Here is a 115,343-nt window from a genome sequence, read left to right on the forward strand (position 1 = left end):
AGACTGAAGCTTGTGGGTGGAAACATTGTTCGGGAAGTCATTAAGAACAAAGTTCTTTTTCTAATGTTGCTGCCTGTAATCGTATATTTCGTTATCTTTCACTATGCTGTAATGCCTGGAGCTTACGTCGCATTTGTAGATTACAAGCTCAATAAGGGGATTTTTGGAAGTAACTTTATCGGCCTTAAGAACTTTGAGTTTCTGGTTCAAAATGGGGATCTATGGAATATTACCAAGAATACGCTGCTCTATAATATCGTCTTTCTAGCTTTAGGTAATATCATTCAAATAGTATTTGCCATTATGTTGTCTGAGATCTCAGGCAAGTGGTTCAAAAAAATATCACAATCCGTTATCCTATTACCGAATTTCATCTCCATGGTTATCGTCGGTGTGTTTGCCTACAATATATTCAATTTCAATTCCGGGTTTATCAATACGATGTTAACTGGAATGGGGCTAGACCGTTACGAGTTCTATTCCGATCCGGGCATCTGGAAATATATTATTGTGGCTTTCAAGATCTGGGCGGGTACCGGATATGGAATGATTGTTTATCTGGCAACGATCACAGGGATTAATCATGATCTGTACGAGGCTGCTTATATGGATGGAGCGACTACCTGGCAGCGAATCCGTTACATGACCTTGCCGATTCTGAAGCCAACCTTTATTCTGCTTCTACTGTTCGGTATGGGTGGAATTCTCAAGGGATCCTTTGACCTTTTCTATAATCTGATTGGTACGAACTCTGTACTGTATCCGCAGACAGATATCATCGATACCTATGTCTTCCGTTCACTGGTGGGACAATTCAACTTCTCTATGGGTGCCGCAGTGGGCTTCTACCAATCCTTATTCGGTCTGATCCTGGTGCTTGTAGTTAACTTTATTGTACGCAAGGTAGAACCGGACAGCGCTTTGTTCTAAGACTAGACACGAAACAGGGGTGATAAATATGGAAAAGAGTACAATCAAACAGGATTCCGGAAGCATTCTCATAAAAGCAGTCAGTTATATCTGTATCGCTATCTTTGCGCTATTCTGTTTATTTCCCTTCGCGTTGATGATCTCCTCATCGTTCATGAACGAGCAGGAAATTGTTCGTGAAGGCTACAAGCTGCTGCCGAAGGCATTTTCCTTTAAGGCTTACGAGATGCTATTCAACAACTCTACTCAGCTGGTGAATGCTTATCAGGTAACTATCTTCATCACCGTAGTGGGTACGGTACTCGGACTGTTTATGATGTCGATGGCCGGATTCGTGCTCAACCGTAAGGATTTCAAGTACCGCAACTTCTTTTCCTTCTTGATTTACTTTACAACACTATTCAGTGGCGGCTTGATTCCGACATACATCCTGATGGTTAAGCACCTGCATATGAAGGACAACTTATTCGCCATGATTCTTCCGGGTGTAGTTGGTGCATGGTCCATCTTCCTGATGCGTAATTTCATGAAGGCGATTCCGGATTCTTTATATGAATCCGCTACCATTGACGGTGCTGGCGACTTTCGCATCTATTGGCGGATATTTATTCCGCTGGCGGTTCCATCCTTGGCTACTATTGGGCTTTTCTCAGCACTAGGCTTTTGGAATGAGTGGTATAACGGGATGTTGTATATTGACAGTCCGACGAAATATCCGCTCCAATACTTTTTGCAGCGAATGGTCAATCAGACGAACTTAGGAGCGCTAATCAACTCGGGAGCGGTCATCAATACTGCTGATCTTCCGACGCAATCCATCAAGATGGCTACAGCTGTGCTGGCCACTGGACCGATTATTCTCCTGTATCCATTTGTACAGCGTTATTTCGTAACAGGCCTCACCATCGGGGCTGTAAAGGGTTAATGGACGCAATCTTCTTTTCGAAGAGCGTTTATTATAAATGAAAGTTTCATAAATAGAAGAGAAAAGGGAGGCTTACCTAAATGAAAGGTAAAAAGATCGCGTCTTCTTTAATTGCTGTCCTCATGCTTACTGGAGCACTGACAGCCTGCACATCCAAGAACAACAATGAGCCGAGTAATGATCCGGCAGCCACGAAAGCTCCAGAGGCATCAGCCAATGCAGGCGGAGTGGATACTTCCAAGGAAGCTAAGCTGGTGTACTACCTGTGGGGCAGCGAAGGAGTTAAAAATAAAGAAATCCTCGCTGAGATTAACAAGAAGCTCAAAGCTGATCTAAACGCTACGATTGAAGTGAAGTATATTGACTGGCCGGATATCGCTACTAAGTACCCGCTGCTATTTGCTTCAGGCGAAGAATTTGATATGTCGCATGCATCTCCCGGAGCTCCGGTGTCTTATTTCACATTGGCTAGTGAAGGCGCTCTAGTGGACCTTACAGATATGCTGGATAAAGTTGCTCCTAAGCTAAAAGCGGAAATCCCGGAAAGTGTGTGGGAGAATACAAAATACAAAGGCAAAATTTACGGTGTACCAAGTCTTTATAGCGAATACACACCTGCCGGTTATGCCTATCGTTCTGACTTGCTGAAGAAATATGGAATGGACAAAATCACTTCCATTGATGATATGGTTAAATACATGGATAATGTGGTTGCTAATGAGTCCTTCCCACCAATTAACGGCAAGGCAGAAGATGCAGCCAATATGTTCAGAATGCTCGTAGATACTACAGGGATGTGGCTTAACGCTCCTGGTATATCTTTGAATGAGCTGAATCTTGTGACCAAAAGTCCAGAGGACTACAAGACCGTCTTCCATCCAGCTTTCACTCAGGAATTTGAAGATTGGGCTGTGAAGATGCGTGAATGGGCGGATAAGGGTTACTGGAGTAAAGATGTGCTGTCTGCAACCCTAGGCAGCAAGGATAACTTCAGAGCAGCTAACTCCGCAGGTTATTTGACTCATGCTCAGGACTGGATCGGCCAATACGGTGCGGATTTGAAGGCGCAACCGGAATCAGATCCTTACTTCTTTACTTTTGCGGAAGCTAATAAGAAGATCAAACGTAAGATGGGCGTTGACAACTCGACTGTAATCAGCACGAACTCAGCTAATCCAGAGCGCGCTCTGATGGTGATCGAGAAGTTCATGACCGATGAAAGCTACTACAACCTCATCCAAAACGGTATTGAAGGCAAACAATATGTGATGGAAAATGGTGTTAAAAAGCAGCCTGCAGGCTTCAACGATAAAACGGACGGCGGAGGTTTCGCTGCTTGGTCACTTCGTAATGACAAATTCGTAGTTCCTACGGATACAGAAAACCCAATCCGTAACTCCTTATTCGCAGAATGGGATAAAGTGGCTATCGATGATCCTTACAATGGCTTCAGCTTTGATCCAACCAATGTTACAACTGAAATTGCTTCGATTTCCAACGTGAATTCACAGCTCGGTATTCAATTGATGCTTGGTAAAACAAGCAAAGATCCAAAAGCAGCTGTTGCGGAGTACCGTGATCAGTTGAAAAAAGCAGGAGTTGACAAGGTCATTGCCGAAGTAGAGAAGCAATTGGCTGCGTTTGTTCCTGTCAACTAAAGAAAGTTAAGGGGTGTAAGGGAGCTATAATTCGATATAGCTCCTTTACCCATAAATGGGGGAGTAAAGTGGATGTAAATATCAAGGATATCGCGCGGATTTCCGGTGTGGGCATCTCGACGGTCTCCAGGGTAATCAATAACAAGGGACCGGTGAGCAAGTCTACACGTGAGAAAGTGATGAGTGTGGTTAAGGAATACAATTATATTCCCAATTCCAACGCGCGGAATTTGAAAACTACACAATCTAAGAACATTGCACTTATGGTCAAGGGGATTACCAATCCTTTTTTCTCTAATATGATCAGAGAAATTGAACGGCAGGTCAATCTGCGGGGCTACCCGTTTCTTATCCAGCAAGTAGAGGATGGGACCGATGAAATCAATGCTGCAATTCAACTGGTGAAGGAGAAAAATCTGTGCGGGATTATCTTCATGGGTGGAACCTATGATCATTCTGAAGAGAAGTTCAAACAGCTGACGGTTCCGTTTGTGCTGACAACGATCACCTCAACGCAGGAAGTGAACCCGCTTATTTTTTCCAGCGTTATTATCAATGAAACGAAGGAAGCCTATAAGGCTACCAATTATTTGATCTCATTAGGTCATACGAATATCGGCTTTTTAGCCAAGTCTCCATTATTGGATGAAACCACGGGCAACCGGCGGTATTTAGGCTACAAAAAAGCACTCGAAGAGCAGGGTCTGCCCTATGATTCAGGGTTGGTTGAGGATTGTGAATACAGTCCCAGCTCGGGATTTAATGCTGCGCGGAGACTGCTCAACAAGAATAAGGGAATTACAGCTATATTTGCCGCTTCCGACACGATTGCCATCGGTGCTGCCAAAGCGGTGCTTACCGCGGGGTTATCTATCCCTGATGATATTTCGATCATTGGCTTTGACGGGATCGAGATGGCTGAATATTATCATCCTTCTCTTGATACAATCAGCCAGCCGGGTACGGAAATGGCCTTATCCAGTGTAGGTGTTCTGTTTGATCTCATTTCCGGACGTTCAAACCATCAGCATATTGTCTATGATGCGGTATTGCTCAAGCGTGGTTCCTGCAAGATGATTAAACCTCGTTAAGATCACACTATAAACCTTTATTGGAGTGGAACCGAAATGCAAGATACACTGAGAATAGGTACGATTGTACGTGGTGGAGAAGCCGTTAAGGTCATTCCACAAATTGTGGGGCATGGATTTGAATCATTTAATCTGAACTTTTGGCAGACCACCGGCGAAACCGATTTGATAGAAACGGCTGCACGACTGAGGGAGTTAGCTGCTGAACATGATTTTGTCATCTCTTCTGTGGGCATCTATGGCAATCCGCTCGCAGGCAGCGGCGACAATGCCGACACGTTGGCAAGCTGGGAGCGGCTGATTGATCATGCACATTTATTTGGCACAGATATTATAGGCGGATTCACCGGCCGATTGCCAGGTTTGTCCATTGATGAGTCCATCCCGAAGTTTACAGAGGTGTTCGGAGAACTGGCGAAGAGAGCGGCAGATCGTGGCCTGCGGATTGCTTTTGAGAATTGCGCTATGGGCGGAAACTGGCAGAGCGGAGAGTGGAACATCGCTCACAATCCTTCGGCCTGGGAGAAGATGTTCAATGCCGTTCCGGCGGATAATCTGGGATTGGAATGGGAGCCTTGCCACCAGATGATCGCATTGATTGATCCGCTTCCGCAGCTGCGCAAATGGATGGATAAAGTATTCCATGTGCATGGCAAGGATGCGACCATCGCTTGGGACATCGTTAAGGAATACGGTATTCATGGCCCCAAACCTTATGTATGGGACCGAACCCCTGGCTTCGGGGATACCAATTGGGTAGATGTAATCACCATCCTGCGCCAAGCGGGTTATAAAGGTACGATTGATATCGAAGGCTGGCATGATCCAGTGTATCGTGATGAGCTGGAAATGACCGGCCAGGTGCATGCATTGAATTACTTGAAATATTGCCGTGGTGGCAGCTTTGTGCCTAATCCGGTTTAAATGGTGCCGTATGAAAACAACCCAAAAATGACCTCGAAATCCACAGTGAAGTGGAGGATGAGGTCATTTTTTATAGTTAATCCTGATTTAATCCTGAATCAGATATCCTTGTCCCAGCTGTATTTCTTTGAAGCCAGCCAAATGGCGGGCTTGAAAGCGGATAGGGGTGCTGCCGCCAACCATAATGATATTTTGGATATCGGCAGCCCCTTCTGAAGGCAGGGAAAAGGCTCTGATATAGGCGTACTCTTCGGCTAGCGTCGTATAAATCGCGTTGATCAGCGGGTCATGTTCACCTTTTCCCATTAGATTCATGAGAATATATCCGCTTGTGTTCAACTTCGAACGGGTAATACTGAAAAATTCACGGGAGATCAAATGCCTTGGTGTACCAGCGGCAGTAAAGGCATCCAAAATGATGTAATCATATACCTGCGGGTCTTCGCCTTCAAGGATCTGACGTCCGTCACCGATCACTACGTTATCTTGACTATATCCAAAGCAGCGGCGGCTTAATTCGACTACTTGTTTGTCTAGCTCGGCTACTTTAAATCTTTTGTCCGGAAAATGTCCGGCAATTGTTCCAATTCCATGCCCAATAAGAAAAACATCCTCAAAAGAGGGGAGGTTGAACTCCATGAAGTGAATGATGGCCCGCGGATATTCAAAGAGAATCCGTTGCGGGTCATTAAGATCCATCGCACCTTGAGTGGCATGATTCGAGAACTGCATAACACGGAAGGAGCCTTTTTCACCATATAGTTCTGTTGTGTCGTAGACGGTTATTTCATGATTTTCGCTATTTCTTTGAAGCTCTGAATGCAAGTGATCAATCTCCTTATACAATACTAATTCGTTTATATTCATTGGGTGTAACCCCGACAACACGTTTAAAAAGCTTGTTGAAGTAGGCAGGATCGCCATATCCAACCTCTGCCCCAATCTCGTGAACCTTCAGGTCGGGAGCATTCTTGAGCAGATGTTTGGCTTTGCGCAGCCGAATTTTCGTGATGTAGTCCGTCAGTGTAAGTCCGGTCTCTTGCTTGAACAGCTTGCTTAAATAGCTTGGAGTCAAAAAAACCATATTTGCCAAAGTGTTCAGATCCGCATGCTGATTATAGTTAGCGGATATCCAGCGTTTTATGGTTTCTATGGCTGTGCCGGACATCTCCAGACGATGGGTTCTGATTTCGGTCAGAATGTTTGTGAAATGAGCGGTAAACATCTCCTCAATGTCGCAAAAGCTCATGCTGGACGCAATTCTGTCATCCAACCTGAGGTCGGGAGCACTTTTATTGCGGGCCTCGAATTCTTGCAGTTCCTTTTGTGCAGTTTCTTCAACCCATCGACAGACCCGGAGAATTTGGTCAGGACCGGCTTGTTGTGCTTTCAGCACTGAGAACAGGTCATGAATCCATTCTAAGACGCCTGTCACATTCAGAATCTGCAGGTTATGGATCAGCGGTTCTCTAATTGTATTAAAGTGATCCAGGAGGTTCATCTCCGGCTGTTGAATATTCTGAATATTCGCGTAATGTACAGGCTCCGGATTATATATGCCCATGTTGCAGGCTTGTTTAGCATCTAGGTATGCCTGTCTAAGCTTGGATACCTCATTATAACAACCGCTGGTACCTACATGTAGGATCTTTCCGTGTGCAGATATCCGCATAATGTCACCGATATCTTTTAAATCGTTGTCTGACAGCGGCTCAGCAGAATATACAATCCAGACGTAGAGTCCTTTTTGAATCTCCAAGCTGTCGAAGCTCAACGCCTTCTCTTGCCGCAGACTGTCTGCGCAGGAGCAGACGGTTTCTCTGGCGCTCCCTTTGAGGACAAAGACCGAGAAATAAGGCTGGGGCAAGGTAAGGCTGGATAATAGGAGAGGGGAAGAGGGCTCTTCGATATGTAAGACTGTCAATAAAAGCCCGGAACGGTGGCGTTCTTCCTTGTCGCGCGCGAGCTGCCGTTCTTTGTCTAGCCGATAAAGCAGCTCGAACAGCTGCTCTTTATTAATTGGTTTTAATAAATAGTCTACAGCTGAGCTGCGGATGGCTTCTCGGGCATAATTAAATTCAACAAATCCACTCATTAGAATAGAGTAGATCTGCGGATGGGTGGCTTTTAACTGTTTAATCAGCTCCAAGCCATTGATTTGCGGCATACGAATATCTGTAATCACAACATCAAGTTGAAGTGTGCTTAACTTATCTAATAGATGTTTTCCGTCGGAGTAGGTGCCGATGACCAGAAATTCGGCGCTTTCTTTACTGATCATTCGGGCCAGTCCTTCGCGGATTAAGATCTCATCATCCACAATCGCAATACGCAGCAATCTGAGCAGCCCCTCTCCTAAATAAATTCATCTTCACTGTATTTAGCGTTAATATCCGCAATGCGCAGGGTAACACGAGTGCCGATTCCAAGCTCACTCTCAACAAGCAGACCAAACGAACTGCCGTAATGCAGGCGAATTCTTTCATTTACATTTCGTAGTCCAATCCCGAACCTTTCATTGTCCGTTCCAGTCTGCAGACTATTGTTTAAGGAACGAAGGGTGGTTTCATCCATACCGATCCCATCATCTTCTACACAGAATACGGCATCTCCATGCTCGCTCCATGCGGTGATGCTCAAGGTGCCCAGTCCTACCTTTTGATCCAAACCGTGAAAGACAGCATTTTCTACGACCGGTTGAAAGACAAGCTTAATAACAGGAAGATGAAGGAATTCGTCCGGCACGTCGATGTTAAGTCTGAACTTGTCTGGGAATCGGATTTCCAGCAGCTGATAATAATTTCTCACATGATCCAGCTCTTGTCTAATTGTAACAGCCTCTTCGTTTCGGACAATGCTGTAACGCATTTGAAGCCCAAGTAAATAGGTTAGCTTCGCCACACGTGGATCATCATTGCTCTCTGCAAGCATGCGGATGGATTCCAGCGTATTATAAATAAAATGGGGATTAATCTGGTTTTGAAGCGCCCGCATATCAGCCTTTTGCTTCCGTTTCTCCGTGATGGACACTTCTTGTAACAGATCTTTGATCCTTATGATCATCCGATTAAAATGACTGCCCAGCATCCCAATCTCATCATTATATTTGGAATGCTGCCAGACATCCAGATTACCATGCTGCACCCGTTTCATTAAGCGGACCAAGGATTTAAGGGGTTTGGTCAGGGCATGGGAAATTATAGTCGCAACAAAAAGTGCAAAAGCAATGATAATCAGTGTGGTCAAGATAAGCGTATTACGATTCTTTTGTACAGGGGACAGGATACGTGTTAAAGGAATCGTAACCATAGTGGTCCACCCGGTCTGTTTCGAGACGGTATACACTGCAAGATAAGACTGGCCATTCAAGTCTATTTGAAAATGATCCTGCTGCTGATTTACTTGCTGCAGCAACAGCTTTGTATTCAGAGTTTGTGTATCGGCAGCCAGATTCGGAACCGCGGAATCTTCACTGGCATAAATCAGATCTCCATTGTTATCTACAATGAACGTGTTTCCTTGCGTAACTGCATTTACGGGATCGATAATGCCCTTAAACAGATTGATGTCTACATCGAAAACGAGAATTCCTATATTCTGCAATGTGCTTACAGAGTTAATCGTACGCAGAACACTAAAGACCTCTTTATGGACATTCGAGTTGGTGCGGATCGTATGTCTGCCCTGAATGACAGGCGCTGCTCCGGCATCTTCACTCATGGTTCTCCATTTGGCTAATCGTTCCTCTGGATACAGTTCATTAATTCCAGCGTCTTTATCATAAAAGACAGAACCGTACTGATCCACCAAATACACGGCAATGATCTCTTCCTTAGTATGATTCAAATAGCTAAGGAACATCGCCATGCCCGTATTTTTTTCCCAGTCGGTATTTTGCTGTGTCAGGTAGACTTGCACATCGGTGTTATACAGCGGCAGGGCTGTATATCTTTTGAGGTCGGCAATATATCGGTCGATGGTATCTGAAGCATTCGATGTCATTTGACCCGCACCGTCAGTCGCATTCACAAGAACCGAGTTGAACATGGAGCGGGACGATAGATAACTTACATAAGTAATCGGCAGAGAGATCAGAAAGACAAAGATAACAATCAGCTTGCGCTCCATCGGTAGATTGGCAAGGAACAACCACATTTTGCGTAAAGTTAACCGGATGTATGATAGCATTTGCGTTGTTCCTTTCCTGTAATAAGCTACCTACCTTATTTGACCGCTCCACTGGTTACGCCTTCAAAGATGTAACGCTGCAGGAAGAAATATAGAATTACTGTTGGCAGCAGGATAAGCAGAATAGCCGCACAGATTAAATTCCATTCCCCCGAATTGACTCCTTGAAAACGCATTAGGATCGTCGTAACTACACCAAGGCTTTGTTTCGGCATGTAGAGGTAAGGGATGTACATGTCATTGTAAATGCTAATGGTTTTCAGAATAATCAAAGTAGCCGTAGCTGGCGTAAGTAAAGGGAAAATAATCGACCGATAGATTCTGAACAGAGAGGCACCTTCTACCATCGCACTTTCATCGAGATCCACGGGAATATTACGGATAAATTGCAGATATAAAATAATTTGAATTACATCCGCTCCAATATAAAGCACGATCGGGGCGCCAAGTGTATTGTAAAGCCCCATGCTTTTGATGATACCAAAAGTCGCCACTTGTGTCGTGATACTAGGAATAATGGTGGCTACTAGATATGCACCAAAGACTACGGGTTTCAATTTGAAAGAGAAGCGTCCCAATACAAATGCTACCATAGTGCCGAACAGGATGTTCAGAATTAAAGTAATAGCTATAATGATTAACACATTACCAAATCCGTTAAGTAGACCCCCGCGCTGGAAAACGGCAGTGAAATTATCGAAATTCAAAAAGCTTTTTGGCAGTGCCATGGAGCTGCTGCTGTTAAATTCGTCAGTGGATTTAAAGGCATTGACGATGACCACATACGGAGGAAAGAGTACAACAAATACGCCGATAAGCAGCGAGAAGTATTTAATAACATCTGTGAAGCGAAATTTGGAGTATGTCATATCTATTTGTCCCCTCCCCGGCTTAGAACTAGTTGCTGTACTAACAGTACGACGACGACAAAGAAGAGCAAGATAATACTCATGGCAGAAGCGAGGCCGTAATTATTGTAAGCAAATGCAGTATCTACAACTTTTTGTACGTATGTTTCGCTGGCGCCTGCGGGGCCGCCCTTGGTCAACACGAAGGGGAGATCGAATACTTCCAGTGCCCCTGTGACGGTAAGAAATAAGTTAAGCTGGATGACTGGCTTCATATTCGGTAAAGTAATTCTCCAAAGTGTTTGAAAAGGTCCGGCACCATCGATCTTTGAGGCCTCATAGATATCGTTTGGAATGGCCTGTAAGGAGGCGATGTAGATTACCATGTTATAACCCATGAAACGCCAAAATCCTGTGGACGCCAGAGAATAGTTAACCAGTCCTTCTGTTCCAAGCCAACTGGTCTGTCCTAGTCCGGTAAGACCAATGCTATTCAGGAACATATTCAGAGAGCCATTGGTGGTGTCAAAGACATAACCAAACATAAAGGCGACGGCGACACCGTTCATAATGTAAGGGAGGAACAGTAAGATTCGAAATGCATTTTTTCCTTTTAACTTACTATTGAGCACAATCGCAAAATAAATAGCGACGATATTCTGGAGAATTCCCATCGCGAAATAAGCAAAGTTATGGGTAAATACCTTGAAAATATCGGGGTTGGAGAAGACTTCGCGGTAATTATCGAGACCGACCCAAGGCTTCTCAGGGCTATAGCCATCCCAGTTCGTAAAGCTGTAATAAATCAGCTTGAGTGCCGGATAATACGTGAATGTTGCGAGCAGCAACAAAGGAATCGTGAGGAAGGATACAATGATAATCGTCTTCTGTTTGTTATAGGAAAGTGTTCCGAACATCGCTAGCCCTTCTTTCATAAAAACGTGGTATGGAAAGGCAAAATGGATTATCCGTAAAAGCAATAATCCATTTTGCTCCGTAGTGTACTTCGAATCAAAAGCTCAAATTAATAACCGAGGTCCTTCTTGGCTTTAGCCCAAGCTTTATTCCACTTGTCTAATACGGTTTGTGGATCTTTGGCAAGTACAAATTCCTGTACAACAGCAGGGAGATCCAGCTGTGCCTTGTTGCCGATTTCTGTAACCTTTGCATCGTCAACAGTTCCTTCTACCAGTTCTACTCCGGTAGCTTGGAATTCTTTCAGCTGAGTCAGATTGGATTCCTTGCCTTTTAATGGAGAGATAAAGCCGGCGAAATCCTCATAACCTGAATCCTCAATCATCCATTTTACGAAGGCTTTAGCTGCCTCTAAATTTTTGCTGTTTTTGGCAACGGCATAGAAGAAGTCAGGGCTAAGGGTAGCAGATGGTTTACCCGAATTGTCATAAGGGAATGGGAAGAAGCCAACATTGTCTGAAGAAGCGCCTGCTCCGATAACTTGGTTAATAACCCAGTTGCCAAGATAGTACATAGCGAATTTGCCGGAAGCGATGTCCTTTTTCGATTGCTCCCAGTTGGTGGAGTTGATGTCTTTTTCCAGATAGCCTTTTTCATTGAGCTCTCTAAGTAGGCTGAAGGCTTTGCCATAACCGTTGTCCATAGTGAATGGTGTTTCAGAGTTCAGCTTAGCATTTGGAAAATCAGGATTGCCTTCAATTAAGCGTGGTGTGTCATAAGCCCAAGTACCAAGTGGCCATTTGTCTTTAAAGTTAGAGGACATTGGAATAACACCTTTTGCTTTCAGCTTCTCGCAGGCAGCCAGGAATTCATCCCAAGTCTTAGGCGTTTCGGTGATGCCGGCATCAGTGAATGCTGTTTTGTTATAAACAATACCGGAAGTAGAGTTCCCTGTAGTAATTCCGTAAAGCTTACCATCAAAGGATTTGAAGTCTTTAAAGGTGATCTGATCGTTCAAGCCGAGATCATCCAGTGAAGCAAAATATTTTGGCAGGTCGGAGTTAGGGATGGAAGGAATAAACATAACGTCTGGAAGCTCGCCGCTGGCCATTCTGACTTTAGCCTGTTGGTTATAGTCGGTTTGGGAAGCTTCGAATTCGACTTTAATGTTCGGGTATTTTTCATTAAAGCGCTTTAAATATTCGTCATATTCTTTGCCGATCATGTCTGTTCTGTTAGTTAGGAAGGTGATTTTGCCGCTGATATCAGCTCCTGCTGCAGGTTCGGCAGTTGCATTCGTGTCACCGCCGGTATTCTCTGCGTTAGTTGCTGCGGGCTTTTCAGTTGCGGCAGCACCGTTATTCGTGGTGTTGTCATTATTCGAACCACAACCAGCAAGTGTTGAAGATAAGACCATAATCATAACAAAGGATAACGAAAATAACTTATTTCTCATAGTTTAATCCCCTTTTCGTTTTTATTGTTAGCGTTTACATGAACATTATAGCTTTATCGGAGCCGTTAATAAATGTATTGTATTATTATTTATTGTCTTTATTTGTTTTGTTTCTGCGTTTATAATTAGCATGTACCTAACAATCAGATAACAAAATACAAAGAATATCAAAAGGGTTCAATGAATTAATTGAAGTCTTATGCTATTTTTGAGAAGTCTATGCTTACAAAACTTTAGGCATCTGCTTCCGAAGCGAGTTTTGCGCGAAGTCATTCAGAGAAGTCTATGCTTACAAAACTTTTAGGAGGTATTATGAAACATTTGCATATGGATCTTGCGAAGTGGGAATTTAGAGGCTGTGGTGATGAGGAGTGGCTTCCGGCGACTGTGCCAGGTACAGTCCATACGGATTTACTAAAGAACGGGAAGATTTCAGACCCCTTTTATGGAACAAATGAACATGATCTACAGTGGATCGATAAGAAGGACTGGGAATATCAAACCTCGTTGCAGTTGGGGGAAGAGTGGCAGGAGCTTGCTTGTACGGAGCTAGTTTTTGAGGGACTGGATACTTATGCAGATGTGTACGTGAATAATGTACATGTGCTCGCTGCTGATAATATGTTTCTGGCATGGAAAGTGGATGTCAAAGATCAGTTAAAGACTGGAGAAAATAATATACGGGTGAAGTTCCGCTCTGTGGTTAAGGAAGATTTACCGAAATTAGCGAAGCTGGGTTACGCGCTGCCTGCCTCGAATGATCAATCCGAGCTTGGGGGATTAGATGAACAACGGATTAGTATTTTTGCGCGCAAAGCACCTTATCATTACGGCTGGGATTGGGGCCCGCGTTTCTTGACCAGTGGAATATGGCGTGCGGCAGCTCTGGTGGGACGTGACACCGTTCAAATTACAGACCTCTATATCCGTCAAAATGTGATTGCTAAGGAAGAAGCTCGCCTGACCGCAATTGTAGAAGTGGATGCTCCTGCTGCTTGGCGGGGAATGCTGCGAATAAGTGCCGATGGTTTGGAGTGGATGCAAGCGGTTACTTTAGAAGAAGGCAAGCAGCAATTAGAGATGAATATTGTTATATCCGAGCCACAGCTCTGGTGGTGCAGAGGGTTCGGAGAGCCTCATTTATATACATTCCAGGCAGAATTGATACAAGATGCGGAAGTAGAGGTTAGCAAAAGTGTAAAAACCGGACTCCGCAGTATTGAATTGATTCGGGAGCGTGATGCCAAAGGAGCTTCGTTTTCTTTTGCGCTGAATGGAGTTTCCGTCTTCGCCAAAGGTGCCAATCATATTCCAAATGACAGCTTCACCACAGAAGTAACCGAGGAGCGGTATCGGCATGAAATTGCCACGGCAGTAGAATCGAATATGAATATGCTGCGCGTTTGGGGTGGCGGTATATATGAAGAAGATATTTTTTATCAGCTCTGTGATGAATACGGACTGCTGGTCTGGCAGGACTTTATGTTCGCTTGCAGTATGTATCCCGGAGACGAGGCGTTCCTTGAAAATGTGAAAAAAGAAGCCGAATACAACGTCAAAAGATTGCGCAATCATCCCTGCATCGCCTTATGGTGTGGCAACAACGAGATTGATTCGGCCTGGTCACAGTTCGAGGAAAATATGGGCTGGGGCTGGAAAGAAAAACTCGGCGCTGAGCAAAGAACGACAATGTGGGCCGATTATATTAAAATCTTCCACCGTATTCTGCCGGAGGCTGTAGCCGCGTTCCATCCGGGAGTGGACTACTGGCCGTCTTCGCCGCTGCGGGAGCTGACTGGTGATATTAATCAGCATGCGACACGGATTGTGGGCGAAGGGGATGTGCATTACTGGGGCGTGTGGCACGGGATCGAGCCTTTTGAGAACTATAATACAAAGGTTGGCCGCTTCATGAGTGAATATGGCTTCCAGTCGTTCCCGGAACTAAAAACGGTAATGAGCTATGCAGAAGAGCAGGATTTGGAGCTTACCTCAGAGGTGATGCTGGCGCATCAGAAGAATGGTCGCGGTAATCTGCTGATCAAAGAATATATGGATATGTATCTGCCGCAGCCAAAGGACTTCAAAGCCTTTTTATATATGAGTCAAATCCTGCAGGCCGAAGCGATCCGAATCGCGATTGAAAGCCACAGAAGAAATAAACCTTATTGTATGGGCACTTTATACTGGCAGATGAATGATTGCTGGCCGGTGGCTTCTTGGGCGGGCATGGATTATAACGGGCGCTGGAAAGCCCTGCAATATACCGTGCGTTCAAGCTTCAAAGATGTTCTGTTGTCTATCGACGGTACAGACCGTGAGAAGGTAGACATTCATGTCGTATCTGATTTAAGAACAGCAGTGAGCGCTGAGTTGGTGCTTACTTTGTATCAGTTTAACGGTTCGGTGCTGCGAGAGTGGGCACATCCCGTTGAGCTGGGAGCTGATTCTGCTGCTATCGTATTCTCGTCTCCTGTGGCAGAGCTGCTAGAAGGTCAAGGGGTGGGTGATGTATTGCTTGGAATTTGCTTGCAGGCGGATGGCCAGGTGATAGATCACAAGCTGCATTATTTTACTCCGGAAAAAGAAATTCCATTGCAGCGCTCAGTAATTACCGTGCTGGAAACTCCAGAGAGCGGTGGATTAAGCTTCACCGTGACCAGTGATGTATTGGCTAGAGGTGTATACCTGACTTCGGAAGAGGAAGGAATATTCTCTGACAATTATTTTGACCTTCTCCCAGGTCAGACCAAGACGATAGAGTTCTCACAACGCGGGAACGATGGAAGAGACTGGATTCCTGCCGCACCTAAAGGGCTAAAGGTTCAATCGATGGTTGATTTTGTGAGCGAAGATTTGCTGTAAATCCTAAGGAGAGAAGGACTGGCACATGGGGATTTTAGTTCAGGAAGATAAGGGATTATTCCATTTACAGAGCGCAGGGATGAGTTATATTCTTCAGCTTGTTAATGATTATCCGGCACATGTGTATTGGGGCAAGAAGCTGCGTAGTGGCAGCAATTTGGAAGGGCTGTTGAATCTGGGAGGAAATAGGGGTCTCGACCGGCTCCCGCAGGAATATCCCCAATACGGCACGGGAGATTTCAGAACACCTGCTTATCAAGTTAGGCTCGAAGACGGCACTCGTATTACAGAGCTGAAATACAGCGGGTACCGGGTAGTTGAGGGTAAACCCTCACTGCCGGGTCTGCCATCTGTATATGTTGAGTCTGCGCAAGAAGCACAGACGTTGGAGCTTACACTTAAGGATGATTACGCCAAGCTGAGTGTTATTTTGCGCTATACGGTTTTTGAACATACCAACGTAATCACCCGCTCTGTGGAGTTCACCAATGCGGGGGAAACACAGCTGCGATTGCAGCGTGCACTGAGTGCTAGTGTCGATTTCTCGTCTGGCGATATGGATATGATCTATTTGGCAGGAGCTTGGTCAAGGGAAGGTAATCTGACCCGTAGACGTCTGGTGCAAGGGGGTACGACCATTGGGAGCCGCAGAGGGATGAGCAGCCACCAGTTAAATCCATTTGCAGCGCTGGTGAAACCTGAAACGGATGAAAATCATGGAGAGGCCTACGGCTTCAGTCTTGTATATAGTGGAGGCTTTGAAGCTGAGGCAGAGGTCGATTCCTTCGGGATGACCCGGTTTACGATGGGGCTGAATTCTTTTGATTTCGCCTGGCTGCTGGAGCCAGGCGAACAATTCCAGACCCCAGAAGTAGTGATGGTGTATTCTTCCGAGGGGATCGGGGAAATGTCGAGAACCTATCATCGCTTGTACCGGACCCGTTTATGCAGAGGGTTATATAGAGATAAGGAACGGCCCATTCTCGTCAACAATTGGGAAGCCACCTATTTCAACTTCGATGCGGATAAATTGGAGTCGATTGCGGCGGAAGGAGCGAAACTCGGAATAGAGCTATTCGTGCTGGACGACGGCTGGTTTGGCAAAAGAGACGCAGATAACTCCTCTCTCGGAGACTGGGTAGAGGATCTGCGCAAGCTTCCTGGCGGATTATCTGATGTGGCGCAGCGTGTGAACAATCTAGGCTTGCAGTTTGGCCTCTGGTTCGAGCCGGAGATGATCTCGCCAGACAGCGAGCTCTATCGTAAGCATCCCGACTGGTGTCTGCATGTGCCGGGACGCCGCCGTAGCGAAGCCCGCTGGCAATTGGTGCTGGACTATACTCGGGAGGATGTACGTCAGTACATTTATGAGTCACTGTCCCGGATTTTCTCGACCGTGCCCATTAGTTATGTGAAATGGGATATGAACCGTTGTTTAACGGAGATTGGCTCTGCAGAGTTACCTTCTGAACGCCAAGGGGAAACCGCTCATCGTTATGTGCTTGGTCTGTATGAGCTATTGGAGCGAATAACTTCAGAGTTTCCGCATATCCTGTTCGAGAGCTGCTGTAGTGGTGGTGGCCGCTTCGACCCAGGCATGCTGCATTACATGCCGCAGACCTGGACCAGTGACGATACCGATGCTGTGGAACGACTGAAGATTCAGTATGGAACAAGTCTGGTGTATCCGGTTAGTTCGATAGGCGCGCATGTGTCTGCCGTGCCGAATCATCAGGTAGGACGGATCACCCCGCTGTCTTTTCGTGGAGATGTAGCTATGTCCGGTAATTTCGGTTATGAGCTGGATCTTACGAAGTTTACAGACGAAGAGAAGGAACTTGTGAAGGAGCAGGTTGCGAACTATAAACAAATCCGCAGTCTTGTGCAGCAAGGTAATCTGTACCGGCTGCAAAGCCCGTTTGAGGGCAATGAGACAGCATGGATGTTCGTGTCCGATGATCAGCGAGAGGCATTAGTTTATTACTTCCGGGTAATGGCTGTGCCGCACCCGCCCCGCCGTAGCCTGAAGCTGAATGGTTTAAATCCGCAGCTGGATTACATTCTGGAGGCAAGTGGTGAGGTTTACGGTGGTGATCGGCTAATGCAGGCTGGACTGGCTCTGCCGGATATCCAGCAGGATTTTGTTAGCGGATGTTATAAATTGAAGGTGCAGGAATAGAGTTTATTGCAAGTCATCAGCAAGCCATGAGCCTAGCTCGTGGTTTGCTTTTTTTGTTCAAAGATGAATTTGAATCAGCTGAAGCTGCGGATGGCAAGGCAGCCTTGATCGTATCCACCTCCACACATATATTTCTCCTGTTATGGCATCCTGTGCAGCTACCCTTGTGCATGACGCTATAGCTTTTTTGCATGTTCATATTCCGTTCATATTGAGGTCATAGAGAGTACATCTTCATTGGTTAATCTTAGCTTAGCAGTTAGTTATGGTAGTCCAAAACACAGCTGATGACAGGAGAAGATACGAGTGGAAATAAAAGAAAGAATGAAAATGAAGGCGGGCACGAGAACAAGTAAAATACTAAACATACTACTTAAAGTAGTAGGAGCAATAATCATCGCAATCGTGCTTTTTCTCGCTATTGTCTATACAGTTAATTTAATCAGCAATAAATCGGAACAAAATAAAATAGAACCCTATGGTCAGTTAGTACCCGTAGATGGGAAAAACATGAATGTTTATATTCAAGGAAAAGGTGAAGAAACAGTCGTGCTACTACCGGGTTATGGCACAGCAGCGCCAGCTCTTGATTTTAAAGCATTAATAGATGAACTGTCGCCGTTTTACAAAGTTGTCATGATTGAGCCTTTTGGGTATGGATTAAGTGATCTGACCAAAAAGGAGCGCAGCACAGAGAATATTGTAAGTGAAATTCATGAAGCTTTACAGGCTCTTAATATTGACCGTTATATTCTAATGGGCCACTCTATTTCAGGGATATATGGACTAGATTATGTTAACAAGTATGAAAATGAAGTGAGTGCATTTGTCGGGCTTGATAGTAGTGTTCCATCGATAAGCGAGAGGAAGATCGAAGCTTCGGAATTAAGAGCTATAAATCTGCTCAAAAAATCCGGTTTAATCAGATTGCAAATGAAATTTAGTGCTGACCCAATTGCTGAACTACCATTTGATGATAAAACAAAAGAACAAATGAGACTGATCAATCGCAAAAACATATTTAATCCCACCCAATTAAATGAAGCTGGAATGATGTATTCTAATTTTAAATCAGCTGAAAGCTTAACATTTCCTAAAAATCTTCCTCTTATTTTCTTTATACAAGCGAATCAACCAGCAACGGATAGATGGATACCAGAGCATGAAAAGCAAATCAAGGACTCTGTGCATGGAAAAATAGTGAAGTTTGAAGAGGGACATTATTTATATCGCACTAAAGCAAAAGAAATCGTAAAAGACTTTCAGGCATTTATGAAAGAAATAAAATAAGTGCTGCCGTCGAGCCGACCGGATTTCAGGATTTCCTCTGATTTTCGTTCGGGTTTTTATTATTCTGTAAGATATGGGGGAGTGCCACCAGTTAACGATGCTCCAATCATTATGGTCTGGTCTGGGATAAGAATGAGAAGGCGCCGACTACATATGATGGAGAGTTCCCTTGGTTGCTGCTAGGTTCCTAGGTACCCTGCTTCGGATCGGACTCAGGAGTCCTTATTTGCTGGAAAAGAGGCAATTGAGGCTACTTTCGGACCCCAGCGACGTTATTGGCTAATTATCGCGACCGTATGGGGGTGTTTTGGAGTAAGTAGCTGCACCTGAGTCCGATACCATCTCAAATATGCGTTTTTTTCGCAAATAGTGGCTATACGGTCCGTAAGTAAATGGGTAAGTACGACCAGTGGCGAGTAACCAACTAATCGAATGGGTGAGTACGACCAGTGGAGCGTGACCAACTCATCGAATGGGGGAGCCTCACCAGTGGCACACGGAGCAACTCATCGAATGGTACTTTCCAATGATCGCCGGCTGACTCGCTAATTATCCGTAGTTTCCAGTAATCTACGGTGAGCCCTATCTTTCCACAACCTCCATAAATCCCACAATGAACACCACGGTAGCCTTTTTTAAGCTAGAGCATGTCCTATTTCCCTATAATCCACATTGACTTGGGTTTGTCACACCCCTATGATGATTATTAATATAAAAATATATGACACGAAGAGGAGCGAAACATCATGGCTTTGGAGATCGAACGCAAGTTTCTGCTGCCGGAATTTCCGGAGCAGCTGATTCAAAAGGGAGAATTGAAGATTGTTACCCGTCATAATATCGATCAGACATATCTGGCGATAGATGGTGGTCAAGAGCTTCGCGTGCGTAAAATTACGGATCTGGACTCAGGTGAGGTAACCTACACGCATACGTTTAAGGATGGCAAAGGGATCAAACGCGAGGAGATCGAATATTTTATCTCAGAGGGTTTATATAATCAGATGATCGAAGCGGTAAATGCGGTAGCTTTGGTCAAAGAGCGAATTACAGCGGTGTGGAATGGCACAACGGTTGAGATCGACGTATATTCCCAGCTGAAATTGTCCGTATTGGAGGTTGAATTTGAATCTCTGGAGGAAGCGGAAAGCTTTAAAGAGCCGGAATGGTTCGGTAAAGATGTTAGTACAGAACGGCAGTACAGCAACAAAACGGTCTGGAGAGAGCTGCAAAATAAGACAAAGAATTAACGGACTTTAGCGCGTAAACGTGGTAGTATATAGGGAAAACAAGCAGAAATAGCTTTATCATCCCTAGCTAGCTTAAGGATAACGTTTAGGGTGAAACTTATAGTTAATTATAAGAATTTATAAGTGGTGCAACTATAATAGCCTTATATTTCTGCGAGAAACAGTTGTCTTCTATATAGGACGACAACATTGTTTCTTCTTATCATATATTCTTGTCATATATTAACGAGGGGTTCAGGAGGATGAGCATGAAGTTTATAAGCACAAGAGGTAATGTGGAACCTAAAGGTTTTATTGATACGGTGTTGATGGGTCTTGCGGACGACGGTGGGCTGATGGTTCCATCCGAGATTCCAGTGGTTTCAGCAGCAACGTTGGAAGAGTGGAGAAGTCTTAGCTATCAGGAGTTGTTCCTGAAGATTGTTGCCTATTACACCAATGATGAGATTCCTTACGAGGATTTGCAGGAAATGGTCAACACCAGTTATGCCAATTTCCGCACACCTGAAGTAACACCTATACACCAAGTGGATGATTCTTTATATGTCCTTGAATTGTTCCATGGGCCTACTTTTGCTTTCAAGGATGTAGCGCTGCAATTTATGGGTGAGCTGTATTCATATATTTCCAAAAAACAAAACAAAATCATCCACATCCTCGGTGCAACCTCTGGGGATACTGGAGCGGCGGCCATTCAAGGTGTACGCGGCAAAGAAGGCATCAAGATCTGTATTCTCCATCCACATGGTAAGGTAAGTAAAGTGCAGGAGCTGCAGATGACTACGGTGGACGACAGCAATGTATTGAATTTGTCTGTTCATGGTAACTTTGATGATTGCCAGAAGGTGATTAAGGATCTGTTCGCAGATCTGGACTTTAAAGGTCGGTATCATCTGCGTGCAATCAATTCCATTAACTTTGTGCGGATTCTGGCGCAGACTGTTTATTATTTTTATGCATATCTGCATGTCGATGGCAGCAACGAGAAGAAGATTAATATCAGCGTGCCTTCCGGTAACTTCGGTAATATTTTCTCGGGCTATTTGGCTAAGCAAATGGGGCTTCCTATTAACAAGCTGATCATTGCTACGAATGAAAATAATATTTTGGAGCGTTTCGTGAATACTGGCGAATACAAACCAGGTAATTTCACAAGCACTTACAGCCCTTCGATGGACATCCAAGTGGCAAGTAATTTCGAACGTTATCTGTATTATCTGGTAGGCGAGGATTCTGAGAAGTTATCCGCGTATATGTCCAAGCTGCAAACCGAAGGCAAGATTACGGTTGAAGGCGAGGCGCTTCAGCAGGTGCAGAAGGATTTTGCAGCGCTGGGTGTAAAGAATGATCAATGCTTGAATATGATCGCTAAGTATCAAAAAGAATACGGCTACCTGCTTGATCCACATACAGCATGTGGAATCGCGGCTTACGAAGCTTTTAATGGCCCGGATGAGATTGGCATTACCTTTGCGACTGCACATCCAGCTAAGTTCGATGAGGCAATTACTTTGATCGATATTAAGCAGGAATTCCCGGCACAGATTAAAGCATTGTTCGAGATGCCACAACATCAAACCGTAGTGGATCATGACAAGGATGAAATCGTGCGTCAGCTGCAAGCTTTTTACGGATTGTAATATCATATACAGTCCTACTTCACAGCACAGCCCCCGTTCTTGGGATAAGGACGGGGGCTGTTTGTGCGTTTATAGTAGCTTCTAACATTAACGTTGCGGCGTACGGGTCTGCTCCCTAGCTTTTTCACAAAAAGCAGCGACCTTGTAAGAGACATAGTACGACAGCATTTTTTCAGAATCGGTAAAGTCGGTGTCCAGCAGTCTGCTGATAAGATCGAGCTTATATCTGAGTGTATTCCGGTGAATGTACAGCTCGTCTGAGGTAATCTGCATGTTCCGGTTATTTTTGAGATAAACGTAAAAGGTATGATACAGATTGGACTGGTGCACAGTATCGTATTCTTGAAGCTTGAGCAGCTCTGGATGGTAGTAGTTATTATCCTCGTTAAACACAACATCAGCAGAGAGCATCTCATAGAGCTGGATATCTGAATAGTAAGTCAGCTGCTGCTGCGGGCTGAGAATGGTACCGATCCGAATAGCGTTTCGGGAGTGAAGATAGTGTCTCCTACATTGCGTAAGATTAGTGAACATATTGCTGATGCCAAGCGAGATGCCGGTTTGGGCTAGAAATTCCTGCAGCTGCTTATTTACAAGCTCTTTGGAGAGATTTCCATCATGGATCATTACAATCTGCCCGTCATAATAGGTGGAAGGACTGCCCGGAAAAAGCTGTTGCAAACGTTCTCTTAAATAATCATCATAACGGCCTGAACCTTCATACCAGGTAAGATCGAACAGCAGCACAAGCAGCTGATTCCCGAACTTTAGTCCTGCACTCCGCATCCTGTCCTGAATAATCCGGTTGTCCTGAAGCTGTTCCTCTAGCAATGCGCAGATAAAATCTTCAACTTTTATATTTTTGGCGTTGCGATAGTAGCTATTTTTGCCCATCTCTTCGGCAAGTATGGTAGCGGTGATGGACAGCAGCTCGTTATCTCTGGCACGAAAAGGATTTGTGCATCCTAGAAGCAATACATTGCCGATTTGTTTGCCGGCTACTTTTATTTTGGAGATCAGTTTGGAGTTTGATGTTTCCTCGCAGGTTACCTCATAAGATTCATCGCTTTGTTTCCCACGCTGGACACTGTTCATTTTGCTCACAGCCGCAATGAAGTCGTAAGAGCAATAACCTTTGCGGATATTATCACTCCATATGTAATCGTCGATATCGGAAAGGTCAGAGTGAGCTACAATTTTGAAGCTGCAATCAAATACAATGACGGGATTCTGCAGTAGCTCGGCAGCTGTCTGTACGATAGCTGAAAGGCCTGCACCTGAAATGTATGCAGTAAACAAAGATGCGGTATAATGCTCCATTTCGATTTTACCTGATACTTGCTCATTTAAGGAAACATCCATTCATATCGCCCCCTGGTTCAATAATAGTGCAATATGCACTATAAAGAAGTGATTTTTGGTGCTTGTAAATATATTCACAAAGTATTGGACGCCTTAAACTAAAGGTGGAGGTGCTAAGCAGATGAAATATGAAAAACTGTTTGCAGCAGGTAAAATTGGACGCCTTGAACTTAAGAATAGAATTGTATTGCCGGCTATGGGAACGTCACTGGCTGCGGCCAGTGGTGAAGCATCGGATGAAATGATTGCTTTTTATGAGGAACGTGCCGCAGGTGGCTGTGGTCTAATCATTACGGAAATTACGCGTGTGGATAATGAGACCGGAGTAGGTACACCGAACCAGCTGAATGCAAGTGACTTGCTGTTTGTGCCGCGTCTGGAGAAACTGGCAAGAGCTGTGCATCGTCATGACAGCAAAATATTCCTTCAGCTCCAGCATCCGGGCCGGCAAAATCACGGACGGCTTATTGGAGGCAAACAAATTGTTGCTCCTAGCGCAGTGATGTCTTCAGCGATTGGGGAAATGCCCCGGGAGCTGTCTACTGAAGAGGTAGAAGAGTTAGTTCGTAAATTTGTGTTCGGAGCTTATATAGCTAAAACAGCAGGTATTGATGGTGTGGAGATCCATGGTGCCCACGGCTATCTCGTAGGACAGTTTCTGAGCCCACTTACCAATCTGAGAACTGATAAATATGGCGGTTCACTGGAAGGTAGAATGTCATTCCTGAACGAAATTGTGCTTGGCATCAAAAAGACCTGTGGCGCAGGATTCCCTGTATCGGTGCGAATCGACGGCGATGAATTTGTCTCAGGCGGGATTACACTGGATGAGGCTATCCAGACTGCGAAACATCTGGAAAGCATCGGAGTGGATTGCATAAATGTAAGCTCCGGCACTTATGAATCATCCAATACGATCATTGAGCCGATATCCTACCCGCAAGGCTGGAAAAAACATCTCTCCGCAGCCATTAAGCAAGCGGTGCAAATTCCAGTGATTGCTTGTGATGTGATCCGTAAGCCTGAATTTGCTGAGAGTCTGCTACAGGAAGGAAACACGGATTTTGTAGCCCTTGGAAGAGCCCAACTGGCCGATCCGGAGTGGGGTAACAAAGCGGCAGCAGGCAAAGAAGCAGAGATCAGAACCTGTATCTCTTGCCTGTACTGTATTCAGGAAGTAATGGAGTGCAAGGTAATCAAGTGTGCTGTCAATGCCAGAGTGGGCCGTGAGCTTGAATTTGCAGAACCAACCAAAGATGGCGCTGGCAAAGTAGTAGCTGTGATCGGCGGGGGTCCAGCAGGTATGGAAGCAGCACGGATTCTGGCGCTCAGAGATTTTAAACCTGTATTGTTCGAAGCCAGAGATGTGCTAGGCGGCAGCGTGGAGCTGGGAAGCCGGCCACCATTGAAGGAGAAGCTGAACTGGTTTATTGATAATATGCAGCATCAGTTAGAGGATCTGGATGTTGATGTCCGTCTCTCTACGAAACCTACGCTGGAACAACTGAAGCAACTGAACCCTTATGCGGTATTTGTTGCTGCTGGGGCACAGCCTATAGTGCCTGTTATTCCGGGAGTAAAGAAGGCAGCGGTCTGCACCGTTGTTGACGTACTTAGTGGGTCAGTTGTGATTAAGAACAAGCAGGCTGTGGTCATCGGCTCCGGCATGACAGGGCTGGAAACGGCTGAATATTTAGCCGATATGGGAAATCAGGTCACGGTGGTGGAAATGCAGCCGCGGGTTGGTCCAGATGCCTATCTGCCAAATCTGATCGACATTGTGACTAGACTGAAAAAGAACGGCGTGGAGCTCTTAGCATCAACCAAGCTGGTAGAAGTGCAGGATGGCGCGATTGTGCTTGAGAATACGTCCACGGGGGAAACTTCGCTGAAAAAGACGGATGCTGTTGTATTATCCATTGGTGTTACACCCGATCGCTCATTTGTTGATGAGTTGAAGCAGGTACTGCCTAATGTGAAGGTGATCGGCGATGCAGGCAAGCCAGGCCGAATCGGACAGGCCATTCAATCTGGATTCGAAACGGCTTTTGTGCTGAACTAAAGGGTTACTAATCTAAGGAGGGTTCATTCATGGTGAGTTTTGTGAAAAGTTTCGCAGATATGCAGAAATACGGAGGCAAGCCAACCACCTTTTATGATGCAGAGATGCTGACGGTGTATTGGGAGACCAAACCAGAGATTATCGAGCGTTTGTTGCCGAAGCCACTGAAGCCAACAAGCCGGCCGCTGGTAAATGCTTTTATCGCCAATTACCCAGTTACGAACTTTTGTCCACCTTATCGTGAAGCTGGATTGTTCGTTCTAGCGGACTATAACGGACAATTAGGCAACTACTGCCTGTCGATGCCTATTACAAGCGATATCGGGATGGCTATGGGCCGGGAAGTATGTGGGCTGCCTAAGAAAATGGCCGATGTGCGTATGAACACCTCAGAAGATGGCATTGATGGGGCAATCGGCCGGCATGGCATTGACTTTTTCAACGTAAAAGCCACTATGGATGGACACTTCAATGACAATGGAGCCGAGAAGATTCTGGAGGAATATTACGGCAAAGATATCCCTTTGTATAACATCAAATATGCCAATGCAATTGACGGAAACGGCTTCGATCTGATGCCAACCTTGGTCACACAGCGTTTAGTAAGTGAGGTTAAAGTCTATAAAGCGGCTGAAGCCTCTATCACCTTCCAAGACTCCCCGCATGATCCTTGGAGTGAGCTTGAAGTTGTGAATATGCTGGGCGCGGTTTACACCGTCAGTACAAATGTGCTTGAAAAAGGTAAAATTCTGGAGCCTCTGAATCCAATGGAGTATCTTCCATACTGCTATCTCCGCTGGGACTGGTGGGAGAACAATTTGCAACCTGTTTCCTCAGTATAAGCCTACGTGTTTGAAGTGAGTTTGTGCGAAATGAAACCGAAGAAGGATCGGCTAACTAAACATTAGGAGGAATTAGAATGACTAACCTTTTTGATTTGACGGGTAAGACAGCTATTATCGCAGGAGCATCCAGTGGGATCGGGGTACAATTCGCAGAGATGCTTGCTGAGCAAGGAGCAGACATTGCTATTTTGGCTAGAAGATATGACAAGCTTGTAGCAGTAGCCGAGGATATCCGGGCTAAATACCCTGAACGCAGAATAATTCCTATCGAGTGTGATGTAAGAAAAGAGGACCAGATTATTGTGGCTGTTCAAAAGGTTATGGAAGCCTTTGGCAAAATTGATATTCTGTTGAATAATGCTGGTGTGGTGGATGCGGTTCCGATTGAGGCGCTGGAAGAAGAAGCTTGGGATCGGGTACTGGATACGGATTTAAAAGGTGTTTTCCTGATGTCGAAACATGTGATCCGGCATATGAAGGAACGGAATTACGGCAAAATCGTCAATACAGCCTCAATGCTAGGCCTTACAGCTTCTGCATCGGTTCCTACGCATTCTTACAATGCTGCTAAAGGCGGAGTGATCCATCTGACAAGAGGGGTGGCGGCAACTTATGCTAAGCATGGTATTACTGTTAATGCGATTGGACCAAGCTTGTTCAAAACTGAAATGACTGAGAATACGTTATTTGCAGAAAAAGCGCTAAAAATGTACAACGCAGTGTGTCCGATGGGGCGCCCTGGTAATCCGGGAGAATTAAACGGCGCCGTGCTCTACTTTGCTTCAGATGCTTCCAGCTACACTACAGGTCAGACTTTGTTTGTAGATGGCGGCTGGACAATTATATAGAGTTCATCTGGTTCTGTAAGCTCGGGGAATGATTGTAACTCCAAAAAAAGGGTATCTCAAAAGCCATGAAAGGGTGGCTGGGATACGCCTTTTTTTGCGTTGTACGATGAGCGGTGCTCCGCCAGTAACAAGAGAATTGCTGAATTTATCAGAAATTGTCGTTAATTTGCCTTAAAAAGTAGACATGACTACCTATGAGTGAGAAAATAGCATGTAGAGTTAGTAATAACTAAAAAGGACGGGATAACATCATGACAATTCGTTTCGGGGTCATTGGAACAAACTTTATTACAGACCGCTTCGTGCAAGCCGGCTTGGAGAATGAGGAGTTTATCCTGACAGCCGTGTACTCTCGCACAATGGAGAAAGGTCAGGCCTTTGCTGCTAAATATGCGGGAGCTACAATTTATACGAATTTGGAAGATATGGTGAAAAGCAAAGATGTAGATGCTATATATATTGCCAGCCCAAATTCTATGCATGCAGAACAAGCGATTATGTGCTTAAATCACGGCAAGCATGTGCTCTGCGAGAAACCGGCTGCATCCAACAGTACGGAGCTTAAAGCTATGATTGAAGCTGCGCGCACAAATGATGTGCTACTGGTAGAGGCGATGAAATCGACCTTTATGCCGAACTTTGGAGTGATTCGTGATAATTTGTATAAACTCGGCCAAGTTCGCCGTTATTTTGCAAGTTACTGTAAGTACTCCTCCAGATATGATGCCTACCGGCAGGGGACTGTGTTAAATGCGTTTAATCCCGCTTTTTCCAATGGCTCGTTAATGGATCTTGGAGTGTACTGTTTGTATCCAATGGTAGTGCTCTTTGGCAAGCCTCAATCAGTACAGGCAGTGGGTGTCATGCTCTCGTCAGGTGTGGATGGTGAAGGAAGTCTCATTATGAAGTATGACGATATGGATGCGGTAGTTATGCACTCCAAGATTTCCGACTCCTATCTGCCAGCTGAGATTCATGGAGAGAACGGTACGATGGTGATCGACAAAATCAATGAGCCTTATCAGGTGAAAATTTACTATCGTGATGGTACAGTTGAGGAGCTTACGTTGCCTCAGGTGTTTGAACCTATGTATTATGAGGTGGAAGAATTCATCAACTTGATTAAGAATGGTGAACGGGAGAGCAGAATTAATACTCATGAGAACTCCATGGCCGCAGCAGAGATTATGGAGGAAGCCAGAGCACAGATCGGTCTCCGCTATGCCTCAGATTTATAATAAATAGAATGGGGAGCAGGACTTGAAGACTTTTAAAAAGGTTTATATTGAGATAACAAGCGTCTGCAACCTCGCCTGCAGCTTTTGTCCACAAACCGCCCGGACGAAAAATTTCATGAAGCTTGATACGTTTAATACGATATTGGATGAAATTAAACCACACAGCAATCATATTTATCTTCACGTCAAAGGGGAGCCGTTGCTGCATCCCAAGATCGGTGAACTGTTGGATGCTGCTCATGCCAAAGGGTTCAAGGTTAATATTACAACCAATGGCACGTTAATTCATAAAGCCGGACCTAAAATTCTTGGTAAGCCCGCACTGCGTCAGATGAACTTTTCTCTGCACAGCTTTGATGGGCATGAAGGGTCAGAGAACCGTGAAGGCTATCTTTCAGAGATAATTTCTTTTGTACGGGAAGCCTCAGCGCAAGGGGTCATTATTTCTTTCCGCTTGTGGAATTTGACGGAGGATAATCTGACGAATCTGGAGAGAAGCCGTAACCGTGAAACCCTTGCCCTGCTGGAGGAAGCCTTCAACTTGGATTTCAAGATCGAAGAAAAGGTTGTGCCTGGCAGTGGTGTCAAGATTGCCCCACGCGTCTACCTTAATCAGGATCATGAGTTCCGTTGGCCAGCGCTGAATGAGCCGGAAGATGACGGAAAAGGGTTCTGTCATGCCCTGCGGAGCCAAGCGGCAATCCTTGTGGATGGCACGGTTGTGCCATGCTGTCTGGATGGTGAAGGAGTAATTAACCTAGGCAACATCCATGAAACTCCGTTCTCAGAGATTGTAGAGGGGGAGCGGGCGAACAATTTATTCTATGGCTTCTCACGTAGAGAAGCGGTGGAGGAGCTGTGCCGCAAATGTGGGTATCGGCAGCGGTTCGGAACCTAATGATTGGAATGCAAACAGAACCGGGACATGGCTATTTCATGAGTCCTGGTTCTGTTTTTTAATTAACGGGATTGTATATATAATAATAGGTCTTTATAGTCTCCACTTTGGAGCGAAGGAGGAGCATATGCTGAAATCACTGGAAGCCATCGCCTTATACCGTGAAGGTGTGCAAGATCATTTGGAGGATCACCTCTGGCTGAAGCTTATTGTCCAAGCGGAGGAGCAGATTGTAAATTTGGAACGTGTGGAATCTCTGGAGGAGCTGGATCGCAGGAATCCCGTACTGGACTATGTGGAACGTAGCTTGCAGATTCTGGACCAACTTCCCCGTTCTATTTGGATAAAAGAGCTGGTGGAAGAAACGTTAATTTGGTCAGAAACGGCTAAGGGAGGTACAGCAAAGGAGCGGCTGGTTTGGCAGGAGGAAGGGATCAATTGTTTTGTACATAATTTAGGTTCCGCACAGTTATATGAGAGATATTTAGGGAAGGCTGTCTCCGAGAAAGGTTCGATGATTCAGCGGCTTATTGAGACTCATGGACTTATAGGACAGCAAATTCGCGGAGAAGTGCCGCCGGAAGTCAATAAGCCACTCCATGATATAGTGGAAGATCAGCTGCTGACCGCGGAGGAACTGGAACGCCTGCTGACCGTGCTCAATCATTGCATCATCGGAGCTGTGTCTCCCGAGTTATGGCAGAATGTGCAGCATGAAGTGAAGCAGCTTATTGAGCTGATTTCTTCAGGCAATCTTGCTAGTCCTATGCCGATGAAGGAACGACTGCGCAGAATGCGGCTGGGTCCGATCTCTAGAGGAGAGGATTTCACTACGGAATGGGCTAAGCTGACGCAGGAAGGTTTCCATGCTGAACGGTTGGTTTCATTAAGTAAGATTACCTTCTGGTATGTAGAATCTGCACTACAGACCTTTTCGCTGGAGCAATTTCTGAAGGTGATGGTGCTTGCTGCCCAGAGGGCGCAGAATGAATCCTTAAGCCATATCAGCTTCGAGCATGTCATGAACAGCATTTACTACGATTACAAGGGTGTTAAGAAGACCAATGTTTATAAGAAGCGGATTATCGAAAAATATTTAGCGGAGCTTACATGGAAGGATATCGAGCAAGGGACTTTGCCTGCTGAGAACCCTCACCTACTCTTGCGGCAATATTCTAAGGAACATCTGCCAGACACGGTATTTTTTCAATTCCAATTCTCGGCAGCGGCAGAGAAGCTGATCGAATTCTGTATGGAAGCTGAAAAATCACCCTTGTATGAACGTGCTGTATTGCTGTTATTCGATCTATTCGAGCTGCGCAGGGATGCTTTTGACCGTTTTCATAATGAAGATACCTACTTAAGCCAAATGAATAATACAGCAGATTATAAAGCTGTAATTCTAGATCATGTCACTGGACAAAAAGTGCTGGATATCGGTCCGGGCGGCGGTGTGCTGCTGGATTTACTGGAAGAGCGTATGCCCGAGGTTACTCCTATCGGCATTGATATATCAAGCAATGTAGTGGAAGCCTTGCGACAACGCAAGCAGCGGGAAGGTCGCCACTGGGAGGTGCTGCAGGGAGATGCGTTGAACCTTAAAGATTTCGTGGAGGCCGGAACGGTGGACACGGTAATTTTCTCTTCGATTTTGCATGAGCTATATTCTTATGTGCCGCTAAATGGTAATAAGTTCAATCACGACACCGTCTCCGCAGCTCTGCGAAGTGCCTTTGCTGTATTGTCAGCTGGCGGGGTTATCATTATCCGCGATGGGATCATGACTGAACCTGCATCATTGCTGCGGAGAGTTCGCTTTCTGGAAGAGGACGGTCTGGTGTGGCTGGAGCGTTATGCGAAGGATTTTGCTGGACGTCAGATTCAGTTTCAGAGATTAGGGGAACAAGAAGTACTCATGCCCGTTAATGATGCCATGGAATTTTTATATACTTATACCTGGGGCGAAGAGGCTTATATTCACGAAGTCCAAGAACAGTTTGGTTATTTCACCCCTACGGAGTTTGCCTCATTTATTGAACAGATTTTAGGAGAGCAGGCAAAGATTGAGGTCTTCCGGCATTACTTGCAAGAAGGTTATACCGAAGCTTTGCGTGATAGAGTAAGGTTCATGGATGAGAGCGGACAGGAAGTGGCGCTGCCGGACAGCACCTGCTTTATTGTGATTCGGAAGGAATAGCCGAAAAATACATCAGCTGCATCTAAAAAAAGCAATCGGCAGACCCTCTGCTGCGGAGGAGATCCGATTGCTTTTTTATATAGAGATTCTTGCCCTTGTTAGATTAGTACTTCTAGCTGCGACTTATCAGATTCTTCGGCTAAACGTTGAATTTCTTGATAGGTAGCTAATTGTTCTGTCCGCTCATTGGTGTTCTCTTCAAAAGGTTTAATTTCTGTTGAACCTGCTTTATCGATCTGATCTTTAATTTTATCTCCCGTGTCTTTCATGGCATCGCCTAACGTTTCGTTCATTTCCGATAGTTTAGTTTCGATTTTGGATAACTGCTCCCGTTTGGCTGTTGCGGAATGAGTAGAACGAGCCTCATCCAGCTCTATTTCCTTGGTCAGAACTTTTGCCTCGCCACGCATCTTAGTGTGGGTAGAAGAAACTACCTCCATTTGGCTAACATCTTGGCTTACAGAAACAATCGTATTCAATCTTTCGTTCTGTATCTCTTGCTCGGTTTTAGGTTCATCCTTTGGATTAGCTTTTTGAGCATCTTCTAAGTTCTTTTGTTGCTCTTCGAAGCTGTATTTTGCAATTTGTTGGTCAATCGTTTGGAGCTGCTTGTCGAACTCTTTAAGTTGATCTTGAATAGATTCGAGATTATGTGAACTTTTGGTAGTTCTTTCAATCAGACTGTTCTTACTGTCGATGATATTTTGTTTTTGTTTAAGCAGGGAGTTAACCATTCCGTCCATTTTGGATTGATTTTGAAAAGCAGCCTTTGCAGATTTACTTATTGATAATTTATCTCCATTACCATTACCACTAGTATTGCTGTTTGATTTCATAGTTTTATCATTAGTTTGGTGACTAACAGATACATTAAACCTCGTTCCCATAGATGAGGTCATATTCGTTATATGCATGGTTCATTATCCTCCTACGACGATAAGATCTATCTATAATATATCGGCAAATCAGCAGTAATATTTAATAAAGAGAGCTGTTAGCCGCAGCGTTGTTTGATGGACGCTTAACAGCTTTTTTGTCCAAACTATCCCGGAAGAGGAAGATATTTTCCATTTCAGGCTTTGTAATGTCTATTTACCGGTGAATTTTTGTCGAAAGTTAGAGGGAGAAATGCCTTCTTTCTTGGAGAAGCAGGAAGAGTAGTAAGTAATATGATGGAAGCCAACCTCTTCAGCGATGCGGGCAATGGACCAGGAAGTTTGAATTAACAGCCGTTTGGATTGTTCTAGACGATAGGACAGGAGATAGGCCATAGGGGTCACACCGTATATTTTTAGCATGTTTTTGGCGAGATAGTTAGGATGATAGTTAAGTTCTTTTTGAAGTAAGGAGTTAGAGACATCACGAGTATAATTTTGCCGAATGAACAATTCAATCTTCTCGGCAAGATGAATGGCGGTTGCATCGGATGCCTCGGCCAGATCGCGGTCCAAGAATTGCAGGAACTGTTGAAAGGAGGCTTGGCGCTTCCAGTTGCGCATCGACTGGGGTTCTTGTTCCAGATGGAAAAAGAACTCTAATACCTCCATTGCCTTCTCTGATATTTCCATATACTTCGGAATAAAGATCGAGCATACATCGCAGTGATTTAAATAAGCTTTTTGTTTATGGCTTTCGATGAGCTCGCTCTGATTCTCCAGACATTCGTTCATATCCTGACACTCGATCCAGCTGCCGAAGGTCTGGAAATGAATCCAGATGATTTCTGTTTCGATAGGACAAGGGGCAAAGCCATAGTGATGGGCATCTGGACGAAGGATGAGGAATTCTCCTTCCTTTAGCTCCCAGTGCACCTCATTCTCGGCGATGGGCAATATCCCCTTTTTAACAATGATTAGATCAAATACGCCGATGCAATTACGACTGATATGATAGTCTCCAGTATTGTAGTGAGCACGGCCACAGTCTATGAAATAAGGAATAGGCGGTGTGATAAAGCTAAGAATCGGTGAGTTCATCGCGAGCCTCCAATTGGAATCCATCGTTTTTTTATGATGTAGATGAAACTAGCCTGCACCTTTCCTGAACTCCGAAGGCGAGCATTTCATCGCTTTACGGAAAACCTTTATGAAATAGCTTACATTATCAAATCCGACCTCGAATGCGATGTCGGATATTTTTCTTTCACTTTGTTGCAGCAGATCGGCAGCCTGGCGAATCCGGTATGAGTTGATGTAATCGACCGGCGTTTTACGAGTCATCATTTTGAAGAAGCGGCAGAATTGCCCCTCGCTCATGGGAATAAGCTCTGATAGATCACGGGTACGGATCGGTTCCTGATAGTTATCTTGGATATAAAGAATCACCTTTTTAAGGCGGTTAATTTTGGTGGTATCAGCATCATCTGATTGGCTGCGGTTCTCAAATCGGCCCTCTGCGGTAATCTTGGAAAGCATGATTAGCAAAGTTCCTTTCATAAAGGTCTCAAATCCGGGCATTTTATTAGCGTATGCCTCCATCATTTGCTCCAGATGATGAAGCAGCTCCTGCTGCCAAGGGACATCGGGTGTAATATGTCTCGGAAAGCTCTGGCGTTTCTCTTGCAGTGGCAAAATCGCGTTTTGCTGGATCGTATCGTACTGGGCGCTAGCCAAAAGATCAGGCAGAAATACAAGCGCACAGAATTTGCAGGGGGTGTCTTCGTTCAGCACATAGGCGGCGTGTATATCGCCAGATTCGATAAATACCGCTTCGCCCGCGCGGAGTGGAAAATATTCTGTGTCTACTTGGAACAGAATTTCTCCTTCTAGCAGCATAAAGAACTCAGCTTCTTCATGCCAATGTGTATCGAGTACATGCGTTCCGGATGGAAGTTCTATCCAATAAGCTGCGAGTGGAAACATACTATCTCCATGAACTCTGTTTTCTTTTAGCAAACTCTGAGTTGTACGGTCCATATAAAGGCCTCTTTTCTTAGAAAAACATCAAAATAGTGTTATAAATGAGCTATATAGTATTAGTTTTGTTCATTTTTTATCGGTATAATGCAACTATAAACACCAAATTGAAAGGTGGCAAGTACACAATGAAATTTACTGATGGACTCTGGCTGGTTCGTGAAGGTATCACGATTAACGGCGCAGTTCAAAATTATGTTGTAGAAAAGACTCCCGAAGGATTAACAGCAATTACACAAACGACTCCAATCACAGGGCGCGCAGCAACGCTGAATTCAACCCTGCTTACTGTAAAATTCCATTCCCCGCTTCCAGGCGTGGTAGGCATTAAAATTATTCATCATGATGGTGTACAGGAACGTGGTCCGGTTTTCGAACTGACTAAAGGTACTGGCGATCATGTGAAGATTGAAGAAACGGATCTCGAAACCGTGCTGATCAGCGGCGGACTTCGTGTAGTGATTCGCAAAGGCGAACAATGGGCGGTGGATTTCTATCGCGGCGAAGAACGTATTACAGGCAGTGGCTTTAAATCCATGGCTTACATCACCGACCAAGACGGTAACACGTACATGCGTGATGAGCTGGATCTCGGCGTAGGCGAATTCGTATATGGTCTGGGCGAACGTTTTACCGCTTTCGTGAAAAATGGACAAACCGTTGATATCTGGAACAAAGACGGCGGCACTAGCTCTGAGCAAGCTTACAAAAACATTCCTTTCTACGTATCAAGCAAAGGTTATGGCGTATTCGTGAATCATCCGGAATTGGTTTCCTATGAAATCGCTTCAGAAAAAGTAAAAAAAGCCCAATTCAGCGTAGCTGGAGAAAGCTTGGAATACTTTGTGATTGATGGACCTACCATTAAAGACGTTATTAGCAACTATACTGCTCTTACAGGTAAACCAGCGCTTCCACCAGCATGGACTTTTGGCTTGTGGCTGACAACTTCGTTCACTACCAACTATGATGAAGAGACTGTAAATTCCTTCGTAGAAGGTATGGCAGAACGTGATCTGCCGCTGCATGTATTCCACTTTGACTGCTTCTGGATGCGTGAGTATCAATGGACTGATTTTGAATGGGACAAACGTGTATTCCCAGATCCAGAGGGCATGCTGAAACGCCTGAAGGAAAAAGGCCTGAAGATCTGCGTATGGATCAACTCTTATATTGGTCAACGTTCACGCTTGTTTGAAGAAGGCAAGAAAAACGGCTACCTGATCAAAAAGCCTAACGGCGATGTTTATCAATGTGACCTGTGGCAAGCGGGTATGGGGCTGGTGGATTTCACTAACCCTGCGGCTTGTGAATGGTATGCCGGCTACCTGCGTGATTTGGTAGATATGGGCGTAGACAGCTTCAAGACAGACTTCGGTGAGCGGATTCCTACAGATGTAGTTTATTTCGACGGATCTGATCCGATGAAAATGCACAACTACTACACTCAACTGTACAACAAAGTTGTATTTGAAGTATTGGAAGAGAAGCTTGGTAAGAATGAGGCAGCATTGTTCGCACGTTCTGCAACTGCTGGCGGCCAACAATTCCCAGTTCACTGGGGCGGAGATTGCTACGCAGATTATGAATCCATGGCAGAAAGCCTTCGCGGCGGTTTGTCTCTGGGCTTGTCCGGTTTCGGTTTCTGGAGTCACGATATCGGTGGTTTCGAGAACACTGCTCCGGCACATGTATTTAAACGCTGGTTAGCTTTTGGACTGTTGTCCAGCCACAGCCGTCTGCACGGCAGCACTTCGTACCGTGTGCCTTGGGCGTACGATGATGAAGCTTGTGATGTTACCCGCTTCTTCACGAAGCTTAAATGCAGCTTGATGCCTTACCTGTATGATGTGGCTGGGCAGGCTGCAGAGCATGGCTGGGCTTCTATGCGGGCGATGGTTATGGAATTCCCGGAAGATCCAACATGTGAAGTACTCGATCGCCAATACATGCTGGGTGATTCCTTGCTCGTAGCGCCTATTTTCCAAGAAAACGGCGAAGTGAAATACTATCTGCCAGCAGGTCGCTGGACTCACCTGTTATCTGGTGAAACTGTACAAGGCGGATCATGGCGCAAAGAGAAATATGATTTCTTCAGCCTGCCACTGTTCGTTCGTCAGAACTCCTTGCTGGCAATCGGCAGCATCGACAACAAACCGGATTATGACTTTGCGGATGGCGTGAAATTTGGCCTGTATTCACTTGAAGAAGGTACTACTACTTCTGCAACCGTACGTGATCTTAAAGGTGCTCCTGAATTGACTGTGAAGGCTGCCCGCAAAGGCAACAGCGTAACAGTTACTGCAGAAGGCAGCGGTAAAGAATTCTCGCTTTCCCTTAAAGATCTGGGAGCTATCGCTTCCGTAGAAGGTGCAGAGCAAGTGGATGAGACTAGAGTGAAAGTAAACGCAGGTGCAAAATCCGCATCGTTTACCATTACATTGAAATAAGATGATTTCTTAAAGCATATTGATATAGCCATAACCTCTCTTGTAGATTGGGTGAATGATCCGTTCCCTGGTTTATAGGAGAGGTTTTAGTGTTACAATCTTAACTAATAACGGGGGAAACGTTATGAATACTAATTTAATTAAGGGAAGTGGAGTTTTGAATCAGACGGACTATACCTCTGCTACGGTTCTTTCAACCGCCGCTAATTTTATTATGAATAGGCAAGAACCTTTTACACATACCTTCCGGACTTATATTCGTTTACGGGAAAACGGCCCGGTGCAGCTGAAATTTTGGCATAGCAATGCGGTGGATTCCACCTGGGATCAAGGGCTTGAAGCTTCGGGCAGTGAACCTGGGGGCAGTTGGGTGATCGAATCGGCTTTTATCGCGGATGGGGGCACTGAGCCAAACGGAGCTATTATTGAGCATACACAACATGCTGTCACTTTTGAAGGCAATGTCTCCAAGTCAGTAGCGGCCGGTGAATGCTTCTGGAGTGATGAGACAAGCATCAACCTACCTGATGGCCATTACTTAGCGTTTACATGGACGATTAAGACAACTACTGCGGGCAAATCCATTCCTTTCAACGTAGAAGGGATGCTGGCAACCGCTTATGATGCGCCCGGAAATCTGGCTGCACAGGAATCAGCCGATGGGTTTACAGAATCTGACAAGCTTTTGGTACTGCCAAGCTATATCGGATATAAGAAAGCTGTGAATAAGAAGCTAGTATTTTTGGGAGATTCGATTACTCAAGGTGTGCGGACATTAAAGGACGGATACGAATATTGGGCAGCGAGAATTGCGGATGGTCTTGGTGCAGAGATTGGTGTATGGAATCTCGGCTCAGGCTGGGCTAGAGCGTATGATGTAGCTGCGGATGGCCCTTGGCTTCACAAAGCTAAACAGAGTGATGAACTGATGATTGTCCTCGGCGTAAATGATATTGATATTGGCTGCCGCTCTGCAGATGAGTTACTTGGTGATCTGACAACTATTATTGCTAAGATCAAAACAGCAAATGCTGATGCTAGTATTATTCTAAGTACGGTGCCGCCGTTTAATTTTCAGGAGGCAAGAGAAGAGACTTGGCGTAGAGTGAATCATGAAATCCTGACTAACCCACCCGCTGGAGTAGACCGTGTGTTTGATATAGCAAGCCTATTATCGTTGCCTGCACCAGACGATCACCGGATCAGACCGGAATATATGAGTGGACAAGACGACCCGCATCCGAACGGCATAGCCGGTAAGACGGTTGCGGACGCCTTTTTAAACTGGTATTGATCAACTCTTAAATGTGTCCCGGTAGTCCTTAGGTGAAGATCCAACCTGTTTCTTAAACACTTTGCTGAAATATTTAACATCATGAAAACCGACCATTTCGGAGATTTGGGCCAGCTTCAGACGAGGATTCTGCAATAGTAGTTTAGCTTTATCTATTCGAATATTAACAATAAAGTCGGAGAAGTTAATCCCGTATTCCTGTTTGAATCGGCGGGAAATATATTCACGGCTAACAAAAAACTTTCCGGCCACTTCCTGTAAGGACAGGTCGGAAGCGTAATTAAGCTCGATGTATTTGACGATATCATGCATCGGATTACGTTCTTTAGCTTGTTTCAGGGCGATTACTTCGGCCAGCTCCTGCATTAGGGTATACGACCAGTCACGCCAAGCGAATAAGGAGAACGAGTAACCGTTCGTATAAGGAGCTGGGTGAAGCTGGTCGGCCTGTTCAAGCTCGGCCAGTGCGCCTTCAGCTTCAGGGCCTAACATTTCCCGTACCAGCTGGGAACGAAATAGTAGAGCATCATTTTTCCATGAGTTTAGGATTTCTGGTGTCACAACCCCACCTCGGCTAAGCTCATCTACCCAGTGCTGCGCAGCTGTTGATAATATCTCTGGACTTCCGCTGATGACTGCCATTTTCCAATCTTCCTTGACGTCAGCAAAGTTCGTTGTTGATACATTACCGCGAACCTCTGCTTTGGCGATCTCTTTACGATCTCTGAACTCCTCGGAGGAAGAGGAGAAATGGCAGTAATCCTCATGAATTAATAAGTTTCGGCGTTGTAAGGCCTCTGCCACCTCTGCACGCTGATAAGGTAACTGCTTAGGTAAGTTGCCGATGCTGCTGATTCCAAAATGCATTCGGACCTGCAAGGTAGAGTAGATGCCATGATTGATTCTGCCTATTAGCTCGACCACAGAGGTTTGAATATCCCACAGAATAATCGCAATCTCCGGAGGACCTCCCCAATAACGAAAAGCAACACCCTTAAGCGGACTGTGCAAAAATTCATTACAAATATTGACGATAGCGTAGTTCATTAGCTCGGTGTCTCCGCCAAAACGTTTAATCAACGGATTGTTACCCGCATCTGTCTGCACCAATATTAACCGAGCGGAATGGATGTTTTCCGGAATGATACCATCACTGCATAACCTCCGCAAAGATAAATCAGAATTGATCGGATCATCAATTAGTGCAGATAATAGCTTTTCCCCATAAATGGGCTTGAACTCATTAAGCTGAATACTCTGTTTCTGCCGTTCGCTTCGGTCGTCTTCTTCTGAGCGCCAGGCTGCAACTGCTTTAGCTACCGCTACATTGATTGCCTCGGCTTCGATAGGTTTCAGGATATAATCAATACCCCCATGCCGCACAGTCTGCCGTACGAACTCAAAATCATTATGTCCGCTGACTACAATAAACTTAGTGTTGCCGGCGAATTCGTTCACCCAGGTCATTAACTCTATCCCATTACCTGATTCCATCATCATATCCATAATGACTAATGCTGGTTTAGCCTGCCGGATGATCTCGATGGCTTCATTTCCATTTCCGGCTTCCAGAATTTCATCTATTTGATGGGCGTCCCAGTCGACAAGCAGTCTGACTGCCTTTCTAACTCTTGCCTCGTCATCAACAATCAACGCCTTCATATCTTTTCACGCTCCGCTATAATTTCAATTTCCAATTTCACTACTACTCCGCCTGCTCTAAGGTTATCCACAGTTAAAGTGGCACTATCTCCGCACACAAACTTGAGTCGAGCCAGAACGTTCGGCAGACCAATACCTGATCCTGTAGCTTCCTTGGTTTGCTCTGTATTTCTTAATAAATCTATATCTGTTCTAGTAGGATGCTGTAGCTTCTGCTTTAAAAGATCTAACTTCGCTGAAGGGATCGCATTTCCGTTATTTTGGATACAGATTTCCATCCGGTTGTCATCCACTCTTGCTGCGGTGATTTCAATGAATCCGTCACTGCGGGAAAGATTAAAGCCGTGTTTGAAATAATTTTCTACAATAGGCTGTAAAATCATTTTCGGCATAAACGTCTCTAAAAGTGATTCCTCCATATCGTAGCGGAAACTGAACTTATTTTCAAAACGTTCCTTTTGCAGTTCAATGTAGGCTTTGACATGATCCAGCTCATCCTTAACAGTTACGATCTTCTCCTCATTGTACATGCTGTAGCGCATCATTTTGGCTAGAGCTGAAAGAAGTGAGTAAATTTGGGGCACTTTAAGCTCTAAGGCCAGCGTGCCAATGATCTGTAACGTGTTATTCAAAAAATGCGGGTTGATTTGTGCCTGCAGTGCCCGCAGTTCATTGGTCTTATTGGACAATTCCAGCTTGTACTCTCTTAAAATCAGGTTGTTGATCGTGTCCATCATACTGCGGAATCGCTCGGTAACCACGCCAATCTCATCTTTGCCCATAGGTTGAATTTCAACATCAAGATTACCGGTCTGCACCTGATTCATGTAACGAGTCAACTGCTTGATAGGAGCCGTGATTCGAAAAGAGATCAGGGTCGTTAACGTGGCAATTGTAATCAAAAGTAGAACAAGGAGGAATATATTGATCGCTGCCGCCTCATTGGCTTCCCGGAAAAGATAGGACGTAGGAATCTGCTTCACGAGGGTCCAATTTAAACCTTGGGTTTCGATTCTTTGGTAAATAAACACAGCATCTTCCTCTTCAAAATACCCTTGCGAGCTTTGATTTGTGGCGATTTGCTTGTTGTACCAAGAAGCGTGTAGGCGCTTGCCGTATTCCTCACTGTTGCTTCCGTATACAATCCTGCCATCGCCATCCAGCAGCCAAATGTTCTCCTGCTTCTGATCATATAACTGGCTGACGATGTCGGTAAGAGCCGTTAGCTTAACATCGATCGACAGGAAGCCGAGTGGGGTGGTAGTTGGAATCCTTTCAATTCGTCTATGCAATGTAAACACAGGCTCCGGTATGAGTTGCGGGATAGGTGAGGTTAGGCCATAGCTGTGACTTATATGTGTACTTTGTATAAACACAGGAGAACTGCTAGTGATCTCTGAGTCGGCATAAGGGGGGATACCCTGCCAACGTTTGGGTGTATTTTGGGTGAGCAAAGTGGCTTTTCTATCCTTTACACCGTAAAGATACACCTGGGATATATCTGGCATGGATGAAGAAATGTAATTTAGAGAAGAATAAATTCGTGTATTTGCTGCCATATCCTCATATCCCGCTTCGAGCAGTCTGTAGAAATCTGAATCTGAATAGACGATAAGGGAGAGACGATTGATCTCCTGAATCAGACTTTCGATGTTTCTATTGCCTTGAAAGAGGAGGTTCGTATTCTCATCTACTGCCCTTGTTCTTAGGGATTGAGTGCTATAGTGATAGCTAATAAACATGGTGGCCATAATACAGATTAACGTTGGCAGTAGGATAAAAACGATCAATTTTGTGCGAATCGTGTTCCATTTCATCGAAATTTGTCACATCCGATCAATATTTTACACCTGAAAGATCACTTTAGTAGGTGTGAGGTACCCTGAAAAAAACAGATAATATGTGTATAAAGCATAAACAAGTAAGTGAGCAAAAGAAAGGGGGGGGCAATAAATGCGCGGCACTAAGTTGTCCCAGTTAGGTCAACAGCTTTTTTTCGTTGGTCCGGCAGTTTTGTTTTTTACCTTAATAACGATTATCCCATTTTTGATGGGGATGTATTACTCTTTCACAGATTGGAACGGTGTATCCGGTAATGTAAGTTGGGTCGGATTTCAAAACTTTTCCACTATTTTCTCAAATGACCCTGACTTCTGGTCTTCCTTTTGGTTCACGGTAAGATTTACGGTGTTAGGTGTGATTTTGACTAACGTGGTAGGCTTCTTCTTAGCTTATCTGTTAACTAAACCTTTAAAGACACGTAACATGCTTCGGACTATTTTCTTTATGCCGAACGTTATCGGGGGATTGTTGCTTGGTTTCATCTGGCAATTTATCTTCATCAAAGGGTTCGCCACTATGGGCGACCTGACAGGATGGTCCTTCTTTAATCTTCCTTGGCTCGGTGATGCCACAACAGGATTCTGGGCGATTGTAATGGTCTTTGTTTGGCAGTCTTCCGGTTATCTAATGGTTATCTACATTGCCTCGTTGAGTAACGTATCTAAAGAAGTACTAGAAGCGGCTGATATTGATGGTGCTTCCCGTTGGCAGGTGCTACGCAATATCGTAGTTCCGCTAATTATGCCTGCTGTAACTATCGGATTATTCTTGGCCATTTCCTGGTCATTCAAAATGTTTGACCTTAACTTGTCCTTGACGAAGGGCGGACCGTTCAAATCGACGGAATCCGTTGCTATGAATATTTACAATGAAGCCTTCCTGAACAATCGTTACGGGCTGGGTACTGCAAAAGCGCTGCTGTTCTTTGTAATTGTAGCCATCATTACTCTGATTCAGGTCCGTATCACGAAGAGCAAGGAGGTTGAAGCGTAATGAAACCTACGGAAAAAAAGAGATGGAATATTGGTACGGAAGTGATAATGATCCTTCTGGCGCTGCTCTTTCTCTCTCCATTCTATTTCTTGCTCGCAAACTCGGTGAAATCCTTCGGTGAAATTCTGAGTGATGCGGCAAGCTGGCCAAAAGTATTTATGTGGTCGAACTATTCAACCGCCTGGAAATTAGCCCGTTTCGGTGAAGCATTCCGAAACTCGGTTATTATCACAGTGATCAGTGTTATTCTAATCTCTCTGTTCAGTGCGATGGCATCCTATCGTATGGTTCGGGCGAATACGAAATTCAATCAGTTCTTGCTGCTTATCTTTGTAGCAGCAATGGTAGTTCCGTTCCAAACGATTATGATTCCTATTCTGAAGGTCGTAAATGTTATTGGAGTAAACAACTCTTTCCTTGGTTTGATTATCACGAATCTAGGAATCAGTGTTCCGATGGCGATCTTCCTGTTCCACGGCTTTATCAAGTCCGTTCCTCTTGAAATTGAAGAGGCGGCTACAGTAGATGGATGTAATCCTATTACCGTGTTCTTCCGTATTGTGCTTCCTTTGCTGAAGCCAATGGTGATGACAACAATCGTGCTAAATGCACTTGGAATATGGAATGACTATCTGTTGCCATCCTTGATTCTTCAGGCACCAGAGCTTCGGACCATTCCACTAGCGACTTTCTCCTTCTTTGGTCAATATACCAAACAATGGGATATGGCACTTCCAGCTCTCGTAATCGGGGTCGCACCAATTATCATTTTCTACCTGTTTATGCAACGTTACATTGTTGAGGGAATAGCGGCTGGCTCGGTGAAAGGTTAACACCGAGCCCTCCGTTCCAAATATTTTTTAAGCAGTCCACTATTTTAAGGGGGAATATATAATGAAGAAGAAACACTCCGCAGTTGCTCTATCAGCAGTAATGGCAATGAGTTTAGCTCTAACGGCATGTGGTGGTAATAATAACGCTTCTAGTAACTCACAAAATGGAAGCGCTGGCACAAATTCAGGTGAAGTGAAGACCGTTAAGATCTTCCAATTCAAAACTGAAATCGTAGAAGGCCTCAATGAGCTTAAGGTTGAATTCGAAAAAGAATACCCTAACATCAAGCTGGATATCCAAACAGTTGGTGGTGGTGCGGACTACGCAGCAGCATTGAAAACTAAATTCGCTTCCGGCGATGCGCCTGATATTTTCTCCAATGGTGGATATGCAGAAATGGAACTTTGGGGAGACAAGATGGAAGATCTGTCCGACCAACCTTGGGTAAAAGATCTGATTCCTATGGCTGCAGAGCCTATGACTAAAGATGGCAAAGTATACGGTATGGCAATGAACCTTGAGGGTATCGGTATTGTGTATAACAAGGACTTGTTCGCTAAAGCGGGAATCACTGAAACTCCAAAAACATTGTCACAGCTTGAAGAAGCAGCTAAAAAGCTGCAAGCTATCGACGTAACTCCTTTTGGTAATGCATATCAGGAATGGTGGCTGCTAGGTAACCAAGGGATCAGCGTAGCCTTTGCACAACAAGATAATGTAGATGAATTCATCAAAGGTTTGAATGAAGGAACTGGTACAATTGTAGGCAATAAAACGTTTGAAGAGTGGAGCAAGTATCTCAAACTGACTTTACAATACGGACAAAAGAATCCTTTGACCACAGATGCTAACACTCACCTGGCAATGTTCGCAAAAGGCGAAACTGCAATGATGCAAGAAGGTAACTGGGCACAAACTCTTGTTGATAACATCACTCCTGATATGAACATTGGCATGTTCCCTATGCCAATCAATGAAGATGCTGAGAAGAATGACAAAATGACTGTTGGTATCCCTGCGAACCTTGTAGTCAACAAAGAATCCGGTTCTAAAGAAGAAGCAAAAACGTTCTTGAACTGGTTGGTAACTTCCGATATGGGTAAAGAGTACATCGTTAAAAAATGGAAATTCATCCCTGCTTTGTCCACAATCGAAGCAACACCTGAAGACATCGGTATGCTTGGAGCAGACGTATGGAACTATGTAAAAGAAAACAAAGTTTATGGCCTGCAATCCTCTAAATTCCCTGATGGTGTAACGCAAGAATTTGCCAGCGTGATTCAACAGTTCATTGCTGACAAGGTTGACGTTAACGGTTGGATGACTGGTATGCAAGCTGCATGGGACAAGCTTAAAAAATAAGTAAAGCACATTATAGAGAAGATTTAATGGATATTAGTGGTTAACAGAAGCGCTCTCCGTATACCTCATCAATTTGAGACGGGGAGCGCTTTTTTTGGGAAACAGGGCTGATTATCAAGGGATGGGGAGAAGCGCCAATGAAACGATATGATCATGTTCAGATGGGTGTGGACTATTACCCGGAGCATTGGGATGAATCCATGTGGGAACCAGATATCAAGTTGATGAAAGAAACAGGTGTTAAAGTAGTCCGGGTTGCTGAGTTCGCATGGAGCCGACTGGAGCCGGCTGAGGGGAATTACCAGTTTGAGTGGCTGGACCGTGCGCTGGACCTTTTTCATCAATATGATCTGCAGGTTGTGATGGGTACGCCAACAGCTACACCACCAAGATGGTTAACGACGAAATTTCCGGATGTGCTTCCGGTGTTTGCTAATGGAGAGATTTTTCACCCGGGGGTACGTGGACACCGCTGCTATAACAGCACATCGCTGCGTGAGTATGGCAGCCGTATTATTCTGCGTCTTGCCGAACGTTACAGTGAACACCCGGCCGTCATAGGCTGGCAGACTGATAATGAATTTGGCATGTTGGATTGTCATTGTGACGCTTGTAATACTGCTTTTCGAGCATGGGTACAAGCTAAATACGGAACACTGGCTGAGGTCAATGCAGAATGGGGAACCGTTGTTTGGAGCGGGGAGTACAGCGATTGGAATGAGCTTACCGTGCCGTTGGGCGGATCACCTCATCAGAATCCATCTTTTCTGCTGGACTTTCAGCGGTTTCAGTGGGATTCGGTGGTAGCGTTTCAGACAGCGCAGATCAATATTTTGCGTATGATTTGTCCAGAGCATTTCATAACCCATAACTTTCACAGCTATCCGCAGCGTCTCGATATGTACGCAGTGGGTGCAGATCTGGACGTGGCTGCGTTTGATTATTATCCGAATACTTCGCCAACCAAACAAGAGACAACGCCTTATAGCGGAGCACTTTCATTGGACGTAACCCGTGGCATCAAACGCCAAAACTTCTGGATCATGGAGCAGCTGAGTGGATCTCCGGGTTGTTGGATGCCGATGTGGCGAACCCCTTATCCGGGACTAATTCGTGCCTATGCATGGCAGGCGATTGCTAGAGGTGCGGATACTGTTGTTCATTTTCGCTGGAGAAGTGCAACTTCAGGAGCAGAACAATTCTGGCACGGGCTGATTGATCACAGCAATGTTCCCGGACGCAGATTAGCGGAGTTCACGCAGCTATGTCATGAGGTTAATGGGCTGAGCGGCAAGCTCCAAGGAACGATGCTGAAAAACGAAGTGGCTATCCTCCATTCTCATGAAGAGAAGGCTGCGCTGGATATTCAGCCGCAGGCAGAGGGCTTTGATTATTATGAGAACATTAAGCAGATTCACCGGGCGGTGACCAAGCTTGGCATGGGCTGCGATGTTATCGACCTCAGACAACCGCTTGATGGATACAAAGTAGTAATCGCTCCAAATTTATATTTGCTGGATGAGGAGATCGTACGTAATCTGGAGGATTTTGCCCTCGCTGGCGGGACCTTGCTGATCACCAACCGTAGTGGCGTCAAAAATATAAACAACATCGCAGTCATGCAACCGCTGCCTGGGCAGCTGAGCTATTGTACCGGCGTTGAAGTGCTGGAGTATGATCCGATTGGCGTTGAAACACATGTCATCGTGGATGCGGAGGGTAACCCATATGAATGTACGCAGTGGTGCGACATCCTCCGACCTGTAGTGGCCCAGCCAATTGCCTGGTATGGTGATGATTTCTATCGCGGCACACCCGCTGTAACTGTTAATTCCTTCGGCAAAGGTCAGGTTTATTACTTTGGAACCCATGCGGAAGAGCAATACTGGTCAGTTCTATTGGAGAACCTGGCTAAGGAAAAAGGGTTGTTATGCTTTGCAGGATTGCCAAACGGAGTACAAGCCTCCGTGCGGACTGGAGATCAGGGAAGCTTCTTGTTCCTGCTTAATCTGAGCCGCGAGTCGGTGATCGTTCCGTTGCCACGAGAATACAGCAGCCTGCTGGATAATAAGATTCGATCGGGAGAGCTCCAGCTCGAGCCGTATGGTGTTGAGGTGCTGGAGATTTGAGTGGTTTTGAGTAAAGAGATTTTGGAGTGGGTTTGGGAGTGTGGCAGGAGAGGGGAAAGTGGAGTGGGGAATGTGTGGAGTAGGGTGAAGTGAAGGTTGGTGAAGATGGAGTGGGGGATGTGTGGAGTAAGGGTGAAGTGAGGTTGGTGAAGATGGAGTGAGGGATGTGTGGAGTAGGGTGAAGTGAAGGTTGGTGAAGATGGAGTGAGGGATGTGTGGAGTAGGGTAAAGTGAGGTTGGTGAAGATGGAGTGAGGGATGTGTGGAGTAGGGTAAAGTGAGGTTGGTGAAGATGGAGTGAGGGATGTGTGGAGTAAGGGAAGAGCGGTGTAGGGGAATGTGTGGGGTAGGAATAGTGAAGTAAGTGGAAGTGTGGAGTAAAAAATGAGTGGAGTAGGGCATGTAGAAACTTCAACAGAAGCACAACAGAAGCACAACAGAAAATAGTTGCACTTCGTACACTTATTTGAAGTGTTGGAGTATTTAATTGGTTTTAGTTGCACTTTGTGCAGCTAAAAATTGGCTAATCCCGCTGCAAGGCCATATTCCGAGAATATAGTTGCACAGAATACACTTATATGGATAATATCTGCCGTGCAGGCTATTTTAAGTGTACAAAGTGCAATTATTTCGTCTGACTTACTCATACTGACTGAAGAGAGCTGCACAATGGAGTCCCCAACATGAGCAGATTTTCACAAGGACTCCATCATGTGCAGATCTGCACGATCCATCTCACAGGTGCCGTACACTCGCAGCCAAATGCACCCAGCCACCGTACCGTACCGCACTTCACCGTACCGCCCAATTCTACACAATAGTAGCGCATACCATACTCTTACTACGTTCTAGCCGCATATTCGCAGCGAGCAATTTCTCCACAGCAGGCGGGGCATATTTAATGTAGGCGTCTAAATTGCTCCGGCGTAGTCCCGGATTGCTTGCGAAAAGTGGCTACATAATGGCTGACATCGCGGAAGCCGACTAGCTGGGAGATAGCTTTTACCGTAAGATCGGGTTGGCTTACGAGCATTTCTTTGCTTTTCCGGATGCGTAAACGTACGAAATAGGCATAAGGCGAGATTCCGAAAGTTTGGACGAATAGGTTGTTAAGATAGCGCCCAGATACGCCTAGTTCATCGGCTAGATCGTTCAGTCCAAGATCAGGATCGCCATAATGGCTGTCCATCCATTTTAGCAGTGGCTGCAGCTTATCTACATTGCGGGAAATCGCCGTATTATTTTGAAGCTGGCCATATTTACTCAAAGTAAGCAAAAAACGATAAGCATCTGTGGAGGCGCCGAGACCAAACATATCCTGATAGGCATCATGACGATCCAGCATTTCCTTCAACAAATTGGGGAGAGGCGCTTCATTTTCCCAACGGTAAAAAGAATTACTATTCATCCCAAGGGTCTCCAAAATAGAGTGTGCCGAATCGCCACCAAACGTTAGATAATAGGTACCCCAGTTTTTAGTGGAAGCCTCATAACGATGGGGTGTATAAGGAAGTAGTAATACGCCGCTGCCTTCGGGCAGGGAAAAGGTTTTATTGTCAAAATGGATGATCCCTTCACCTTCTGAGGTTTGAAGCCAATGATACGTGTCATAACCATCGGGGCGGGATACTTTTTCCTGATCATGATTGTGCCCCATACTGTCTAAAGTGATTGGCAAGTGCTGTCCACCTTCATGGACGAATACGATCCTGCGATGCATGATTTCGGACAATGTTATCCTCTCCTGTTAGTTCTATATTCTTATATGTATGAGATATTATTTTATATTTAAAGGGCAACCTTAACCATTTACAATAGATATATAATTATACTATAAAGGGTGTGCGAAGTGTGATTAACGATAAATTACCTAAAATTTGGTACGGTGGAGACTACAATCCGGAGCAATGGGATGCGCCAGTATGGGCTGAGGATGAACGGATGTTCAAGCTGGCGGGAATTGATGTTGCCACAATTAATGTGTTTTCCTGGGCTTTAATCCAACCTTCCGAAGATACTTATGATTTCTCCTCATTGGATGAATTAATGGATAGACTATATAAAAATGGAACTTATGTATGTCTAGCTACAGGAACAGGAGCACATCCAGCTTGGATGGCTCATCGTTATCCTGAAGTGACCCGTGTCGATGTGCAGGGCAGAAAACGTAAGTTCGGCGGACGTCATAACTCCAATCCGAACAGTTCAGTTTACCGCAAGTATGCAGCGAAGCTGGCTGGTAAGCTGGCAGAACGCTACAAGGATCATCCGGCACTGGTAGCTTGGCATATTTCAAATGAATATGGTGGCTATGATTATTCCGAACAGTCCGCTGCTGCCTTCCGTGTCTGGTTGAAGGAGCGTTATGGTTCGCTGGATGCTTTGAACAAGGCTTGGAATACACGCTTTTGGGGACATACGTTTTATGATTGGGAAGAAATTGTGGTGCCAAATGAGCTGAGTGAAGAATGGAACGGTAACCGTACTAACTTCCAAGGAATCTCGTTGGACTATCGCCGGTTTATGTCTTATAGCTTGCTCGAATGTTACAAAATCGAATACGAAGCGATCAAAGAACACAGCACTAACGTACCTGTTACAACGAACCTGATGGGCTTTTATCCGGAGCTGGATTATTTTGAGTGGGCCAAGCATATGGATGTAATTTCTTGGGACAACTATCCTTCACTGGACACACCGGTCAGCTTTACAGCAATGACACATGATCTTATGCGTGGATTAAAAAATGGCCAACCATTCATGCTGATGGAGCAAACACCGAGCCAGCAGAACTGGCAACCGTACAACTCTTTGAAACGTCCAGGCGTTATGCGTCTATGGAGTTACCAGGCTGTAGCGCGTGGTGCAGATACTGTGTTGTTCTTCCAACTGCGTCGTTCGATAGGGGCTTGTGAAAAGTATCATGGAGCGGTAATTGAGCATGTGGGTCATGAACACACACGGGTATTCCGTGAATGTGCTGAGCTGGGTAAAGAGCTGGAGCAGCTTGGAGATCAACTACTGGATGCGCGCAGTGCAGCTAAAGTAGGGATCATCTACGATTGGGAAAATCGTTGGGCGCTTGATCTCTCAAGCGGACCGTCGGTTGCCTTGGATTACGTGGATGAAGTCCACAAATATTATGATGCGCTGTATCAGCAAAATATCGAAGCCGACATGATCGGGGTCGAAGAGAACCTGTCCAAGTATGAAATTGTTATCGCACCCGTAATGTACATGGTCAAGCCAGGTTTTGCAGAGAAGGTTGAAGCCTTTGTAAAAGCGGGCGGCACATTCATTACGACTTATTTCAGCGGTATTGTTAATGAGAACGACCTTGTAACGGTTGGAGGTTATCCAGGCGAGTTACGTAAAGTGCTTGGAATTTGGGCAGAGGAAATCGATGCATTACTGCCAGGTATGAGCAATGAGCTCGTGCTGGATAAAACGTGGGGTAGCTTGAGTGGTTCTTATAAATGTGATCTGCTCTGCGATCTGATCCATGCCGAAGGGGCAGAAGTTTTGGCAGAGTACGGTTCTGATTTCTATAAAGGAATGCCTGCGTTGACTGTGAATAAATTTGGCGAAGGTAAAGCTTATTATGTGGCGACTAGCCCAGAAGCTGGATTCCTACAAGGATTCTTAGCGAATCTATGTGCCGAAAAGAACATTCAGCCGCTGGTAACTGCACCGGAAGGTATCGAATCTGTTCAACGTGTGAAGGATGGCGTATCTTACTTGTTCTTACTGAACCACACTGCCGGGGATTTAAGCGCGGATATTGGGGCAGCTGAGCGTACTGATCTACTGACAGGTAATGTAATCAGTGGTTCAGCAGTTGTACCGGGTCGTGGAGTATTGATTTTGTCGGATAAAAAATAGTTGAGTCTCGTCTAACCTATATAAATTTGAAATCCCCACTACAAAACGCTTTTTTGAAGCTGGTCGTAGGTGGGGATTTTTTTCTGTTATTTTTTGGTAGTTCAGTCGCTGCTCTTTTTGCCTTCAGCCATCCCCATTGGGGTTCCGCTGCTTAAGGTAATGCTCTCCGCCACAGTGGAATCTGATTTAAGCGTATATTGGATAATGTCATCAGCTTTCAGGTCAGCTAAGCTGATCGTGTTCTCCTGACGCGTACCATTGTCAAAGGTCATCGTTACAATTTTGGTATCAGCATCAATTGTAATATCTGTGGTTTCCTCGGAGAAGGTTTGCTGCATCCCGCCGCCCTGTGGTCCACCACCTTGTCCACCGCCGTCAAGGGCTCCGCCTTCCGGTATTCCCCCCTCTGGAGGTGTACCGTTTTCTGAGCCTTGATCACCTTCGGGTTTTTCCGGTGGAGTACCAGCCTGGCCGTTCTGCATATCGGCTCCAGCCGTATCTCCAGTGCCTTGTGCGGGCGGGGAAGGCATTTCTGACGTATAGATTGTAATTGTGTTGTCGCTAATACTCTTAATCTTGCCGAAATTCATGGACATGCCGGGTCTGCCGTTTTGTTGATTACCGTTTCCTTGAGATTGCTGTGCCTCAGTGTTGTCTGCGGGTGTTGTGTTCGCTGGGTTATTAGCAACAGCTGTTCCTTCGGACTCCGAATTGGTGCTGCAGCCAGCCAATAGTAGAGAAGCGAGTAGACTTCCTGAGATCATAATCGGTATTAATTTCTTCATTTATTTTCTCTCCTTAATAGTTTTAGATTGATTAGGAGAAATATATCAGACGGTTCTGAAAGGCTGCTTAAGATCAGCTGAAAGTTTGCCTAAAGAAATAGATCATGTAAATGCTATATAATAATCATATAAGTGAGATAAAACTCTACAAAGGTAAGTCATGGTAAGAGATAACCAACGTTCAGGAAAGAGGCAGTACATGAAGAATTTACTCGTAACAGGCTACCGTGCGCATGAGCTCGGTATTTTTGACAATAAGCATCCGGGAATTCCTTATATCAAAAAGGCGCTGTCTAACAGATTAAAGCGGCTAATTGAAGAAGGCGTCGAATGGATTATTACCCCCGGCCAGTATGGTGTCGATCTTTGGGCTTGTGAGGTGGTATGTGAACTCAAGACTCAATATCCTGAATTGAAATTGGGGATCATTACGGCGCATACTGGACAGGAAGAGAAGTGGAAGGAAGAGAAGCAGGAGGAATACCGACGTATTATTGCGGGTGCGGACTTTTGCAGGGCGGTCAGTAATGCCCCTTATGACGGCAGCTGGCAGTTCAGGGCCAGAGATGACTTGTTGTTCCGCAAAAGTGACGGGATATTGCTCTTTTATGATGAGGATGCGGCGGAAGGCAGCCCGAAGTTTTTTAAAGAACGAGCGCTGAAGCTGCATGCAGAGGGGGACTACGAGCTGTTTCTTATTCATTCTGATGAGATTCAAAATATTGCCGATGAAGAAAATCAGCGAGATTATGAATAAAGCTACGAACGAAGACATTGCGAAATAAAAAAGCCCGAATCGGCATTGGGAAATCACCGTTACGGGCTTTAGTTTCTATTTGAACGAGAGGCGGAGAATAGGATGAGTGAGGTCAATCAAGCAGATATTTGTTATGTTATTTTGCTTAGCCCGACGAATCAAGACCGTAGAGACATGGAGATTATTCGTGGTCATGTTAAGCATTTACAAGAGCTGGACCGTAAAGGACAATTAGTGCTGTGTGGTCCCTTTAGTGATTGTCCTGGCGGTATGGTTATTGTAAGAGCGAACTCACGCGAAGAAGCCGTTCTCCTTGCCGAAAAAGATCCTTACGTGCTCTCTGGCATTCGTAGCTATGAAGTGCGTACATGGAGTCTGTCCCATGAGGGAAACAGGCATTTAGGTATTGTTCCGCTCCAGGAATAGGTTTAATCAAATGAAGCTTTTTAGCGAAGGTGCTTTTCGCACTTTGTAATGCTGCTCATAGGCATAGGCTAGCTTGATAAGCGTAGGCTCCTGATAAGCTTTTGCTGAGAAGGTTACACCAAAGGGAGCGCCGGCCGAAGTGTATCCAGAAGGAACGACGATGGACGGATATCCTGCTCTGGAAGTAATTCTGGCGCCAAAATCGGCAGGGAACAGCAGGGCATCCAGAGTGTATTCTTTCATAGTGGCATCGATCCCTTCTTCCTTGCACAGCTTCAGGTCAGTCGCACGATGGCGTAAATATTGAGCTTCGCTTTGTGTGCCGGAGGAGGTATATTCCGCATCTATTAATGTAGCTTGACCAAATCTCAAAGTCTCCACAGGGTGTGCATGATTAAAATCAATAATATCCTTCAAGGTTCGCATAGGTGCTCCTGGACCCAAATGAGATAAATAAGCATTCAGTGCTGTTTTGAATTCGTTTAATACCACCGAAGAGTAACTAATTTCGCGGGCGGTCTTAATATCCGCAGGATCAATGATGGTCGCTCCAAGCTCTCTCATTCTGTCGACGGAAGCGTTGAACAAAGCAAGCTGCTCATCTGTGAGCTCCTCAAAATAATAATCACGTGGTATCCCAATCCGAGCGCCCTGCAAACCATTCGGATCAAGGAATACAGTATAATCCTCGTGGATTTTACCTGTATTTGTTCCCATAGCTGCATCGTGCTGATCCTTGCCCAGCATGGCGTTTAGCAGTAACACGGCATCATGAACGGTTCTAGCCATAGGGCCTGCGGTGTCTTGTGTATTGGAGAGCGGCAGGATTCCTGAACGGCTGAGCAGCCCCACGGTTGGCTTAATGCCGATGATGGAGCCCAAATTACCGGGATTAAGAATCGATCCCGAAGTTTCTGTGCCAACAGAGACCGTACAGAAATTACAAGCGACAGCTACTGCTGAACCCGCACTAGAGCCGCCGGTTGGCGTAGAAATATTGTAGGGGTTAAGGACTTGCCCGCCACGGGAGCTATAGCCGGAGGGCATGCCGTTCGTCATAAAATTGGCGAATTCGGTCATATTGGCTTTACCCATAATAATGGCGCCGGCTTCACGCAGCTTGGTAACTATAAACGCATCTTCCCCGGCAAAAGAATTCGCCAAAGCCAGCGAACCCGCACTTGTATGCATTTTGTCCCCAGTATTGATATTATCTTTCAATAACACAGGTATCCCGTGCAGGGGGCCGCGTGGGCCATTAATTGCCCGTTCCACATCCAGAGATTCTGCGATAAACAACGCATCAGGATTAATCTCCAGTACAGAGTTAATCGTCAGGCCGTTTTTGTCGTGATCAGCAATGCGTTCATAATACATGAGAACTAGTTGTTTTGACGTAATTTCTCCGGCTTCTAATGCAGCTTGGATGTCCGGTATGGTGGCCTCTACGATTTCAAAACTCATATGCGTTCACGCTTCTTTCCCTCTAGGATATGGCTTCTCCTTCATCTAACCATAATTTGGGTGTCGTTGGTAGTTTTCTTTTTAGACTTACATTTTGATTGGCCATTTGATATATTCAGGTGTGCATTGTAATTTTTTTATTTTTCTAGATTAGGAGCTAAATTAAGAACATGAAAAACCACAACTTTGCTTCAAAAATTATCACTTTTTTTGTGGTGATGATAAGTTTTGCTGTTTTATCTTCAAGTCAAGCCTTTGCGGAAGACAGTGATCTCAAATGTTATTTGGACGGTAAGCAATTACATTTTAATGTAAGTCCTATACTGAAAGATGGAGTTACATACGTACCTATGCGGGCGATCTTTGAAGCTTTAGGCGCAACTATTAAATGGGATAATCATGCGAAGTCGGTCTCAGCGGTTAAAGGGGATATTAACATTTTTTATCTGGTCAAGGAAGGAAGAGTAATTGTAAACGCCAAAGAGCATGAGCAAGTCTTAAAGGGTATCAATTTTCAAAATAATACACTAGTCCCTTTAAGATTTATTAGCGAAGTGTTGGGTAGTAGTGTCACTTGGGACGAAGGTACAAAATCTATTTACATAACCTCACCAGTTGCCGAGGAGAAGCTTATTGCCCCGGTCAACAGAACAATTTCAGTAGGAAGCCAAGAGCAATCAAAATCGTTATCAGATGAGAGAAACAGGTTTGTTATAATCGTAAAGCACTACGGAATTAAAAATAATCAGCTGTATAGCTTGCTCGAATTTTCTAACATGGATAATAAAGACATCTCAATAAATTTTAAGTCTGGTGATCAAAAAATCATAAAGACATTCTCAAAGGAAAAGGACCCCATGCCGACTCTGAAATTTGAAAATTGTACGGAAGTAACCCATAAAGTAGTTATCGATAATATTGGCGGGAATATATATAAAATCCCGGAATTTTCAGTTAATCAGGCGTGTGTCAGTTCCAACCAATCCCAACAAGATGCGCTTGATGTATGGCGGAACAACAATTCCGGCCTCTCGGAATTAGGCAGTAACCTCGTGTCTGTCCGTAAATATATTCAAGATCAGACGGGTGGGCTGCAAAACTTTGTGATCCCAGCCAATAAAGCTGAACAGCTGATCTTGGTCGCCCCAGTTGGAGGGAAGGATAGGTTGGTTGTGGAGGGCGGTTATTTTGTAGGAGGTCTATCAAATAAGACTATAGAATTCCAACTAGATTATGAAGTGGTTTCCGAGCTCGATTTGGGTATTTATAGTTACATATATACGGAACCTGTATATTAAGGATCGTTTTATTAGAAAAGAGGTGTCCGAACGGCCAAAATAAATGGCTGCTCAGACACCTCTTTTGTTGTGAGTGTGTAGATTAAAGTCTGACAATTACTCCTGCGCTGCTGTAAATCCCTCTTCCGCTAAATATTCTTTAGCTTCCTCAAGCGTTTCAAACGCCATCTCCAGATTGAGGTCGGCATAGACATACCATAAATCATCCTCAAGCTTTAGGGTTAGGGTTTGGCCCTCATCATTAGTCCAGAGTGTATCGGCAGTTGCCGCAGCCTTTTTCTTTCTTTTGCTGGCTACAGGAGCATCAGGAATGTAAATAGACAGTGAGGTGATGGAGGCATCCAGCAAACTACGCAGCTCGGATTCCGAGTAGTCGCGAATATTCACGAAGCCCTTATCGTCTGTCTCGTAGCCCCGCAGTAAGCCTGCGAACACATAGCCATTACCATTTGGATGCAGGTGAAAAGCCACGGTTTTCTTATCATGTTGGCTTTCCTCGTAGTGATAGTTCACGCGCCCAAGGGATACGTTTTTGCGTTCCAGCTGGGGGTAAGAGTCGAGAATCGCTAATTTTTGTTCAAAAGTAAGCATATACAGCCTCCGGTTTTCGGTGTGATTGTGCACATGATTATACCATGTCGCTGGATCGCAGACTATTTTTTAATCATCAAGCGGCAGAGACAGCACGAAGGTGCAGCCTTTGTCTGAGTGCTCCTCAAGCACGAGGCTTCCGTTCATAGATTCGGCCAGCAGACGGCTGAAGGTTAGGCCGAGTCCTAGACCACGCAGTGTGCTCTGCTTATCGCTGCCCCGGAAGAAGGCTTCGAAGACATGCTCACTATGATTGGATGAGATGCCAAGCCCGTTATCTTGAACACGGATTTCGGCAAAGCCATGACCTTGCTGCTCCAGCAGGTCTATCGTAAGCTGCACCCTTCGATCCGGAGCTTTGGCTTGTACGCTGTTATTAAGTAGATTGACGATAATCTGCTGGATACGAAGGGAGTCCCCACGCAAAAATAAGGGATTGATCGGCATATGAAGCACGGGTTCAGCAACATCTTCCGCCTGTGTCAGTTTCCATTGATATACGATTTCTGATAGTAGTGGTACGGCATCGAGTCGGTCGTGACGAACGGAAACCATTCCTGCAGTCAGGGCATTGTAATCCAGAAGGTCGGCTACCATTCGCTGCAACCGCCCAGCCTCCAGCAGGGCAATATCCAGAAATTCCGCAGCTTCATCACCTTCAACGACCCCTTCGCGGACGGCATGCACCAGGCCTTTAATAGAGGTTACGGGTGTTTTCAACTCGTGGGAGACTCCGGCCAGCATTACGGCTCGAGACTGCTCAAATTGCTGTAACTTGCCTGCCATCTCTTCAAAAGACATCATCAGCTCATGAATTTCCCGCTCTTTAGCATCCTTATCTAGAACGATATCATAACGGCCATGGCTGATTTGAGCCGCTGCCTCGACTACCTTCTGAATGGGTTTTGCCAGTTTACGAGATAAGAGGTAAATGGTTAGCCAACTTAAGATGATTAGAAACAGCAGCAGTATGGAGAAAAATATGATCTCCTCCTGTGGAATATGCCGCAGTGATTTTTTGGATTGCAGGACAATAACCTGTCCCAGTGTTTTGTCATCCGAATTTATGGGAGCCACAGCAGCTTTGAACTCCGGACTGCGGGAGTCGTTCAGGCTATCATTTAGCTTATATCTCATTTCCTTGTCAGTTAGAGGTGGCAGGGAGAATAGCATTTGACCTTGTTGATCAGTAATGATCACGCACATCTCTATGGTTAACTTGAAAAACCGCTTCCGGTCTTCGATCAGTTTTTCGAGATTATGGCTGATTTCAATGGAGCCTTCCATATTTAAGCTGCGATCTGCAATCTCCTGTGCCAAAAGCCCCGCAGTCTGCAGACGATTGCTCATAGCCTCCTGACGGATCCACCATAATGTAGCTAAAGCTGTGAGGAGCAGGCCTACACTAATAATGAGTAGATAACGTATCGTCCAGTAAGAAAGGATAGAGGTACGTTTGGCGTTGTTTCTCTTTAAGTTGTCCATAATTGATATCCCGTCCCCCTTAGGGTACGGATTTCCCCCTCACTAGTTGGCCAGTGCGACAACGCTTGGCGTAGTCTTTTGATCGACAAATCTACCGCCCGGTCGCTTCCTTCATAATCCATTTCCCATACAAATTCTATTAATTGCTCACGCGTACAAATCTGATTAGGTCTTTCAGCGAGAAATAACAGCACTGACATATCCCGAGGACTAAGACTCAGCTCAGCCCCATTTAAAAAGACAGCACGTGCTGTGAAGTCGATAAACAAACTGCCATAATGCCGTTTACGGCTGCCATCAGACCACTGCGAGGGACGGCGTAAGACAGCGTTCACGCGTGCTACCACTTCCTCGGGAATAAAAGGTTTAGACATATAATCATCCGCACCACCGTCGAGGCCGGCTAGCCGGTCATTGATCCCATCTCTTGCCGTCAGCATGATCACAGGGCAGCTGCTTTTTTCACGGATGAGCTTAAGCAGTTCAAAGCCGTCCATGTTTGGCAGCATGATGTCTAGTAATACTAATGAAGGAGGAGATATAGCAAAAGACTCCAGCGCAGCGCGTCCATCGGCTACACGGGTGACTTGAAAGCCTGCTTTTTTCAGATAAGCACTGAGGACCCTAGAGATGGCTTCTTCATCTTCTACAACAAGAATGGATTTCGTCAAATTGGAGTACCTCCAGTCCATAAAATTTACGACAAGTTTAACACATCATAGCCCGTTCTGCTCTGACTTCTTCCCGACATATTGCTTTGTTAGAATGAGGGACGAGCTTGAAAGCATACAGAAATTATGAATATTGGAGGGAACAGGATGAAGAGAAAAAGAATAGCCTTGATCGCTGCAGGAGTTATTATCGTAGGAGTAGTCACAGGTTATACATTACTGGATAAATCGCTGGGCAATAATGTAGAGATCGAGTCCGTGATTCCAAATCAAGCAACCACAGCAGATGCTGGAGAGACAACAAATAACACTGGAGCATCAGCAGGGGTGGCGGTCACAGCCGAACAATTAAACGGGGATTGGACCCTTGCGGAAACCTCTAAAGTCTATTGGTCAGTGACGACCTCTAAAGAGACAGTAAACTTCGTAGACAACAAAGTTCAGGGTACCTGGAAGGTAAATATAGAGGATTCTACTTCGATGGCCGGGGAAGGGACAGTGGATATGAGCGCTCTGGATTCTGGCAATAGCCAACGGGACGAGCATGTAAAAGGAGAGGATTTTCTATCCGTTACGGAATTTCCACAATCCACGTTTGTAGTGAAGTCATTTTCGGAGCTGCCGGCAGAATGGACTGAAGGAGCAACTGTGCCTGTTGAAATGCAGGGGACGCTTACCGTAAAAGGAGTAGAAAAGGACGTCACCTTTCAGTCGCAAGCGGTGTATAGCGGGGGACAGTTGATGTTGTCGGGAACGACAACAGTGGCCTTTTCTGACTTTGGTCTAAGCAATCCCCACACCGTTGTGCTGGATACAGAAAATAATCTTGAGGTTCGCTTGGAACTTGTGCTGACAAAATAGTAGCTCTTTCGTAAGGATAACGCTGCTGTGAAATTTATAGAGAGACTGTACTGAAGAGATTTTCCCAGGCTGTGTTGGCTTTTGGGAGAGTCTCTTTGGTTTGGAATGAATTGTATGTTTTAATAGTAGTATCTGTCGAATAACTAGCAATAGTGGAGGTGTTCTTTGTGATCAAGGTGGCGGCAGCAATTATACATAATGAAGAAGGGCAGATTCTTATTGCCCGGCGGCGGCAAGGTAAATCGCAGGCAGGTCTGTGGGAATTTCCTGGTGGCAAAATAGAGCAGGATGAGAGCATCGCAGAGTGTCTGCAAAGAGAGCTTCAGGAAGAGATGGGGATCACAATCCTTCCCTATGAGAGCTTTGGCATGAACGAGCATAACTATGGAGAGATAAAGATCCAATTGATTGCTTGGAAAGCGCGGTATCAGGGAGGTGTAATTGATCTGGTCGATCACGACGAACATAGGTGGGTGCTTCCGGCTGAACTGGATCAGTTCATGTTTGCTCCGGCTGATCTTCCTTTTGTAGAACGTCTAGTGATGGAATCAAAGCCGGATTGAAGGGAGATATAATATAATGTAGAAGAAAGGAAGAGCTTAAATGCCTGTATATGAAAAGCTAGTGCGTGACGGCATCCCCGATTTGATAGCTTCTCAAGGTAAAGATTTTAACACAAGGATATTAGAGTCCAAAGAATACATAACTGAACTACGTAAAAAATTGCAAGAAGAGTCGAAGGAATATTTTCAGGCAGCAAGTGATGAAGAAGCTCTGGAGGAGCTTGCCGATATGCTGGAAGTGATTCAGGCTCTGGCGGAGACACACGGGAGCAATAGCGTGGAGCTGGAGAAGCAACGTGCAGAGAAAGCTAAACGTCGCGGTGGATTTAAGAAGGGGATATATCTGATTGAAGTGGAAGGAGGGTAAAACGTTGTTCAAAACCAAACTGACGATGATCTTAAGCAGTGTGGTGGCCTTGATTCCTGTAGCTATTTATTTATTCCTTTATTCCAAAATGCCGGATACCGTGCCGATTCATTATGATGGGAACATGGCTGATCGATTTGTAAGTAAAGCTAGTCTGGAGGTTATTTTGCAAAGCGGGCTGGGTTGTTTGGGATTCATAATCATGAAGCTTTTACAGTTCCTTTTGCAAAAAGCGTTTATTCAAAGCTCTAACGAGCACTCAGCGGCCTTGAGCAAGATCTGGAATATTGCTATTTTGGTGGTGACGGTGGTGTTTGCTGGCATCAGTTCCTATACATTCATTAGAATGGTCTGATAGAATTAAAGAGACTTAGCAGAAGGATTAGGAGGAACATGCAAATGAAAATGGATAACGCTTACAAGGTGAGATGGGGAATTATTAGCACAGGCTGGATTGCTCATCAATTTGTTACTGATTTGGCGCATGCCAGTAATGGTGTGGCTTATGCCGTTGGGTCAAGATCTCAGGAAAGTGCCGATGAATTTGCTAAAAATCATGGGATTCCGCATGCCTATGCAACCTATGAGGAATTGCTGAATGACCCGAATGTAGACGCGGTATATATTGGAACGCCGCATCCTTTTCACAAAGAAAATGCTTTAATGGCGCTGCGTGCAGGCAAAGCTGTCCTGTGTGAGAAACCTTTTACCGTAAACAGCGGTGAATTGGAAGAAGTTGTGGCCTATGCTAGAGCACATAAGCTATTCCTGATGGAGGCAATGTGGAGTCGCTACATCCCGGCGATTGTGAAGGTTAGAGAATGGATTGCTGAGGGTAGAATCGGTGATGTTCGTTTGGTGAAGGCAGACCTAGGGTTTCGTACCGACTGGAACCCGGAAGGCAGATTGCTGAATCCGAAGCTGGGCGGGGGGGCGCTGCTGGATGTGGGGATTTATCCGGTTTCTTTTGCCTCCATGGTGTTTGGACCTCATCCTGAGTCTATTTCCAGCACAGTGCACATAGGTGAGACTGGAGTGGACGAGCATTTCTCGATGCTGTTGTCATATGGTAACGGGAAAACCGCTTCGTTGAACGGTGGTATTCGTCTTAACATGTTGGAGGAAGCGCATGTGTTTGGCACAGAAGGCCGTATTATTGTAGAGGGTACATTAGTGAACCCGAAATCGGCTGCGCTTTATATAGGAGATGAGAAGGTAGAGAGCTTTGTGGACGACCGTGCTTCTATTGGATATTGTTTTGAAGCGGAGGAAGTAGGACGTTGTCTTCAGGCAGGGCTTACAGAGAGTCCGGTGATGACATTGGATGAATCGTTAGCGATTCTGAAACTGCTGGATCAAGTGCGTGCACAGTGGGGGCTTAAATACCCTGGAGAGTAATTAAAATATAAATTAAACACCCCTCGGTGCAGTGCTACACAAGTAGCTCCGAGGGGTGTTGTTATATTAACTCAGCTGCGCTAGTTCTGATTATTGGCGTTTTTGCCTGCCTGGACCCAGCCGGCCACTTCAACGGTACGCTTCGCTTGATGAAAAACAGCGTCACGGATCCGATCCTGATCTTCGATCATTTTACCGTCTCCATCTACACTGACACTTGTTCCGTAAGGGTTGCCTCCCGCACCAAATGTGACTGGATCGGTATAACCGGGTGCTGCAACAATGGCTCCCCAGTGATACATCGACGTGTAGAGTGCCAAAATCGTAGCTTCTTGTCCACCATGCGGGTTCTGTGCTGAGCTCATGGCGCTGACGACTTTGTTTACTGTTAATCCTTTGCCCCAAATACCACCGGTTGTATCAATGAACTGCTTCATCTGGGAAGCAATGTTACCGTAACGGGTTGGGGAACTGAAAATAATCGCATCCGCTTCGACTATATCGTCGGGTGTGGCGACTGGGATATCTTTTGTTTTTTCAGCTAGGGCTTTCATGGCTGGATTTGCTTGAATTTTGTCCTCGGGGACCAGTTCCTGCACCTTCAGCAGTTTTACCTCAGCTCCTGCTTTTTCTGCGCTTTCCGCGGCCCATTGTGCTAGCTGGTAGTTAGTTCCTGTGGCACTGTAGTAGATGACAGCTAATTTGATTTTTGACATGCTGTAGTCATTCCCTTCGAGTGTAGTTCCATACTATTAATTACCCTAATGGTGTCTTTATAACCCAGAATGAAATCAATCTATTCGAACTGGACAGACAGATGTCCACTTTGCCTGTATATACTAAGTTCAAGCACAGGAAATGAGGGAGAATGGATGAATACTTATTTTGTAGAGAAAGCAAAAATGACCTTGGCGGGGGTTAGCATACGCACAACTAATGAAGCAGAAATGGGACCTGATGGAGGTTTGTCGCAGCTGTGGGAAACTTATTTTCAGAGTAATATTGCGGGGCAGATAGCTACGGTAAATCCTGAGTATATCTATGCTTTGTATACGGATTATGAGAGTGATGCGAACGGAGCGTATACCGTTGTGATCGGGCATGAAGTAGCTGAGGAGAGACATATAGAGGGAAGGCAGCTAGAGGAAGGCGAGCTAGAGGAAAACGAGCTAGTGGAAAGCGAGCTAGAGGAAAGCAAGCTAGAGAAAAGCGAACTAGAGGAAAGCGAACTAGTGGAAAACCAGTTCACCTATGCGGCTGTACCGGAGAGCAAATACATGGTTTTTAAGACGAAAAAAGGTCCGGTATTTGAAGTAGTCGCGCAAGCGTGGGGGGAGATTTGGGTGTACTTTAAGGAGTCTGGGGAGGTAAGAACTTACACGGGGGATTTTGAAATTTATGATTCACGGAATTTTGACCCTGCTGACACGCAGGTTGAGATTTATATTGCGATTGAATAGATAGGGGAAGGATGGTTTTGTGTGCTTAGTGGGTTAAGTGCTTAAGCGGGAGATTTTAGGGAAAGTGTTATAGGAAGTGTTTATAGGGAAAAAGGGATTTAAGGGATTTGCTTCTGACAGTAGTATCAAGCAACTTGCGAGAGAAAGGGGGCTGCCGAGAGGTAGTCCCTATTTTTGCTGACGGCCAGGTACCGGGGAGAAGGGTTACTTGACGGTGGAAGAGAATATTCTCGGGATGTGTTGTTAATCTTTGCTGAGGCTTGCATTTAGGCAGACGGGGGGAGACATAAGAAAAGCCCTAGAGTATATATACTTAACTAATGTGTCTGCGGAAAAATATACGGTAAAAATCCCGTAGATTTGCTGGATTGGGCTCAAGTGGCGGGGATGTACGGTAAAAATCCCGTAGATTTGCTGGATTGGGCTCAAGTGGCGGGGATGTACGGTAAAAATCCCGTAGATTTGCTGGATTGGGCAGAAGTGGCGAGAATGAACGGTAAAAATCCCGTAGATTTGCTGGATTGGGCTCAAGTGGCGCGAATGAACGGTAAAAATACTCTACATCAGCTGCAAAGCGTCGAATTTGTCAGAAATAGGAGCAAAAATGCTCTATATTAGCCGCCCCGAGCCAAAGTAGCAAGAAAGAGAGGCAAAAGTGCCCTACATTAGCCGCCCCGAGCTAAAATAGCAGGAAAGAGAGTCAAAAATGCCCTACATTAGCGGCAAACGCCGCTTGGACCTAGTCAAAGTTAGTTTGATGGAGGAGCTAGTGGAACTGTTGTTGTTAGTGGAGTTAATGCGCTTAAGGAACTGATTCAGTTGGTGAAACTAACGGAGTTGATAGAGCTAATGTAACTGTAGAAGTTAATGTAGTCGGCAAAGCTAGTTAGTTAAGCAAATGTGGTTGATGGAACTGAGGTGATTGGTGAAGCTGTTGTAGTTCATGTAGTTCATGTAGTTTATGTAGTTTATGTAGTTCATGTAGTTCATGGAACTCATTGAGTCGGCGGATCCGATAGAGTTGAAGTAGAGATGACCAATTAGCCAACACACAAATATACAGAAATGGAGAATGCCAAATGGGAAAACAATTTACCGCTATACTACCTGTACATGAAGCGTTTATTCTTCGGCAGCACCTATTTTTCGTAGGGTCAGCGCCGCTTTCAGAAGATGGGCATGTTAACCTTTCGCCGAAAGGACATGATTGTTTTCGGATATTGTCTCCTAATCAGGTGGCCTATCTAGACATGACTGGCAGCGGTAATGAGACGAGCGCGCATCTGCTGGAAAATGGAAGAGTGACGGTTATGTTTTGTGCGTTTGAGGGGCCGCCTAATATTTTAAGACTGTATGGAACAGGGGCTGTGATTTTGCCTGAATCAGGAGAATGGGAAACACTGTCCCCTTTGTTTACATCTCTGCCTGGAGCTAGACAGATCATTTTGATAGATGTTCATAAAGTACAGACTTCCTGCGGATTTTCGGTCCCATTCATGAGTTATGCGGGTGAGCGGGATACGTTGCAGCGTTGGTCTATCCAAAAGGGCGAGGCAGGCCTGAAAGAATATAGACAAGAGAAAAACACTAAGAGTATAGACGGGCTACCCACACCTCTTGGACAAAAAAACTGACCAGAGAGGGTCTCCCATACTTATGGTCAGTAGAAGGAAGGCACAAACCATAGGGTTGCTTACTTAAGTCATTAAAAGTTGTCTGCTTCGTATATGTACACCCAAGTCGCTATAGTTGCTTGACTACTCATTATAAATGTTCACTAGGTGGATACAGTGTATGCTATAAACCATTACATTCGATCTCATTAGGCAAAGTAATAAGCTAATTGAACGCAACAAGTAATCCGTAATCCTGTAACCTGTAATCCCGTAATCAAAAAAATGAAGGACATAAGGGTGACGATTCTTTTGGCATCCCATTGGAGGGTTTTTTAGAGTGTCTTTCCCTATTTAATAGTCTATTAAACTTATTGCTTTTACTGTTATTTCTATCATCGCATGCTCGTTTATTTAAACTTATAATGAAGGCGATGGGATGGGCTGCTTTTCCATCAATCATCGTTTACATTCTCATGTAGAAATCATTTGAAACGTAGATTAATAAACGGACAAAGGAGATACAGCATGCTGCCATCACTCGCATTTCTTAAACGTCAATTAGAGGGGATTTTACGCAATAAATTTGCACAGGGGCATCAAACCTCGGGTTATTTAGCCAAGCTGGAACAGCTTCCCGCAAGCTATGATGCCTATCTGGAATTCGCTCATAGCTTGGTGGCCATTCCAATGAGGGACAATTGGCCTTACTATGAACCAAACGATTTACAAGAGATATGGAAGGAATGCGATCCGGCACGACCTTTAGGCCAAGTCGGAATCTTGAATCTTAAGGATAGCTCCAAGCGTGTGGAGGCGGGATTCCTCGCTTCAGTCTGTGGTTCAATGCTAGGCAAACCGATTGAGGTAAACCCCAGCTTGTCGGAATTACGTAAAGCTTTAACTTCTGTAGGGGAATGGCCACTGAATGATTACATTTCTGATGAAGTTCTCCATGCTTTGGATCGTCGACATTGGTCTTGGTTTGAGACGACGCGGGGGCGGATTCGTTATGTGGCACCTGATGATGATATCAATTACACATTAATGGGAATGATGGCGTTAGAACAATTTGGCGATGGTTTTACGAAAAGAAATTTAAGAGATTTATGGATAAATCATCTTCCGATAAGTACTACTTGGGGGCCGGAGAGGGCCATCTTGCTTCGATCGGGGATTAGCTATCTGGAGCATGATAGAGAACTATTCAATCATTCTGAAATAGAGGCTTGGCCCGACTTCATGGTGCAAGATACAGAACTATGCGGAGCAGCGATTCGCGCAGATGCTTACGGTTATGCCTGCCCCGGTCAACCCGCTCTTGCCGCTGAGCTAGCTTGGCGTGATGCAAGTTTTACACATCGCCGGACGGGGATCTACGCCACGATGTTCATCGCCGCTGCGATTGCAGTTGCGCAAGTGCTGCGCGATCCTATTAAAATAATAAGTACTGCACTGCAATTCGTACCTGGAAGGAGCCGATTCTATGAGATTACTCAGGATTGCCTGCAGAGGGTAGCGAATGCAGATAACTGGCTGGAAGCTTATCAGAGCATTAACCATAAGTATGCAAATTATAGTCACTGTCAGGTTTATCAGGAAATAGGTACCTTAATTAATACATTTCGATTTGCAGACAATGTCGGTGACGGGATATGCAAGCAGGTGATGCAAGGCAACGATACGGATAGTTTTGGAGCAACAGCAGGCTCTCTGCTCGGGGTTTATTTCGGTTCTGACAGCCTGGAAACAAGATGGCTTGAGCCTTTCCAAGACCGGATTCATACGGGATTATCTAATTTTCATGAGCAAAAGCTATCCCGTTTGGCTGAGCGGATGGGGCGTTTGCCAGAGCTGTTGCATACTCACCAACATCGAATTGAACCCAGCGAGCTCTATGTAAACGAGAACACCGATTTAAACCTTTGAATTTGATTTCATCAAAAAAATGGTTAAGTGGGACCTATATAGAAGTGCTTTAGAAATTAAAAGTGCCAATTGAGTAGCTGAGTAAAAGTCACCGTGCTTAATGCAATACGACATTATCCCGTAACAGGTTACTTTTTGATTTTTTTCATCTATCCATAGACTGCTAGTACATGGAAAAAAAGACACCAACCCCCGGTTAGTGTCTTTTTGTCTAGCAACAGGTACTGCTAACAATGGCAAATTTGCTTGAAGATGTTACATCAAACGTAGATAACATAAGGGATGATGCGTAACCAATGGTGTGAAAGCGTCTAGAGCAGATTACTTGAAAGTTCAATGGATTGTTAAAAACATCCACAATAGGTAAATCAACGAGACTTAGACTACAGGATAATTACGAATGATTAACGAGCTATGTGATCTTCATGGCATTACGTACCTATTAACCATCGAAGCGCTGTTCAACGCTAGTTGCTATAAGTGGTGGAGCTTACAGGATCGTCGAGCCGACACAAAGACAAGGTTATCCCGTATGCCGTATGCCGTATGCCGTATCCTGTATCCTGTATCCTGTATCCCGTATCCCGCATGCCGTATCCCGTATCCCGTATGCTATATCCCGTATGCCGTATCCCGTATCCTGTATCCTGTATCCCAAATCCCTACCGCCCAAAGCTCATGCTACCTACGGATTCCACTATAAACACAGGCACATATTGCTCGCCCATGTCTGTTCCAACGAGCTCATATCCATTCTGATATTGGCCACTAACTAACACGTTACCTGTAACGGAACCCACTTCTCCTTGGAGCAAAATATAAATCCCATCCGAGTAAGCCAGACTATTGCCGAAGTTATCTACGACGATCTCACAATGAAAAGAGACCTTTTCAAAAGGATGAGTGGTCAGATCCGCAGCTGAGATTACGGCATACTCCTGAACAATCTCCGCGAATTGATAGATGCCGTCTACTTTACGGTAAAGTGCCGTTTGCCCGTCAACACCGTCTCCAAGATCTGCATTAGGCACGAGAATAGAGTCATCCGGCTGCAGTTCATAACTATCACCAGCTAAAGAAAATAACTGCGAAATACCATTCGATTTCATCTCATACGCTGTGAAAAGGGTGCGTCCACCTTCAACCTCAGATTGGGCTAAAACCACAGGTACACCTGAAGAGGTTGCCAACTGTTCATTAAAAGTAAGACTGCGCAGACTCTCGAAGCGTGGCAAGCTGTTTCCGGTTAATGTGACCACATTGTCGTCGTTATTCATCGCGGCATAATAGAGCACGCCACTGTTATCCGTCCCGGCGACGATCACTTTTGTACCTAATAGTCCTTTGCGGGAGATGACGTTGTCGTATTTGTCTTGCTCTTCACCGCCAGGAAGGAGGCGAAAAGGCTCTGCAATATTCCAGGCCAGCCTAGCAGCGGCAATGTTTGTCGAAGTATCTTCTAGCGGGGCAAGATCTCCGTATAATTGTATCGCCTCGGCATATTGACCTTTAGTAGTCAGACGTTTGGCATTTTTTAGTAGCTTAGCCTTAGTGGTATCGATCAAAGTCAGCACCTTTGATGAAGTGATACCTGCCGATCCTGCAAAATTACGATAAGCTACAGCATGCCCTGCAAAAGCTGTGATATTGTCACCTTCAAGATCCTTGTTCAGGATGATCTTCCCGCTGCTTTCTGCTTGTTGAAGTACCCAAGGAGCTTCGTAATTATGCTGGCTATAAGCACTCATCAGGGACAGGGTGCTTTCCAGCATGCCGGTAAAGTTTCCTGCTCCTGCTAAGGATTTTAATATAGCTGTGTCATGGCTTTTAAACTTTGAGGCTAGTAAATCCTCTTTGGAAGCTGTACTTCCATAATAAGCATCAGGAATCTGCAAAAGATTCCATTTGAAGTTCTCTTCATTACTCACCCCTCCGCTCTGGTTCTGGGCAAGCTCGGCAAGGAACTGCTCCTTAAACTGACGGAAATAAGAGGTGAACTGGTCTGAAATGCCTGAGGCCGACGATAACTGGCGATAATAGGATTCATAGGAACCGCCTGGCTTCATATATGTAGCTTTTAAACTGAGCAGAGCTTGATAGCTCTTCATAAATCCGTCAAAATCCTTAGTCGCTGCCTCCTCCTTAGTAGAGGCTACCAAATCATTCAGAACTTTGCGGATGTCTGTGATTGGAGCTAATTCATCCAGACGTTTTGCGACTCTTTCTTCCTGGTAATCAATGGAATAGTTGGCCGCTGCTTGACGGTACTGATCCTCTGCATTAATCAGATCCCCGGCAGCGTAGAGACGGTCGGCTTCTTTGGTGATTTGTATTTTATCTGCGATGAGAAAAACCTTCTGTCCAAGCAGCACAAGCATGCATATACACAAAATGATCATAAAGTTTCGCAGGGTTATTAATTGTTTGAACGTCATATAGAGTAGCCTCTTTTTTCAAAATATAAGAAAGCCTAAGAAAGTATAAGTTTCACGGTATACATCATCCTTATATTTCTTTGAGAAACGGTTGGTTGTCATCAATAAGGATGTTTGCTTTATATTGGTTCATCTTAGCTTTCAGGTCTATTGGACCTCCGGGTCCCAGCGATATTTAGCTTCACGAATGTCAGCTACCCTGAGGTCTAAGCCGTTCCAAGGTTCATGGGGATTCGCAGCAATGAGTTTGGACAACCGCATAAAACGGTCCTTGGGCAGATCTTGCACGTATCGGCCAATCATATTGGAGTAGAGCAGGGCATAACGCTTCATTCTTACCGCCGCTCCTGCAACGCTCGTAAGGATGGTTAAGCCGTTAGCCATCTGGCGAATCTCCACTTCATAGTTCTTCACGTAGCGTAGTGTGCGATCCTTAATGAGATCAGGACGGACTTTAGCGATCTCGCCGATATATTCGGCTAGCAGTGGTTCGAAGTCTTTTAGAAGAAGCTGCTCCAGTTCTAGATCCATATCCTTGCGGAGTAAAAATCCATGCAGCAAAGCCACTCGCTGCCGCGCGATCCGGTCGCCGCGAAGCAGGATGGAGAGCTCGCGCAGCTTCTCATAGGCAAGAACATCATCCTCACGGAGTACGGAGACAGCTTCCTGACGGTTGACCTCCAACCCTTCCTTGATGATGCCGATCCCACGACCAAGCAGCTCATTGAGAGAACGAAGATTCTCGTTCTGCCTTACTTTTCGCTGCGTATAGTACAATAGTCCAGCAAGCACAAGACCCCCGGCACCACACAATATCATTTGTTGGATGCTATTTCCAAAATAGACAGAGGCTAGTGTGAGCAGTAAGATGAATAGTAGGCGGGTATGCATCTTCCGTCTGGCTAGTGATGCTGCGTGCTGCTCTACAGCAATAAGTGAGGCTCTGCCACATTTGCTACAGCGGTCTTCGCCAAGAGCGGTATACCGCCCGCAGTGGCGACAGATTCGCAGCTTGTCATAAGCGTAACGCGGGGCCTTGAAAGGCCGGAAGGTAACGGGTCTTTTCTTATTCACGGCCTTTATCGCCTCCGTTCAAAGCGGCTAGCAGTCGATCGTTAATATCATCACGTGTCAGTGGTTTGCGCTGATGTGCGGCATAAATGGAAATCTGAATTACGGCAATTAGGAACGTAATCCCAAGAATGACGTATGAAATCATGGAACAATCCTTTCTCATGGACGCTCTGCAGTCCAGATGGCTTTTAGAATGATAATCTTCTATGCATCAATGCACTGGGTCCGGCGGTCCTAAAGTTGAAGTTTACAAGGTTTAATTATATCATAATGGCATGCTATTTACAGATTTTAGCGATAGTGCTGAACCTGTCATATGTGCCTAATATAACACAAGAGGAGCCCTATTTATGCTTCGTAAATATCAAAGTATTAGAACAAACAAGACTCTCTTTCTACGTATCTTTCCGGCATTGCTCCTGGCTCTTTGTCTAGCTGCCTCGCCTTTTGCAGCTGTTAAGGCCTATGCGGCAACGTCGGCGCAATCTCACATTGACGCTGTGCTTCTTATTGATGTCAGCAACTCCATGAAGACTAGTGACAAGAACAAAATCGCCAACGAAGCGATGAAAATGTTCATAGATATGTTATCCACCCAAGGTGATAAAGTAGGTATTGTTGCCTATACCGACAAGGTGCAACGGGAAAAGGCCCTGCTGCAAATTAGCTCGGAGAGCGATAAGCAGGATTTGAAGGATTTTATTGATGGTTTGGACCGAGGAGCTTACACCGATATCGCTATTGGCGTAGAGGAAGCTGTAAAGGTTCTGCAGAATGGAAGTGACCCTTCCCATGAGCCTATCATTGTAATGCTCGCTGACGGCAATAACGATTTCAATAAAGCGACAGGCCGGACGCAAAGTGAATCAGATAAAGAGCTGACGGCGGCCGTAGAGGTTGCCAAAAAAAATGGCTATCCCATCTATACTATTGGACTAAATGCAGATGGCAAGCTGAATAAACAAAGCCTCGCCAACCTGTCCAGTGAGACGGGTGGTAAAGCATTTTCGACGGACTCAGCAGATGATCTGCCGCAAATCCTGAGTGAGATTTTTGCCAGCCATTTGAAGCTGAAGGTAGTGCCTGTGCAGTCGATTACTGCAAATGGCGATTATCAGGATGTGACCGTCAACGTGCCTAACGGCAGTGTTTTGGAAGCCAATATCTCAATTATGTCTTCACAGCCTGTGACAGCGAAATTAACGGACCCGTCAGGGAAAGAAGTTACGATCCCCTCAAACAATGTCCTGCTGTCCAAGTCTTCTACTTATAGCTTGATTAAGCTACTGTCACCGCAGGAAGGAGATTGGAAACTTCAGGTTAAAGGTGTGCCAAAGGATAAGATTGATATTAATCTAGTCTTTAACTATGACCTGGAGCTTAAGATCGATGCGTTGCCATCAGCAACCTATAAAAAGGGTGATAAAATCGACATCACCTCCCATCTGTTCAGCAACGGTACTCAGGTAACACTCAGTAATTTGTATCAAGATATGAAGGCGGTACTGCTTGCTACAGATATTGATACAGGTGATGTGCAAGAAATCGAACTGGATAACTCCGGAGCTGTCTTCAAGGGTACATTTGAGGTAAAAGAAAGCCATAACTACGAGTTGAAGGTACGGGCAGAGGAAAGCAGCTTTTATCGGGAAAGTGCACCTATCCAGATCAGCGCGAAGACAGGCGGAGCAGCAACAACAGCACCTTCTACAGGGACTGGCAACGAAGAACCCCTGAAGGAAGCCTCATCCAAAACCCTGTATTACATTATAGGGGGCATTCTTTTAGTGCTGGCAGCGGGTGCAGCATGGTATGTGCTGAATAAGAAATCGGCACGTGGTTTTGTTGGACAGCTGGTAGTAGAGGTTAAAGACAGCAATACGGGTGAGAAGACCTACCCACAATATAAGAAGCTTGCAGGCTTCAAGGGCAAGTTCAGCCTTCATCAGCTGCTGCAATTGGCGCCTGAACTGAAGGAGAGCGAAACTGTTATTTTCACACCGTCTAAGAATGACCGATTGCTGTTACGCAGCGGAGAAGGTGTTACTGTGGAGAGATCCGGACGTGCTGCGGATGCTTCGCGTGGTCTTGAACTGAAGAGTGGGGACCGCGTTTCAGTATCTCTACAGACGGTAGATAAGACGATTTATCTGGAATATTTAGTATAGTAGGCAATGGCAATGTATGCCGCAGAAACAGTTTTGCTGCAAGATATCTGAAGTACAGCTTCCGCAAAACTTTTAGGAGGATAAGCATATGAAACCAGTAGTAAGAGAGCATATACAGCAGTTGGATGTATCACTAGGCGGCGGGATTGTCAGCGATAAAATCAGGGTGGATACGATTGATAATCCGATCCTGATCATTGGACTAGGCGGCACGGGCATTGATGCCCTGCTGCGTCTTAAATATCAGATTAACCGCCGCTTTAAACTGCCGGAGGATCCTATATCCAAGAAGAAACGGGACAAGCCGGATAATGTAGAATTTCTAGCTTTTGAGACGAATGAACAGGATCGCGGAAAAAAATACAAAGGCATTGGGCTGGACCCGCAAAATGAATTTGTACTCCTGGCGAATGCGGAAATCGGCGGACTGCTACAGAACCGTAGTATCCTCGATTCGTACATTACGGATTGGCTGTCACCTGAGCTGAGTATCACAGATGGTATGAATGGTGCTGCTGGTGTGCGGCAGGCTGGACGTCTGCTTTTGTTCACCAAGATTAATCAGGTTGTAGGCGCGATTGATAAGAAGATCAAGACGTTATCCGTAGGCACTAACAAAAAGCTGATGGTCTTTCTGCTGACAGGTCTGTCGGGCGGTACAGGCAGTGGGGCTTTCTTGGATATTGCCTATATCGTGCGCGGTATTATTGAACGTGACTATGGATCAGCCGGTATTGACCGTGTGAACACGCTGGGTTATCTCTTTACACCTGACGTGAACCTGTCTAATAAAAGTCTAAGCGAGCACACGCGTGAATATATTCGCAAGAACGGTTATGCAGCGCTAAAAGAGCTGGATTACTGGATGAATGTGGACAGTCGTGGTGAGCGGTTCCAGCAGCAATACGGTAATATTTTGACAGTAAATTCACCGCTGCCTCCATTTAATCTATGTCATTTGATCTCTGCAACGAATACCGAGGGTAAGCTGCTGGAGAATGCGTACGATTACTGTATGAACGTAACGGCGGAGAACATCACGAACTTTATGGCGAGTGAAGAAAAACAGTCTGGTGAAGAATTCGCCATCCATGATTATATCAGCAATATCCGCACCAACATTGCGCAGATGAACAAGACCTACCCAGCTAACTATGAATACAACATTATCGGTGCCTCGTCCGCTGTGCTTCCGATTGAGGAAATGACGACTTACCTGGCTTTCCGCTTGTTTGATAAAATGGAAAAAATGTTCCAGCAGGCGCCAGGTCAAGAGGATGTAGAAAAATTCGCACGTAAGCTTGGAATTGATCTCGACAGTATGATCAAGACGTTTGAATCCCGTGTGCCTGAGCCGTTGCCAGGCTACGAGAACAGCGAACGCTTGAGCCATGCCAATGTTGTTAAGAATCAAGTGGTAAGCATGGATACAGAGCTGGAGCAGAACTTCCTGGCTCGTGCCCGTGAAGAATATATCAAATCGAAAAAGCAGCTGCCTGGCGAAATTGTGGGACGTTTCAGTGAAGAGCTGGAGCGCATATTCCTGCATCCAGAGCAAGGACCGTTCTACGTTTCCCGCTTGCTGTATACCGAGAAGGGCTTCTGTATTTTGAAGCTGATTCAGTCTTATATTGAGGCTTTACGTGAAAGCTTGTTGCGTTTGCCACGTGATATTGAGACAGCGCAGGACAGTGCGGATGAGAAGCTGAGCGATGCCCGCAGTGCTTTTGTCTCCAAAGAGAAGAAGAAAAATGCCTATATTGAGGCTAAAATCAATGAGTATTGGCTGCACGCCGATGTAGAACGCACTGAGCAAATGATTCAATTTTACGAGGACTTATATGAGCTCTTAAACGATGAGAACAGCCGGATTTACGGTGTGTTTACAGAGATTCTTAGTGCGCTTAGCTCGATTTTTGCCAAGAACGGGGACATCCTTATCAATGGCGAAGAGCAGGCAGACTATAAAGGAAACAAAACTTATTATTGGAACATTGTGAACGTGCCGGATATTTCGGCGACCATCTCCAAGATTATGGATCAGAAGGACGGCGACGACCTGATTCGTGACTTCACCCGTGAAATGCTGAAGCATTCCGGACGTTGGGTCAAAGAGCAGGAGATTGATATCGTTCGCTCAATTTCGGAATTCCTTAGCGATAAGTTTGGGGATCTGATTACCCGTTCGATGGAGGATTTCCTTGTGATGAAATTCGGCCATGAAGAGCCGCTGGATAAATTCGTTGAGCGGATTATTGCCGGTAAATTGGACGAAGAGGCTGTGCCTACCTTCCACCTTAGCAATAGCTCAGGCAGCTTACATTTCCCATCATGGGGTTTCGTTTCCGTGCCTGTTAAAGCGCCGGGTATCCTAAAAGGGATTCGTAATTATCAGAATAATGCGCTTGGCAAATCGCAATTTACGATCAAGGAGAGCCAAGTGAAAAACCGTATTTTCTGGCTTAATACACGTAACGGTGTGCCACTTTTCGTATACACGCCGCTGCGGGTGTTTGAAGAAAACTATGAGCGGACCATTCTCGACAAGGAAGGGATCGGCCGCCATCTCGTGATGACGGATAAGAACAACTGGACGTATCTGCCTTCTCCGATTCCGGAAAAATCATGGGGCGACACTTACGTCAATTCTCGTGTACGTGATTATAACGCTAGAGTGCGTGCAGACTTTGCAAATGCGCTGGCAAGTGGAGTCATTATTGAAAAAGGTGTAGATGAGAACACAAGTAACAGATATTCTGTTGTGTTCACCAAACCTTTTGATCTGGACGCCATTTTGAACGGTTTCGATATGCAGCTGCAATCTACACGCCCAAATCTCGGTGAAGTGAAGAAGGCGGTTGATGAGCTGAAGAGCCTGCGTGAGAAGGGCTTGGAGCGGGAAGGCATTAAAGATATCTTTGGCAGCATCAACAAGGACATGGCGCAGGAGAATCTCATTCGTTCACCGCAGCTGATTTCACGTGTTCGTGTGGAGCTGGCTAAATATGCTGAACTGACTGCCAAAGCCGCTGAGCTTGAAGGTGTGCTTCATCAATATCTGGACGAAGATAAGTGGATGGATCAGTTCATTGAAGCTTTGTATACGGACAGCATTATCAAAAAAGGCGCACTCTACGTTTATGACCGTGATGAAGAAGAGGACGCTTGGGAGCCGTTTGCTAATTTGATGAAAGAGCGCAGCTATGTAGAGTATGCCGTGTATCGTCACTTCCGGGAGCTGGATGAGAAGAGCCGCAGCGTACTGCTGCGTAAGGCAGCACGTCGTGCAGGTGAAATGACTGCCGCTGAAGACGTTACCCCGCTGCTCTATAAGCTGGAAGGACTGTATGTATCATTCCTGGAAGCACGCGACAGCTTGGAGTACGAACGGGTAGAGTATGAGAGCGGCGATGAGATGTACGGATTCTACAAGAGCATGACTAGCAAGCTCGGCAGTATCCGCAGAAAGTTGAAATAGGCCTATGATCAAAACACAGGCATTATCTTATGGTGAACAATATGCGGTACAGGAAGAGGCACAGCGCAGCAAAGGGGATGGACGCAGCAGCATCCATTACCCTGCCCTGTTTCTGTTCGTAGGCGACAAGGTTGCTCCGGCCATCGGTCCGGTGCTGGATAGCTGCGAACGAAAATGGGATAACGCCGGCGGTGTTATGGCATTACATGCTGTGACAGGTGCGGCAAAAGAGGGAATAGACGGAAGTATAAGTGGATCTGTTGCGGGAGGAAAAGACCGGGTGCTGGCCATGGCCTTGCCGGAAACGGCAGGGTCAGATCCACGCACTGTGCGTCATGAACTTTACCGCAAGTTTCATGAGGATACACGTTATCTTGCTGAAATGAATAAAGTTATCCGGCGGCTGAGCAACAGTATAGCGGATTATGGACGTCTATATTCATCTTTTGACGTCATCCATCTCTCTATCATTACGCGGGTTGATGATCCGCTTAATGTATTGCTGCCGGAAATTACACTGCTGGCTCGTGCTGTACTCGGCCAGTCCTTTAAGTCCGTACAGACAGATCTCTACGCTCTGATCAATGAGCGGGAGCAAGGGGATAATTTTGGATATTCCAGCTCAGTAGGGCTGGCTTTTCTGCGTGAATTGGACAGAATGCAAGCTACGGACTATAAGTTTAATGCGCCGTTACTTGTGACGGAAGACGGTCTGTCGATTCCAGTTGCCCATGGTCCTTCCGCATTATTTGACCTTGTGTATCTGCTCTCCGATAAGAATGAGCGCGGTATGATGTCTGCACACGGTATGGATGACAACTACGAGATTATTTCTCATATTAGTCTGCTCAAAAATCGGGTCCGCCCGGCTTCTGATCAGGCTACTGGTCATGGCGGATATAACAATATGACCTTCAAAAGCGGCATCAGGGGCAGCACTGGAAGACAAGGCTACGCCTCTGCTGGCTTTTCCGGGGTAAGAAGACCTAATGTTCAAATTGCTTTGGCGGTGCTGTATCATGCGTTCCGGCGGCTTGTCTCCGATATGCGTGAGGGTAGTTCGTGGACTATACGTGAACGGCAGGCGTTGTTAGGGCTGGACCCTGACAGCTTGCGGGAACACGCGGTACACCTACTTCCGGAGAAAGACGGCCTGAATGAAATGACGGGGTTAATGAGTCACGGACGCCCTACCTATAATGAACTGAAGCAGCTGTCACTTCGTGAAGCTGAACGGCAGTTGTTCGGTGACGGGGGCGAAGCTTATTTCCGCAATAACTTTGTGGCAGAGTCAAACCGGAGAGTAGAGGGAATGAATCCATTACGCCAATGGCGCACTATGCTGGCGGCACAGGAAACATCTACGCCAGCGGTAAACTTTTATCAGCTTACGGAGTGGACGGCAGATCGTGATGAAGCCGGAAGTGTGCTCCATCTTTTACGTCAGCATATGGCAGGCTTACGTTCCGCGATTCTCTCCATGCAGGAGGAGCTTGAGGATCTTTACGCAGAAAGCGTGGAGCGCCAGCCGTTCCAGCGTGTGCCGCTTTTTGATAAAAGAACAGTACGTAACTTCATTCATTATTTATTCTCAGCCGTATATGGCAAAAAATATGAACTATTGGGCCTAGAAAGTGAGCTTGCCCTATGCAGTCGTTTGGAATCTGCACTTGAGCAGCTTCATATGGAAAGTATGGCTCGTGTGAAAGCTATGGAGACTTTGGAGGAAGAATTGCGTATTACTGTTATGGACAGCATTGGGCGAACAAACGAAACAACGGGTCAGAACGTAATGGAATACTACCGCGTAGTCACAGAAGAAGTGATGAAGGATATCGAAACCCGGCGTGGACCTGGAATATTCTTCAGTGAGAAGTACATGGGCAGTATCTCCAAGCTCTTAGAACAAGGGAAAGAAGCTGTGATTGAGCGTTTGATTGATATTTGCCGCCGGGAGCTGCTGACAGCAGAACCTTTTAATTTATCTTTTGAGGAAGAGCTTCTGCGGCGTGCAAATGTTGCGGCAGCCTATGAGAATCGTCAGGTTCTATCGAGGGAAGAGCTGTTCAAGCGCTTGTATCATAATTTGGAAGAGGGCGCGGCCATTAATGTTCGGCTATTCGAATACACGCAAGAGCATCGTCATGAGGAGAAATATTTCTTCGGAGACAGCTCATCAGAATTCCTACGCTACGCCTTTGGAGTGGATGAGACAACCCGGATTTACCGGTTAGGATTCGTGCATGAGCAGCGGAGGAGCGGAGTGGAGAAGCTAAACCTGATGGGCGGCTTTCATTTAGAAGACCTGCTCTATTATCGCAACGGTAAGGTCTATTATGAGACTTATGCTCAGAATGGCTATCAGCTCCATGGGCTGAGTGAAGATCAGCTTCCTGAGATGCGCTGATGGCGTAATAGATAGGTACCCTCACTTTAAGTCCCTTTATTGCCTTGGTGCAATAGAGTCATCGGATATAACTCTTAATTAGATTTCTGGGATAGGGACATTTCTCCTTATTTCCACTGCACACTATGCAATAGAATAGAAATAGATGTTTCTCCTATTCCATTCTATTGCACAAAGTGCAATTTGGGGGATGATAACACATCCGGGTAGCCCGTTTATCAGGCAGCATAACCCCCGGAATGTTTAAAGGATAAGAGTACAATTCAGATTTTACCCGGAAAGGAAGTATAACGATGCAGAGAAAAATCAATCTGCTGCTGCTCTTCTTCAGTCTGATCGGCGGCGGGGTCGCCTTTCTTTTTGGCGAATGGCTGCTAAGCTGGTATAACGATCTGCCTTCCATCCTGCTTGTGGGTATTTATTTTGCTATTGTGGCGCTGGGAGTCGGTGTAGGCTGCCTGCTTGCAGAGATGATCTCGCCACGACTGAACGGAGCTTCATGGAAGCAGCGCTATCTGGGGTTATCGTGGAAGCTGCTGCCTCTGATGATTGTACTTGCACTTGGTGTTGGAGCTTTAACGGAGTTTGTTTATGAGCTGAATTTTGGCGGAGCCAGACCAGTTAAGAATGTAGTAATGGCTATCGATGACTCAGGCAGTATGACACAGAGTGATCCCGATAATAGCCGGTATTCCGCAGCAAAAGCGTTAATTACAAAAATGGACACTGACAATAAGGTAGCCGTGGTGACCTTTAACAACGAAGCGGTAGTTGTCCAACCTTTAACGCCACTCTCAAATTCGGAGAATCGTGAGAAGGTGCTGACTGCAATCGATAATCTGCAGCCAACCGAAGGCGGCACGAATATTAGCGGTGCGGTCTCAGAGGCACTCAAGGAGATTGACAGTGACGGCAAAAAAGACCAAGGAGCCATGGTCATCTTGTTGTCTGACGGAGTGAGTAATTTCGATACCACAAGAGAGTTGCAGGCTTATGTAGAGCGCGGTATTGCCGTGAATACCATTGGTCTGGGCTTGAATGATCCAGCAGGCACTCAGCTGTTGCAGGATATTGCGAGAGTGACAGGCGGACACTATTATGATGTCAAGGATTCAGCCCTGCTGGGCGATGTGTTCCAGCAGATCTATGACCGTCTGGGAGATCGGACGCTGCTAACTGAGCGCAGTGATTCAACGGCAGACAGTCCTTATTATGCTGCGGTTCGTATTTTGTCACTGATGTTGATGGGAGCTGCGCTTGGATTAGGTCTGGGAATTATGTTTGATAACCGTCATTTGGCTAAAAGCTTTGGGATTGGCGGCGTAATATCAGGCTTGTTCGCAGGACTGATTCTGGAATTTGGACTTAGCGGTGACTCCTTTACAGATAGTCTTATTCGTCTTCTGGCTGTTCTTATATTAGCTGCTATTATTGCATTATTTACAGGCGTCATTCCGGTAGGAGAAGGACGTATTTATCGAAATAGAAGAAACAATAACGCAGCGCCTGCACCAGCATCGGATAACTTTCCGGGTCGGCGCAGAAGCCGGAACAGCAAAGGATTCTAGTGTAGCGGAAAGGGGTTTACAGTAATGAGGTACGCCGAGGTTAATGCTTCCGCTCCGGGAATAACGGATGTGACATCCCAAGTGGATGACCGATTCTGTACGCTGAGATGGCGCTGGCCGGACGGCGTGCAGGCGGTGTACATCCACAAAACCTCCGCAGAAGCGGCTGACATAGGAACCGGAGATGATCCGCCGGTCGGGATGAAGCTCTACACTCGTGAGGAATACAAATCTAACAATGGTTATCGTGATCGATTGGATAAGATCGGATTGATATCCTATACGATATTTGCTCGTCTTGCTGAGAACGGTGAGACTGCCCTGGTGAGGCAAAATGATGGTGTGAACCGGGTGATGGTCAGTGCAGGCAAAGCCCGGATCTATTATTCCATTCAACAAAAAAAAGCCTTATTCGGAAAACAAAAGACCGTACATATGGCGATTACGGCAGAAGTGCCCGTGGCACGGGATGTCCTCTGTTATGTCAAGAAACGTGGAGGGCATCCTGCAGGGAAAGAGGATGGTATTCTCTTTCCCTTCGTCCAGGATTTCGCTCCTGGACGCAATGTACTTCCGCCGATTGAAATCGGTAAGGATGATTTTGTACGCATCTTTTTCACCGATGGCAAGAAATATGGGCTTTATTACGAATTGGTACCGGAGTGAGACTGGGTCTACGCGTACAAGCGGGTAATGAGCAGTGCGTTCATAGCAAGTACGTAGATACAACTTTTGGGAGGATGAGTAGATGTCTTTTTTTAGCCGTTTTATGAAAAAGAATCAGCCGGAGCCGCGGCCGCTTTTTTACGATATAGTGTGCCCGTATTGCTTCACCAAGTTCTCTCCGGAGGATGTCGTCTTTCGGGCTATGCACAGCCGGGAGGACGATGAAAATTACGCATTGGGTGAGGATGACGCCTTGAACAAATACCGTGAGCGCTTTGGGCTTGATACGGTAGATGACATAGAAGCGATTATCAACCCGGCGGATATTCCGGAAGAATATCATCATTACACGGATCATGTGTTAACTGGGCTTACGGATCGTTACGGTGTGCTTACGCGCAGACGGCTTTGCCCGTCCTGCCATAATGAGCTGCCGGTGACTGCCGGGAAGGTGCCAAGTAACATCATCTCGATTATCGGGGCATCCCAAGTCGGGAAATCGGTGTATATGACCTCGCTGATCCACACATTGCAGCATACTACAGCAGGTCATTTTGATGCCGCTTGTATGCCGCTTAATGCAGAGATTAGCCGTAAGTTCCGTACATTGTATGAGGAACCGCTTTTTGAGCGTGGAGATCTGTTGGCTTCTACACAGAAGGAAAAAATGCAGGAGCCTTTTATCTTTCAATTTGTCTTTAAGGATGAAAATAAACCGCCACTGACACTTGTATTCTTTGATGTAGCAGGTGAGGGTATGGTGGATCAGGATTATCTTGGACTTCATGGTCAGCATATCAAGAACTCTGCGGGTATTTTGTTTATGGTCGATCCGCTGCAAATCCGATCTATCCGTGAAAAGATTCATATTAACATCGGTGACCGCCCGGGAGAATGGGTCTCACAATATGACGAGCCGCGCGATGTGGTGCTGACGATGTTCGGTGATTTTATTGCCTATCAGGAAAAGAGCAAAACAGACATTCCAACAGCGGTTGTGCTTGCCAAAAGTGATATGCTGCATTCACTGAAGGATGAGGATGGCGATTACATCAAGTCCAACAGCAATGTGTTCAATAACTATGTTCACCGCAAAACATTAAACATGGACGAATTTCATAATATCGACGGGGAAATTCGCAGATTTATTGGTAAGGTGGACAGACCCTTTAAAGATACAATGGATGTTTATTTCGCGAATACGGGTTATTTTGCAGTATCTGCGTTGGGCAGCAACCCTGTGAATCAAAAGATTGAGGGTGTAGTAAGCCCGATTCGTGTAGACGAGCCTTTTATTTGGCTGCTGCATAAGCTGAAGTATATTGAGGGGAGCGACGGCCCGTGAATGTTTTCTCAGGGTCAACAATCGCCCAACAGATGTACACCCGCGAACGTCGCGGAGTGTTTCGTTCCACAGAAGGCTTCGATACGGTAGCGAAATCAGATAGTCTAGACAATAATTTTGTGAAAAAAATCCTTCATCCCTTCTGCCTCTACGATGCTCCTGCGGAGTTAACCGCACGTGGAGAGAAGGATGAGGCTGCATATCCTGGTGCGCTGCACCTATTTCATGCTGAGAACGGGGATACAGTTATTGGGCTTAGTCGTTATCAAGCGGCCGATTTCACAGGCCAACGAAGCGCTTTTTTTGCACATAACTATGTAGTTCCTGCTTCACGTTCCGAAGAAATTGTGCAGAGCTATGGAGACTGGCTGCATGCTGATTTTGCAGAGCGTTATACGGGAGAGCTTGGTGGAACCTTGCCGGAGCTGCCCTCTATTCCAGTTGTTCGCACAGACCGCAGCCCTGATCCAATCGCAGGCTTACGCCTGTTAGGGATTGATGAAGGGATATTCAAGGCATTATTGCAAGCGGTGATGCTCTCTGTAGCAGGTAAGAAAAAAATCTACGTGGCTCTAAACGTACCTATCACCGAGTTGTCCGCGCGGGCGGTGGAGCTTACAGAAATTCTGTATAGCGTGCTGCCGTATGAATTCCGCCGTAGATTAGGCGTGATTACGTATGCGAATGAACCGCAAAGCCGTAAATATATACATCTTAGCTTTGTGGAAAAAGGTTCACTTCGTCCCGGTGATCGCAGTATTGAGAAGGATTATACCTTTGATTTGGCTTCCGGACGGATGGGGAATGTCGATTTTGGCGAGACCCGCCAGCCTTATGCTGATTTGGTGTGGAAGCTGTTACTGCTGAATCCAGGAGATATTAACGACTTCGTAAGCTTCGCCGATCAGATTCTGCGTGGAGAGAGTCCTGAGCACAAGCTAACCCTTTCTTTCTATAATGAGCTGGCTATATTTTATGAGATTGAGCAAGGGAACGAGCATTTATATACGGAAAACAAGAGTGCGGTGCTAAGTGGTTTGCTTTCTTACCTTAAACCAGACGGTGCAATTCATTCTAGAATCCGCTTGAATGATATTTTCCTAGAAAGATTTGACCGGGAATTTGATCTGATTCGGCAAAGAAATGTGCCAGATCCGGCGATTATGGAATGCTTTAAAGAGTATTTTGTACTTAAGGATCACAATTACAGGGTCAAAATCGTGGATTATTTCATCAATGGGATGCTTCATAGTGTGGAAGCGGGCCGCAAGGATATCTTGAGTGCTGCTTACGGGATCATTGAGAGTAATGATGAGTTAAGTGCAGCTTACTTCCAGCGCGTGATGTCTGAAACTTATTTCCGTAAGCAGCTGCTTGAGCCTTACATGGAATCAAGACTAGCTGCGGCGTCCAGATCTGCGGATATTCTGAGCTTTGTGCTCCATTGGGGGCGGTTCCTGCCAGTGGCGTTAGAGCAGTCTTTTGCTCAAAATGCTGTGAAGGATTATTTGCTAGAAAAGCTCCAGCTGGAGCATGATCCGGTGGCTTCTGTGGCGGAAATTCATGAAATTGTAGATAAGGCAGAAAAAGATCGCCGCAAAGGAACAGGAGTTGCTCCTAAGGCACTCTCCCTAATGCAGGATCTTGCTGCTTCAGCAGATAGATTCTTACTGAACCGCTTATCGCTTTCTGATATGACGCAGGAGGAGCTTCTGGAGGTAGTTTTTTTACGGTATGGTAATGTTGTCGATTGGCAGCCGCCACTGGATAGGATTAGCAAGCAGAAAGAGAATGCGCTGCGTGCCGCTTACCGCTGGTTTGGTGAAGAGAAGCCGAATGAGGAGATTTTTACAGGATTGTCTCCGCAGGAACTAGACGATGTGCAGCTACTGGGTCGTCGTTTGCTAAAAGAGGCGCGTGTTCTGGAACCCTTTGAACGGCTTCCGCTAGCCTTTTACTATACAACTCAGCGTGAAGGGGGTCCGCTGGATTACGATGCGCTTCTGGAGCTGTTAAAGCGTAAAGCCGGTTCCGACAAAGAAATCATCTATCGGTTTTTTGCTTGGTCGCAAGGCAATCCTTTATTTACGGTTTCGAATAAAAAGCTGCAACCGGGTTACCGTAAGGCGATTCTGAAGTATTTCCTGAGCAGTGATCGTGAAGCGTTCAAGAATCGGGAATTCCGAAAGAACTATGTCGCGGCAGCTCGGCCTGCTCTGCAAAATGTGTACAATGAAGCCCGCTCCCAACTGGCTTCCCCGCTGGCGCGCTGGATCAGCCGCAGCCGATTTCGACTCTTAATCTCCGGCTCCATTACGGGTATTCTGGTGATTATTGCAATTATCGTATTCAGTATGCTGCGTCCGGATGATACGAAGACGGCTCTGCCGGGGACAAGCCCTGAGCCGACCCCTGTTCAGAGTGCAGGCAATATGCTGCCTCCGGCTTCAGTATACTTGAAGGATCAGAGCGTCGAAGGAGATAAGGGGAGCAGCATATTGGTGTTCACCTTCGCAAGTGCAGATGACTGTGTGCAGTTTCAACCGACTGAGGTTAGTTTAATGTCTTCGTCTACAGAGATAGATAAAAGCTTTAAGGTCGCTGCTACAAATGGCACTTGTCCAGTGCCGTCAACGGATGGGACGGATGAGGGAAACACCGCTGACGAGTCAGATACCGCTGGCACTACTGGAGGAACAGCAGAAGGTGCAGATGCTACTAATTCTGTAGCTGATGCATCTCCGTCTCCTACGCCTTCCTCTGATACTGAGAACAGCACTGGGTTACCTTCCGCAACAGCTGTGACTGAAGGTGAACAACCTTCCTATCAGGTTGAGGTTACATTGGAGTCTGGAGCGACAATTCTAGAGAAAAGTATGATCAAAGCCGGAAGATTTACATTGATCGTAGATCCCGATCCTAATATTCCACCAGCTTCTGATTCAAGTGCTGAACCCTCCCGGACTGCAAGTCCGGATGGAACAGTCGAATAACAAGCTTTCTGAACAGCAATAACTACCGGAAGGTGGCGTATTGCTGTTCATTTTTTTGCTGCCCATACTAAGCTTTTCTATAGACATGCTATGTATTAATAGATATGATTATGGATGTCAAAATAAGATACTACATACTGGAAAAGGTGCAGACTAAATCAATCTAGTCGTCTGCTTAAAAGGGAAGTCCGGTGCAAGAGTCCGGCGCGGTCCCGCCACTGTATGTGCGGAGCGTTTCTTCTATAAGCCACTGCCCCGAAGGTAGGGTGGGAAGGTGAAGAACAGCGATGAAGCATTAGCCAGGAGACCTGCCTTTTTCGTGAGCGTTTCTATTCTTCGTGGGGTAAGAATGTGGAACATATACAGATGGACTGTTGGCAGGAAGCAAGCGCCGCAGCCTCAATTTGTAATCTTCCCTGACCGCCCTCCAAAGGGGCGGTCTTTATGTTATGCGTCTTATTCCCGGCAGTACCCATTCTTATACAGAAAGAGGTTAAACAATGAAGAAAATCATGTCTTCCAAGTTTGTAGCACTTGGGCTGGCCTTATTCATGGTCATTTCAATTCTAGGAACATCTCTTGCTCCGGCGGGACAAATATTTGCAGAAGCGGGCGCTGGCGCCGGTCTGGAGGCAACTGCCGCGGAGCGGATTAATGTTGCGGATGCGACTTATGCGGCTGCAGAATATCTCTTGAAAGGTGGCGTGCAATCGGATTGGCAAGCCATTGGATTAGCGCAAGCAGGGTACAAGCTGCCGGCTAGTTACCTTTCAGAGCTTGAGAAAAAAGTAAAGGATGCAGCTGGCGATTTCACCAATGTAACCGATTATGCTCGAATCGTGCTCGCAGTGAGAGCGATTGGTGCAGATCCTACTAGCTTTGCTGGTAACGGAACGACTCCTGGCTATAATCTGATTGAGAAAATTTATAATAATAGCAAGCTCAGTGAACAGACGCTTAATAATCCGGTATATGCTTTACTTGCGCTGGATTCTGGTAAATATAATATCCCAAGTGACGCGAAATGGACGGCGGATAAGCTCCTTACGGAGATTCTCTCCAAACAGAATCCGGATGGGGGCTTTGCACTAACCTCAGGTGCAAGTGAGCCTGATATGACAGCGATAACCTTGACGGCTCTGGCGGCACATAAAAATAATCCCGAAGCCTACTTAGCAGGGCTACAAGCCGTAGCTTGGTTATCTACAGCTCAAGATAGCCATGGGGGTTACGGTGACAGTGCTGAAAGTAGCGCACAAGCAATCCTTGGACTCACCTCCTTCGGAGTTGATCCTAGTGGATTAGAATACACCAAAAACAAAGTGGATCTAATGGAGAACCTGCTTAGCTATCGTCTAGCTGATGGTAGCTTCACCCATAGCCGTGGTGGAAGCAGTAATATTCTGGCGACAGAGCAAGGTCTTCAGGCGCTGGTTGCCTATAATTTGCTATATAAAGGAAGCAACAGTAAGCTATACGATTTTTCCAAATCCTCCATTCAGAGCTCACTCATCTACGCTCCAGTAACGATTGAGGGACCACAGGCCACGTTGGCACAAGGGTACGCCTATGCTGGCAACGCACTTGGAGCGTTAGAGAAGCTGGCGCTTCAAACGAACTTGCCGATCACAAATCCTTCGGGCAGTTATGTGACTGGCATCGGAAGTATTGCTGCTGGAAGCTTTGGTGGTTATGACGGATGGATGTATGTTGTATCACGTGACGGAAAATGGATTAATCCCGATGTAGGCATGAGTGATTTTGTACTTAAAGATTCAGATCAGGTACTGGTTTATTATGCCGGAGATGACACTAAGCTTGTGGATTCCGTTACGCTTTCCAAAGCAAATCTTAAAGAGGGCGATTCCTTTACCGTCACTGTAACTAGTAAGACGTGGAAATGGGACGCTGCTACGAACACTTCCTCTCCTGTAACTGCAAAAGCTGCGGGTGTTCAGGTCCAAATTGGAGCTCAGACGGTAACGACGAATGCTAAAGGTGAGGCCGTATTCTCAGGAAATATGCCCGCAGGTGACTATACACTGACTGTAACTGGCTACCGTGAAGGCAAAGCCCCAACGATTGCTAAATATACAAAAGCTCTAAAAGTGATTTCTAAGAATGTAACAGCTTCGCTAACCGTTGAAGGCCCGGAAGGGTTGATTAGTGAGGGGACTTTGAAAGCCTCCAATGCCCTTGAAGCGTTGCAACAACTAGGGTCTACCGATGATTTTAAAGTAGATATCACCAAATCGTCTTATGGCAACTTTGTATCAGGTATCCATGGAGTTTCGCAAGGTACTTACGACGGATGGTGGAGCTTCGTGGTATCACGCGGCGGGGAGTGGATATATCCAAGTGTGGGTATGGATGCGTTCGAACTACAGGAATCCGATCGTGTGCTTGTCTATTATGCAGGAGAAAATACACAGGTTGTAGATGCTGTGGTGCTTACCCCATCACAGCCAAAAGCTAATGAAGCTTTTACTGTAAAGGTTTCACAGAAAAAGTGGGTGTGGGATCAGGAAAGCTTCACTTCTGATCCGGTTACCTCACCAGCTGCAGGTGTGCAGGTTTCGATTGGTGATAAGAAGGTAATCACGAATGAACAAGGTGTGGCTGTTGTTGATGGGGGTCTCCCAGCAAATAGCTATACAATAACTGTTACCGGTTATGCTAAAGATAGCGTACCGAGCGTAGCGCGTTATACTCAGTCTCTGACTGTCGGATCGTCTGTTATTGCTCCAGCAAAAGCTACCGCTACCCTCTCAGTGATTGGAGATAGCCGGAGAGGAACCATCCTAGCCAGTACAACAGTAGCTCTAAAAGAGGGCGAAACGGCTTATAGCTTACTAGTCAGTCAATTAGGGACTAAGGTAGTATCATCCGGCAACGCTGGAAGCATCTACGTGAAATCTATTGACGGGTTGGCTGAATTTGATGGAGGCCCAAGCAGCGGATGGAAGTATAAAACGAACCGGGATGCGGATCCAAGCATCAGTGCAGACAGTTATATTTTGCAGAACGGTGATACTTTGTACTGGTACTATACCTCTGGAGAATAAGGAAGAGGAAGTTTGATTAGGCGGGCACACATGGATTCGGAGTAATAGCGGATCGGGTGCCCGCCCTTTTTTATTTGAGGAAAGTCGTTTTATGACAATATATACTTTTATTCGACACAATATTTTAAAAATCATCAAACTCTTAGCCCTTCCGACCGATAAAAATAGATAGATCATAAGATAATGTGAAGGCGGAGTGTAGATGAAAAATTTGAAAGTGAAATACAAAATAGGGCTGCTTTTGGTATTCGCAGTAATTATGGTGAATGCTGTAGGGGGCATAGGCATCATCACAATGAACAAAATGGCCGAAAAGACAAATGAGACATATAATGAAAATTTATTGCCTGTTTCTTACGTAGGGCAGATGCGTACGAATAATCGGGCTATTGAATCCTATCTTTTGGAGCGTTTGATTAGCGTTGATGCCAGCAAAAACAAAGAACTTTCTGAGAGTATCCAAGTGAAGGTTCAAGATAATAATGAACTTATGAACAAGGTGAAAGCGATTCAGTATAATGATCCTGCTATTGTAAGTAAAATCAAAGAGTATGAGTCCTTTTTGCCAGATTATCGTGCACAGCGGGATAACATTATAAAGATTGCTGATAGTAATCATAATCAAGAGGCCTATAAAGTATTTTCAGGCGAATTTAACGAATCCCGTGAAAAAATGATCAACCTGCTTAAAGGAATTAGTGATTCTTTGCTTAAAGATGCTGATGAACACAATTCAGGTTCCATGGCAACCGCTAAAAGCATGCGTGTAAACAATACCATAATGATTACTTTCGCTTGGGTGATTTGTATCTTGATTAGTATTGCAATCATTCGCCTGATAACAAAACCGCTTAAAGAACTGCAAGGACTAATGAAGCGGGCAGAAGATGGAGATTTGACCGTGGTAGCAACGTACACCGCCAAGGATGAGATCGGCCAAATTAACAGTTCATTTAACAATATGCTGCAGGGCTTGCGGAAGATGATGCAAGGGATTGCAGAGAGTGCAGAACTGCTGTCAGCTTCATCGGAAGAGATGAGCGCTAGTGCTGAGCAGACCTCATTGGCTTCACAAATGATCGCTGTATCTTCTGGAGAGATTGCCGCGGGTTTTGATGAGCAGACAGAGAGCATTAACAGTACAACACGTTCCATAAAAGCAATGACCAATGATATTGCAGCCGTAGAGGGCAGCAGCTATGAAATGTCGGATCTAATGGGAGTAGTTTCCGGTTCATCGGATCGTGGAGTAGAGGCTGTAGACCAAATCATTGTGCAGATGAAGGAAATTGACCTCAGTGTAACTCAGAGTCAGGAGATTGTTTCTAATCTGGGGACATTGTCACAAGAGATTAATACAATTATTACAACGATTAACGGTATTGCTACACAGACGAATCTGCTTGCGCTCAATGCTTCTATAGAAGCAGCACGGGCTGGTGAGCATGGACGGGGATTTGCTGTAGTTGCTGGAGAAATTCGTAATCTGGCGGAAGCAACTAGAAATAGTTCTTTGCGGGTTACAGATATTATTACACATATCCAAAAGCAAACCGAAAGCGCAGTAGAATCCATGGCTTTGGGTACTGAGCTAGTCACCAATGGCGTAGTTCAAAGTCATCTGGTATCTCAAGCTTTTCATGAGATTCAGACTTCCATTAAAGAAGCTACCTTACAGACAGCGGAGATTAGAGAAGCGGTTGCTCATGTGGCCATGGAATCCCAAGGTGTCGCAGCAGCTATGGAACAGGTCAACGTTATATCTAGTAAAGGTGCAGAAGGTGTTCAGGACACAAGTGCAGCGAGTCAGGAGCAACTATCCGCAATGGAGGAAATGTCGGCTTCAGCTCAGTATTTAGCGGTGCTCGCAGAAGATCTGCAAAAGACATTGTCCAGCTTCAAACTATAGACTTCATAATAATATTAAAACAGCAGAGCAGCGGTTCTCCAGTAACGGAGATCGCTGCTCTGCTGTTTGTGGTTTTAGCAGATTGGGAGCAAGTGCGAGCCAGCTGATCTCAGTAGGTCAAGGGGGAGGGATGTAAGCTGGTCTCAGTAGGTCAGGGGGGAGAGATGTAAGTTGGTTTCAGTAGGTTGCCGGGTAAACATATGCTATGTGACCTCCAGCGACACTAGAGTCAAGACGGAGGCGTGGAAACAATAAAAACCTTGGGGATGCTCGGTATGCTCGTACTCCGGAACCTGTACCCCGTACCCCGTACCCCGTACCCCGTACCCCGTACCCCGTACCCCGTACCCCGTACCCCGTACCCCGTACCCCGTACCCCGTACCCCTAGTGTTCCCGGCTGATCTCTAGTTTTTCAAACACACTGTCTACTTGATATTCCCCAGTTTAAGGTCATCTGGGTCCGATGCGTGGAGTCATACTCATCCTCATATGCTATCGGACTCAGTAGCCGCTATTTGCCCATTTATCGCCTTTGTAGCGAAGTTTCGGACTCCAGTGCAACTATTGGTGTGGAAAACACTGATAACGGGTGTTTTTTGCACCAATAGCGGCTATGAGGTCCGATAGCATCTGAAATATAGCTAAATCCAGCAATTAAGGTCTTCTGAGTCCGATAGCGTGGGCTCATACTCATCCCCATATGCTATCGGACTCAGTAGCCGCTATTTCCATATTTATCGCCATTGGAGCAAAGTTTCGGACACCAGTGCAGCTATTGGTGTGGAAAACGCTGATAACGGGTGTTTTTTGCATCAATAGCGGCTATGTGGTCCGATAGCACCCGAAACAGAGGCAAATCCAGCAATTAAGGTCATCTGGGTCCGATACCGTGGGCTCATACTCATCCCCACTGGTTTGGCGGACACAGCAGACGCCATTCGCTCATTTATCGGCTTTGGAGTGGAGTTTCGGACACAGCCGCCGCCGTTTGTACATTTATTGGCTTTGGAGTGGAGTTTAGGACTCAGTAGCCGCTATTTCCATATTTATCGCCATTGGAGCGAAGTTTCGGACACCAGTGCAGCTATTGGTGTGGAAAATACTGATAACGGGTGGTTTTTGCACCAATAGCGGCTATGTGGTCCGAAAGCACCCGAAACAGAGGCAAATCCAGCAATTAAGGTCATCTGGGTCCGATAGAAAAACTCGGGAGCATGAATGTGGTTGGATTAAACAAAAATTAGTGTTTAGTTCAAGACCAAAAAAAGAGGGAATCCCAACAGCTAGTTCACAGCTGTTGGGATTCCCTCTTGATTTTTTCAAAAAAACTCAGCGTGTATCCTTCCAGAAATTCAGAGGTTTCAGATCTGAGCTAATGACGTGGAATGTATAGCCTTCTTTTTTCAATGACTCTAAGATACGCGGAAGTACTTTAAGTGTAGCTTTTTGATCATGCATCAGAATCACTGGATTGGTCTGCGATTTCTGCAGCTTATGAACCTGATTCATAACCGAATTATAGATCGTTGTACTAGCATCCTTGTATTTCCAATCCTCTGAGTCCACGTTCCAATCCCACAGATGATAACCTTGAGCCAAGACTTTATCTCTAAAGGCCTTTGTGAAATAAGGCTTGCTTCCATAAGGAGGACGAATCAGTGTAGTGCTTTGACCTGTAATCTTTTTCAAAATGGCGTTATCGTTATCCATCTCTCCCAGCGCAGCCGCAGGTGAAGCATAAAACTTCTCTTTCCGGTGCGTCATTCCATGCAATGCGAGACCATGTCCTTCATTCGCAATCCGTTTCACTTGCGCAGTATGCTGGTTCATATTCGGTCCGATCATGAAAAAAGTTGCCTTCGCATCATATTTTGCCAAAATATCAAGCAATGTAGAAGTTGTAGCCGTTGGCCCATCATCAAAGGTGAGGTATACGGTCTTACCTTGCTTCCCAACAGTTGGCGTAGAAGTTCCAGGAGTTGCGGTTGGCTTCAATTCCTTTTTAAACTTACTTACAAATGTTGCATCATCTAATGTAGCCGAGCCATCTTTTACACGCAATAAATATTGATCTGCTTTAAAGGAAATTCCAAAACCAAGATAAGAGGTCAATTTCAGTGGAACCATTGTTTTTCCGTTTTTCAAAAATGTACTCATGGATATGGTCTTTCCATCGCCTAGAGTAGCTGTTGCATGATCATTCAGCAGTTTGATTGATCTGTTCTGACCTGTAACTTTTATCCCATCGCTCACTCCAGTTAGCGTTAACTTAAGTTCCTGTGATAGATCACGTAGAGGAACGTAATAGGTATCTTTTACCGAAACTGCTTCAATAGTTGTTAACTTATCGTTCACACCTAACCTAAGGGAGCCTGCACCTGCTGCATTCACTGAATCTATCGCTCGTATTGATCCGGAACCAATGAATAATACGATTAATAATAGCCATACTTTCTTTAAAGACATCGTCAAAAATCTCCTATCTATGTATATTTGTCTATTACCTTATCATACATTGATAGAATGAAATTTGAGAGATTGTAACCCCCAGCAGAATAATTTGTTACCTTTTAGAAGTTAACTGTGATTTCAACCACAATCATAAAAAGCACGCGACTCCAGCTAAATACTGGCGCATCAACAAAAAATGGTTAAAATCACCCTGTTTTGCGCAGAATAGATGTGTCTAAATTAGCAACTTTAGTAAACTATTGAACAAAGTTTGAACGGAATTTTTCAACCCATAAACAGCGCCGTTACAGTGATCTTTATCATACTATTAGAAACTTGTAACAAATTGATCACACATATTTAACTTGTTCGCCATTATTAAGGTCTTTTTTAGGCTAAATGGAAAAATAAGTCTTTTGCTTTCTTCCCCATAAATTCTTACTATATATTAAGGTTAATGTTGAGGGTTAATAAAAGAAGTATTGAAGGAAGGAGCTTAAGCATGAACAAAAAGGGACCGTTATACGCTTTATTTCTCAGCCTAATTTTACTCTTGCCAGGATGCAGTTCAATCGCTGTTCTGAATCCGAAGGGGCCGGCTGCAAGAACTTTATCTGACACGATCATTCTCTCCATTGTTATGATGCTCGGCGTTCTGGCAGTTGTCTACATCTTATATGTCTTTGTGCTTTTGAAATACCGTGCTAAAAAAAGCAACGAAGATTATATTCCTCCTCACGAGGAAGGAAACAAATGGCTGGAGGCTATCTGGATTACCATTCCGATTATTATCGTGGCATTCCTCTCCGTAGTCACCGTCAAAACAACAGTAGATGTAGAAAATGTTGCAGCGGATTATAAAGATCAGAAACCGCTTGTAATTTATGCTTCCTCCTCTAACTGGAAATGGCATTTCAGCTACCCAGAAGAAGGTATCGAAACAGTAAACTACGTTAACATTCCAGTTCACCGCGCTGTAGAGTTCAGATTGTATTCTTTCGGTACGATCTCAAGTCTTTGGATCCCACAATTGGGAGGACAAAAATACGCGATGAGCGACATGATCACAACCTTGCATCTTTCAGCTGATACTGTAGGTTCTTATGTCGGAAGAAATGCGAACTTTAATGGTAAGGGTTTTGCCCACATGGAGTTTGAAACACTTGCGATGACAGATAAGGACTATCAGGAATGGGTGAAAGACGTTAAAGAAACGGCGGGTCCACTGACGGAAGATGAATTTAAAGGTCTTTTGGAAATGGAACATGTCGGACGTAAAACGTATACGAATACTCACTTATCCTTTAGCCCGCCTCCGGGAAGCCATGGTGACCATATGAGTAATGGTGGCACTGAAATGGATACGGATAACGGAAGTATGGAGCATCAGGATAATAAAGAAATTCACCCGACTCCAGCACCATCCAGCGAGACGGAATTCAACACCGAGCCTAATCCAGAACTGGATGAGCCGACACCTAGTTCTCCATTAGAAGAGAGCACAACACATGACGGACACTAGTCAATGTTAATTGAACAACTTGAAAGGAGCGATTCCTAATGGATTGGGATAAATTTAAGGTCCACGGCGAACCCCTGATATACGGAGCTATGGCAAGTATTGTTCTGGCTACAATCGGGATTATCGTCGGCCTGACCTATTTTAAAAAATGGGGATATTTATGGCGCGAATGGTTGACTACTGTTGACCACAAACGTATTGGGATTATGTATATCCTCGCTGCATTGCTTATGCTTTTCCGCGGCGGCGTTGACGCTATTATGATGAAGCTGCAAACAGCAGCCCCGGACATGAAATTTCTTGACGCACAGCATTACAACGAGGTATTTACAACACACGGCTTGATTATGATCCTTTTTATGGCCATGCCGTTTATTATCGGTCTGATGAATGTTATCGTTCCGCTGCAAATCGGTGCTAGAGACGTTGCCTTCCCGCGTCTGAATGCTGTCAGCTTCTGGCTCTTCTTCTTTGGAGCTATGCTGCTTAACATTTCGTTTGTTATCGGGGGATCGCCAGATGCTGGTTGGTCCGCATATTTCCCGCTAGCAAGTCTAGAGTTCAGTCCAACGGTGGGTAATAACTATTACTCGCTCGCACTACAAATTTCAGGTATTGGTACGCTCCTCACAGGCGTTAACTTTATTGTAACGATTCTGAAAATGCGTGCACCAGGCATGAAGTTGATGAAAATGCCGATGTTTACTTGGTCCGTATTGATCACCAACGTAATTATCGTATTCGCATTCCCTGTGCTTACGGTTGCACTCGCGTTGATGATGTTCGACCGGTTGTTCGGCTCTCAATTCTTTACGATGGCCAATGGCGGTATGGATATGTTATGGGCCAACCTGTTCTGGGTATGGGGTCACCCTGAAGTATATATCGTTGTCTTACCGGCATTCGGTATTTATAGTGAAATTATCGCCACCTTCTCTAAAAAGAACCTGTATGGATATACATCCATGGTATTCAGTATGTTGATCATTTCCCTTTTGTCCTTCCTAGTATGGGCTCACCATTTCTATACAATGGGTCAAGGTGCTATGGTTAACAGCTTCTTCTCGATTACAACCATGGCCATTGCCGTACCAACAGGTGTGAAAATATTTAACTGGCTATTTACCTTACGAAAAGGGCGAATAACCTTTACGACACCTATGCTATACACCCTGGCCTTTATTCCGATCTTTACGATTGGTGGGGTAACAGGTGTCATGCTGGCTATGGCCAGTGCCGATTACCAGTACCATAATACGATGTTCCTGGTTGCCCATTTCCACTACGTTCTTATTCCAGGTGCGGTCTTCGCCGTTATCGCAGGGTTCCATTACTGGTTCCCTAAAGTATTCGGTTTCCGTCTGAATGAACGTCTTGGCAAGCATGCCTTCTGGTGGATTATCATTTCCTTTAACGTATCGTTCTTCCCGCTGTTTATTCTCGGACTTAAGGGTATGACCCGCCGACAATACACCTATTCTGCGGATACCGGATTTGGCCCGCTGAGTATGGTCTCATTCGTAGGTGCGATCGGTCTCGCTATTGGATTTGTAATCCTGGTTTATAACATTTACTGGAGTACTCGTTACGAACCAAGAGATACTGATGGAGATCCGTGGGATGCACGTACTTTGGAATGGGCAACGAAAAGCCCGATTCCAGCTTACAACTTCGCAGTGGTTCCAAATGTAAAAACACGCGATGCTTACTGGTCTGCTAAACAAGATAAAGTACCACTTTTTGAAGATAAGATTACTAAGATTCATATGCCTAGCAACACAGGAAAACCATTTGTTCTGGGTGTTATCTTCTTCATTGCAGGGTTCTCTCTGGTCTTCAGTCTTTGGATTCCAGCGATCCTCTCTGGAGTAGGTATCCTCATTGTTCTAGCTGCTATGTCCTTTGATCGGGATCACGGATTCTACATCCCAGCAGAAGAAGTTATTGCTACTGAAAAGAAATTGCGGGGTGAGACAGTATGAAAATAGATGCGTCTAAGCCGCTTGAATACTCAACAGAAGAAAATAGTAATAAAATCTTTGGCTTCTGGGTTTTTCTAGGAGCGGAGATTGCACTGTTCGCTACGTTGTTCACTGTTTATTTTGTAATGGTAGACCGTTTTGCCAGCGGCCCTAGCGGGCCGGATCTTTTCGAAATTGGTCCAGTAATGATCGAAACATTGCTGCTGCTGACAAGTTCGTTCACGATTGGTCTTGCAGTTCATGCCATGCGGCATGGTTACCAAAAAGCCATGATGGTCTTTTTCGGACTAACCCTTCTAATGGGCCTCGGCTTCCTTGGTATTGAAATCACGGAGTTTGTCACTTATGTTCACGAAGGGGCTACACTTCAAACCAGTGGTTTCCTATCCAGTCTCTTTGTACTGCTGGGAACACACGGAGCTCACGTATCGTTCGGGTTCCTGTGGGGTGCGGCTATTCTAATCCAGTTGAAGCGTCAAGGTATTAATCCGGCTACGGCCAATAAATCCTTTATCTTCTCGCTGTACTGGCATTTCTTGGACGTTGTCTGGATCTTTATTTTCAGCTTCGTCTATCTGAAAGGACTGATGTAGCATGATGAAGCAATTGTTTCCAATTCGCCATGTGATGGGTTTCTTAGCCTCTCTTGTCCTTTCTGTGGCTGCACTTGCTGTAATCTACCTTGATCTATCCAACACTGCGAACATGGCTATCCTGCTTGTTACAGCCCTCATTCAGGCTTCCTTGCAGCTCTTCCTGTTCATGCATATTGGTGAATCAGCAGATACCAAGAAAGAACTTTACATCAATATCGCCTATGCCTTATTCGTTGGTTTAGTTACGATATTCGGTACGCTCTTCATCTTCGTATGGGGCTGGTATGCTTAATTACAGTCACTAATACTCAAAGGGACGTCTCTAAAGCCAAAATGGCTTAGGGGCGTCTCTTTTTTTGCGTTTATTTAGGAGGTTTATTGTAGCGGATGCCCGGAAATGTGCGTCTTTTTAGGCAATAGCTGCACTGGAGTCCGGAACTTCGCTCAATAGGCGAAAAATGTGCGAATAGCGTCATCTGGGTCCGAAAGCTACGGGGGAGATAAGGGGGGGCGGCGCGATCGGACTCAGAGGAGCTTATAAGCTAAAAACAGCAGCGTTTGAGTCCGAAAGCCCCGTGAGACAAGGTCGGCTTGGCGCGATCGGACTCAGATGATCTTAAAAGCGGGAAACAGCGGCGTTTGGATTGGTAACGGACCCCAAAGTCGTTATTGGTGTAAAAGGCGCCCGAAATGAGCGTCTTTTTGGGCAATAGCTGCATAGGAGTCCGAAACTTCGCTCAAAAGGCGAAGAATGTGCGAATAGCGTCATCTGAGTCCGAAAGCCAGGGGGATGAGGATGGCACAACGCTGTCGGACTCAGGTGACCTTAAAAGCTGGAATCAACGGTATCTAGAATTCTAAGGGACCCCATAGCCACTATTGGTGTGAAAAATGCCCCAAATGAGCATCTTTCTTGACAATAGCTGCACTGGAGTCCGGAACTTCGCTCAAAAGGCGGAAAGTGTGCGAATAGCGTCATCTGGGTCCGAAAGCTACGGGGGAGATAAGGGGGGGGCGGCGCGATCGGACTCAGATGATCTTAAAAGCGGGAAACAGCGGCGTTTGGAGTGGTAACGGACCACAAGGTCGTTATTGGTGTAAAAGGCACCCGAAATGAGCGTCTTTTTGGGCAATAGTTGCAACTGAGTCCGAAACTTCGCTCAAAAGACGAAAAATGTTCGAATAGCGTCATCTGAGTCCGAAAGCTACGGGGGATGAGGATGGCACGGCGCTGTCGGACTCAGGTGACCTTAAAAGCGGGAAACAGCGGCATTTGGAGTGGTAACGGACCCCAAAGTCGCTATTGGTGTGAAAAATGCCCGAAATGAGCGCCTTTCTAGGCAATAGCTGCACTGGAGTCCGAAACTTCGCTCAAAAGGCGGAAAATGTGCGAATAGCGTCATCTGGGTCCGAAATCCATGGGGGATGAGGGGAACTTGGCGCGATCGGACTCAGATGATCTTAAAAGCTGGAAACAGCGTCATTTGGAGTTGTAACGGACCCAAAAGTCGCTATTGGTGTGAAAAACGCCCAAAATGAGCGCCTTACTAGGCAATAGCTGCATAGGAGTCCGAAACTTCGCTCAAAAGGCGAAGAATGTGCGAATAGCGTCTTCTGAGTCCGAAAGCCACGGGGAATGAGGATGGCACGGCGCTGTCGTACTCAGGTGACCTTAAAAGCTGGAATCAGCGTTATCAGGGTCCTAAAACTACTGTGGATGAGGTTGGCTCGGCGCGATCGGACGTAATTTTGATTAATAGCAAGGGATAGATAGATCCCCAAAGGATAATCTTGGGGTTTTTTTGTTGACATATAAATCAAACTGTATTAATAATAGTAGTACAGTTAATACACACCATAATGGATTTAATGCAAGATAGTGGAAGGAGGAAGGTTATGTTCGAACTGGACGTTCGTAGTCGGAAGCCGATTTATGAGCAGCTGACCGATAAGGTCAAGGAGATGATTCTGCATGGTATTTTGCAGACGGATGAACAGCTACCTTCTGTAAGGACGTTATCCCAGCAGCTAACCGTGAATCCCAATACGATTCAGAAGGCTTACCGTGAATTGGAACGTGAGGGGTATATCTATTCATTACAGGGGAAAGGAAGTTTTGTAGCCCCGATGAAAAAAGAACAAAATGCGATCAAAAAAGCGGAAGTCCGGAACGAGTTGCTGAGGCTGATGGCGGAGGCGGTATACCTTGGGTTCACCGCAGCTGAGATTAGTTCTTTGTACCAACAAGTGGAGAAGCAAAGAGAAGGAGGGAAGAGTGATGATTGAGATTCGGGGAGTCAGCAAATTATTTCAAGGCGAGAAGGCAGTCGACGATATCTCTTTAACGGTACATAAAGGAACAATTTATGGGCTGCTCGGCTCTAATGGCGCAGGCAAAACAACGCTGCTCAAAACATTGGCGGGCATCTACTCTCCAGATAAGGGGACCGTGCGGGTGGATGGTGAAGCGGTATTCGAACACCCGACGACTAAGCAACGGGTTATTTTTATGCCGGATGCTCCTTACTTTTTCCCACAATCCACCATGCTGCAAATGGCGGCCTTCTATCGCTCGATTTATCCGAGCTGGAATCAGAAGCGTTTTGAAGATTTGGGAACCGTATTTCAGCTCGATAAAAAGCGCAAGCTCAGTCGTTTCTCCAAAGGGATGCAGCGGCAAGCGTCATTCTGGTTATGTTTAAGCTGTATGCCGGATGTGCTGATTATGGATGAACCGATTGACGGATTAGATCCGGTGATGCGGCGTCAGATTAAAAACCTGCTATTTCAGGAGGTTGCTGAACGCGAGCTGACGGTAATCATTTCTTCCCATAACCTTCGTGAGATTGAAGATCTGTGCGATCATGTCGGGATTATGCATGGTGGGAAGATGTTGATTGAGAAGGATCTGGATGATCTTAAGGCGGATACACATAAGATTCAAGTGGCGTTTCGGGATGAACGGCATGAGATTCCGTTAGCTGCCAAGCTACAAGTTCTGCATCAAGAGCGCCGGGGAAGTGTGAACCTATATATTGTAAAAGGGGATCGTGAACGGATCAAAGCGGCTTTTCAGGTGTACGAGCCATACGTATTCGATTTGCTTCCATTAACGTTAGAAGAGATCTTTATTTATGAAATGGGGGATGTCGGATATGACGCGCAGCCATTACTACTTTAATAGCAGTATTTTTCGCCAGAACTTCCGCCAGCATGGCTGGATAGGGATTATATATGCACTCGGCTTATTATTTGCACTTCCATTACAGCTCTTCATGAGCAGCAATCCGGATGCAAAACCGCAGGAAGTTGATCATTTATTTCGCATAGCTGGTAGTGTGCAAGCCTTGTTTATCATTACGATCCCAGTTGCCGCAGGACTATTCTTATTCCGATACCTTCAGGCAAAATCACCCGCAGATCTTTGGCATAGCCTGCCTTTACGCAGAGAGCATTTATTTACAGCTCATCTGACGAGTGGACTTACCTTACTATTGCTGCCTGTTTGGTTAACTGCTGGGGTGGTTGCCGTTGTTAAGCCGTGGAGTGGTAATTTTTATATTTTTCAAGGCGCAGATATTTGGCAATGGTGTATTACAGTTAGTATTCTGACTTTGTTCCTCTTTTGCTTTAGTGTTTTTGTGGGAATATGTACGGGCCAATCTATTCTTCAGGGAATTATCATTTATATTTTGCTTATTCTTCCTGCTGTACTGATCTCATTAATCCACAGCCATTTAGCTATGTATCTTTATGGATATGCAAATGCAAACTCTAACTTGCGTGATTCTATTTCGCAGATATGGTCTCCTTTTGTTCATATCGTGTATTATTTTACCGGCAAACCCTTCACCAATACAGAATTATGGATTTATGGGGTATTGGCACTTCTATTTATCGGGTTGTCGTACCTGTTATACCGTAAACGTAATACGGAAAAAGCGGGTCAGGCTATTGCCTTTGGATATTTCAACCCACTGTTTAAAGCAGGGGTTATGTTATGTGCCATGCTTATTGCCGGTAATTATTTTGCGCAAATGAAGCAACAGCAAATGGGCTGGGTGATTGGTGGATATGCCATCGGAGCCATTATTGGTTATGTTGCCGCAGAAATGATTGTTCGGAAAACATGGCAGATTATGACGCGTAAAATGGTAGCTGAGTTTGCAGTTTATGCGGTAATGATAGGGTTACTTCTGTATATCCCGGTATCAAGTGTTACGGGGTATGAAGCCAGAGTGCCTTCCGGTGATAAGATTAGCGGTGTATATATGGGAGCTAACTACCGGTTGTATACCCCAACGGATGATTTGTACACTACACCCTACATGGGGCAGAACCCTTTTTCCGATGATAAAGATTATATAGAAGCTGTCCGTAAACTCCATCAAGCGGTAGTTGCAGTACGTCCAGAACTTACCTCACGACAATACGTTTATGAATATTTTACTCTGGCTTATCAATTGGAGAACGGCGATAAGCTAGTGAGGGAATACTGGATCCCTAATAAGGGGTTTGAATCAGAGCTCGAGGCGGTTAAGGATACCGAAGCTTACAAGTATGAAAAGTATGATTTAGCTCTCTTAGACAAAGACCTGGATTTTATGTGGGTTACTAACAGGAATAAAAAAGTAGCCGTTTCTGATCCCGGGGAAATTTCAGAGCTAAAGGAGATTATCAAACGCGAAATTTCGAATATGTCCTACGAAGTACAAATAGATAAGGACGGAAAACCTGATGTGGCTAATATCCAAGTAGAGGTGAAGACAAAAGAGAACAGTAATCAAGTTATTACAGATTATGGTTATTATTATCCATGGAAATCTTCTTTCCATGAGCTTGAAAAGTGGATGAACGAAAAAGGTTATGCCGATAAAATACAAATAACAGCTGAAGATATCCAATCGGCAGAGATTATAAAAGATGATTATATGGACGAGCAAACACCTAAGAACCCTACTAGTCCTGAACAAAGAGTAGCGCTTGCACGCGAAAAGAATCGTACGGCTGTTACGAAGGATAAGACATTATTAACAGATATTTTGGACCATCATTTCCATTATGGTGTTGAGAATGGCAACTACATTGTGAAGTTGATGTACAAAGAGGGTTATAGCGATTTCGTAATGTTAAAAGAATCGGATATGACGCCTGAATTGAAAGCATTGCTGAAATAAGTTAAGAATAAGTTTAGAATAAGGTAAGTAAAAGATTACAGATAAAAGACTACTGGTTTACATAAACTGGATAGTTGGATTATGCTTTTGGAGATACGATAAGGATGAAATGGAACTTTCAGGTCAGCCTCTGAACCAGTATATTCGTTTCCGGTAAAATAACATCGCTGTATTAACTGGTAAGGAGTTTTGTATTTAGGTGAAGCCCGACCATGGACGATAGAGTCCATGGTCTTTTTTGCATAGTAAGAGGTAATACATGGATGTGTGATTGCTGTAATGCCTCTGGAATCTGCTTCGAAGAGATCCTTTACTGTAGAATAATATAAATAGGAAAAATTGAGGTGTAAATATAATGTTAAACAATACAGCGGAAGTGTTGTTAAGTAAGTTTATGACTAAGCTGCTTCGGCATACCCCAGAGCAATATGGTCTTATTTTGGATCCAGAGGATGGTTCCTGTAGGTTGGATGATTTACTGTCTGTTATTGTAAGCACTCCTAGATGGTCAGAGGTGACTGTGGGAGATATTCGGCAAGTGGTCGCAGATTGTGACAAGCAACGATTGGAAATCATTGACGACCGGATCAAAGCCCGGTACGGGCATAGCCATACAAAAATCACTTATGGGCCGGGGACTCCGCCTGCTATACTTTTTCACGGAACTCATTCTGGTGTGCTTTCTGTGATTTTGGAGGAGGGGCTCCAATCGATGGGACGGCAGTATGTTCATTTGTCTGAAGGGACTCATTTTGCCAGTTTAGCCGGAAGTCGCAGAGGGAAATTGATATTGTTAACCGTTGATACGATTAGAGCGGGTCAAATGGGTGTAACCTTTTATAATGCGGGTAATAAGGTATGGTTGGCAGGTCATATACCGCCTTCCTGTCTTAAGGTGTATACCCCGTAAGTTGAACTAGATCGACGTTTGGTTAGGAGGCATAATAACATGGATGAAATTCCAGATCACTTAGATCACGGATTACAGATTGTATTTATTGGGTTCAATCCTAGTATCCGTTCTGGCGAGGTAGGACATCATTACGCGAATCCGCGGAATAATTTCTGGAGAATATTACATCAGTCTGGGCTTACTCCCCGGTTGTATGATGCGTCTGAGGATGGGGACTTGCTTAAGCTGGGCTATGGGTTTACAAATATTGTTGCCCGTCCCACACGGGGAATCGACGATATTACTCGTGAAGAATACCAGGAGGGTCGGGAAATGCTTCGCTCCAAGCTGGAGAAATATCGGCCTCAAGTCGCCTGTTTTGTAGGTAAGGGTGTATATACAGAGTTTAGTCGCAGAACAAAAGCTAACTGGGGATTTCAAGGGGACGTGCCTCCAAATATAGATGGCGTTCGTGAATTTGTTGCACCCTCTTCTAGCGGATTAGTTAGAATGCCGATGGAAGAGATCGTTGGGATTTATCGCAGATTAGCCGAGTTTACGCAAGAGAACGATGGGTGATTGATGTATTTGGAGTTAGGGAGCTAAAGGACACAGGAGTCGCTAAAAGTAACAAATCACTCTAATTTGTGCGCTATCGGACACCAATGCAGCTATTGGGTGGAAATAGACTGAATATGAGTCCATTTTGGGTAGATAGCGTCTCTGGAGTCCGAAAACACGACTAAATGGCCGAAAATCCACGAATAACGGCGCCTGAGTCCGTAAGAGTAAAAGCTGGGGAATTGGCCATGGATCTCCGTAAATCCGTAAATCCGTAGACCCCGCAGATCCCGCAGATCCCGCAGATCCCGCAGATCCCGCAGATCCCGCAGATCCCGCAGGTCCCGCAGATCCCGCAGGTCCCGCAGATCCCGCAGATCCCGCAGATCCCGTAGCTCTCGCAAGCTCTGGCAAACTCCCGCATCTTAGCTATCTCTCGCTACTCTAGAATACCCTCAAACACAAAAGGAGCCAGATTCCATATCGGAATCTGGCTCCTTTTGTAACTTCAAAGGGCAGTCTCAGTATATGAGACATGCCCTTAGTCCCTAATACATTAGGTCTCAATCAGCAGCAGAATGATAGAGGATAAGGATAGGCAAACACTAATCAGGCAAAGCACGGCAACGACCTGCTTCTGGTTCAGGCCTGCCCGAAGCAGGCGGTAATGAGCCTGGGTGGCATCGGCTTGATAAATGGACTTGCCTTGGATGAAACGTTTGACTACGACAAAAATGTTGTCGAAGATCGGTACGCCCAGCGCCAGAATCGGAATGAACAGCGACAGGACGGTGGCTTGCTTGAACGCTCCGTCGAGTGCAATTACCGCTAGGATGAAGCCGAGAAAGGTTGCCCCGGCGTCGCCCATAAAGATTTTTGCGGGCGGCTTATTGTAGCGCAGATAAGCAAGCGTAACGCCAATCAGTGAAATTGCCATAATGGCAGATGAGGATTGCCCCTTTGCCAGTGCGACAACAAATAATGTAATCGCCGAAATGGCCGTCAAGGCACCAGCCAGACCGTCCATGCCATCCGAGAAATTAATAACTGTGGTTACACCGAAGATCCAGATAATCGTCAGCAGAAACGATAGAATGACAGGCAAAACGATATAATCGCCTGAGAATGGATTGTAGAATCCGGTAAAGGCATTGCCAGAAACATAAACCAGGATCGCTGCGCTAACTTGTACAATTAACTTGGGCAGAGCTGGGAAATCTTTGCCTTTCGTTTTGTACCAATCATCCACCGTGCCTATGGTCAGCAACAGTACGCCACCTACAAATAATGCGACAGTCTCCATGGAGAAATCACGCGCGAACACCAGATAAGTGATAAAAAATCCGATGAATATGGCGTAGCTGGCCGTTAGCGGAATGGGCTCTCTATGAATTTTACGCTCAACGTCCTGCCGAGGCTTGTCCACAAAATCAAGCCGAAAAGCAAGCTTGCCGAGCGGCGGAATTAGAAAGTAGACGATAAGAAATGACATTAGAAATGATAAAACGTATAAAATGACGCTCACCACCGTTTTCTTTTTAAAATACCACAGATCGATTAAATCTACCTTAAAAAAGTAAAATTTTGTCGTGAGGGGTGTGAAGTTGACTTGCCAGCAACGCTGTAGTACCTTGTTGAGAAAAGCCTTTGGGGGATATTTATGAAATACGATGTTATTTTATTTGATGCCGACGATACGTTGTTTGATTATGGAATGGCAGAAAGTCACGCATTGTCTAATGCCTTTCTACACTTTGGGATGCCCACAGGTGCAGCAGATTATGCTGCCAGTTATCAAGAGATTAACCACGCATTGTGGAGGGATTTAGAACAAGGAAGGATTTCATCTGCGGCGCTGCGGGTAGAGCGGTTCAATCGGTTGTTTGCTGCACATGCGCTTGAGCTTGATCCTGAAACATTCAGTGAGGCCTATCTACGTTTCTTAGGCGAAGGAACCTTTCTGATGCAGGGAGCAATCGAGCTATGCGGAGAGCTTGCAGATTGCCGCCTGGCGATTATCACGAATGGAATCAAGGATGTGCAAACTTCCAGAATCCAAGGCTCGCTGCTGAGTGATACATTTGAGCAGATCATTATCTCAGAGGAGGCAGGATGTCAGAAGCCAGAGACGGGGATTTTTGATTATGCTTTTGCCAAATTGGGGATTGAAGATAAGGAAAAAGTATTGATTGTGGGTGACTCCTTAACCTCTGATATTCAAGGCGGAATTAATTATGGGATTGATACCTGCTGGTTTAACCCGCTAGGGAAGATTAATGAGTCCGGCGTTCAGCCAAAATACGAAATCCGAAACCTGTCGGAGCTACTAGATATTGTAGGGAAAGGTACTAACCTTCAATAAAAAATAAGGTGTGAGCGCATAAGCGGCTCACACCTTTTATTTAGTAACCTGAAGAGGTTTATTGCCGAGTATCCAGCGGCTTCAGATAAGCCTCGATTTGCTGGCGTTTCGATTCCAGAAATGGCGGCAGCGCAAGGGATTCACCTAAACTTTCCATAGGCTCATCTGTAGCAAAGCCTGGTCCGTCTGTAGCCAACTCAAAAAGGATGCCGTTAGGCTCGCGGAAATAGAGGGAACGGAAGTAGAAGCGGTCGACGAAACCGGAATTAGGAAGCTGTGCCTGGCGGATGTGTTCGATCCATTGCTTCAATTCGTCTTCATTATCTACGCGGAATGCGACGTGATGTACCCCGCCACGTCCCAAATGCTCTTGCTCCAGATCATTGCGTTCCTCCAGATGAACCTCAGCACCTGATCCGCCTTCACCAGTCTCGAATACGAGCACATCTGGCTGACCGGCAACTGTTGAAGGGTAGGTTCCTATACGGCGGAAGCCGAGCAACTGCTCCAGCACTACCGCTGTATGTTCTGCACTTTCTACTGTGAGATGTGCGGGTCCTAAGCCTACAATGCCATATTGGGCAGGTACTGGGCTTTTAGCCCAAGGAGTACCGCCGGCAACACCGTTATCATTTTCGTCGGATACGAGAATGAAACGTTGGCTCTCGTGATCGCGGAAGGATAAAGTCTGGCGTCCACCAAGTTCCTGTATCGTCCCATGCTCCACGTTAAGCTCGGTGAAGCGTTGCTCCCAGTAGGTAAGTGCGGCATCGCTTGGCAATCGAAGGGAGAGCGCGGAGATGCTGTTATTGCCCTCTCGGTTGCGGCCTGCCATCGGAAGCTCGAAAAAGGTTAATTCGGTTCCGGGATTCCCCTTCTCATCTCCATAGAATAAATGGTACACTGAAATATCATCCTGATTTACTGTTTTTTTAATGAGACGCAGTCCAAGTACCTCTGTATAGAACTTAAAGTTCTCCTGTGCTTTGCCTGTAATAGCTGAGACATGGTGAAGTCCTTTTAACGTTAAACTCATGGTAGTTACCTCCGTGTAAATGCTTTGGGTTTGTGGATTATTTTAATTTATTGTTAATATATCGATAAAATCTTTGGTGAATATTATTAAGTTACTATAATTTTAATAGTAATAAGAAACTTTTGCAAGTGGATATTAATGTTTCATGAAATTTAATTCATACATAAGGAGAGAGAATAGTGCACACAACAACAAGCTTGATGAAACAATTACAGGAGTTAGGGATTGATCCACGGGGGACCATTTTAGTTCATTCCTCGTTAAAAAGTGTTGGCGAAGTAGAAGGAGGCGCGAACACGGTGCTGGATGCACTCAGTGAATATATGAAGGATGGGCTGCTTGTTTTGCCAACGCATACATGGGCTTATATTAATGCGGATAATCCGCGCTTCTTTGTTCAAGATTCCCCATCTTGTGTAGGGATATTACCGGAGCTGTTCAGAAAACGTCCAGGTGTTGTCCGCTCTTGGCATCCGACTCACTCTGTAGCGGCTTTGGGTGTTGATGCTGAGGCGTTTACTGCAGGGGATGAACGTTGGGATACGCCATGCGCCCGTGGTTCAGTGTGGGGCAAGCTGCTTGATCGGAAGGCGGAAATAGTACTGCTGGGCGTCGATCTGCGGCGGAATACGTTCATTCACGGTATTGAAGAGTGGGTGGATATTCCGGGCAGAATGACGGATAGTCATGAGGAATTATATACGGTGACGCCGGGTGGCGATGAAATCATGGTGCCTTCTCGCAGACATTGTGGTCTCTCTTGGTCGGAGCATTTTTGGAAAGTGGAACGCGAGCTTGAGGAAGGCGGTGCCATGCGTAAGGGGAACTTCGGGGATGCACTAGTTAGAGTGTGTGGAACAGTAGAAACGACGGATATTTTAAGCCTGATGCTAAAAGAGAACCCTGATCTTTTCTCCGATAATGAACCGCTGCATGGTGAGTCCAAACCAGATCCGCTTCCAAAGACCAGACGTGAACAACCGTAGGTGGGAGAGGCTAAACCATTTTTTCAGCTCGCACAATCTGGAAGACGCTATCAATGTATGGTATATTAATCTCACTAAAACATAGTAAGGAGATTGGAAATGGAAAAAACATTGGTCTTTGGACACAAAAATCCGGATACGGATACTATTTGTTCGGCAATTGCTTATGCAGCACTCAAAAAAGAATTAGGCTGGGATGCTGAGCCAGTTCGTCTGGGAGACGTTAGTGGTGAAACGCAATTTGCGCTTGATCATTTCGGAGTTGAGGCTCCTCGTCTGGTAGAGAACGTAGCTGGAGAAGCTAATCAGGTTATTCTTGTTGACCATAATGAACGCCAACAAAGTGCGAATGACATTGATCGAGTGCGTGTAATTGAAGTTATCGACCATCACCGGATCGCTAATTTTGAGACTGCACATCCGTTATACTACCGTGCTGAGCCAGTAGGCTGTACTGCTACTATTCTTAACAAAATGTATAAAGAAAACGGTGTAGCTATCCCTAAAGACATCGCCGGATTGATGTTGTCTGCAATCATTTCTGATTCCTTGCTGTTTAAATCTCCAACCTGCACCGCTGAAGATGTAGCTGCAGCACGCGAATTGGCTGAAATCGCTGGTGTAAATGCAGAAAGCTACGGCCTTGATATGCTGAAGGCTGGTGCTGATCTTAGCGACAAGAGTATCGCTCAACTGATCTCCTTGGATGCTAAGGAATTCAAAATGGGTGAATACAAAGTAGAAATCGCCCAAGTGAACGCGGTTGACGTTAATGATGTACTCTCCAAGCAGGCTGAACTGGAAACTGCACTGACTTCCATTATTGCTGAAAAAGAATTGGATCTGTTCCTGTTCGTAGTTACAGATATCCTCAACAACGATTCGGTGGGTCTGGCTCTGGGCCGTGTTGCAGGTGCAGTAGAACAGGCGTACAACGTGAAGCTTGATGACAATAAAGCCCTTCTTAAAGGTGTAGTATCCCGTAAATCACAAATCGTACCGGTACTTACAGAGACGATTGCTAAACTGTAAAGCATTTTGACAGTTGTCTATGAGAGTAGATTGGATAAAAAGAGCTCATGCCCCATCAGTAGTTAAGATGGTGACATGAGTTCTTTTTGTTTTACGGCGTATTCTGCTACAATATTTTGGGAGGGGATCCAACTGATCCTCTTCCAATTGCATGAACTTTGAACCAGCATGAGGAATATGACAAAGGGATAGGGGATATTGGAAATGGAATTGTTTGCAGCATTGGAACGGGACGACTACGAGGAATTATTATTTTGTCAGGATAAGGCATCGGGATTAAAGGCGATCATCGCGATTCATGACACGACACTAGGACCAGCACTGGGTGGAACGCGGATGTGGACCTATGCTACGGAAGAGGAAGCTATTGTTGATGCGCTTCGATTAGCAAAAGGGATGACCTATAAAAATGCAGTATCCGGCCTGAATTTGGGTGGTGGGAAAACAGTAATCATTGGAGATCCCAAGAAGGATAAAAATGAAGCCATGTTCCGTGCTTTCGGAAGATACATACAAGGTTTAAATGGACGGTACATAACTGCTGAAGATGTAGGGACTACGGAAGAGGACATGAACATTATTTATCAAGAGACAGATTATGTTACCGGCACCTCACCTACGTACGGTTCTTCGGGCAATCCGTCACCAGCAACGGCTTACGGTGTTTACCAAGGAATGAAGGCAGCCGCTAAAGCCGCCTTTGGCAGTGATTCGCTCGAAGGGAAGACAGTAGCTGTTCAAGGTGTGGGGAACGTGGCCTTTACACTGTGCAAACATCTTCATGAAGAAGGAGCACAGCTTATCGTAACGGACATCCATAAACCAGCCGTTCAACGTGCAGTAGAGGCCTATGGCGCCAAGGCTGTAGATCCAGGCGATATCATCAGTGTAGATTGTGATATTTATGCTCCTTGCGCTCTTGGAGCGACAATTAACGATGAATCCTTACGGTTAATCAAGGCGAAAGTGATTGCAGGAGCTGCTAATAATCAGCTGAAGGATTCCTCGCATGGTGATGCACTTCATGAGATGGGGATTGTATATGCTCCAGATTACGTGATTAATGCAGGTGGCGTCATTAATATTGCGGACGAGCTGAACGGCTATAATAAGGAACGTGCCTTTAAGCAGGTGGCGAAGATTTACGACAATATTACCCGCGTAATGGAAATTTCCCGTTTGAACGGAATACCTACTTATGCCGCTGCAAACCAGCTTGCAGAGGACCGGATAGCGCTATTAAGAAATAGCCGCAGCACCTTTCTGCGTAATGGTCAACATGCACTTAGCAGAAGATCGCTGCGGGGATAAGCTGTAAAAAAACTCGGCAATTTCCATCCGATTACAACTTCGGAGGGACTGCCGAGTTTTTTATGTTCTTTTATTTCTACACGAAACGTTTATTCTATTTCGAGGACGGTAACGTGGTTTCTGCTTATTCCTAATTACTGAACCTTTTGCGGTTCTGGGTAAGTGACGCCGAAGGTGTCGACCGTCACCTTTTTCATGACTGGTGGCTCATCTGGACGATCAGAACCGTCACGAGGCAGGCTCACAATTCTTTTTACAGCTTCGATTCCTTCAGTTACTTTACCAAAAGCGGCGTAGCTTCCATCTAGACTAGGGTAAGCTGCATCCATAATAAAGAACTGGGAACCGGCAGAGTCAGGAGCCTGTGATCTTGCCATGGATAGAACACCTTCTGTATGCAGAAGGTTATTGGTGAACCCGTTGCCAGAGAATTCTCCGGCGATACTGTAACCCGGGCCTCCCATACCTGTACCATCAGGGTCGCCGCCTTGAATCATGAAGTTAGGAATTACTCTATGGAATATAGTGTTATCATAAAATCCTTTTTGAATAAGTGAGATGAAATTGTTTACGGTGTTAGGGGCAACCTCAGGGTATAGCTCAGCTTGGATGATATCCCCGTCTCCCATTTCAATGGTTACTAAGGGATGACTTGCCGTAGCTGAAGGAACGCCTTCAGTTGGGGCTGCACCTTCCCCAGGTGCTGATCCGCTGCTTCCATTATTACTGCTTGCATTGTTATTGTTTGGCTTGTTACCGCAACCTGCCGCAATAACCATGACCAGGCATAACATGATCAGAAGAATAGCGGATTTTGTTCGTGTAGACTTCACTAAATAATCTCTCCTCTTTATTGAATAATCTCGTAGGTACTTCCCATAATACCTCCTTTGTCCTATTACATGCAAAGGTCAGTTATGACTTCTGGGATTGGCACATCTTAAAAAGAAGTTTACAATGGTAGGATGTTTCCAAAGAGAACATCGAGAAAGGATGTGCATAGGATGCTCTTTTCGTGGAAGCGGAATTTGATCGTGCTTTGGGTAGGGGTTTTCTTTTGTAGTACAGCTTATTCGATCTCGATTCCCTTCCTTTCCATTTTTTTGAGCGACGAACTTGGGGTTTCAAATCATTTGGAGATTTGGTCAGGGGTTAGTTTTGGAATAACCTTTCTTGCCAGCGCTTTAATCTCTCCCTATTGGGGTTCGCTAGCCGACAAGTATGGTCGGAAACCGATGCTTATTCGCTCGGGTTTTAGTCTGGCAGCTTTATACCTTATTAATTATTTTGTACATGATCCTTATGTTTTTTTGATTGTGCGTGTGCTGCAAGGACTGCTTGCCGGTTTTGTTCCAGCAGCTATTGCAATGGTAGCCACCAATACACCTGAGCATAAGACGGGGTACGCTTTAAGTATTATGTCTACAGCCGGAGCGACAGGTAGTATTATTGGGCCATTAATTGGCGGTGTAGTGAGCTATTATACCAGCAACCGGATTGCTTTTTTATTCTCAGCGGGTATTGTACTTATCTCAGCGCTCATTGCTACTTTTTTTGCAAAAGAGGAGAACTTCGACCGTTCGGCTCCAAGGTCACATGTAAGTGATGATATCAGGGAAGCGAGAAGTAACCGAGCTTTTATTACTTTGCTCTCGCTGGCGGGAATCAGTACCTTCTCCGTTATGATTCTGGAACCGTTAATCCCAATTTATCTACTGGACATGGGGATCTCCAAAAATAGTGCCTCGCTAAGCTCGGGAATCGTATTCTCTGCTGTGGGGATTGCTACGGTGCTGATGGCTCCGCAGTGGGGCAGACTCGGCAGCCGAAAAGGCTTTGGGATGATCTTATTTATTGGTCTGATCGGGGGCGGGATCGGTAATATTCTACAGTTTTTTGTTTCGGGCTATGTAGAGTTCGCTATCCTTCGCTTTGCATACGGCTTGTTCTATGCAGGTGTGCTGCCGTCAGTCAATGCCATGATTGTACAAGTAATTGAGCCGGGATTCCGTGGACGGGCCTTTGGCCTGAATCAGGCGGCATCTCAGCTTGCGACGATGGCTGGACCGATTATCGGCGGCTTATTGGGCGCGGTTATTCCAATTCGCTGGGTGTTTGTAATCAATGGAGTGATGCTGCTGGTAGCAGCGATATTGGTTAAGACCCGCAAGCTGGAAGCGCAAATCGCCGCTGCTCGTCCCGCAGAACAGCCAACAACGATGCAGAGCTAACTGCTACCTCATTGAGCATGTCGTTATTTAGAAGAAACAACATAAAGCCGCCGGGCTCACAGCCCGGCGGCTTTATTCATATTAAGCTGCTATTCTCCCTGCGAACCGTTCAAAACGTCTGTTCCCGGCATAACATCCACTGGCGGGGAGGCAGGGTCAATAATGGAATTTGGATATACATCGTCTGCATCTGGAACATCCTCCAGCGGCTGATCTTCTTCTTCCATCTCCAAGAGTTCCTCATCCTTAGTATAATCCGTATCATCTAGGGTTAATCCTGCGGTTTCAGCGGCTAGATATGCATCGGATTCCACCAGCTCATCTCTTTCGATTACATCCTTAGGTGAGTTTAAACCAATATCTGCTGCCAAGTATTTATCGCCAACCAAGACAGGATCTGCGTCATCATCAACAATATCCTCTTCATCCATATCAGCTTGTATATAACGTTCATATTCAAAGTCAGCTTCAGTTTTATTTGGTGAACTATCCATAGCCGTTCACTCCTTTTTTATGATAAAATTTGAACTTCCTATGTTTATCTTTACCCGTTTGACCATGATCGAATCGCTGATCCAATAAATGGGTATGTCTATATTGGATTAGTAAAAAATGGGTGAAAGCAAAAGCCGATGAAAAACGTTCTTTTTCGAGAAAATTTACAAGAATAGGCAGGGATAGTGCGAAGCTTGTCGAAATTAAGAAGCATATATGAACGTTTAAACAACTAATGAATTACTGAGGTGCTACGATGAAGTTGCCAAAGCTCAATATAGCGGCTGCTTTTTTATTAATTCTACTGCTGACCGCTATGGTTCCTTTTGGTACGGCGATAGTGAGTGCTGAATCATCAGACTCTACGCTGCCCAATTGGGAGATTAAATTTGAACGTATAGAAATAGATCATATTGAAGAAGCTGTGGCAGCTCTTGATGAAGAATGGACTCGTGTTATGCCTCATGGGAAAAGCCCAGAGACTCCAAGTGGAGCAACCTCAGCCTGGCTGCGGTTTACTTTACCACAAATTAGTGATAAATCTGCGTTATTCATAGATAAAGTATATGGAAATAATGTTAAGGCTTATTTAAATAACGAATTAATATATGATTCCGGAAAAGATTTTAATTTCAATGGCAGTAAGGTTTTCATTCCTCTGTCCAAAAGTGTTGGAGGACAACAGCTATATTTATGGACCCATGGTGGCAGCAAAGACTTAGGGATTCACGGCGAAATAAGAGTAGGCCAATACGATGAGCTGTTATCTGTTTATGTAAAGCAGGGCTTAATGGATCTGATCATTGGAACGACGCTTATTTTTATTGCGGTTGTACTGCTGATCTGCTCGCTATTCATGAGAAAAGGCTATTTTTCAGGCGGATATCTATTGGTGCTGATTATTTTATCCATTGGCGTCTTAGTGGTAACGTATTCATCGTTCCTGCCGACAATCCTCGGCGATTATGGAGAGATCGTACTTGTTTTCTTTGATGTAGCTTTATATACGCTTTTGCCATCCTTTACATTTTATTTTGAGAAAATATTTGGTCCAGGGAAAAAGAGAATCGTTACACGTTTCCGTAAGTTTCAAATTGTCTATTCTGTATTTTGTTTTTCCCTAATGGTTATTAATATTCTTCTGTCCTATCAGGTGGATGACTTTTATCGATTGATGACTACGAGTGTGCTAGGTATCCTTATGATTGTACAAATTATACTTTTGATCAGCTTAGCGTTTATACACGCGAACCGTGGCAATGTAGATGCTGTTATTTTTACTTCAGGGTTCTCAATATTTGCTTTCATGTCTCTTAGTGAACTGGTCATGTTCTATGCATCGGGGCAATCCTATCAATTATATTGGTGGAAATGGGGAATGGTGATTTTCGTAATTGCCTTAATCGTCATTCTGGGAAGAAGGTTTACTCGAAACCATGAACAGCTTATTGAATATTCCCATCAGCTTGAGAAGTTCAATAATGATTTGCAGCGCTCGGAGAAGATGGAGATTATTAGTGAGCTGGCAGCTTCGGTTGCCCATGAAGTACGGAATCCATTGCAGGTTACCCGGGGGTTTCTGCAGATTCTTGGGGAGCGTTCAGATCAAAAGGAGCGGGAATATCTGCAAATGGCAGTGACAGAACTGGATCGAGCTACGCTCATTATTACAGACTTCCTAACCTTCGCTAAACCAGGACTTGAAACCGTAGAGCAGCTTGATGTGTCCGAAGAGTTGAGGCATGTGACGGGTATTCTTTCTCCGTTAGCGAATCTGCAAGGGGGCGTCATTGAACTTAATCTGCAGCCAGGACTTTACGTTACTGGATCATCTGCCAAGTTCAAGCAAGCGTTTATCAACATTCTCAAAAATAGCATCGAAGCTTTAAAGGACAATGGGCTGATTAAAGTCACAGCCTGGAAGTCTGGAAAACATATAATAATCAGTGTTCATGATAATGGGGAAGGGATGAACCGGAATGAGCTGGCTCGGTTAGGGGAACCTTATTACTCCAATAAGACCAAAGGAACGGGGCTTGGACTGATGGTAACCTTTCGGATTATTGAGGCGATGGAGGGATGCACTGAGTTTCGCAGTGAGAAAGGGGAAGGGACTGAAATTATAGTAAAAATACCAGAACTTAGAAGAATTTAGAAGTAATTTATGATAATTCCGTTTTTTAGAAGGAAAGAGTGAGGGGCTGAGCGAAGTAGTACAGACAGAATATTGTTTCTGATACTTACTTCTGAGGTGCATATATGCGCTTGATGATTAAAGTCCTACATATAGCAATAGCTCTTACTCTCCTTCTGATAGGATATAGTTCAATTGTTGTATCAGCAGCGACCCCATATCCATCCCAAGAAATTACCAGTTGGCAGATGAGATGGGGCGATGGAACCGAAAACAGCGGCGTAGAGGTTCCACAGAATAATGACCAGCAGTATTGGATAAATGTGAATGCTACGAAGGAAATCCCACATCTGCCATCAGGCGTATCCACTTCTTGGACTCGTATTTCCATACCTAACTTTAGTTATATCTCCCCTTCAATCTACATTGATACTCTATATGCTCTTCATGTGAAGGTGTATGTGAACGACCGTTTGATCTTCGAGGAAGATCGTAATTATATTAAGGATAACTATTCTTTGTTGTTGCCTTTGAGTCAAAGCGATAGTGGGAAAACATTATACATTTGGACTGAAACGCTGCAGGATAGAATCGGAATTAAAAATGAAGTGGTGATCGGTGAACACAACCTGTTAATCAATGATTATATTAAAAATGGACTCAGCGATGTGATTTTGGGCTGTGCTTTTTTTCTTGTGGCTATCGTTCTATTTATAAGCTCTCTCTACATTAATAGGGACTATTTTTCCAGTGTGGCTTCACTAGCCGTTGTAATAGGTTCAACCGGAATTCTCTCGATAACCTATTCTCCTTTTATTTATACCTTT

The 115,343-nt window shown here is 45.3% G+C and carries 89 protein-coding genes and 1 riboswitch (2 of these 90 only partly in view); of the genes, 61 read left to right on the plus strand and 28 right to left on the minus strand.

The window, feature by feature from the left end:
• The 5 genes from NYE58_RS04675 to NYE58_RS04695 form a co-directional block, all read left to right on the plus strand.
• A protein-coding gene (locus NYE58_RS04675; RefSeq protein WP_305953532.1) for an ABC transporter permease crosses the window boundary here: on the plus strand, positions 1–930 show its 3' portion. It extends 15 nt beyond the left edge of the window; the window shows 930 of its 945 coding nt (coding positions 16–945); its start codon lies off the left edge, out of view; the stop codon is at positions 928–930.
• A 28-nt stretch (positions 931–958) separates the two neighbouring features.
• Positions 959–1,855, plus strand: coding sequence for a carbohydrate ABC transporter permease (locus NYE58_RS04680; RefSeq protein ID WP_076220416.1), 897 nt, complete (start codon positions 959–961; stop codon positions 1,853–1,855).
• Between the two features lie 80 nt (positions 1,856–1,935).
• A complete protein-coding gene (locus NYE58_RS04685; RefSeq protein WP_076105428.1) occupies positions 1,936–3,513 on the plus strand; it encodes a DUF3502 domain-containing protein in 1,578 nt (525 codons plus the stop codon).
• A 68-nt stretch (positions 3,514–3,581) separates the two neighbouring features.
• Positions 3,582–4,604 (plus strand): LacI family DNA-binding transcriptional regulator, encoded by a 1,023-nt coding sequence (locus NYE58_RS04690; protein ID WP_036686912.1) that lies wholly within the window; start codon positions 3,582–3,584, stop codon positions 4,602–4,604.
• Positions 4,605–4,640: 36 nt separating this feature from the next.
• Positions 4,641–5,528 (plus strand): sugar phosphate isomerase/epimerase family protein, encoded by an 888-nt coding sequence (locus NYE58_RS04695; RefSeq protein WP_076194375.1) that lies wholly within the window; start codon positions 4,641–4,643, stop codon positions 5,526–5,528.
• 87 nt (positions 5,529–5,615) lie between these two features.
• Here the strand turns inward: NYE58_RS04695 and NYE58_RS04700 are convergent, their stop codons facing one another.
• The 6 genes from NYE58_RS04700 to NYE58_RS04725 all read right to left on the minus strand — a co-directional run bounded on the left by NYE58_RS04700 (position 5,616) and on the right by NYE58_RS04725 (position 12,935).
• Positions 5,616–6,395, minus strand: coding sequence for a spermidine synthase (locus NYE58_RS04700; protein WP_081387489.1), 780 nt, complete (start codon positions 6,393–6,395; stop codon positions 5,616–5,618).
• A complete protein-coding gene (locus NYE58_RS04705) occupies positions 6,367–7,866 on the minus strand; it encodes a response regulator transcription factor (protein ID WP_341001208.1) in 1,500 nt (499 codons plus the stop codon). The genes NYE58_RS04700 and NYE58_RS04705 overlap by 29 nt, the downstream gene beginning before the upstream one ends.
• A 17-nt stretch (positions 7,867–7,883) precedes the next feature.
• Positions 7,884–9,716 (minus strand): cache domain-containing sensor histidine kinase, encoded by a 1,833-nt coding sequence (locus NYE58_RS04710; protein WP_076220069.1) that lies wholly within the window; start codon positions 9,714–9,716, stop codon positions 7,884–7,886.
• A gap of 35 nt (positions 9,717–9,751) precedes the next feature.
• Complete coding sequence (locus NYE58_RS04715) at positions 9,752–10,585, minus strand: carbohydrate ABC transporter permease (protein ID WP_076130664.1); 834 nt, start codon at positions 10,583–10,585, stop codon at positions 9,752–9,754.
• Positions 10,586–10,587: 2 nt separating this feature from the next.
• Positions 10,588–11,481, minus strand: coding sequence for a carbohydrate ABC transporter permease (locus tag NYE58_RS04720; RefSeq protein WP_076220068.1), 894 nt, complete (start codon positions 11,479–11,481; stop codon positions 10,588–10,590).
• Between the two features lie 107 nt (positions 11,482–11,588).
• Complete coding sequence (locus NYE58_RS04725; protein ID WP_076130663.1) at positions 11,589–12,935, minus strand: ABC transporter substrate-binding protein; 1,347 nt, start codon at positions 12,933–12,935, stop codon at positions 11,589–11,591.
• Positions 12,936–13,247: 312 nt separating this feature from the next.
• On the opposite strand from NYE58_RS04725, the gene NYE58_RS04730 reads away from it, so the two are divergent.
• The 6 genes from NYE58_RS04730 to thrC all read left to right on the plus strand — a co-directional run bounded on the left by NYE58_RS04730 (position 13,248) and on the right by thrC (position 22,159).
• Complete coding sequence (locus NYE58_RS04730) at positions 13,248–15,800, plus strand: beta-mannosidase (protein WP_076276804.1); 2,553 nt, start codon at positions 13,248–13,250, stop codon at positions 15,798–15,800.
• Between the two features lie 25 nt (positions 15,801–15,825).
• The gene (locus NYE58_RS04735; RefSeq protein WP_339246528.1) at positions 15,826–17,979 is read left to right on the plus strand and encodes an alpha-galactosidase; all 2,154 of its coding nucleotides are present in this window, start codon (positions 15,826–15,828) and stop codon (positions 17,977–17,979) included.
• Between the two features lie 26 nt (positions 17,980–18,005).
• Entirely contained in the window at positions 18,006–18,161 is a 156-nt protein-coding gene (locus tag NYE58_RS04740; protein ID WP_179086866.1) for a hypothetical protein, read from the plus strand.
• 142 nt (positions 18,162–18,303) lie between these two features.
• Positions 18,304–19,269, plus strand: coding sequence for an alpha/beta fold hydrolase (locus NYE58_RS04745; protein WP_076194460.1), 966 nt, complete (start codon positions 18,304–18,306; stop codon positions 19,267–19,269).
• Positions 19,270–20,015: 746 nt separating this feature from the next.
• Complete coding sequence (locus NYE58_RS04750) at positions 20,016–20,519, plus strand: CYTH domain-containing protein (RefSeq protein WP_036680734.1); 504 nt, start codon at positions 20,016–20,018, stop codon at positions 20,517–20,519.
• 248 nt (positions 20,520–20,767) lie between these two features.
• The gene (gene thrC, locus NYE58_RS04755; protein WP_341001209.1) at positions 20,768–22,159 is read left to right on the plus strand and encodes a threonine synthase; all 1,392 of its coding nucleotides are present in this window, start codon (positions 20,768–20,770) and stop codon (positions 22,157–22,159) included.
• 87 nt (positions 22,160–22,246) lie between these two features.
• On the opposite strand, the gene NYE58_RS04760 is transcribed toward thrC, so the two are convergent.
• Positions 22,247–23,521 (minus strand): PucR family transcriptional regulator, encoded by a 1,275-nt coding sequence (locus NYE58_RS04760; protein ID WP_076194388.1) that lies wholly within the window; start codon positions 23,519–23,521, stop codon positions 22,247–22,249.
• Between the two features lie 121 nt (positions 23,522–23,642).
• On the opposite strand from NYE58_RS04760, the gene NYE58_RS04765 reads away from it, so the two are divergent.
• From NYE58_RS04765 to NYE58_RS04790, 6 genes are all read left to right on the plus strand, one after another.
• Complete coding sequence (locus tag NYE58_RS04765; protein WP_076219701.1) at positions 23,643–25,583, plus strand: NAD(P)/FAD-dependent oxidoreductase; 1,941 nt, start codon at positions 23,643–23,645, stop codon at positions 25,581–25,583.
• A gap of 29 nt (positions 25,584–25,612) precedes the next feature.
• Positions 25,613–26,425, plus strand: a complete 813-nt coding sequence (locus NYE58_RS04770; protein ID WP_341001210.1) for an acetoacetate decarboxylase family protein — start codon at positions 25,613–25,615, stop codon at positions 26,423–26,425.
• Positions 26,426–26,502: 77 nt separating this feature from the next.
• Complete coding sequence (locus NYE58_RS04775) at positions 26,503–27,276, plus strand: SDR family NAD(P)-dependent oxidoreductase (RefSeq protein WP_036680744.1); 774 nt, start codon at positions 26,503–26,505, stop codon at positions 27,274–27,276.
• 251 nt (positions 27,277–27,527) lie between these two features.
• The gene (locus NYE58_RS04780; RefSeq protein WP_038568824.1) at positions 27,528–28,514 is read left to right on the plus strand and encodes a Gfo/Idh/MocA family protein; all 987 of its coding nucleotides are present in this window, start codon (positions 27,528–27,530) and stop codon (positions 28,512–28,514) included.
• A gap of 22 nt (positions 28,515–28,536) precedes the next feature.
• Positions 28,537–29,412 carry a radical SAM/SPASM domain-containing protein gene (locus NYE58_RS04785; protein ID WP_341001212.1) on the plus strand — a complete coding sequence of 292 codons (876 nt, stop codon included), beginning with the start codon at positions 28,537–28,539 and terminating at the stop codon, positions 29,410–29,412.
• Positions 29,413–29,539: 127 nt separating this feature from the next.
• Entirely contained in the window at positions 29,540–31,609 is a 2,070-nt protein-coding gene (locus NYE58_RS04790; RefSeq protein ID WP_341001214.1) for a class I SAM-dependent methyltransferase, read from the plus strand.
• Between the two features lie 98 nt (positions 31,610–31,707).
• On the opposite strand, the gene NYE58_RS04795 is transcribed toward NYE58_RS04790, so the two are convergent.
• The 3 genes from NYE58_RS04795 to NYE58_RS04805 form a co-directional block, all read right to left on the minus strand.
• Positions 31,708–32,523, minus strand: coding sequence for a hypothetical protein (locus NYE58_RS04795; RefSeq protein WP_076219698.1), 816 nt, complete (start codon positions 32,521–32,523; stop codon positions 31,708–31,710).
• A gap of 174 nt (positions 32,524–32,697) precedes the next feature.
• Positions 32,698–33,585, minus strand: coding sequence for a helix-turn-helix transcriptional regulator (locus NYE58_RS04800; protein WP_076276809.1), 888 nt, complete (start codon positions 33,583–33,585; stop codon positions 32,698–32,700).
• A gap of 48 nt (positions 33,586–33,633) precedes the next feature.
• On the minus strand, positions 33,634–34,524 hold the full coding sequence (locus NYE58_RS04805; protein ID WP_076129611.1) for an AraC family transcriptional regulator: 891 nt from the start codon (positions 34,522–34,524) through the stop codon (positions 33,634–33,636).
• 128 nt (positions 34,525–34,652) lie between these two features.
• Between NYE58_RS04805 and yicI the strand changes: the two genes are divergently transcribed.
• Positions 34,653–36,974 (plus strand): alpha-xylosidase, encoded by a 2,322-nt coding sequence (gene yicI / locus NYE58_RS04810; protein ID WP_076219663.1) that lies wholly within the window; start codon positions 34,653–34,655, stop codon positions 36,972–36,974.
• A gap of 124 nt (positions 36,975–37,098) precedes the next feature.
• Positions 37,099–38,268 carry an SGNH/GDSL hydrolase family protein gene (locus NYE58_RS04815; protein WP_076129609.1) on the plus strand — a complete coding sequence of 390 codons (1,170 nt, stop codon included), beginning with the start codon at positions 37,099–37,101 and terminating at the stop codon, positions 38,266–38,268.
• Here NYE58_RS04815 and NYE58_RS04820 read toward each other — a convergent pair whose 3' ends face one another.
• Both NYE58_RS04820 and NYE58_RS04825 read right to left on the minus strand, forming a co-directional pair.
• A complete protein-coding gene (locus NYE58_RS04820; RefSeq protein ID WP_076219662.1) occupies positions 38,269–39,930 on the minus strand; it encodes a response regulator transcription factor in 1,662 nt (553 codons plus the stop codon). It lies immediately after the preceding gene.
• Positions 39,927–41,747 (minus strand): cache domain-containing sensor histidine kinase, encoded by a 1,821-nt coding sequence (locus NYE58_RS04825; protein ID WP_076194393.1) that lies wholly within the window; start codon positions 41,745–41,747, stop codon positions 39,927–39,929. Before NYE58_RS04825 ends, NYE58_RS04820 begins: the two co-directional genes overlap by 4 nt.
• 136 nt (positions 41,748–41,883) lie before the next feature.
• Between NYE58_RS04825 and NYE58_RS04830 the strand changes: the two genes are divergently transcribed.
• From NYE58_RS04830 to NYE58_RS04845, 4 genes are all read left to right on the plus strand, one after another.
• Positions 41,884–42,765, plus strand: coding sequence for a carbohydrate ABC transporter permease (locus NYE58_RS04830; RefSeq protein WP_036680772.1), 882 nt, complete (start codon positions 41,884–41,886; stop codon positions 42,763–42,765).
• A complete protein-coding gene (locus NYE58_RS04835; protein ID WP_036680774.1) occupies positions 42,765–43,598 on the plus strand; it encodes a carbohydrate ABC transporter permease in 834 nt (277 codons plus the stop codon). The genes NYE58_RS04830 and NYE58_RS04835 overlap by 1 nt, the downstream gene beginning before the upstream one ends.
• Positions 43,599–43,659: 61 nt before the next feature.
• On the plus strand, positions 43,660–44,961 hold the full coding sequence (locus tag NYE58_RS04840) for an ABC transporter substrate-binding protein (RefSeq protein WP_094902687.1): 1,302 nt from the start codon (positions 43,660–43,662) through the stop codon (positions 44,959–44,961).
• Positions 44,962–45,098: 137 nt separating this feature from the next.
• On the plus strand, positions 45,099–47,090 hold the full coding sequence (locus tag NYE58_RS04845) for a beta-galactosidase (RefSeq protein WP_341001217.1): 1,992 nt from the start codon (positions 45,099–45,101) through the stop codon (positions 47,088–47,090).
• An 897-nt stretch (positions 47,091–47,987) separates the two neighbouring features.
• Here the strand turns inward: NYE58_RS04845 and NYE58_RS04850 are convergent.
• Positions 47,988–48,821 carry an AraC family transcriptional regulator gene (locus NYE58_RS04850; RefSeq protein ID WP_341001219.1) on the minus strand — a complete coding sequence of 278 codons (834 nt, stop codon included), beginning with the start codon at positions 48,819–48,821 and terminating at the stop codon, positions 47,988–47,990.
• Between the two features lie 119 nt (positions 48,822–48,940).
• Between NYE58_RS04850 and NYE58_RS04855 the strand changes: the two genes are divergently transcribed.
• A complete protein-coding gene (locus tag NYE58_RS04855; RefSeq protein WP_341001220.1) occupies positions 48,941–50,971 on the plus strand; it encodes a beta-galactosidase in 2,031 nt (676 codons plus the stop codon).
• A gap of 101 nt (positions 50,972–51,072) precedes the next feature.
• Here NYE58_RS04855 and NYE58_RS04860 read toward each other — a convergent pair whose 3' ends face one another.
• Positions 51,073–51,756, minus strand: coding sequence for a hypothetical protein (locus tag NYE58_RS04860; RefSeq protein ID WP_076219586.1), 684 nt, complete (start codon positions 51,754–51,756; stop codon positions 51,073–51,075).
• A gap of 199 nt (positions 51,757–51,955) precedes the next feature.
• On the opposite strand from NYE58_RS04860, the gene NYE58_RS04865 reads away from it, so the two are divergent.
• Complete coding sequence (locus NYE58_RS04865; RefSeq protein ID WP_341001221.1) at positions 51,956–52,513, plus strand: DUF1273 domain-containing protein; 558 nt, start codon at positions 51,956–51,958, stop codon at positions 52,511–52,513.
• 102 nt (positions 52,514–52,615) lie between these two features.
• Positions 52,616–52,939, plus strand: a complete 324-nt coding sequence (locus NYE58_RS04870) for a YciI family protein (protein ID WP_051491142.1) — start codon at positions 52,616–52,618, stop codon at positions 52,937–52,939.
• A gap of 6 nt (positions 52,940–52,945) precedes the next feature.
• Here the strand turns inward: NYE58_RS04870 and NYE58_RS04875 are convergent, their stop codons facing one another.
• The gene (locus NYE58_RS04875) at positions 52,946–54,403 is read right to left on the minus strand and encodes an amidase family protein (protein ID WP_076219585.1); all 1,458 of its coding nucleotides are present in this window, start codon (positions 54,401–54,403) and stop codon (positions 52,946–52,948) included.
• A 170-nt stretch (positions 54,404–54,573) separates the two neighbouring features.
• On the opposite strand from NYE58_RS04875, the gene NYE58_RS04880 reads away from it, so the two are divergent.
• The gene (locus NYE58_RS04880; RefSeq protein ID WP_341001222.1) at positions 54,574–55,701 is read left to right on the plus strand and encodes a copper amine oxidase N-terminal domain-containing protein; all 1,128 of its coding nucleotides are present in this window, start codon (positions 54,574–54,576) and stop codon (positions 55,699–55,701) included.
• Between the two features lie 96 nt (positions 55,702–55,797).
• On the opposite strand, the gene NYE58_RS04885 is transcribed toward NYE58_RS04880, so the two are convergent.
• The 3 genes from NYE58_RS04885 to NYE58_RS04895 all read right to left on the minus strand — a co-directional run bounded on the left by NYE58_RS04885 (position 55,798) and on the right by NYE58_RS04895 (position 58,448).
• A complete protein-coding gene (locus tag NYE58_RS04885) occupies positions 55,798–56,292 on the minus strand; it encodes a hypothetical protein (RefSeq protein WP_076099543.1) in 495 nt (164 codons plus the stop codon).
• A 69-nt stretch (positions 56,293–56,361) separates the two neighbouring features.
• Positions 56,362–57,777: a HAMP domain-containing sensor histidine kinase gene (locus NYE58_RS04890; RefSeq protein WP_076276817.1), complete on the minus strand. Its 1,416-nt coding sequence runs from the start codon at positions 57,775–57,777 to the stop codon at positions 56,362–56,364.
• Positions 57,765–58,448 (minus strand): response regulator transcription factor, encoded by a 684-nt coding sequence (locus tag NYE58_RS04895; protein ID WP_232061150.1) that lies wholly within the window; start codon positions 58,446–58,448, stop codon positions 57,765–57,767. The genes NYE58_RS04890 and NYE58_RS04895 overlap by 13 nt, the downstream gene beginning before the upstream one ends.
• 147 nt (positions 58,449–58,595) lie before the next feature.
• Here NYE58_RS04895 and NYE58_RS04900 point away from each other — a divergent pair, with 147 nt between their 5' ends.
• The 5 genes from NYE58_RS04900 (at position 58,596) to NYE58_RS04920 (ending at position 61,637) form a co-directional block, all read left to right on the plus strand.
• Complete coding sequence (locus NYE58_RS04900; RefSeq protein WP_076219582.1) at positions 58,596–59,309, plus strand: YceI family protein; 714 nt, start codon at positions 58,596–58,598, stop codon at positions 59,307–59,309.
• Between the two features lie 167 nt (positions 59,310–59,476).
• A complete protein-coding gene (gene mutT, locus NYE58_RS04905; RefSeq protein ID WP_076185009.1) occupies positions 59,477–59,872 on the plus strand; it encodes an 8-oxo-dGTP diphosphatase MutT in 396 nt (131 codons plus the stop codon).
• A 40-nt stretch (positions 59,873–59,912) separates the two neighbouring features.
• A complete protein-coding gene (locus NYE58_RS04910; RefSeq protein ID WP_076276819.1) occupies positions 59,913–60,239 on the plus strand; it encodes a nucleoside triphosphate pyrophosphohydrolase in 327 nt (108 codons plus the stop codon).
• Positions 60,240–60,243: 4 nt separating this feature from the next.
• On the plus strand, positions 60,244–60,594 hold the full coding sequence (locus NYE58_RS04915; RefSeq protein WP_081387265.1) for a DUF1648 domain-containing protein: 351 nt from the start codon (positions 60,244–60,246) through the stop codon (positions 60,592–60,594).
• A gap of 44 nt (positions 60,595–60,638) precedes the next feature.
• Positions 60,639–61,637 carry a Gfo/Idh/MocA family protein gene (locus NYE58_RS04920; protein ID WP_370511268.1) on the plus strand — a complete coding sequence of 333 codons (999 nt, stop codon included), beginning with the start codon at positions 60,639–60,641 and terminating at the stop codon, positions 61,635–61,637.
• Positions 61,638–61,717: 80 nt separating this feature from the next.
• On the opposite strand, the gene wrbA is transcribed toward NYE58_RS04920, so the two are convergent.
• Positions 61,718–62,353 (minus strand): NAD(P)H:quinone oxidoreductase type IV, encoded by a 636-nt coding sequence (gene wrbA, locus NYE58_RS04925; RefSeq protein WP_076138996.1) that lies wholly within the window; start codon positions 62,351–62,353, stop codon positions 61,718–61,720.
• A 156-nt stretch (positions 62,354–62,509) separates the two neighbouring features.
• Between wrbA and NYE58_RS04930 the strand changes: the two genes are divergently transcribed.
• The 4 genes from NYE58_RS04930 (at position 62,510) to NYE58_RS04945 (ending at position 66,639) form a co-directional block, all read left to right on the plus strand.
• Positions 62,510–63,097 carry a GyrI-like domain-containing protein gene (locus tag NYE58_RS04930; protein WP_341001223.1) on the plus strand — a complete coding sequence of 196 codons (588 nt, stop codon included), beginning with the start codon at positions 62,510–62,512 and terminating at the stop codon, positions 63,095–63,097.
• 360 nt (positions 63,098–63,457) lie between these two features.
• Positions 63,458–63,715 (plus strand): hypothetical protein, encoded by a 258-nt coding sequence (locus NYE58_RS04935; RefSeq protein ID WP_341001224.1) that lies wholly within the window; start codon positions 63,458–63,460, stop codon positions 63,713–63,715.
• 461 nt (positions 63,716–64,176) lie between these two features.
• Positions 64,177–64,731, plus strand: a complete 555-nt coding sequence (locus tag NYE58_RS04940; protein WP_076308981.1) for a pyridoxamine 5'-phosphate oxidase family protein — start codon at positions 64,177–64,179, stop codon at positions 64,729–64,731.
• Positions 64,732–65,238: 507 nt separating this feature from the next.
• Positions 65,239–66,639, plus strand: a complete 1,401-nt coding sequence (locus NYE58_RS04945) for an ADP-ribosylglycohydrolase family protein (RefSeq protein WP_341001225.1) — start codon at positions 65,239–65,241, stop codon at positions 66,637–66,639.
• Between the two features lie 662 nt (positions 66,640–67,301).
• On the opposite strand, the gene NYE58_RS04950 is transcribed toward NYE58_RS04945, so the two are convergent.
• The 3 genes from NYE58_RS04950 to NYE58_RS04960 all read right to left on the minus strand — a co-directional run bounded on the left by NYE58_RS04950 (position 67,302) and on the right by NYE58_RS04960 (position 70,293).
• Positions 67,302–69,074, minus strand: a complete 1,773-nt coding sequence (locus NYE58_RS04950) for a hypothetical protein (RefSeq protein ID WP_341001226.1) — start codon at positions 69,072–69,074, stop codon at positions 67,302–67,304.
• A gap of 147 nt (positions 69,075–69,221) precedes the next feature.
• A complete protein-coding gene (locus NYE58_RS04955) occupies positions 69,222–70,148 on the minus strand; it encodes a hypothetical protein (RefSeq protein WP_036680808.1) in 927 nt (308 codons plus the stop codon).
• Complete coding sequence (locus NYE58_RS04960) at positions 70,141–70,293, minus strand: hypothetical protein (RefSeq protein WP_155986556.1); 153 nt, start codon at positions 70,291–70,293, stop codon at positions 70,141–70,143. Before NYE58_RS04960 ends, NYE58_RS04955 begins: the two co-directional genes overlap by 8 nt.
• A gap of 205 nt (positions 70,294–70,498) precedes the next feature.
• On the opposite strand from NYE58_RS04960, the gene NYE58_RS04965 reads away from it, so the two are divergent.
• From NYE58_RS04965 to NYE58_RS05005, 9 genes are all read left to right on the plus strand, one after another.
• Positions 70,499–72,316 (plus strand): vWA domain-containing protein, encoded by a 1,818-nt coding sequence (locus tag NYE58_RS04965; protein ID WP_341001227.1) that lies wholly within the window; start codon positions 70,499–70,501, stop codon positions 72,314–72,316.
• Between the two features lie 88 nt (positions 72,317–72,404).
• Positions 72,405–75,794 carry a tubulin-like doman-containing protein gene (locus NYE58_RS04970; protein WP_076219740.1) on the plus strand — a complete coding sequence of 1,130 codons (3,390 nt, stop codon included), beginning with the start codon at positions 72,405–72,407 and terminating at the stop codon, positions 75,792–75,794.
• 4 nt (positions 75,795–75,798) lie between these two features.
• The gene (locus NYE58_RS04975; protein WP_081387491.1) at positions 75,799–78,201 is read left to right on the plus strand and encodes a transcription initiation factor TFIID; all 2,403 of its coding nucleotides are present in this window, start codon (positions 75,799–75,801) and stop codon (positions 78,199–78,201) included.
• A gap of 293 nt (positions 78,202–78,494) precedes the next feature.
• Complete coding sequence (locus NYE58_RS04980) at positions 78,495–79,769, plus strand: vWA domain-containing protein (RefSeq protein ID WP_076129588.1); 1,275 nt, start codon at positions 78,495–78,497, stop codon at positions 79,767–79,769.
• A gap of 24 nt (positions 79,770–79,793) precedes the next feature.
• On the plus strand, positions 79,794–80,435 hold the full coding sequence (locus NYE58_RS04985; RefSeq protein ID WP_341001228.1) for a beta-mannanase: 642 nt from the start codon (positions 79,794–79,796) through the stop codon (positions 80,433–80,435).
• Between the two features lie 82 nt (positions 80,436–80,517).
• Positions 80,518–81,780: a hypothetical protein gene (locus tag NYE58_RS04990; protein WP_076129587.1), complete on the plus strand. Its 1,263-nt coding sequence runs from the start codon at positions 80,518–80,520 to the stop codon at positions 81,778–81,780.
• On the plus strand, positions 81,777–84,773 hold the full coding sequence (locus NYE58_RS04995) for a GAP1-N2 domain-containing protein (protein ID WP_341001230.1): 2,997 nt from the start codon (positions 81,777–81,779) through the stop codon (positions 84,771–84,773). Before NYE58_RS04990 ends, NYE58_RS04995 begins: the two co-directional genes overlap by 4 nt.
• A gap of 127 nt (positions 84,774–84,900) precedes the next feature.
• Positions 84,901–85,103: riboswitch (cobalamin riboswitch) on the plus strand.
• Positions 85,104–85,273: 170 nt separating this feature from the next.
• Positions 85,274–87,838, plus strand: a complete 2,565-nt coding sequence (locus NYE58_RS05000) for a DUF4430 domain-containing protein (RefSeq protein ID WP_341001231.1) — start codon at positions 85,274–85,276, stop codon at positions 87,836–87,838.
• Positions 87,839–88,040: 202 nt separating this feature from the next.
• Entirely contained in the window at positions 88,041–89,747 is a 1,707-nt protein-coding gene (locus NYE58_RS05005; protein WP_076276826.1) for a methyl-accepting chemotaxis protein, read from the plus strand.
• Between the two features lie 1,330 nt (positions 89,748–91,077).
• On the opposite strand, the gene NYE58_RS05010 is transcribed toward NYE58_RS05005, so the two are convergent.
• Positions 91,078–92,214 carry a polysaccharide deacetylase gene (locus NYE58_RS05010; protein WP_076129583.1) on the minus strand — a complete coding sequence of 379 codons (1,137 nt, stop codon included), beginning with the start codon at positions 92,212–92,214 and terminating at the stop codon, positions 91,078–91,080.
• Positions 92,215–92,701: 487 nt separating this feature from the next.
• On the opposite strand from NYE58_RS05010, the gene qoxA reads away from it, so the two are divergent.
• From qoxA to NYE58_RS05055, 9 genes are all read left to right on the plus strand, one after another.
• Positions 92,702–93,721, plus strand: a complete 1,020-nt coding sequence (gene qoxA, locus NYE58_RS05015) for a cytochrome aa3 quinol oxidase subunit II (RefSeq protein ID WP_036680822.1) — start codon at positions 92,702–92,704, stop codon at positions 93,719–93,721.
• 38 nt (positions 93,722–93,759) lie between these two features.
• Entirely contained in the window at positions 93,760–95,703 is a 1,944-nt protein-coding gene (qoxB, locus tag NYE58_RS05020; protein ID WP_076129582.1) for a cytochrome aa3 quinol oxidase subunit I, read from the plus strand.
• Positions 95,700–96,296 carry a cytochrome aa3 quinol oxidase subunit III gene (qoxC, locus tag NYE58_RS05025; protein WP_042124373.1) on the plus strand — a complete coding sequence of 199 codons (597 nt, stop codon included), beginning with the start codon at positions 95,700–95,702 and terminating at the stop codon, positions 96,294–96,296. The genes qoxB and qoxC overlap by 4 nt, the downstream gene beginning before the upstream one ends.
• A gap of 4 nt (positions 96,297–96,300) precedes the next feature.
• Positions 96,301–96,591 carry a cytochrome aa3 quinol oxidase subunit IV gene (gene qoxD / locus NYE58_RS05030; RefSeq protein WP_036680878.1) on the plus strand — a complete coding sequence of 97 codons (291 nt, stop codon included), beginning with the start codon at positions 96,301–96,303 and terminating at the stop codon, positions 96,589–96,591.
• A gap of 1,604 nt (positions 96,592–98,195) precedes the next feature.
• The gene (locus NYE58_RS05035; RefSeq protein ID WP_036680827.1) at positions 98,196–98,585 is read left to right on the plus strand and encodes a GntR family transcriptional regulator; all 390 of its coding nucleotides are present in this window, start codon (positions 98,196–98,198) and stop codon (positions 98,583–98,585) included.
• Positions 98,578–99,480: an ABC transporter ATP-binding protein gene (locus tag NYE58_RS05040; RefSeq protein WP_036680830.1), complete on the plus strand. Its 903-nt coding sequence runs from the start codon at positions 98,578–98,580 to the stop codon at positions 99,478–99,480. Before NYE58_RS05035 ends, NYE58_RS05040 begins: the two co-directional genes overlap by 8 nt.
• Positions 99,446–101,476, plus strand: a complete 2,031-nt coding sequence (locus tag NYE58_RS05045; protein WP_341001233.1) for a hypothetical protein — start codon at positions 99,446–99,448, stop codon at positions 101,474–101,476. Before NYE58_RS05040 ends, NYE58_RS05045 begins: the two co-directional genes overlap by 35 nt.
• Positions 101,477–101,831: 355 nt before the next feature.
• A complete protein-coding gene (locus NYE58_RS05050; protein ID WP_076276827.1) occupies positions 101,832–102,386 on the plus strand; it encodes an RNA 2'-phosphotransferase in 555 nt (184 codons plus the stop codon).
• 39 nt (positions 102,387–102,425) lie between these two features.
• Positions 102,426–102,947 (plus strand): mismatch-specific DNA-glycosylase, encoded by a 522-nt coding sequence (locus NYE58_RS05055; RefSeq protein ID WP_076276828.1) that lies wholly within the window; start codon positions 102,426–102,428, stop codon positions 102,945–102,947.
• Between the two features lie 92 nt (positions 102,948–103,039).
• Here the strand turns inward: NYE58_RS05055 and NYE58_RS05060 are convergent, their stop codons facing one another.
• Both NYE58_RS05060 and NYE58_RS05065 read right to left on the minus strand, forming a co-directional pair.
• Positions 103,040–103,333 (minus strand): hypothetical protein, encoded by a 294-nt coding sequence (locus NYE58_RS05060; protein ID WP_341001234.1) that lies wholly within the window; start codon positions 103,331–103,333, stop codon positions 103,040–103,042.
• A 152-nt stretch (positions 103,334–103,485) separates the two neighbouring features.
• The gene (locus NYE58_RS05065; RefSeq protein WP_076129282.1) at positions 103,486–104,421 is read right to left on the minus strand and encodes an MraY family glycosyltransferase; all 936 of its coding nucleotides are present in this window, start codon (positions 104,419–104,421) and stop codon (positions 103,486–103,488) included.
• 168 nt (positions 104,422–104,589) lie between these two features.
• On the opposite strand from NYE58_RS05065, the gene NYE58_RS05070 reads away from it, so the two are divergent.
• Positions 104,590–105,291, plus strand: a complete 702-nt coding sequence (locus NYE58_RS05070) for a YjjG family noncanonical pyrimidine nucleotidase (RefSeq protein WP_341001236.1) — start codon at positions 104,590–104,592, stop codon at positions 105,289–105,291.
• Between the two features lie 58 nt (positions 105,292–105,349).
• On the opposite strand, the gene NYE58_RS05075 is transcribed toward NYE58_RS05070, so the two are convergent.
• A complete protein-coding gene (locus NYE58_RS05075; protein ID WP_076276829.1) occupies positions 105,350–106,327 on the minus strand; it encodes a ring-cleaving dioxygenase in 978 nt (325 codons plus the stop codon).
• Positions 106,328–106,506: 179 nt separating this feature from the next.
• Between NYE58_RS05075 and NYE58_RS05080 the strand changes: the two genes are divergently transcribed.
• From NYE58_RS05080 to NYE58_RS05090, 3 genes are all read left to right on the plus strand, one after another.
• Positions 106,507–107,313, plus strand: a complete 807-nt coding sequence (locus tag NYE58_RS05080; RefSeq protein WP_076129279.1) for an AAC(3) family N-acetyltransferase — start codon at positions 106,507–106,509, stop codon at positions 107,311–107,313.
• A 99-nt stretch (positions 107,314–107,412) separates the two neighbouring features.
• A complete protein-coding gene (locus NYE58_RS05085; protein WP_076129278.1) occupies positions 107,413–108,345 on the plus strand; it encodes a manganese-dependent inorganic pyrophosphatase in 933 nt (310 codons plus the stop codon).
• 204 nt (positions 108,346–108,549) lie between these two features.
• Positions 108,550–109,656: a Glu/Leu/Phe/Val family dehydrogenase gene (locus tag NYE58_RS05090; protein ID WP_076276830.1), complete on the plus strand. Its 1,107-nt coding sequence runs from the start codon at positions 108,550–108,552 to the stop codon at positions 109,654–109,656.
• Positions 109,657–109,790: 134 nt separating this feature from the next.
• On the opposite strand, the gene NYE58_RS05095 is transcribed toward NYE58_RS05090, so the two are convergent.
• Complete coding sequence (locus NYE58_RS05095) at positions 109,791–110,450, minus strand: peptidylprolyl isomerase (protein WP_076276857.1); 660 nt, start codon at positions 110,448–110,450, stop codon at positions 109,791–109,793.
• A 210-nt stretch (positions 110,451–110,660) separates the two neighbouring features.
• Between NYE58_RS05095 and NYE58_RS05100 the strand changes: the two genes are divergently transcribed.
• Positions 110,661–111,887, plus strand: a complete 1,227-nt coding sequence (locus tag NYE58_RS05100; RefSeq protein WP_076129276.1) for an MFS transporter — start codon at positions 110,661–110,663, stop codon at positions 111,885–111,887.
• An 89-nt stretch (positions 111,888–111,976) separates the two neighbouring features.
• On the opposite strand, the gene NYE58_RS05105 is transcribed toward NYE58_RS05100, so the two are convergent.
• A complete protein-coding gene (locus tag NYE58_RS05105) occupies positions 111,977–112,381 on the minus strand; it encodes a hypothetical protein (RefSeq protein ID WP_051490926.1) in 405 nt (134 codons plus the stop codon).
• 257 nt (positions 112,382–112,638) lie between these two features.
• Between NYE58_RS05105 and NYE58_RS05110 the strand changes: the two genes are divergently transcribed.
• Together NYE58_RS05110 and NYE58_RS05115 are read left to right on the plus strand one after the other, a co-directional pair.
• The gene (locus tag NYE58_RS05110) at positions 112,639–114,537 is read left to right on the plus strand and encodes a sensor histidine kinase (RefSeq protein WP_076218274.1); all 1,899 of its coding nucleotides are present in this window, start codon (positions 112,639–112,641) and stop codon (positions 114,535–114,537) included.
• A gap of 227 nt (positions 114,538–114,764) precedes the next feature.
• Positions 114,765–115,343: the beginning of a sensor histidine kinase gene (locus NYE58_RS05115; RefSeq protein ID WP_248547921.1), read on the plus strand. 1,224 nt of this gene lie beyond the right edge of the window; only the first 579 of its 1,803 coding nucleotides appear in the window; its start codon is at positions 114,765–114,767; its stop codon lies off the right edge, out of view.

This window comes from Paenibacillus sp. FSL L8-0708, from assembly GCF_038009325.1.
Classification (GTDB): Bacteria; Bacillota; Bacilli; order Paenibacillales; family Paenibacillaceae; genus Paenibacillus_AQ; species Paenibacillus_AQ odorifer.

Excerpts from the sequence above, each read along its gene's own strand:
- NYE58_RS04680 (WP_076220416.1), top strand. The coding sequence starts at position 959 with ATGGAAAAGAGTACAATCAAACAGGATTCCGGAAGCATTCTCATAAAA.
- NYE58_RS04685 (WP_076105428.1), top strand. The coding sequence starts at position 1,936 with ATGAAAGGTAAAAAGATCGCGTCTTCTTTAATTGCTGTCCTCATGCTT.
- NYE58_RS04695 (WP_076194375.1), top strand. The coding sequence starts at position 4,641 with ATGCAAGATACACTGAGAATAGGTACGATTGTACGTGGTGGAGAAGCC.
- NYE58_RS04700 (WP_081387489.1), bottom strand. The coding sequence starts at position 6,395 with ATGAATATAAACGAATTAGTATTGTATAAGGAGATTGATCACTTGCAT.
- NYE58_RS04710 (WP_076220069.1), bottom strand. The coding sequence starts at position 9,716 with ATGCTATCATACATCCGGTTAACTTTACGCAAAATGTGGTTGTTCCTT.
- NYE58_RS04715 (WP_076130664.1), bottom strand. The coding sequence starts at position 10,585 with ATGACATACTCCAAATTTCGCTTCACAGATGTTATTAAATACTTCTCG.
- NYE58_RS04720 (WP_076220068.1), bottom strand. The coding sequence starts at position 11,481 with ATGTTCGGAACACTTTCCTATAACAAACAGAAGACGATTATCATTGTA.
- NYE58_RS04725 (WP_076130663.1), bottom strand. The coding sequence starts at position 12,935 with ATGAGAAATAAGTTATTTTCGTTATCCTTTGTTATGATTATGGTCTTA.
- NYE58_RS04730 (WP_076276804.1), top strand. The coding sequence starts at position 13,248 with ATGAAACATTTGCATATGGATCTTGCGAAGTGGGAATTTAGAGGCTGT.
- NYE58_RS04735 (WP_339246528.1), top strand. The coding sequence starts at position 15,826 with ATGGGGATTTTAGTTCAGGAAGATAAGGGATTATTCCATTTACAGAGC.
- NYE58_RS04740 (WP_179086866.1), top strand. The coding sequence starts at position 18,006 with ATGAGCCTAGCTCGTGGTTTGCTTTTTTTGTTCAAAGATGAATTTGAA.
- NYE58_RS04745 (WP_076194460.1), top strand. The coding sequence starts at position 18,304 with ATGAAAATGAAGGCGGGCACGAGAACAAGTAAAATACTAAACATACTA.
- NYE58_RS04750 (WP_036680734.1), top strand. The coding sequence starts at position 20,016 with ATGGCTTTGGAGATCGAACGCAAGTTTCTGCTGCCGGAATTTCCGGAG.
- thrC (WP_341001209.1), top strand. The coding sequence starts at position 20,768 with ATGAAGTTTATAAGCACAAGAGGTAATGTGGAACCTAAAGGTTTTATT.
- NYE58_RS04760 (WP_076194388.1), bottom strand. The coding sequence starts at position 23,521 with ATGGATGTTTCCTTAAATGAGCAAGTATCAGGTAAAATCGAAATGGAG.
- NYE58_RS04765 (WP_076219701.1), top strand. The coding sequence starts at position 23,643 with ATGAAATATGAAAAACTGTTTGCAGCAGGTAAAATTGGACGCCTTGAA.
- NYE58_RS04770 (WP_341001210.1), top strand. The coding sequence starts at position 25,613 with ATGGTGAGTTTTGTGAAAAGTTTCGCAGATATGCAGAAATACGGAGGC.
- NYE58_RS04775 (WP_036680744.1), top strand. The coding sequence starts at position 26,503 with ATGACTAACCTTTTTGATTTGACGGGTAAGACAGCTATTATCGCAGGA.
- NYE58_RS04780 (WP_038568824.1), top strand. The coding sequence starts at position 27,528 with ATGACAATTCGTTTCGGGGTCATTGGAACAAACTTTATTACAGACCGC.
- NYE58_RS04790 (WP_341001214.1), top strand. The coding sequence starts at position 29,540 with ATGCTGAAATCACTGGAAGCCATCGCCTTATACCGTGAAGGTGTGCAA.
- NYE58_RS04795 (WP_076219698.1), bottom strand. The coding sequence starts at position 32,523 with ATGCATATAACGAATATGACCTCATCTATGGGAACGAGGTTTAATGTA.
- NYE58_RS04800 (WP_076276809.1), bottom strand. The coding sequence starts at position 33,585 with ATGAACTCACCGATTCTTAGCTTTATCACACCGCCTATTCCTTATTTC.
- NYE58_RS04805 (WP_076129611.1), bottom strand. The coding sequence starts at position 34,524 with ATGGACCGTACAACTCAGAGTTTGCTAAAAGAAAACAGAGTTCATGGA.
- yicI (WP_076219663.1), top strand. The coding sequence starts at position 34,653 with ATGAAATTTACTGATGGACTCTGGCTGGTTCGTGAAGGTATCACGATT.
- NYE58_RS04815 (WP_076129609.1), top strand. The coding sequence starts at position 37,099 with ATGAATACTAATTTAATTAAGGGAAGTGGAGTTTTGAATCAGACGGAC.
- NYE58_RS04820 (WP_076219662.1), bottom strand. The coding sequence starts at position 39,930 with ATGAAGGCGTTGATTGTTGATGACGAGGCAAGAGTTAGAAAGGCAGTC.
- NYE58_RS04825 (WP_076194393.1), bottom strand. The coding sequence starts at position 41,747 with ATGAAATGGAACACGATTCGCACAAAATTGATCGTTTTTATCCTACTG.
- NYE58_RS04830 (WP_036680772.1), top strand. The coding sequence starts at position 41,884 with ATGCGCGGCACTAAGTTGTCCCAGTTAGGTCAACAGCTTTTTTTCGTT.
- NYE58_RS04835 (WP_036680774.1), top strand. The coding sequence starts at position 42,765 with ATGAAACCTACGGAAAAAAAGAGATGGAATATTGGTACGGAAGTGATA.
- NYE58_RS04840 (WP_094902687.1), top strand. The coding sequence starts at position 43,660 with ATGAAGAAGAAACACTCCGCAGTTGCTCTATCAGCAGTAATGGCAATG.
- NYE58_RS04845 (WP_341001217.1), top strand. The coding sequence starts at position 45,099 with ATGAAACGATATGATCATGTTCAGATGGGTGTGGACTATTACCCGGAG.
- NYE58_RS04860 (WP_076219586.1), bottom strand. The coding sequence starts at position 51,756 with ATGAAGAAATTAATACCGATTATGATCTCAGGAAGTCTACTCGCTTCT.
- NYE58_RS04865 (WP_341001221.1), top strand. The coding sequence starts at position 51,956 with ATGAAGAATTTACTCGTAACAGGCTACCGTGCGCATGAGCTCGGTATT.
- NYE58_RS04870 (WP_051491142.1), top strand. The coding sequence starts at position 52,616 with ATGAGTGAGGTCAATCAAGCAGATATTTGTTATGTTATTTTGCTTAGC.
- NYE58_RS04875 (WP_076219585.1), bottom strand. The coding sequence starts at position 54,403 with ATGAGTTTTGAAATCGTAGAGGCCACCATACCGGACATCCAAGCTGCA.
- NYE58_RS04880 (WP_341001222.1), top strand. The coding sequence starts at position 54,574 with ATGAAAAACCACAACTTTGCTTCAAAAATTATCACTTTTTTTGTGGTG.
- NYE58_RS04885 (WP_076099543.1), bottom strand. The coding sequence starts at position 56,292 with ATGCTTACTTTTGAACAAAAATTAGCGATTCTCGACTCTTACCCCCAG.
- NYE58_RS04890 (WP_076276817.1), bottom strand. The coding sequence starts at position 57,777 with ATGGACAACTTAAAGAGAAACAACGCCAAACGTACCTCTATCCTTTCT.
- NYE58_RS04900 (WP_076219582.1), top strand. The coding sequence starts at position 58,596 with ATGAAGAGAAAAAGAATAGCCTTGATCGCTGCAGGAGTTATTATCGTA.
- NYE58_RS04910 (WP_076276819.1), top strand. The coding sequence starts at position 59,913 with ATGCCTGTATATGAAAAGCTAGTGCGTGACGGCATCCCCGATTTGATA.
- NYE58_RS04920 (WP_370511268.1), top strand. The coding sequence starts at position 60,639 with ATGAAAATGGATAACGCTTACAAGGTGAGATGGGGAATTATTAGCACA.
- wrbA (WP_076138996.1), bottom strand. The coding sequence starts at position 62,353 with ATGTCAAAAATCAAATTAGCTGTCATCTACTACAGTGCCACAGGAACT.
- NYE58_RS04930 (WP_341001223.1), top strand. The coding sequence starts at position 62,510 with ATGAATACTTATTTTGTAGAGAAAGCAAAAATGACCTTGGCGGGGGTT.
- NYE58_RS04940 (WP_076308981.1), top strand. The coding sequence starts at position 64,177 with ATGGGAAAACAATTTACCGCTATACTACCTGTACATGAAGCGTTTATT.
- NYE58_RS04945 (WP_341001225.1), top strand. The coding sequence starts at position 65,239 with ATGCTGCCATCACTCGCATTTCTTAAACGTCAATTAGAGGGGATTTTA.
- NYE58_RS04950 (WP_341001226.1), bottom strand. The coding sequence starts at position 69,074 with ATGACGTTCAAACAATTAATAACCCTGCGAAACTTTATGATCATTTTG.
- NYE58_RS04960 (WP_155986556.1), bottom strand. The coding sequence starts at position 70,293 with ATGATTTCATACGTCATTCTTGGGATTACGTTCCTAATTGCCGTAATT.
- NYE58_RS04965 (WP_341001227.1), top strand. The coding sequence starts at position 70,499 with ATGCTTCGTAAATATCAAAGTATTAGAACAAACAAGACTCTCTTTCTA.
- NYE58_RS04970 (WP_076219740.1), top strand. The coding sequence starts at position 72,405 with ATGAAACCAGTAGTAAGAGAGCATATACAGCAGTTGGATGTATCACTA.
- NYE58_RS04975 (WP_081387491.1), top strand. The coding sequence starts at position 75,799 with ATGATCAAAACACAGGCATTATCTTATGGTGAACAATATGCGGTACAG.
- NYE58_RS04980 (WP_076129588.1), top strand. The coding sequence starts at position 78,495 with ATGCAGAGAAAAATCAATCTGCTGCTGCTCTTCTTCAGTCTGATCGGC.
- NYE58_RS04985 (WP_341001228.1), top strand. The coding sequence starts at position 79,794 with ATGAGGTACGCCGAGGTTAATGCTTCCGCTCCGGGAATAACGGATGTG.
- NYE58_RS04990 (WP_076129587.1), top strand. The coding sequence starts at position 80,518 with ATGTCTTTTTTTAGCCGTTTTATGAAAAAGAATCAGCCGGAGCCGCGG.
- NYE58_RS05000 (WP_341001231.1), top strand. The coding sequence starts at position 85,274 with ATGAAGAAAATCATGTCTTCCAAGTTTGTAGCACTTGGGCTGGCCTTA.
- NYE58_RS05005 (WP_076276826.1), top strand. The coding sequence starts at position 88,041 with ATGAAAAATTTGAAAGTGAAATACAAAATAGGGCTGCTTTTGGTATTC.
- NYE58_RS05010 (WP_076129583.1), bottom strand. The coding sequence starts at position 92,214 with ATGTCTTTAAAGAAAGTATGGCTATTATTAATCGTATTATTCATTGGT.
- qoxA (WP_036680822.1), top strand. The coding sequence starts at position 92,702 with ATGAACAAAAAGGGACCGTTATACGCTTTATTTCTCAGCCTAATTTTA.
- qoxB (WP_076129582.1), top strand. The coding sequence starts at position 93,760 with ATGGATTGGGATAAATTTAAGGTCCACGGCGAACCCCTGATATACGGA.
- qoxC (WP_042124373.1), top strand. The coding sequence starts at position 95,700 with ATGAAAATAGATGCGTCTAAGCCGCTTGAATACTCAACAGAAGAAAAT.
- qoxD (WP_036680878.1), top strand. The coding sequence starts at position 96,301 with ATGAAGCAATTGTTTCCAATTCGCCATGTGATGGGTTTCTTAGCCTCT.
- NYE58_RS05035 (WP_036680827.1), top strand. The coding sequence starts at position 98,196 with ATGTTCGAACTGGACGTTCGTAGTCGGAAGCCGATTTATGAGCAGCTG.
- NYE58_RS05040 (WP_036680830.1), top strand. The coding sequence starts at position 98,578 with ATGATTGAGATTCGGGGAGTCAGCAAATTATTTCAAGGCGAGAAGGCA.
- NYE58_RS05045 (WP_341001233.1), top strand. The coding sequence starts at position 99,446 with ATGTCGGATATGACGCGCAGCCATTACTACTTTAATAGCAGTATTTTT.
- NYE58_RS05050 (WP_076276827.1), top strand. The coding sequence starts at position 101,832 with ATGTTAAACAATACAGCGGAAGTGTTGTTAAGTAAGTTTATGACTAAG.
- NYE58_RS05055 (WP_076276828.1), top strand. The coding sequence starts at position 102,426 with ATGGATGAAATTCCAGATCACTTAGATCACGGATTACAGATTGTATTT.
- NYE58_RS05065 (WP_076129282.1), bottom strand. The coding sequence starts at position 104,421 with ATGTCATTTCTTATCGTCTACTTTCTAATTCCGCCGCTCGGCAAGCTT.
- NYE58_RS05070 (WP_341001236.1), top strand. The coding sequence starts at position 104,590 with ATGAAATACGATGTTATTTTATTTGATGCCGACGATACGTTGTTTGAT.
- NYE58_RS05075 (WP_076276829.1), bottom strand. The coding sequence starts at position 106,327 with ATGAGTTTAACGTTAAAAGGACTTCACCATGTCTCAGCTATTACAGGC.
- NYE58_RS05085 (WP_076129278.1), top strand. The coding sequence starts at position 107,413 with ATGGAAAAAACATTGGTCTTTGGACACAAAAATCCGGATACGGATACT.
- NYE58_RS05090 (WP_076276830.1), top strand. The coding sequence starts at position 108,550 with ATGGAATTGTTTGCAGCATTGGAACGGGACGACTACGAGGAATTATTA.
- NYE58_RS05095 (WP_076276857.1), bottom strand. The coding sequence starts at position 110,450 with ATGTTATGCCTGGTCATGGTTATTGCGGCAGGTTGCGGTAACAAGCCA.
- NYE58_RS05100 (WP_076129276.1), top strand. The coding sequence starts at position 110,661 with ATGCTCTTTTCGTGGAAGCGGAATTTGATCGTGCTTTGGGTAGGGGTT.
- NYE58_RS05105 (WP_051490926.1), bottom strand. The coding sequence starts at position 112,381 with ATGGATAGTTCACCAAATAAAACTGAAGCTGACTTTGAATATGAACGT.
- NYE58_RS05110 (WP_076218274.1), top strand. The coding sequence starts at position 112,639 with ATGAAGTTGCCAAAGCTCAATATAGCGGCTGCTTTTTTATTAATTCTA.